We start from the raw sequence: 115,343 nt of genomic DNA on the forward strand, positions 1-115,343 counted from the left end.
TGCAGAATCATATCCTCTATATTCAAGTTTTTCTAAACCATTTATTAATAATGGTAAAGCTTTTTTATATCCAGTTACAGCAACTATTCCACACATACGAATTTTTTTTTCAATTATATTGAAATAAAATGCGTATTTATTAAAACATGGACTCTCTTAAAACTGCACTACAAATAATTAATATGCTAAGCCCATACTCCTAGAAGTCTCATCTCCTAAATAAACACGAATACTTAAGAAATCTGTTGGACATGCCGTTTCGCATCTTTTGCAACCCACACAATCTTCTGTTCTAGGAGATGAAGCTATTTGGCCAGCCTTACAGCCATCCCATGGAACCATCTCTAAAACATCAAGTGGGCAAGCCCTTACACATTGAGTACAACCAATGCAAGTGTCGTAAATTTTAACTGCGTGTGACATGTAAAAATTGTCTTTTGAACCTCGTTTTATAATACTATTGTCTTACAAAGAAATTAAAAAAATTAAGATATGCTTCACTCTTGTTAACTCTAGGGCATAAAATCATATAGATAATTAGTAATTTTCATAAACTATGTCACAAGAAATCCTCGAAAAAGTCTGTTCTATTGTTTCAGAACAATTAAGCGTTGAAGCAGGAGAAGTGAAATCAGATTCAAATTTCCAAAATGATTTAGGTGCAGATTCTCTAGATACCGTTGAACTCGTGATGGCTTTAGAAGAAGCATTTGATATTGAAATTCCCGATGAAGCAGCTGAAGGAATCGCAACTGTCGGCGATGCAGTAAAATTCATCGAAGAAAAAAAAGGTTAATTAAAGAATGCCAAATTTCCATCGAGTAGTTATTACTGGTATTGGAGCAGTAACTCCAATTGGTAATAACATTGATGAATATTTAGTCGGTCTTCAAACGGGTACTAATGGGGTCTCAGATATTACTCTCTTTGATCCTGAACAACATCCCTGCAAATTTGCTGCAGAAGTAAAAAATCTTCAATCCGAGGATTTTATTGAAGCTAAAGAATCCAAAAGATGGGATCGTTTTTCCCAGTTTGGAGTTATTGCTGCAAAGCAAGCCTTTAATGATTCTGGACTTGAAATTACTGAAGCTAATGCATCAAGAATTGGAGTGATTATTGGTTCTGGTGTTGGAGGCTTACTAACTATGGAAAGTCAAGCTCAAATATTGAGTCATAAAGGGCCTAAAAGAGTAAGTCCATTTACAGTCCCAATGATGATTCCAAACATGGCAACTGGATTAGCTGCCATCGCTTTGGGTGCGAAAGGACCAAGTTCCGCTGTTTCAACCGCTTGTGCTGCTGGTTCAAATGCAATTGGTGACTCTTTTAGATTACTTCAACTTGGAAAAGCAGATGCAATGATCTGTGGAGGAGCAGAAGCAAGTATTACGCCTCTTGGAGTAGCTGGTTTTGCCAGTGCCAAAGCTCTTTCGTTCAGAAATGATAGTCCTCAAACTGCTAGTAGACCTTTTGATGCAGAAAGAGATGGATTTGTTATTGGAGAAGGATCTGGAATTCTTGTTTTAGAGACTTTAGAAAATGCACAAAAAAGGAACGCAAAAATTTATGCAGAAATAATTGGTTATGGAACAACATGTGATGCACATCATATTACTGCTCCATCACCAGGCGGGGTTGGTGGCGCCGAAGCTATCAAATTAGCAATTGAAGACTCCTGTCTTAGCCTTGAAAAAGTTGATTACATAAATGCTCATGGGACTAGTACATCAGCTAATGATAAAAATGAAACTTCTGCAATTAAATCTATTTTTAGAGACAGATCTTACCTCATTCCTGTAAGCTCTACTAAGTCGATGACAGGTCATCTCCTAGGAGGCTCAGGAGGTATAGAAGCTGTAGCTTGTATACTTTCTTTGACACATAATTTTATCCCTCCTACAATTAACTACGTCAATCCAGATCCTGAATGTGATCTTGATTATGTACCAAATAACGCGAGAGAAGCTCAAGTAGGAGTTGCTCTTTCTAATTCTTTCGGCTTTGGTGGTCACAATGTTTGCCTTGCTTTCAGCAAAATGAATTGAAGACAACCAATTCTTTATTTCCAACTTAACTTATTTTAAAACAATGGTCGCTGCATCTGTTTCATTAGAATCACTTTGTGTAAATAGTATAAGAATGCTTGCTGTAGATGCAGTAAATAAATCTAATAGTGGTCATCCTGGATTACCCATGGGGTGTGCTCCTATGGGTTATGCATTATGGCAAAACATTCTTAATCACAACCCCAATAACCCAAAATGGTTCAATAGAGACCGTTTTGTATTATCAGCTGGTCATGGCTGTATGCTGCTATATTCTTTGCTTCATTTAACAGGATACAAATCAGTTTCCATAGAAGATATTAAAGAATTTAGACAATGGGGATCAAAGACTCCTGGACATCCAGAAACATTCGAAACTGAGGGTGTTGAGGTTACAGCGGGTCCTCTGGGAGCTGGAATTTCAAATGCAGTTGGTTTAGCAATAGCTGAAACTCACTTAGCAGCTAAATTTAATAAGACTGATTGCAATATTGTTGATCACTTTACTTACGTAATAATGGGTGACGGCTGTAATCAAGAAGGTATCGCATCAGAGGCCTGCTCTTTAGCTGGTCACCTTAAGCTTGGAAAATTAATTGCACTCTATGACGATAATCAAATTACAATCGATGGGCGAACAGATGTTTCTTTCACCGAAGATGTTTTAAAAAGATACGAAGCTTATGGATGGCATGTACAACATGTTGAAGATGGGAATCATGATGTTAAAGGAATAACTGAAGCTATCGAGAAAGCAAAATTAGTTACAGACAAACCGTCAATTATAAAAATTTCTACAACCATAGGTTATGGTTCGCCCAATAAATCAGATACTGCTGGAATTCATGGAGCAGCTGTTGGAGAAGAAGAAGCTGCATTAACTAGAGAGTTTCTGAATTGGGAATATCCTCCATTTGAAATACCGGATGAAGTATATGCGCAATTTAGAAAATCAATAAACAAAGGCGAAAACTTAGAGAAAGAATGGGATTCTAAATTTGAAGAATATCAAAAAAAATATCCCTCTGAAGGAGCCGAGTTGAAAAGAATGTTAAAGGGCGAATTACCTGAGAATTGGGACTCAGATCTCCCCACTTATACTCCTAATGATAAAGGTTTAGCTACCAGAAAGCATTCACAAATATGTTTAGGTGCTTTAGGACCTAACCTACCTGAATTAATTGGCGGATCAGCAGACTTAACTCACTCCAACTACACAGATATCAAGGGGGAAACCGGATCATTCCAACCTCATAGTCCTGAAAAAAGATATTTACACTTTGGTGTACGTGAGCATGCTATGGCAGCTGTACTTAATGGAATTGCCTATCACAATAGTGGTCTTATTCCTTATGGTGGAACCTTCCTTGTTTTCGCGGATTATATGAGAGGTTCAATGAGGCTTTCGGCACTCAGCGAACTAGGCGTGATCTATGTTTTAACCCATGATTCAATTGGTGTAGGAGAGGACGGCCCAACACATCAACCTATTGAAACTATCCCTTCTCTTCGTGCCATGCCTAACATGCTAGTTTTCAGGCCAGGAGATGGAAATGAGACAAGTGGAGCTTATAAGCTTGCTATTCAAAATAGAAAAAGACCTTCTGCACTTTGTTTAAGTAGACAAGGTATGCCAAATCAAGAAAATACTTCGATCGACAAAGTTGCTCTAGGAGGATATGTAGTTTCCGATTGCGAAGGAACACCAGATCTAATATTTATTGGTACTGGAAGCGAACTGAATCTTTGCATTGAAGCAAGTAAAGAAATTTCAAGCTTAGGTAAAAAAATTAGAGTTGTTTCTATGCCTTGTGTAGAACTTTTTGAAGAGCAAGAAGACTCTTACAAAGAAAGTGTTTTACCTAGTAGTGTGAAAAAGAGAGTTGTAGTAGAAGCTGCCCATTCATTTGGTTGGCATAAATATACAGGTTTTGATGGAATTTGTATTACTATGGATAGATTTGGTGCATCAGCTCCAGGTGGAGAATGTATGAAAAATTTTGGATTTACAGTCGAAAACGTAGTTAACAAGACAAAGGAAATTCTATAACGTCTAATTGATAATTACACTGAAGTATTACATTCTTCAAGTTTATCTTTTAACTCCTCAAGAGATTCATCAGAAATCTTTGAATTCATTGGACAATGCTTAGGACCACACATTGAACAAAACTCGGCCTTTTTAAAGATTTCTTCAGGCAATGTCTCATCATGGTACTGCTTTGCCCTTTCCGGATCTAGTGAAAGTTCGAATTGTTTATTCCAATCAAAATTATACCTTGCATGACTAAGCTCATCATCTCGATCACGAGCTCCAGCTCTATGTCTCGCTATATCAGCAGCATGAGCAGCAATTTTATAAGCAATTAAGCCTTCTCTTACATCTTCTGCATTTGGTAGACCTAGATGTTCTTTTGGGGTTACATAACATAACATAGCAGTGCCATACCACCCTGCCATGGCCGCCCCAATAGCACTTGATATATGGTCATAACCAGGAGATATATCTGTGACTAATGGTCCAAGCACATAAAATGGGGCTTCTGAACATTCTTCCATTTGCTTTCTTACATTAAACTCAATTTGATCCATAGGTACATGGCCAGGACCCTCAACCATCACTTGAACATTATGTTCCCATGCTCTTCGAGTAAGCTCACCTAAAGTCTTCAATTCAGCTAACTGAGCTTCATCAGAAGCATCATGCAAGCATCCAGGCCTTAATGAATCTCCTAGAGAAAAAGTACAATCATATTTCTTAAAAATCTCACAAATGTCATCAAACCTTGTGTATAAAGGATTTTGCTTAAAGTGATGTAACATCCATTGGGCTAAAATACCTCCCCCCCTACTGACAATGCCAGTAATTCTTCCTTTAACTTTCGGTAAATGCTCTATTAATAGCCCAGCATGAATAGTTTGATAATCTACTCCCTGCTGACAATGCTTTTCAATAATATGAAGAAAATCGTCTTCAGTTAGTCTATCTATTGAACCATGTACACTTTCTAAAGCTTGATAAACAGGAACTGTTCCTATTGGCACAGGAGACTCGTGAATGATTGCTTGACGTACTTCATCTAAATTTACTCCTCCTGTAGAAAGATCCATAACCGTATCAGCACCATATTTAACTGCTAGTTTTAGCTTCTCTACTTCTTCATTAATATCACTTGCATTAGGGGAAGCACCAATATTGGCATTAACTTTGCATCTAGAAGCAATACCTATAGACATTGGCTCAAGATTCAAATGATTAATATTAGCTGGAATAATTAATCTTCCCCTTGCCACTTCTTCCATTACTAAAGAAGAAGGAAGATTCTCTTTTTTAGCAACAAAATCCATTTCTTCAGTTATATATCCGTTTCTCGCAAAATTCATCTGAGTTACATTATCTTTCCCAAGGCGAGGCTTAATCCAAGAACTTCTCATAATTTACAAATTTTTTAAAAGTGTTATTACTAAAGTTTGATCAAAACTCCACTTCCCTGCATCAAGATTAATGATTCAGGTTCAAAGGGTATGATCTCAGCTAAGTTAAATTTACTAGCACCCCTAGTATTAATCTTATTAATAGCTCTTTTCTAAAAAATAGTCATCTCATATTGCATAAAAATAAATAAAATAATTTTATTTAACTTTTTGATAAGACTTTATCTTTTTTAAAATATTTTTCCTATCCAATTGTCTGCTTATAACTCTCTCAAAAATAATTACAATCCCCATACAGCCAATAGGTAAATAAAAAATCTTCCTGGAATTATCCCTAAATATCAATCCGATACCAGATATGAGAATCATAAAAGGAGCAACCAAAGATAAAATAGATCTTTTATTAATTTTCATTTACCAATTGTATTAATTTTTTCATTGTTTAATTTTACTATGGATTCTGTTATCACTTTAATTCCAACAGCAATAGCTCTTTCATCTGGATCAAATTTAGAACTATGAAGAGGAGCACATCCATTTGCATTAGAAACGCCTAACCTAAACATTGCTCCTGGAATCTCATTTAAGAATTCAGCGAAATCCTCTGCTCCTAATGATGGTTTTTGTAATTCGATAACATTTTCTTGACCCAAAACCTTAATTCCTGAATCTCTGAGGACTTTATTAATTTCAGAATTATTATTAACTGCGGGAGTGATCTCTCTAAATATTACTTTTGCTTCAGCTCCGCAACTATTAGCTAATGAAGTAATATTTTCATTGAGCCAATTACCAATATTTTTAAATACTTTACGATTAGTGCATCTAACCGTTCCAATTAAATTGACCTTTTCTGCAAGAACGTTGAATGCATTACCACCATTTATTTTCCCAAAAGTTAGCACTACAGGATCTAAAGGGTCTAATTTCCGTGTTATTGATTCTTGAATTCCCGAGACAACTTTAGATGCAACCCAAATAGCATCAACTCCTTCATGAGGTCGAGCACCATGGCCTGATTTTCCTTTAATCTCTACCTTAAGTTCTCCAGCAGCTGCAGTTAAACTTCCCTCTTTAATGCCAATCGTCCCTACTGATAAATCTGGGTATACATGAACTCCCAATATATGGGTTAAACCATTAGTTGCACCATCCTTAATCATCCATCCTGCTCCACTCGCAATTTCTTCAGCAGGCTGAAAAATTATTCGAGTCCCAAAATTTAGTTTTAAATCCTTAATAATTTTTGCCACACCCAATCCAATCGATATATGCAAATCGTGACCACAGGCATGCATAACACCATCTACTTTTGAAGAAAAACTTAATTTAGTTTCCTCAAATATTGGTAAAGCATCCATATCCACTCTTAAACCTATAACGCCTTTATCTAAGGGTCCGAAATCAGCAATTACTCCTGTCCTGCCAATAGACTCTTTAACATTCCAACCAATTTCTTTTAAAAAACCACTTATCAAGATCGCTGTTTGATTTTCAAGTCCACTTAATTCCGGATGTGCATGAATATGTCTTCTTAAGTTAATTAATTCATCATTAAACGAATCAATTTTTTTATTAAACTGATCTCTATTCATTACTTATTTTAAATCGATAAATTTCATTAAATCTTTAATTGGTTGTGGAGGCCATCTTCTTATTTTTTTTAACCATTCTTCATCACTATATCTAGGATCTAATTCAGTTACCGCTATCCAATTACTCTCTGCTTTCCCAAATTCACCCTTAGACCAATTTAAAGCTGTTAAAGCTGCCCTAGCATCTGCAAAAGTTGGATAACGTCTAATTAAATTTTTTAATTCTTTTTCAGATTCATCAATGTTCCCTAATTGGAAATCTGCTAAAGCCATACTTGATCTAGCCATTGCAAATCCAGGATTATATAAAGCAGCTTTTGAAAATAAATCTCTTGCTTTTTCCCAATGTAATGTAGATCCCTCTACATTAGCCAAGTTATACAATGCAGAGAAATTTTTACTATCTTGCGAAATAACGAACATATAATCTTTTTTCGCTTGCGACCATAAACCCAATGCTTCCTCAGCTATTCCCCTATTAATGTATGGATCTATTTCACTAGGATTCAACCTTATTGCCTTATTCTGGTCATCTATTGATCCCTCTATATCACCTATAACAAGTCTTACATTTCCTCTATTACTCAAACCTGCAGCATCATCAGGATAATAATCAAGATATTTATTCCATTCTTCTAAAGCGAGATTAAATTTTCCGCCTGAACTTAGATCTAATGCACTTTTAAACAAATCCTCTCTCAAAGGTAATGAATAGCATGGTGCTATATATAAAATATTCAAAAAAACAAAAAATAATAAAAAACAAACCTTAACTTTTTTAAAAGTTATCATTTTTTGAATCAATGTATTCTTTTCCTAAATCAGTAAGTAATCTTCCTCTAGGAGTTCTAGTGAGGAAACCAATTTTGATTAGATATGGTTCAACTATAAATTCTAACATCGAAGAATCATCACCCAAGCCAGCTGCAATTGAATCAAGGCCAGTTGGATTACTATTGTTTTGGTTAAGAAAAGATAAATAATTTCTATCTAAAGAATCCAATCCTTTTTCATCAATTTGGTAAGAACTTAGAGCTTTTTTTATTAAATTCACAGAAATCTTATTAGTTTTCTTAACAACTTGAGCATAATCTCTAACTCGTCTTAATAATCTTAAAGCAATTCTTGGAGTCCCTCGAGATATCTTCGCTAAATCATAAGATGCTTCATCATCTAAATATATATTATTTAATCGGGATACATTAATAATTATTTGTTTTAACTCATCATATGTGTAAAATTCAATTTTCTGAGAAATACCAAATCTATCCCTTAGAGGTGCACTTATTGAGGCTAATTTAGTTGTCGCCCCAATCAGAGTGAACCTAGGAAGATTAATTGTTCTGCACCGGGCTCCTCTATTAGCTCCCATAGTTAAGTCGAGTCTAAAATCTTCCATTGCAGAATACAGCAACTCTTCAGTTAACCTATTTAAGCGATGTATCTCATCGATAAATAAAACTTCACCTTCTTTTAATCCAAGCAGTAAGCCTACAATATCTCTAGGTCTTTCTATTGCTGGTGCAGTCGCTATCCTACATTTTGTATTCAATTCATGGGCTATCAAAAAAGCAAGTGTAGTCTTACCTAAACCAGGCTGTCCATATAAAAGAGTATGCTCCAGAGGTTCTTTTCTAAAAATTGAAGCATCTATAGCTATTTTTAAAGAAGATTTAAGCTGCTCTTGGCCAATAAATTCTTTAAAAGTCTGAGGCCGAGCTAAGTTCCGATTATTATTTCTCTTTTCTTCTGGAATGATTTTTGAATCAACTAGCCTAAGCTCTTTTTTACGAAGAGAAAAGTCATTATCGCCTATATTGGAAGAAATAATTGCCATAATGAAAGGTTAATTGCAATTGTTCTGAGTAGAAAGATTTTTTACAACTAAAATGGCAAAAAATTCAAACAAAGTTAAAAGAAATTTTAATAAAGAAAATAATTTTAAACTTCTAGCTGAGAATAGATATGCAAAATTTCAATATGCCATATCTGAAACAATCGAAGCTGGAATTGAGCTTTTAGGGACTGAAGTAAAGTCCATTAGAAACGGAAAAGCAAATTTAAGGGATGGGTACTGTTCATTCAGAGATGGAGAGATCTTATTATTAAATGTTCACATATCACCACATAAAAATGTGGGGTCTTTCTTTAATCATGATCCATTAAGAAATAGAAAGTTATTGCTTCACAAAAAAGAAATTATAAAAATGAAATCCAATTCTGAAAAAAAAGGAATGACCATTGTTCCATTATCTCTTTATTTAAAAGGCTCATGGATAAAACTAACTATTGGAATCGGCAAAGGTAAAAAATTACATGACAAACGTCAAGATGAAAAACAAAAAAGTATAAAAAAAGAAATAAACTCTGCACTAAAAAGATAAAGTACTATGCAAAATTATTGAAACTATGAATCTAAACTGACTGAACTTGGAGGTGGGGAAGGATCTGGATCTGCAATTAGCATATGTTGTAATACGGTCTCAGGCCTCTCACTGTCTCTCCAGCGAATTTTATATGCAGGCATTTTTGTGCCCCTACTTGTAGTTTGCTCTACTGGTTCAATAACCCATCCTCTTCTTGATCGGCCTTGAGGATTTCTTTTTACCACTGCATCCGCGTGTTTGAAACGGAAACCAACACGTTCACCACTCATTTCAAAAATTTCGTATTGGATTAATTTACCTATTTTACTTCATTCAAGGGTAACTTTTCACTTTTTCTGGAAGTTATTTCTGGTTTTAACAATGGGAAAGGGATTACATCTCTAATTGATGCGCTATTAGTAATTAACATAATTAGCCTATCAATGCCTATACCTAATCCTCCAGTAGGCGGCATACCAATCTCTAAAGCATTTAAGAAATCTTCATCTATACAGTGAGCCTCAAGATCTCCTTCATCTCTAAGAGATTGCTGTAATTGCATTCTTTCTCTTTGATCCACTGGGTCTATCAATTCACTAAAGGCATTTGCCAGCTCTCGACCAACAATGAATAATTCAAATCTCTGAACTATTTCTTTATTATCAAGATGAGGCCTAGCTAAAGGAGAAATTTCAACAGGATAATCAATAACAAAAGTGGGTTCAATAAGTTTTGATTCTACTTTTTGCTCAAAGACCTCATTTAAAAGTCTTCCAATAGTATTTACTTTATTAGTGAAATCAACATTTATATTTTTAACTGCTTTTTTTGCTGCTAGAAAATCTCCATTAAAAGAATCAAAATCAATCCCTGTATATTTTTTGACAATATCTTTCATTGAAATTCTTAACCAAGGTTTAGAAAAATCAATTTCTTTATTTTGATAATTTATAATTAAAGAACCACATGCATCAGCTACGATATCCTTGATTAATTCTTCTGTTAAATTCATCATATCTACATAATCAGAAAAAGCTTGATAAATTTCAACTGAGGTGAACTCTGGATTATGCCTTGTACTTATCCCCTCATTGCGGAAGATTCTTCCCAATTCATATACTTTCTCAAATCCTCCAACAACCATTCTTTTTAAATGTAATTCTGTAGCTATTCTTAGATAAAGTGGGATATCTAATGTATTGTGATGAGTTATAAATGGTCTAGCTTCAGCACCACCAGCTTCAGATTGCAGAATTGGAGTCTCTATCTCTAAATAATCTCTATTATCCAGCCATTTTCTTATAAAACTTATACATTTTGCTCTTGTTTTAAATACATTTTTAGAGTGAGGATTCACTATTAAATCTAGATAACGTTGCCTATATCTTTTTTCAATATCAGTTAATCCATGCCATTTATCTGGTAAAGGTTGTAATGATTTGGATAACATTTCCCATTTTTCTACTTTAATTGAAAGCTCACCTTTATTTGTTTTTTTAATTGTTCCGTAAACACCTATCCAATCACCAATATCTACTATTTCCTTGATATCTTCAAAAGAAAGTAATTTTTGTTTTTCTAAATTTAAATTAATAATCCTTTTATCTAGATAGAGCTGAATTTGACCTTCTTGATCACTTATTGTGAAAAAGGCAATTTTACCCATTACCCTTTTTGCCATCACTCTCCCAGCAAGAGAAACACTGAATTCTTCCTCCTGACCATTTTCTAAATAATCAAATTCTTGAATAAGAAAACTAGTAGAATGTGATACCTGAAAACTCTGTGCGTAAGAAGCAAATCCTTGACTAACGAGTGAATTAGCTTTTTGTAAGCGAGCTTCTCTTATTTCAGACAAAATTTATTTTAATATATTTGTTTTATTTAATAAAATTATCAGACTATGGCTCAACTTGCCAAAGATGTTGCTGTTTCGCCAACTCTCTGAGAAGCGTAACCAATCCCTCTAACAGTTAATATTAATTCTGGATTTCTTGGGTCTGGTTCCAATTTACCTCTCAATCTCGCAACATATACATCTACAACTCTTAAATCTGCAGCTCTACGAGGAGGATAACCCCACAACTGCTCTAAAATTTCTGCTCGCGGGACAACTTTACCAGGCTCGTCAAATAATAATTCTAGGAGACTAAATTCCGTATAAGTTAAACTAATTCTATCTCCAGCTCTAGAAACTTGTCTGCGATTAGTATCAACAACTAAACTTCCAAACTTCATAACTCCTTTGCCTGAAGGAACCTCTTTAGTTTCAGTAACTGATACAGTTGGGCCCATTCTTCTCAAAATAGTAGCTATTCTAGCCTCTAACTCTTTTGGGCTAAATGGTTTAGATAAGTAATCATCAGCCCCTAAATCCAAACCTGCTACTCTCTCAGAAATAGCCTCTAGAGCAGTTAAGAATATTATTGGCACTACTGATTCAGCTCTAATTCTTCTACACACAGCAAATCCATCCATTTTTGGAAGCATAACATCAAGAACTATTAAGTCAGGGGAATCCCTGTGAAAAGATTCAAGAGCTTCTTCGCCATTAGTGGCTGAATAAACTTGATATCCAGCTAATTGAAGCCTCGTAACTAATACCTTCAAAACTGCTGGTTCATCGTCAACAACCAAAATTCTTGCTTTTGACATAGGTAAAAAAAGATTTCTCGATATTTCAAAGCAAAGAAATATTGCATTGAATATTTATTCTAACAATTAAAAATATAACATTACGAAGCCTCATAGAGATATTCTGCAGGTTTAAAAAATTTTTAAATAATTTAAAGATATAAATTTTTTAAACAATTTTTACTTCTTGACGAAATTTATTAATGCAATTTTCTTCTTGAAAATTTCAACATTCTTAAAAGTTGGGAGCAAATAAAAGGAGCAAAAAAACCTGTCAAAAAAACTTCTGCTAATATATTTTTAACACCGGGAATAAACATTAAAGAATTACTATCTGAAAAATTTCTAAACAAAATTTGTGAAAGATAAAAAGTCCCGCATAAAAAACTTCCAAAAGAACAAATTAAACCATACCTAAAATGTCCCACCAAAATGTCACTATGCAGTTTAATTCTCCCAAACAAAAATCCACAAAAAATTAAACCTGGTATTTGAGAAAAATTATTATCTAAAGTTAAAGAATCTAAAATTAGACCTAAAAATAAACCAAATATTAATCCATTGATTGATCCATTAATCATTGACCAAGGCAATAACCAAAATAACGGCCAATATGGCTGAACGCCTAAAAATCCAAGCCAACTAGGGTGCCACAAAAAAATAATTGGGATAAAAATAAAGCTTATTATGGATAATTTTTTTGTAAAAAATTTATTCATTAAATATTTACTCTCAAAATTTGAACCCAATCAATTAAATGAGGTTTTCCCAAAAGTAAAATTTTTGCCATTTTTTTTGATTGCAATGTCTCATCTATAGATTGGACAATCCCAATAGGGATATTTGGAGGTAATAAAGAACTTGCAGGAGAAGATGATACAAAATCTCCTACTTTAATATCAGCATTTTTTGAATACAGTATTAGGCTAGGATGATCATCTCCTGTGCCAACAAGTAGTCCATTAATTTGACTTCTATCAACCCACACACCTAATTTACTTTCTGGAGAAGTTAATAATGTTACAGACGAGGTTAATAGAGAAGTATTGTTCACTCTTCCTAATAAGCCACCCGGGCCAGTAACAGCACTACCATTTTCCACTCCATCTTTTGAACCTTTGTTTAAAATTATTTGTCTCCACCAACCTCCAGTTTTTCTTGAAATAACTGCTGCTGAAATCTTGTCATTATTGGATGATTGTTGAAGAGATAAAATTTCCCGCAATCTTAAATTATCCTTTTTAAGGAGATTTTCTTTTATTAAAGATTCTTGATCTAAGCTATTAAGAATAACTTCTTTTTGAAATTGACCAGGCCAAAAAGGCTTTGAAATAAAGTAAAAAAAATCTTTATATAGAGATCCTTTTGAAATCCTAACAAAGACTAAACATAAAAAAATTCCAAAAAATATCCAACTTTTCTTTTTATGCCACCAACGACTAGAAAAAATTCGTCGGATAATTAACATATTATTAATCTCGTATCGCGTTTCTTATAAAGTCTGGAGTATCAACAACTCTTTTAAGTTTTTTAAAATCATCCAGAACCTCACCACAGCCATTAACTACACAAAGCAATGGATTTTCTGCTATGTGAGTAAAAATTCCCGTTTCATCGCTCAACAAATCATTAATTCCTCTAACTAAAGCACCACCTCCTGCAAGCATAATCCCTCTATCAACAATATCTGCAGCAAGTTCAGGAGGAGTTCGCTCTAAGGTTCTTTTTACAGCTTCAACTATTTTGCTCAGTGTTTCAGCCATAGCTTCTCTAATTTCTCCTGAGGTCAAAGTGACTGACCTAGGTAAACCAGATAAAAGATGTAAACCTCTCACCTCTAAAGTAGTTTTATCAAATTCATCATCTGGAAATGCAGAGCCGATCTTGATCTTAATATCTTCTGCAGTTCTTTCTCCAACAACTAAATTATGAACTTTTTTCAGGTACAAGGCAATTGATTCATTTATTTCGTCGCCTGCTATTCGAACAGATTCACTTAATACAGTTCCTCCCAAACTTAATACTGCAACTTCAGTAGTACCACCACCAATATCAACAATCATAGTTCCAATTGGCTCAGTTACTGGTAATGATGCACCTATTGCTGCAGCAACAGGTTCATCTATTAAGTGGACTTCTCTAGCTCCTGCTAATCCAGCTTCTCTTACTGCTCTTCGCTCGACACTAGTCACTCCACTTGGAATACCAATAACTATTCTTGGAGCTACTATACCCTTGCCTTCGTTACATTTTTGAATAAATGTTTTAATCATTTGCTCCGCAGCATCAAAATCTGCGATAACACCATCTCTAAGTGGTCTTACGGCTCTAATATTGCCGGGTGTTCTTCCAAGCATTAACTTTGCTTCTTTACCAACAGCCAATGGAGTCCCTTCCTCTAAATCCATTGCTACTACTGAAGGCTCTTGTAAAACAACGCCCTTCCCTGATACATGTATAAGGGTATTGGCCGTCCCCAAATCTATACCAATGTCCCTAGAAAATTTAAATCTGTTAAAAATCACAATAGAAATTCTTTTTTATAAATAATATATCTATTTTTTGTTAAGCTTTCACAATTCTCTCATTTAGTTATGAATAGCACGCAAAACTTTAAGCAGAAACTAAAAATATGAGTAGTATAAAAAAAAAAAATTATGGAAATTAACACTATTAACCTAGTTGGCAGAGCCGGTAGAGAACCTGATGTCAGATATTTTGAATCAGGAAGCATTGTAGCTAATTTTACTCTTGCAGTGAACAGAAGAAGTAGAGATGAGGAACCCGACTGGTTTAATTTAGAAATATGGGGCAAACAAGCTCAAATAGCAGCAGATTACGTTAGAAAGGGATCCTTAATTGGAATTACAGGAAGCTTTAAAATTGATAGTTGGAAAGATAAAAATACTGGGGAAGATAGATATAAACCAGTTGTGAGGGTAGACAGGTTAAATTTACTAAGTTCTCGCAAAGAATCTGAAAATAACCAATACCCTAACAATAGTAGTTCGAGCGAAATCCCTTTTTAAGCTCTATTCTTTTTTAAAAATCTAATAATTATTCTTATAAAAAAATAAAAGAAAATTAAAATTAAAATTGGCTTTACAAAAAACTTGATTTGATCTAAGTAAGTTTTAATTAGTGGATAATTTTCACCAAATAAAAAACCTGCATAAGTGAGAAGTGCTACCCATATAAAACTACCAAATGTAGTCCAAATCAAAAATTTTCTTAATGGCATAAGTTCTATGCCAGCCGGAACTGAAATTAACGTTCTTATACCTGGTATTAATCGGCCCCAGAATACTAAAGAAACTCCATATTTCTCGAACCAACTTTTACTTTTAATTAAATCTTTAGAAGAAATTCCTAAGTATTTCCCTTTTTTGTCAAGAAAATTGGAAAGCCTTTTTTCATTTACTAATCTGCCTAAGTAATACCAAGGTAATGATCCTAGTATTGTTCCAAATAAACCCCAGAAAACTAAAATATAGAAGTTTAATTTTTGTTGATAAACAAAAAAGCCTCCCAAGGGCATTATTATCTCTGATGGGATTGGGGGAATTATATTCTCCAAAAACATAGCCAAACATATTGTAAGGTATGCAATAGTTGAATTCCTCTCTACCGCCAAACTTATATAGTCAGGAATCGAAGTAAGAAAATTTACAAAAATTAAACTCAAACTTAATATCTATAAAGCTCTGGTTTATATGGTCCATCAACTGAAACATTAATATAATCAGCTTGTTCTTTAGTTAATTTTGTTAATTTTGCACCTATTTTATCCAAATGTAACCTAGCCACCATTTCATCAAGATGTTTTGGTAGAACATAAACTTCTTTACAATATTGCTCTGACTTATTGAAAAGTTCAATTTGAGCTAATACTTGATTAGTAAAAGAATTACTCATAACAAAACTTGGATGTCCAGTAGCGCAGCCTAAGTTGACTAATCTACCTTCTGCTAAAAGAATAATTTTGTTTCCACTCGGTAAAGTTATGTGATCAACCTGTGGCTTAATATTTTCCCATTGATAATTTTTTAATGAGGCAACATCAATTTCATTATCGAAATGACCAATATTGCAAACTATGGCCTCATCCTTCATTTTGACAAGATTTTCATGAGTTATTACCTGATAGTTACCAGTGGCTGTAACAAATATATCTATGTCTTCAACAACATCTTCTAACCTAACTACGCTGTAACCTTCCATAGCTGCTTGAAGCGCGCAAATTGGATCAACTTCTGCAACTTTTACAATTGCACCAAGTCCTCTTAATGACTGTGCCGATCCTTTACCTACATCTCCGAAACCCATTACCAATGCAACTTTGCCAGCAATCATTACATCAGTCGCACGTTTAATACTATCAACTAAAGATTCTCGGCATCCGTATAAATTATCAAATTTGCTTTTTGTTACTGAATCATTAACGTTAATTGCTGGAAAAGGTAAAGCATTTTGCTTTTGAAGTTGATAAAGTCTCGCAACACCAGTAGTAGTTTCTTCAGTGACACCAATAATATTACTCTTTATTCTGGAATAGAAACTGCCATCAGCTTGTAACTTTGACTTAATAGAATTGAATAAAGCGATTTCTTCTTCATTACCGGGATTATCTAAAACAGATAAATCTTTTTCTGCTTTACTACCGAGTATCAATAAACCAGTTGCATCTCCCCCGTCATCAAGAATCATATTTGGAGAATCTGAACCCCAATCAAGAATATAGTGAGTATATTGCCAATATTCATCGAGAGTCTCACCTTTTTTTGCATATACAGGAATTCCTTGATTTGCAATCGCTGCAGCAGCATGATCTTGAGTTGAAAAAATATTGCATGAAGCCCATTTCACTTCTGCACCAAGATCAACAAGAGTTTCAATTAAGACTGCCGTCTGTATAGTCATATGCAAACTTCCAGCTATTTTTGCACCTTTGAGTGGCTTTTCAGATTGATATTTATCTCTAAGTGCCATTAACCCAGGCATTTCCGTTTCAGCAATTTTAATTTCTTTTCGTCCAAAATCCGATAAGGAAATATCAGCAATAATATAATTTGGCGTAGAGGTTTTAACTGAATTTGCGATAACCATATCTAGTAAATACTTTTTCTATTAAACTATAAATGATTTTTGTGTAAATTTGTGTTTGTTGAGAATTTAAAAGAGACTTTAAATTTAGGTAAAAAACTCTCACAAAAATTAAATCCCCAATCAATTGTTTTATTACAGGGTCCAATTGGAGCTGGGAAAACTTCATTTGTGCAAGGGGTTGCTAAAGGCTTATCAATCTCTGACGACATTACTAGCCCTACATTTGCTTTATCGCATCACTATAACTCGGGAAAAATTCCACTAATTCACCTTGATTTATACAGGTTAAAAAATGTTGCTTCAGCAAAAGAAGTTTTTTTTTCAGAAGAAGAAGAGGCAATGCAATGCAATGCCATTTTAATTATTGAATGGCCAGAATTAATAGAGCCAGTTATTGATAATTTCTGGAAAATAAAAATTAGTTACGCAAAAAATTATGGAAGAAACTATGAAATAAGAGATCCCAAAAATTTATTAACTTTCTCATAATATGGCTGTTGCTCGATAGCGCCTTCACCAAGACAAGTTAATAATCCACAAACACTTGCGAACTTTATGCAATCTTCTATCTCTAGATCGTTTGAGGGATATCCAGAAGCAATTAATTTTGCAATTAAGCCAGCTAGAAAAGCATCTCCTGCGCCAGTTGTATCAATAATTTTTTGTGAAGTAGGAATTTCGGTAATTCCCTGCAATTCATTTATATACCATGCAACGGGATTTTTTCCATCAGTTATTATTACATCTGGCCTATTAGACAATTGTTGAGATATTAGCGAGGGATTTGCATCCTCAAAAAACAAAGTTGCTTCTTCTCTAGCAAGTTTCAAAAGATTTGCATGATTTAAAAATTTCTTGATTAAATTAACTCTCTCGGCTTTACTAATTTTTGATGAAAAACTTGAGTGATCCCAAAAGACCTCCCTCCAATTCAGATCAATAACTATTTTGACTTCAAATTTTTTAGCCTGTTCAAGAAGAAAAAAAATAGTCTCTGCTGATATTGGAGATGATAATAAGATCGTTCCCATAACCAAATATTTTGTTTCTAGAAAAGATTTCTCCAAATTTAATATATCTTTCTCAATTAATTTCTTACTAAGAACTTCGTCTGCAAAGCGTAAATGGGAACTTTCCTCAAAGCCTGAAAAAAAACGATCTCCAAATTGATCTCTATCTACATTAACCACGCGAGTAGATGAATCATTATCTAATTGCAAGAAATCTAAGTTAACGTCCAATGCATTAAATTGCGTAATAAATTTTTTTCCATAATCATCACTACCTAAACTTCCTATAAATGTTGAATCTATTTTCAATTTACTTAATGCACAAGCAACATTTGCCGGCGCACCACCCAAAAAATCTGTAAATCCTTGATTTGACTTATTTCTGATTCTGTCTATTAAAGCCTCTCCAAGACATATTACCTTTTTCTTTTTCATAAAATGAACGTTTTTTCTTAATTAAGAATAATTTATTGAAAACGAATAAATTTTTTTTGAATTAAAGTTTAATTAAAAGCATATTTATAGTGTCCTTAAATAAATCTGAAACTTGGAAGTGGAAAAATTGGGAAATTTCTTGGTCTTTATCAAAAAAATCTACTTCTGAAAAAAATATTAAAATTTTATTAATTCATGGTTTTGGGGCATCAAAAAACCACTGGAGACATAATCAAGATTTTCTTGGTAAATTTTCTAACTGCTATGCAATTGACTTATTAGGATTTGGAGAAAGCAGTCAACCTAGTGCTTTATTAAATTACGAACCTTATAAAGAAAACTCAATTAAATATTCATTTAACTTATGGGCTAATCAAATATCAACATTTTGTGCAGAGGTAATAAAATCTCCTGTTTACTTAGTAGGAAATTCAATTGGTGGTGTTATTGCATTAAAAGCTGCTGAAATCCTCAAAGATAATTGCAAAGGTGTCATTTTGATAGATTGTGCACAAAGAACTATGGATGATAAACGTTTAAAAAAAAGTGATATCTTAATGAATCTACTGAGACCCGTCCTTAAAACGATAGTTAGACAAAGAGTAATTAGCAACACACTTTTTACAAGAGCTGCTAATCCAAAAGTTATAAAAAAAATACTTGAACAAGCATACCCTTCAGGAAAAAATATTGACAAAGAATTGATTGAAATACTTTATCAACCATCTCAAAGGAAAAATTCTAAAGAAGCATTTCGTGGTTTTATTAACTTATTCGATGATTATCTTGCTACTGACCTTTTCGATAAGGTTGATGCCCCAATTCAAATGATTTGGGGAGAAAAAGATCCCTGGGAATCTTTAAATGAAGCAAAAGGGTGGAAGACAAAATTCAGGAACATTAAAAGATTAGATATTATTAATGGGGCTGGTCATTGTCCTCATGATGAAGAACCTGAAAAAACAAATAAGTTAATAAATGATTTTATTCAAGATACAAAGTAAGCTTCAACATTATCACTAAGTCTTCTCAAGCCTCTTAAGCCATCTCTTTCTAAGTTTCTTACTCGATCTCTACTGATCCCAAGTACCCTTCCTATACCAGTAAGAGACATTGGCTCATCACCATCCATTCCGTATCTCATTCTTAAAACTCTACATTGCAGATCAGGCAATTGATGTAAAAGAGAATGAAGATCACCTCTCATACAATCCATCTCTATTTGTTCGTCTGGCAAATCCTCGCCCCCTGCAAGTAAATCTAATAAAACAGTATCTTCTCCATCACCAACTTTAGTTTCGAGACTAACTGGCTGCCCAGCTTTGCACATCAAATCTTTAACATCATCTTCTGGAAGCTCAACATATTTCGCCAGTTCACTTACTGTTGGAGTTCTAGACATTTCTTGGCTTAACTCTCTTTGACCTTTTTTCAACTTGTTCAACATTTCAGTTATGTGAATTGGTAATCTTATTGCTCTACTTTTTTCAGCTATTGCTCTAGTTATACCTTGTCTAATCCACCAATATGCATATGTTGAAAACTTGTAACCACGAGCTGGATCAAATTTTTCTACTCCTCTTACTAGCCCTATAGTTCCCTCTTGGATCAAATCAAGTAATTCCATATTTCTTTTAGTATATTTTTTTGCAACGCTTACTACCAATCTTAAATTTGCTGCAACCATTCTTTCTTTAGCTCTCTGTCCAGCTCTCAATCTTTTTTTAATTACAGAAGTAGATAAATCTAATTTGATAGATAATTCCTCAATACTTGGTTTATCTCCTGTTAATTCAATAATTTCCAATTCTGCTCTTTCAACTTGCATATATTCCTGGACTTGCCTACCAAGGGTAATTTCTTGCTCGTGAGATAATAGTGGAACTCTACCTATATCCCTTAAATATGATCTAACAAGATCGACATCGTTAGTAGCTTTTAAACTTGATATAGTCGCTAATTTATTCTCACTTAATGTTTCAGAAGACATGAAAGTTTAATGATGTTCTGTAAACAATACCATTAAGAAATGTAAAGTTAAACAAAAAAATCCACATTTTTACAAAAATGAGAATAAATACCTAGTCGATTTAAGCTAATGAAGAACTTAATAGCCATTTTGCAGTACTGAGATAAATAAATACACCAGCTATATCAGTAACAGTTGTAATGAAAGGAGATGACATTAAGGCTGGATCTAATTTCATTCTGTCAAACAACAAAGGAAGAATCGCTCCTGTTGTAGCCGCTAAAGTTGTTATCGATATTAAACTTATTCCCACCGCAGAAGCGATTAAAGGCCCTTGTCCTTGCCACCAAGCGAAGGGGAATACTACAAGCATCATAAATACGCCCAAAAGAGCGCCTGTTATTGCTTCCTTGACTACTGCCTTAATTGCACCAAGAGACTTCAATTTTTGGGTACTTAAACCTCTAATGACAACCGTTGAACTTTGAGCACCTACATTTCCCCCGGTACCTATAAGTAGTGGAATAAATGCAGCTAATAAAACTATTTCCTTTAATATTTGATCATTCATAGCTATGACCTTTGTTGTTAAACCATTTGCTAAAACCAAAATTAATAACCATAAAATTCTTCTTCGAGCAATAGTAAATAAACTACTTTGGAAATAATCATCTTCATCTCCAGGTTGTACTGCCCCCGCCGCATAAATATCTCTTGTTGCTTCTTGTTCTATGACATCAATTAAATCATCGACAGTTACTATCCCAACAAGTCTTTTTTCTTTATCAACAACTGGTAGAGCTAAAAAATCATATCTTTGTATTGCTCTAGCAACCTCTTCTTGATTAGTATTAGTAGAGATATTAACTACATCTCTCGTCATAACGTCCCCAATTGGCCTAGAAGGGTCAGCAGTTACAAGGTCTCTTAAAGAGAGAATGCCAGTTAAGTGTCTTTCTTTATCAGTAACATACAAACTATAGATAGTTTCAGTAAATGGAGCTCTTTTTCGAACTAAAGAAAGAGCCTCAGCTGCTGTCTGCATTTCTTTAAGATCTATAAATTCAGTTGTCATTAACCTTCCAGCAGTTTCAGGCTCGTATCCAAGTAATTCAGCTGTTACTTTCCTTTCACCAGGACTAAGAGCAGACAAAAATTTTCTTACAACTTTTGCAGGCAATTCATCAAAGAGTTGAACCCTATCATCAGGAGACATTTTTTCAACGATTTCTAAAACTTCTCCTGAACGAAGTCTTTCTAATAAAGTTTGCTGAACTACTGGATCTAAATATTCATAAACCTCAATTGCTTCATTTTTCTTTAATAATCGAAATGCTAATGCCTGCAATATTAGTGGAAGGCTTCCAATGGCATCTGCAATATCAACAGGTTGAGAAGGTTCTAAAAGTAACTTTGCCTCATCATAATTTCCCGCGATGAGCAATTCCTCAAGTTGAATAGTAATATTTTCTCGTTTATTTAAATCTGAAGATATGGATGTGACTGTTTCAAGATTATTTTCTTTCATAAATATAATTCCTTGTCAAAGTAACAACACCATTATATGAAATCTAAGTAATTTTTCTACTTAGCCAGGACCCAAGAAACATTGTGAATAAATTTACAATAATGATCAAATTAAAAAAAATTATAAATTTTATCCAATCCCCTTTATTCAAAATTTTATACAAAAAATATATAAATCCGCTAAAGGATGTAAAGCAAGAAAAAAAACCACTCAATAAAATTTTTTCATTTGAATAACTTAATCTTTTACTTGTAAAGAAACCAACTAAAAATGATCCAATTAATGAAATAATTAAGTTATTATTTATAGCTAATCTTAGAAAAGTAGCTAGGTATGCAGCTAAAAGAATATTAAAACAATTATTTAATTTCACTTTAAAAAAAATGAATAAGAAAATAACCTAAAAAAAAGAAAAAGAAAGAAAAAATTATTACTGCAATATAGTGCAAAAATAATCTTAAGAATTCTCTTTTTTTAAATAGGATAAATAGTTGATATATAAAGGTAGAAAATGTACTAAAACATCCTAAAAAACCGCTATAAAATAATGCTAATATTTCGTTGTTTATAAAATTGAATGCGACTAAAATTCCTAAAAAAAAAGATGATAAAAAGTTTACTATTGAAGTATTTTGAATATCAAAACACATACTTTTTTTAAAATTATTTTGTATGAATATTCTCAGTATTAATCCAAAAGTACTGCCAATTAAAATTATACCTATTGCACTAAAATCCAAAATTTACATTTTTACCCAGCCTTTTAAAATCTTATTAGGATCATCTAAAAATTTATTGGATGCCAATTCAACCCTCACCCAAGTTTCACTTTTACTAACTTTCCAATCACGTAATATTGATAAAGTTGTGCCCACATCAAGAACTAATAATTCCTTTGCATTAATTTCGGGATAAGAATATAGAGAAGTGTTTGAACTCAATATTATTTCATTTGTATTATGAGGAAACTTATTTTGATTTAAATTTTTTTGGATCCCACCAGCAGGTAATGTAATTGGAGCAATTAATGCAAAAGTAATTAAGCAAAAATTCTTGAGAAGATTATTAATCATATATCTAGAGTTGCCATATCTAAGTTGCTACTATGAGTTTCAATAAATTCTCTTCTTGGTGCAACTTTATCTCCCATTAATATATTGAATATTCTGTCAGCTTCAAGTGCATCTTCGATTTCAACCCTTTTCATCATCCTCGTTTGAGGATTCATAGTTGTATCCCATAATTGTTTTGGCATCATCTCACCTAGTCCCTTAAATCTTTGAATATTATAATTTGCATTTTCTCCAAAACCTTCAATTGTATCCTTTAATTGATTCTCGTTATAACAGTAATTATGATTCTTACCTCTTTCAACTTTATACAAAGGGGGACAAGCAATATATATAAAACCCTTCTCAACAAGTTCTCTTTGGTATCTATAAAAAAATGTCAACAATAAAGTTCTTATATGAGCACCATCAACATCGGCATCCGTCATTATTACAACTCTATGGTATCTCAAAGAGTTAACGTCAAACTCCTCTCCTTTTATTCCTAATCCTAAAGCTGTAATTAATGACTGTATTTCTGTATTTTTATATATTTTGGTATCATCAGTTTTTTCAATATTAAGAATTTTTCCTCTTAGAGGCAAAATAGCTTGAAAGTTTCTATCTCGCCCTTGTTTTGCGGAGCCTCCAGCTGAATCTCCTTCAACTATATAAATTTCTGATTCTGAGGGATCTCTAGAACTACAATCTGCTAATTTACCCGGTAAGGTAGAACTTTCTAAAACACTTTTTCTTCTAACTAATTCTCTAGCCCTTCTCGCAGCTTCTGCTGCATTAAATGATTGAATTGCTTTTTCAAGAATCAAGTCCAAAATTCCAGGATTAAATTCCATATATTTTGTGAGAGCCTCCCCAATGAGAGAATCCACAATTCCTCTTACTTCAGTATTTCCTAATTTTGTTTTTGTTTGTCCTTCAAATTCGGGATCTGGCACTTTTACCGATAAAACAACAGTCAAGCCTTCTCTAATATTTTCGCCAGCTAAATTTTTTTCAATATCTTTTCTTTTACCTCTCTTTTTTGCAAGATTATTGAAAGTTCTTGTCAGAACTGTTTTTAACCCTTCTATATGAGTTCCTCCATCAATAGTTCTAATATTATTTGCAAATCCCAAAATATTATCTGAATATACATCAGAACACCATTGCAAAGCTGCTTCTACATATACATTTTCTTTCTGTGAGTCAACATAAATTATTTCTGGATGAATAGAATCTTTTTCAGCATTCATGTATTCAACGTATTCTTTAATGCCTCCTTGATATAAGTAAATTTCTTCTTTAAAAGAACCATCTGATAATTGATTTCTTTCATCTCTAAAAACAATTTTTACTCCACCATTAAGATAAGCTAGTTCTCTTAACCTAGATGAAAGAAGAGCAAATTCAAATTCAATTCCTCCAGAAAAAATAGTTTTGTCTGGTTTAAAGCAAATAGTTGTTCCTTTCTTAGACGGCCTGACACTCTGCTTTTTAGCTTGCAATTCGCCCTTTGATATACCTTTTTCAAATCTTTGATTAAATTCGCTACCATCCCTATAAACAGTCACATTAACCCATTCGCTTAGAGCATTAACTACAGATATTCCTACTCCGTGCAAACCTCCTGAAACTTTATAACCACCACTTCCAAATTTACCACCTGCATGAAGAACAGTTAGTACAGTTTCTAAGGCACTTTTACCTGTTCTTGGATGAATATCTGTTGGAATACCTCGTCCATTATCAGAAATTAAAGCAGAGCCATCTGCTCGAAGAACTATTTCTATATGATCACAATGTCCTGCAAGTGCTTCATCAACTGAGTTATCAACTACCTCATATACTAAATGATGTAATCCTCTAGGTCCTGTAGAACCAATATACATACCAGGGCGTTTACGAACTGGTTCTAAACCTTCTAAAACCTGAATTTGTTCCGCACCATAATCATTTGAGATTTTATTAGATCTTTTGTCCTCACTCATTTAATATAAAAAAAATACTAAACTTTTAAAAGTTTTTTTTAAAAGGTCTTTCATTAAACTTACCACTGCAATAAGATAAAGGCTCGAAGTCAATGAAAAATTTAATTACTTTAATTATATAGCTATTATTTTTTTCTTCAGAAATTCATATGTCTTCATATCCACCTCATGTAATAGTTTTAATTGGGCCTACTGCAAGTGGCAAAACAGAATTAGCTATTGAAATTGCAGAATATTTTAAAACTCGTATACACAATATCGATTCAAGGCAAATTTATAAGTCTATGGATATTGGAACAGCCAAGCCATCTAAAAACCAACAAAAAAAAATTAAGCATTTTCTAATAGATATGAAGGAGCCAATCAATCCAATGAATGTAAAACAATTTCAAGAAATTGCTCAAAAATCAATTAAAAGAGAAATTAAACAAGATAAGCTACCTTTTCTTGTAGGAGGTAGTGGGTTGTATATGAACTCAATAACAAAAGGATTTTTTGTACCAGATGTTCCTCCTCAAAATAATTTTAGAAGACAATTAGAAGAACTTGGTCAGAAAAAATGTTGGGAACTGTTAAATAATTGTGATCCATTATCAACAAAAAAAATCAGTTTTGCTGACCGCATTAGAACAATAAGAGCTTTAGAGGTTTTCTACGTAACAGGAAAACCTTTGTCAGCTCTAAAAGTTCAAAATCCGCCTGACTGGAAAGTACTAGAGCTTGGATTAGATAGAGATAATTTAAAAGAAAGAATTTTACAAAGAACAAAAAATATGTTTCTATCTGGAATTATTGAGGAGACAAGCCAACTTATCTCTAACTACGGATTTCATTTGCCAATATTAGAAACCATTGGTTATCGAGAAGCTCGGGACTTTTTAAATAACCATTCAACAATTGACAAAGCAATTGAGTTAACTACGACAAAAACGATCCAATTTGCTAAAAGACAAAGAACTTGGTTTCGTAATAAAAATAATCCTCTTTGGCTTAATAACAAAAACCTGCTAAAAGATGCAATAATTAAGATAGAGTCTTTTTTAAGCTAACTTTATAAAAACAGATTTTGTTCATCACCCAATCAATTCATTAAATTAACTGAATGCCCCCACGCCCACGCTTTGACCGCCGAGCTCCCGTTAGAGAGCTGCCAAATATAAACGAAAGAATAAAATACCCTCAATTAAGAGTCGTTGATTCAGATGGAAAACAACTAGGTGTCATAGATAGATTAAAGGCATTAGAAATAGCATCTCAAAGAGAACTTGATTTAGTTTTGGTGAGCGAAAAAGCAAATCCTCCTGTATGCAGGATAATGGATTATGGAAAATATAAGTTTGAACAAGAAAAGAAAGCTAAAGAGGCACGGAAAAAATCTCATCAAACAGAAGTCAAAGAAGTAAAAATGAGATACAAAATTGACAAACACGATTATGATGTTCGCATAGGTCAAGCTACTAAATTTTTAAAATCTGGAGACAAAGTAAAATGTACTGTAATTTTCAGAGGCAGAGAAATTCAACATTCAAATTTAGCTGAAACACTTCTTTTAAAAATGGCTAATGACTTAGAAGAGCAATCAGAAGTCCAACAAAAACCAACAAGAGAAGGAAGAAACATGATTATGTTTTTGAGCCCTAGAAAAACTCCTCTCATTAAAAAAGATGATGGGTGAAAAAAAGTTATAAAAAATAGGACAAATGTTAAAGTGTCACTATGGTCAAAATAAATTATTTAGGGGCTTTTAAGAAGTGAGATTCCATATTCAACAGGTAAGTGATATCTCTGCATCTACTCAACTATATAATCAAATTTGCTTTGCAATTGCAGCAAGACATTATCCTCCAGGACACAGACTTCCTAGCACAAGACAACTTGCAATGCAGACTGGACTCCATCGAAATACGATAAGCAAAGTATATAGACAACTGGAAATAGATGGGGTGGTTGAAGCAATAGCTGGATCAGGTATCTATGTAAGAGACAACCTAACTAAAAAAGAATTTAAAAAATCAGCCTACTCAAAAGATAAAATCAGTAAACCACCAGATCAAGAAGCAAAGAAGATGATTGACAATTTGATAAATCTTGGATGCACTTTACAAGAAACGAGAGAGATATTGACGACTGAAATAGACTGGCGTATTAAGTGCGGATCAAGAATCATAGTAAGTACTCCTAGAGAGGATATTGGCGCTTCTATGTTAATTGCAGAAGACCTTTCTACAACAGTTGATGTACCTGTAGAAGTAGTTCCTATGGAAGAATTAGAGAAAGTTTTGAGTAATTCAAATAATGGTACGATTGTCACAAGCAGATATTTTTTACAACCTCTTGAAAAAGTTGCTAAGCAACATGGAGTACGTGCTATTGCAGTCGACCTGAGCGACTTTCAAAAGGAATTGAAAATTCTCAAGGAATTAAATGCTGGGAGTTGTGTAGGTATTGTCAGCATAAGTCCTGGTTTATTGAGAGCAGCAGAAGTTATTATACACAGCATGCGAGGAAGTGAATTAATGCTTATGACGGCGATCTCAGACAATAGTAGTAGATTACTATCACTTTTAAAGGCTTCGAACCATATAGTTTGTGATGGACCTAGTTTATCAGTTGTAGAAAACACCTTGTTAAAAAATCGTTCTCAGTTAATGAGATTACCTCAAATAATATGTGCTGAAAATTATTTAAGTATAGAAACAATAAATAAATTAAAAAAAGAAATAGGAGTTATTAATTAGACTGAGATGCTAAGAACTTTTAAATCAGATATAGAAATTATCAGAGAGAGGGATCCTGCCGCTCGAGGAATAATAGAAATATTTCTTTGCTACCCTGGCTTTCAATCTATAGTTATTCATAGGTTTACTCATAAATTATGGCAATTAAAGATTCCTTTAATTCCCCGCTTGTTAAGTCATACCAATAGGCTATTAACAGGTATTGAAATACATCCTGGAGCTAAAATTGGTAAACGGGTTTTCATAGACCATGGGATGGGAGTTGTCATTGGAGAAACAGCTGAGATAGGAAATAATTGCCTGCTATATCAGGGGGTTACATTAGGAGGTACTGGCAAAAGTAATGGGAAAAGACACCCTACTTTGATGGAAAATGTTGTAGTTGGGGCAGGTGCAAAAGTTCTTGGATCCATAACAGTAGGATCTAATACGCGTATTGGTGCGGGTTCTGTAGTTGTTCGTAATGTGGAAGAGAATAGTACAGTGGTGGGGGTTCCTGGCAGAGTTATACATCAAAGTGGTGTTAAAGTAAATCCTTTAGCGCACTCTGCTCTACCAGATGCAGAAGCTAATGTTATAAAAAATTTAATGGATAGAATAGACTTACTTGAAAGTGAAATTCTTAAATTGCAAAAAACTCTTCAATGTTTAGTTAACTCAGAATCAATTGATATTTCTAAACTAGGTGAGGCTCAGAATCTTAAAGACAAAGAAATTATAGAATTTCTTGGAGATGATTAGGTATTCATCTAATTCCTTTCATGAACTTCAGTTTTAGGTTGAAACATAAACATTGAATAAATAACATTTCTCCTCATATTAGTCATCATTTCGAGAAACATGTCATATCCTTCATTTTTATATTCGATTAAAGGATCTTTTTGACCATAACCTCTCAATCCTACTGATTCACGCAAAGAATCCATAGATTGAAGATGTTCTCTCCACAAATTATCGATTTGCTGCAAAATGAAAAATCTTTCAGCTTCTCTCATTAATCCCTGACGTATCTTTTCTATTTGTGATTCCTTTAAATCATAAGCTATTCGCAACTGCTCTTGAAGATAGTTTTTTAATTCTTCTATTGACAGTAAATTAATATCATCAGATTTAAGATCATCTAATAAATATATAAATTCTTTTACTTTTGAAATTAATTGATCAATATTCCATTCTTCTGGAGGAAGATCAGGATTAATATAAGCATCTACAATTTCACTCATTGTTCTTTCTCCATATCCTATTACTTGTTTCTTTAAGTCAATTCCTTGCAATACTCTTAGTCTTTCTCCATAAACTGCTTTTCTTTGGTTGTTCATTACCTCGTCGTATTCAAAAACTTGTTTTCTGATATCGTAATAGTAGGTTTCAACTTTCTTTTGAGCACTTTCTAGAGACCTAGTAAGCATTCCTGACTCAATAGGCATATCTTCGTCAACCCTAAACGCATTCATTAGATTTGCTACCCTATCACCTCCAAAAATCCTTAATAAATTATCTTCTAAAGATAAAAAGAATCTTGTACTACCAAGATCACCTTGTCTTCCTGCTCTACCTCTAAGTTGATTATCCACTCTTCTGGATTCATGTCTTTCAGTACCAATGACATGTAAACCGCCAGCCTCTCTTACTTTTGCTTCTTCATGAATCAAAACTTTATCATATTCTTTTTTTACATCAGACAAAGATTCTCTCAAAAGCTTTATAAACTTATCATCAGTCGGCGCTTTTTCTGCAGCTGTAGCAATCCTGTCATCAATCTCCAAGACAGAAAGTTGTCTATCTCCCCAATTTTCAACAAGTTCATCAGATAAAAGGGAGAGTTTCTTTTCAATTTCTTCATCAAGCTTACAAGGGAAAAGATTAGTTGAAGAAATTGAAATGTTCTTTTTCGAATTCGAACCAGATTTTTTAGAAAAACCCCCCTTAGATTTTGAATTTCTTTGTTTAGGAATTGGTGGCTTATGCTCATTATCAGGCTTTACTAACAAAGGAATTAATATCTCTTTTAATTTCAGCCTTGCCATATAATCACTATTACCACCAAGAATTATATCTGTTCCCCTTCCAGCCATATTAGTCGCAATAGTAACAGCACCTGCTCTTCCTGCTTGAGCAACAATTTCTGCCTCACGTTCAACGTTTTCTGGCTTAGCATTTAAAAGATTATGGGGAATTTTTTCTTCAGATAAAAGTGAACTTAATAATTCACTTTTTTCAACACTTGTTGTACCAACTAAAACAGGTCTACCATCTTTATGAATTTGAGCAGTTTCTTTAGCAACAGCTCTCCATTTACCAATCTCTGTCTTAAATACTTGATCAGACCAATCTTGTCTTTTCCTTATTTGATTTGTAGGTATCACTGTTGATTCTAATTTATAAGTTTTTTCAAATTCAACCTCCTCAGTTTTTGCAGTTCCCGTCATTCCTGCTAAACCAGGATATAAAAGGAAAAAATTCTGATAAGTTATAGATGCTAATGTTTGCGTCTCAGGCTGAATTCTAAGATTCTCTTTTGCTTCTATTGCCTGATGTTGTCCATCACTCCAACGCCTTCCTGGCATCACCCTACCAGTAAATTCATCCACTATCACAGCCTCATCGTTCTTGATAATATAATTTACATCTTTAATAAACAATTCTTTGGCTTTTAAAGCGTTAGTTATGTAATGCGCCCAAGGATCTTGAGGATTATATAAATCATTCACTCCCAAATACTCTTCACATTTTGCAAAACCCTGATCAGTTAATATGCAACTTCTTTGCTTTTCATCAACTTCATAATCACCTTCTGGATCAATACCATCTTTACTTAATTCTTTTGCTTTGACTAATGCTAGAGATAATTCAGCAGCTTTTTGATATTTTTCTTGTGGTCTTTCAACTTGCCCAGAAATGATTAGAGGCGTTCTTGCTTCATCAATTAATATTGAATCAACCTCATCAATTACGCAGTAATTGAATTTTCTTTGAACTACCTCATTAATATCGGTAGACATATTATCTCTTAAATAATCAAATCCTAATTCGGAATTTGTTGCATAAGTTATATCACAATCATAATTTTTCTTTCTCTCAACTGGGTTCATATCTTGCTGAATTAAGCCAACAGATAAACCTAAAAAACGATGAACTTGTCCCATCCACTCTGCATCTCTTCTAGCTAAATAATCATTTACAGTAACCACATGAACACCTTTTCCAGTAAGAGCATTTAAATAACAAGGTAATGTTGCAACAAGAGTTTTTCCCTCTCCAGTCTTCATCTCAGCTATTTGACACTCATGTAAAACCATCCCGCCAATTAACTGAACATCAAAATGTCTCATTTCTAGAACACGTTTACTTGCTTCTCTTACGATTGCAAAAGCTTTAGGAAGAAACTCTTCTAGAAGTTCTTTTTGTTTTTTCGAATCTAATTCTGATGAAATCTTTGATTGAAGATTATGAGTTTCTTTTCTTAGCTCATCATCAGTCAATTGAGAAATTTCTTCTTCTAAAAAATTTATCTCTTCCACTATTGGTTGATAGCGCTTTAACTTTCGTGTATTCGGATCCCCTAACAAAAGTTTTAGCATAAGTCAAAGTCCTTAAAAAATTCATCTTATTACAAACATTATAAATTAGTGCGTTACAACAGAATGAAGAAAACTATTATCTCTTTATTTTATAGAAATGATCGATTAAGGTATTTAGATTGAAGTCACAAAAATAAACTAGCTGACATCACTTTTCAAAATCTTTTTAATAAATGAAAGAAATATCTTTAATCACTCATTCCAAAGGAGCTTTAGGGTTAAGGGTTTTTGGATTAGGTCCTAATCTTAAACCAACGAATGGATTAATCAAGCTACAAAAGTTACTAGATAAAAATGCTTTCTGGGCAAAAAATAGAACAATTAATGATCTAAAAAAATGTCTTGCTAACAGTGATGTTGTAATTAGTGTTTGGGTTGGTAAAGAAATAGTAGGTTTTGGTAGAGCTTTAACCGACGGGATTTACCGCGGAGTTCTTTGGGATATTGTCATAGATCAAAATCACCAAGGCAAGGGTTTTGGTACATTAATTGTAAAAAATCTTTTATCTTCGAAAAAAATTAAAAATACCAAAAAATTATATTTAATGACGACAAATAAAAAATTATTTTATTCTCAATTTGATTTTAAAGAAGTTACTTCTCAAAATTTATTAATTCGTGAAATATGAAGTTTTACTAGAAAGTAAATCAAGAAACAAATTTACTATAAAGCCATCTTATAAAAGGTCCTAAAATAGGAACTGGTCCAAAAGTTGGACCGCAAAAATCAAAGTAATCTCTATGCTCTTTTATTAATCCATTTTCACCAAATAATAAACGAGTAGTCCCAGGATAAACAAATTCTTTACCCATAATTTTTAAACCCATGGTCCATTCAACAAATCCACAATCACCAGTTATGGAAATTGCATGAGTTTCTAAAAAAACATCATCACATCTTTTAACTAATTTTTCTTGAGCTTTAAAATAAGAGTCTAAGCCCTCTGTTTCCTGCGTTGGGTCTTTAAAAATAACATTCTCATGATAAAATTCTGCCCATTTTTGTTTGGTTGGCGCATCTTTACCATAAGGTTTAGTAAATAATTCCTCTAAATCCTCAATAGAAATTACTCTTGTCATTACGAACTCATTCTTAAGGATATTGTAAAAGATACAAACATTAAAAGCGGATGAAGAGATTCGAACTCTCGACATTCTCTTTGGCAAGGAGGACATCATAAAATTTAGAAGGCAGTTATAGTAACAATTTTTAAGCCTATAATTGAGTTATTACTGCAATTTGGGAAATATGCCCTAGACCAGCTATAGGCTTATATAAATGGGTGGGAACAAGGTGGGAACACTTCGGAAAAAGAAAACCTAAGGATGCAATAACTACTCCATTACATAATTGGCTGGATCATCAGAATTGGGAGAATAGATCAAATCATCATTTGGCATCAATAACAAGTGAATTATTGGCAAGGATTGAGCATCCAACATGGGACTCTAAACATTTAATGAGTTTCAAAAATGGGACATTTAATATTAATAAGCAATCCTTTGATAAGAGCCATAACAGAAAAGATTATTTAACTCACAGTTTTAACTTTAATTATTCTCCTGATGCAAAATGTCCTACATGGATAAAGTTTCTTAATGAGTCTTTTAATAACGATCAAGAAAAAATTGAATTATTGAAAGCAGCTTTTAAATGGTCAATTTCTCCCAAAGATAATACAAGACCTTATTTGATGGAATTAATTTTTGATCTTTATGGCCTTAAAGGATCAGGGAAGGGGACAACATTAGAAGTCTTAAGAGCTATAGCTGGAGGGAGTGAGGCTTGTGGAGGACTTAAGGCATCTTCATTAAAACCAACAGAATTATTTTCATTAATTGGTAAAAAGATTGCATATGATCCAGACTCTTCAGGGCATATATCAGAAGTTGGAAAATTTAATTCAATTATTAGTAATGAACCAGTTTTAGTTAAACAATTATTCTTCAATGAAAGTTTTGAAAGATTAGGAGTTGTTTGTTGGAGAGCCTTTAATGATAATCCAACTGCATCAGGTGGAGGCGTTGAAGGACTTGGTAGAAGAATGGTAACTTTAAAATTTCATACAACAGCAGCTAATCCAGATCCACAATTAAAAAATAAATTACTTGCAGAAGTTGAAGGTATTTTTTGGTGGTGTTGGAGTATGGATGACAATAAAATGTTTGATGTTTTAAGGAATAGAGGAAATATTGCTGCAATAGCTGAAGATACTATTGAAAACCTTTTAGATAATCAGCCTGTTCTCCAATTTGTTTATGAACTAGCTGGAGATAGTGAGCAAAAATATAAAGCATCAGAAATTTACTCTAAATATCGTGATTGGTGTGATGAAACAGGCAGGCATAAAATGACTTCTACAAATTTTGGAAAAGAACTTGGAAAGATGAAGGGTTTTATAAAAAAATGGAAGGGTATGGATGGTAACTATTACTTTATTAGTGAATTAAAGAAAATTGATTTAGCTAAACATTTTGGAATCTCAACTAATGCAAGGTTCAACCCTCCATCATGCAAGGTTGCTAACCCAAACCCTCCATCTTCAAATCCTCCTCCTGAAAAGGAAAAAGAAGAATCTATGGAAGGTATGGAAGGTTCAAACACTAAAAATAGTTTTAAAAACAAAAAAGATTTTATCTATATAAAAGAAAAAAGAAAGAAAACCCTCCATACCCTCCAACCCTCCATAATTGATATAGAGCTAGCAGTAGGTTCAGCATGGGATACAGGGTCAGATGATGATCCACATTGGGATACTCTTCTAGAGTAGGAGCATTCTGTTTAGTATGGATCGATTGAGAAAATAAACTTTTTCCAGAACGGCGGTTAAATCGGTTAAAAATAAAAAAATAACAAAATGAGACTCATTTGAGATTAGGCAGGTGTTCCCACGTTCCCGATGTTCCCACCTTTGTACCAAACTTACCTCGCGTTATAGTTATCCCCCTATATTCCATATATATACTATTACTATATATATAATATACTAGGAACATATATATAGTAGTTATAGAGTGGATTTTGAGCGTTCCCGAAGGTAGGAACAGTAAGGAACAACATCATTTAGATCTTTAAAACCACACCAATTAAGTGATCTCATTACTCTTTTCTATTTTCTATTTTCTATTTTCTTATACTATCGCATTGCTAATTACAAGGTTATGAATAAATACATATTATTTATGTATATGAGAAAGTATATTATTGCACTTGCCTATTCCAAAATATATAGAAACAATTACATCAAAGATCTTTTAACTTAATAAATCTTATGAGAGAATTTCTTATTACTTTATTAGGTATTGTTATAGGAGGCTATTGGTTCCCTTTTTTATTAAAAATCAAACTAGATCAATATGAATTTTTGTGTGGTTTGACTAACAAAGCGTTTCTTTTAAAAAACGAGATAAAAGAATTAGAAAATATGAAAGATGAACATGTAAAAAGAAGATATAGAGAATTAAGAGCTGACTTTATAAAACAAGGTTTTCTCTGGTCCCCATATATAGATGATCCGAAATATAAAGATTTGGCAAAAAATATAATAGATGAATTTGATAATCATATTAAGAAGGCAACAACGAAGATAGATGATATGAAAGATTTTGATAGAGATTTTGAAAGCCTTGGTTATTCCGAAAAAATAGAAGAATTATATGAAAATTTGTCCCAAGAAATAAAAAACTATAAAAATGGCCTAATTAAAATATTGCTTCTTATACTCCGCTAAGGGGAAAAAGTGTCTAAATAAAACAAAAAGCAATAAAATTAACTACAAACTACAAGATAAGTGATTCTTCTTACTTATAAATATTGTGGGTCATCCGAAATTTAAAAAATTGTTTAGTGTAAAACTTAAATAGCATTGACATCTATCTTGTAAGGTTTAGTCAATAAGACTTCAATTAAATCATTGCAAAAGCTATTCACTTGAGAAATAGAATTAACCTATCGGAAGTTGATATTAAAGAAGCTATTGATTTTCAAAAAGAAAGAGTTTATGCGTTGGGAGGTAAACGAATTATTGATGTAGAAGTTTAGTAAAAAATAAATTATATTGATAAAATTTTAAAGTTTTAAGGACGATTAAATAAAGAAATAAGTCATATATGTGCTGTAATTTTGTAAGAATTACTCTTCAAAGAATGATATTTAAATGTTATGGTTAATTTACGTTCATCCAATTTATATTTCTGGACGCATAATATGGGAATAGGGAACGGGATTCTCATTAACTGCAAAAAACCATGAATAACCTCTTACAAATAAGAGAAAAAATCAAAAGAGCTAATAGGCTTTATGAAGCCCAACTTTTAGCAACAAAAAATGGAGAAGTTACTCCATACAAAAGATCAGTGTTTGGAGAAAGAGTCAGGCAAGCCAAAAAAGAATTGGAATTGCAAGATTTTTAAATCAAAATTCTTACTTTAAAGCTGATCATAAAAAGGGGGGAACCCCCTTTTTATCATATTAAATCTTAAAACATTTTTAGAATTACTTCTCAAGACATATTTTGCCGACAGAAATCCAACCCGCGACTTAATAATCTTAAGTAACTGTAAATAATTATTAGATAAAGATGTATTTGCTATAACTTTGCCCATTCTTGAGGTAGGATATTCGATATTAATTGAAATTTACCTTTCTCAAGGGGTTTTATTATATAAGCGATTCCTTGAGGATCAGGATAAATACCAGTCGCTGATTCAAAAATATCATCATGGCCAACAATAATTGTATTTTTACCTTCTTTTGGCCGTTTCGAAAGAATTGGAGTTACATTTTTAATCATTAGGTCTACATGATCAGAAGTATAGTCTTCATAAGGTAAGAAATTTAGGCGAGAATCTTTTTGATCAACCCTCCCAAACGCATAATTTGCTGTTTTCCATGAGCGGCAATATTGACTAGTAATAATTTTACCGATTGGAATTTTTTTATTTGTAAATACCTGTCCTATATCTCTTGCATCTTGAATTCCTTTAAAACTAAGTTTTCTTTGAGTTGAGCAATCTGTTAAGTCTAAATTTGGGTCTGCTTGATCAGCATAATCTTTAAAAGTTTGAGCATGTCTAAAATAAATAACATATCCTCCATTCCTCAAATTATTTAGAAGCTTTTTGGGTTTTATCAGGTCTTCAAAATCTCGATTTGCAATTTCACCTTCAGAAAGTGCTAGTTGAATTTCACTTTCATCGACAAAATTTCTCTCATTTTTTGTTAGAGACTTTGCATAAGTATTATATGCAAATCCAAAAATTAATACTGCATGAAATAAAACCAGTTTTTTTATTTTCATAATTAATTTAAAAACTAACATTTAATATAAACAAAGTTTTGAACTTTCAATGTAAAATTTATACTGAGATTGATGTTTTTTGAGCTTCTGAAAAAGCTTTTATTTACAATATATAAGAACAAATTTTCATTCCTACAAATTAATATAGTTACCTCTAAAATTTTTAAATATATATTTAAGCGTCTTACTAAATTATCAATAAAAGAATCATTTAGTTTTTTACTCTATCTCAGTTATACCTTGAAATTTAATTACCAATATCACCTTAATATTTTTCTTAAGGAGTTGAAAATTATAAAATAATCTCTTTTTTGGATGATTAAAATTAATAAATATATTTTCCACTTTACTGCGCTTAGCTAGAATATGGTTATAGATATAAAATTAAGTAAAAGCTGTATTTTTTAAATTTTATTTTTATACGATACTTTCTGTTTCTTTAGCTAGATAATTAATACCAAGCTATTGATATATTTTATTCATTGGAAAGTATAATTAATTCCTTTGACCTTAAAGAAAGATAATCTTGTTTTGCAAAATCTTTTTTAAAACGATACAGACTAAAATCATAAGTGACTTAATTATCTATGGCACTATTTAACGTTTTCAACGTAACTAAGATTTTTAGTTTATTGCTTTAGAAGTTGCCAAACTTTCTGGCTTATTAAGTACTAAATTTAATTACTTTTATAACCAAGTCCAAAAACATAACATTACTTATTTAGTATAGTTTCTTACCAGATTAATAATGAGTATTTGCTAATTTAAAATTAAGAAAATTTTTCAACTTATATGATAAAAGTTATTAATAGAAAAATGAGATTTTTCAGATGGCTAAATTCAAGCATGATCCTACTTCTATCAATTATGTCGTTAATTTCTAGTCTTTTTCTATATTTAATTCTCTTGATAACTTTAAAATGAATATAAGTTAAAAAAGAACTTATTTAGTCCTTTAAAGAAACTTTCAAAAAGAAGTTTTTAAAAGATACTTGATACAATTTGACCAGTAAAATAATAAGTTCCAATAAGAGCTAATATCGCAGAAATTTCGGCGTTCTTATAAAGATTCTCATTTTTTTCATTCGTAAATTTTTTCCAAATCTCACAATAAGTTATCTAGATTGCATATCTATAAATTAATTATTCAAGTTTTTAAATACTGTAACTCTTTCTAATAAATTGTATTCGTTTAAAGATTAAAATAAATTTCATTGATAATTGATCAACTTAATTTAATGCGCTGATTTAATTCTTTGATTTTACTATTACTGAATTATTGAAGTAATATTTTGCGATTTATGAGTCTTAATCAAACAAAAATAAAGTATTTATACATTGATGAAATTGTAAAATTCAAAAAGAGGCGAATCTTTTTTAAAGAATAAAGAATAGTAAAAAGTTAAAGAAATCATTGGACTTGGTATAGAATTTAACTAAAAAGAATTTCAAGCTAATAAAATAATTTCTAATTTAAAAATTAGCAACATTTATTTATTTAAAATTAAATTAAATAAAATAAAAACGATGTAGTCCTAAATTAATAAAAAAATATTTATATTTAGATATTTAATTTAGAAAATTATCATAAAAGCCGACAATTAAATTTTTAGATGAAATCTTGAGAAACTTTTTATGTACCTTATTACTAAATTCTTTTTCATTTAGATAGTCAAATAAATCAGCAGGGTCAATGTTCTCGATGAACCATGCATCATAATTTACATAACTGACTGACTCCCAAGAATACATAACTAATAATTAGCTAAAAAAAAATATAAAAAATGTACAAATACTACAAATTTATGTAATTAAATTTTATTTTTTTATAGCCTAATAATCATGTTGAGATACCAAACCAGCAAGTCCAGCCATTTTTAGCTAATTTTCACCCTAATAGTTTTAAGATTCTTAAGAATTAAATAAGAATTATCTGAATATTTTTATGAGTAAAAATTTTGTTTCACCAAGGTTAAATATTAAGAAGAACAAGTATAAATTATTTTATCCATAAGAACTTTGTAATTAAGATTGAGTGTAATTCTCTTCCTCACTAAATAGTTTATTTTTTTAAATAAATGATAAGACTTATTAATGAAAATTTTTTTGGTAATATTACTTTTATATATACCGAAGATACTTAACCACTTGAAGCTCACGTTGCTTGTCTGGAGATAAAGAGTATAGAAAAAGAAGGAAAATACTTTGACCCTCAGCTTTCTTCTGGTTGGTTTAAATATTATAGCTTTTTTTAATATGGCTTAACCTTAAACCTCAAAACTTTTTCTTTCTGGTAAATTTTCGAAGGTAAAGAAGAAATGCAAAAGTTTTTGCAATCTGTAAATATAGGAGATATAGAATATAAAAGTAAAAGTATTCCTCTTCATTCTCAGAATTTTAAAACTATTAAACTCATACAAAGCATGAGAATTATAAGCTAATTTTAAACCATGCATCCAAAAAAGGTCGCTTTTCTATTTTCTCATAATATCGCATTTCTAATTACAAGGTTATGAATAAATACTTATTACTTATGTATATGAGAAATTATATTATTGCACTTGCCTATTCCAAAATAAATAGAAATAATTACATCAAAGATCTTTTAACTTAATAAATCAACAAAACACCTTCTAGTTGATCAAAGTAACAAGCCTTGGCTAAGAATTAAAGATTTAATTTCTGGGAAAGTTGAAAAATATATAAATGATTCATATGACAATGAAAAAAAATTTTTGTCGAGAAGAAAGATTTAATCTTTACCAGAACTGAATCTCTTATTTTAGTATTTAGAGGTATGAAGGGAATTTTGTACAATAATGCATTCAAGAATAAGCCATTTGGTAACTTAAGTTCAGATTATTTTATTGGTGGCTACAAAATCCTACATTTCTAAAAAAAATTCATAATGTTGCTTCAAAAGCAGCTGGATTTTGGGAGATACGCTTGTTAGCCATAAACCATAAAAACAATCTATTACTATTAGATCCCACGACAAAGTAGTGGGATATCTTAATTGTTACTAGGGAAATACCCCTGTCTATTTTCATTTAACCCTTTAAGTTCTTTAATGCTGTTCTCTATCTCATCTAATTGCTCCTCAAGACTAGGGGGTATTGGTTCTGGGTATATATTTTCTATAGTCTTATAAGAAGCGTAAGCGAATATATATACGCATGTCATGTAAAAGAAATTTCTAATGGATTCAGGAGCATTTTCAAGAATTGCTATAATTTTTTTGATCATCAATATACAAAAAGCAACTGATAATTTATCATTCATAAGTTACATTACTAAACATTACTTGTCTACTCTTATTAAGTAATAGTGAATCAATTGGTTAGTCAGCTTGTCGAGAAATATAAAGATTTGGCAAATAAGATTATAGATGAATTTGATGATCATATTAAGAAGGGAACAGTGTATATTGATGATTACCCTGATTTTGATGAATTTTTTACAATCCTTGGAATTCTTCCAAATACTTTATTGAAATTATTGGATCAATTTGAGAAAGATTTAAGGAATGAGATTTAGTATTTAATCAATTTAAAATTTTTTATCTTAAATTATTTACTAAGGGAAAAAAGGCGTCTAAAAAAACAAATGAATAAAACTCTTTGGCCAGTATATCTAGATTTTATCTACATTCTTACATTGATTACTATATAATTATTTTCAAAGTCGAATATATGATTACAATTCTCAAATTGAAGCGAAAGACGAGTGCATTAAATGGGTTAACGAAGGTTTTAAGTATTCTTATGAAAAAGCATTCCAGACTAGTCTTTATGAAGGTGATAAAATTAATAGTAAAACCAAAATAAAGACCTTTACAAAAAACAATCCTTATTGTGACTATGAAAGCTCAACTAATCAATATTTAGGTTATGAAGAAATTGGCGTAGAAAAAGGAGGTTTTTACGAAGAAAATGTTTATAAGAACATAGAAATTCATAAAGAAATAAAAAAAGTATTTTAGATTTTAATACCAAATTTAAATTGACCTAGTATTGAAAATAATAAATCAATTCTGTGATAAAATTAATAATAAAAATTCAAAAATTATTATTTACATACGATAAAAATTTATGAATAGATTATTTTTTCTAATTTTACCTTTTCCAATTCTTTTATTAAGTTGTGGCGCTGGATCTTTTTATGAGGCAAATCTGAGCTGTGAGGAGTGGCTGGAACAAGGTGGGTTTTATGTTGCAATTCTTGAAGGAATTAAGAAAAATGATAAAAACATGAATCTTCCAGAATACGTATTTGATGATGTTAAAAATAATTTTTCTATAAGAAAATGTATTTATGATAAAGAGACGAATCAAATTTTGGGATTAGAAGTTTCAAATAGAGAAAAAAATAAAACTTATTATTTTCCTGAAAATCAAAGAGTAAAGGATTCCCCTTTAAGGCTTTTTGATTTGGATTTAAAATGGAAAATAGAAAAAAGATTTAAATATTAATTTGTCAGTTTTTTTAATCAAATGAATTACAAGAAGATAAAAAATAATAAATTAATTTTATTAATAATCATTTTTTCTTTCTTCATAAATAATGAAAAGGCATTATCAGATCATACTGCTTGTGCTTCTAATCATACTAATCAAACTCAGAATGGCAATAATTCAAATGTTCTTGGTGATGATGCACGAGCTATTGGCCAAAACTCAATTTCTATTGGGCAATGCGCATTCACTAAAAAAACTAACGCAACTGCTATAGGGCAGAACGCAAACGCTATTACAAATAATGCAACTGCTATTGGTCAGGGCGCAAACGTTACGGGTGCCAATTCAACTGCTATTGGAAAGGACGCACAAGCTGCGAGCGCTAGGGCAACTGCTATTGGTCAGGGCGCAAACGTTACGGGTGACGCTTCAACTGCTATTGGTCAGGGCGCACGTGCTAAGGGTGAAAATGCAACTGCTATTGGTAGGAGCGCATATGCTGAGCACAATAATTCTATTGCATTGGGACATGAAGCATACACAGATCAAGAAAATCAGATAGTTATTGGAACAAGTCAAGATACTGTAACTTTTAGAGGCATGGCAGAATTTGATAGTGACTTAACAGCAACAAATATAACAGCAACAGGAACATCTACTTTATCTAATGTTCATATTGATGACGACACACAATCAACAAGCACTACTAACGGCGCTTTAAAAGTTGATGGTGGTGTAGGTGTCGCAAAGAACTTAAATGTTGGTGGAGCATTAGGAGTAACAGGAACATCTACTTTATCTAATGTTCATATTGATGACGACACACAATCAATAAGCACTACTACCGGCGCTTTAAAAGTTGATGGTGGTGTGGGTGTCGCAAAGAACTTAAATGTTGGTGGAGCATTAGGAGTAACAGGAACATCTACTTTATCTAATGTTCATATTGATGACGACACACAATCAATAAGCACTACTACCGGCGCTTTAAAAGTTGATGGTGGTGTGGGTGTCGCAAAGAACTTAAATGTTGGTGGAGCATTAGGAGTAACAGGAGTAACCACATTAACGGGAGAGTTAAAAGCTAATGGAGGAATTACTACAACAAATATAACAGCAACAGGAACATCTACTTTATCTAATGTTGATATAAATGGAGGAAATATAGATGGCACAGCAATTGGTTCATCCACAGCATCTAGTGGTGCTTTTACAACTTTAAGTGCATCAAATGATTTAAGAGTTGGTGGTGATGCAAACATTGCAGGTGATTTAACATTAGAAAAAGGATCTAAATTATTTATAAATGGAAGAGATATAGAACAATCCATAAATAATGTGGGGGCCTTAAGTGCTGCATTAACAGGTTTGCCAACAGTTCCTACTAACACAAATCTTTCTTGTGGCTTTGGTTCTGGAGTCCATGGAGGTAATCTTGCCTTTGCGAGTGGATGTGCATCAAGAGTTAATGAAAAACTAGCTATAAATGCAGCAGCATCATTTGTCCCTAAACAGGAGTATCAAGGAAAAGATAATGGGTTTTCTGCTCGTGCTGGTTTTGTATTCGAACTTGGGAAACTCAAGAAAAAAAATGAAAAAATAAAGGAAATTAGAGACTCTAATGAAGAAATTAAAAAGGATATTTTAAGACTCACCGTTGAGAAGAAAAAAAATAAAAATGAAATAGCATCTCTGAATAAACTATTGATAAAACAAACCAAATTGTTAGCCTTGCTTGAAAAAAATAATCAAGACATCAAAAAGAATAATAAGTTATTAAGTGAGAGAAATGAAAAACTTATTTCAAGATTAGAAACACTAATTCTTAAACTTGAAAAAATAGATAGATTATCTCCATTAAATTTTGAAGTTTCAAGAAATCAATAAAATTATTAAATAATTTTGCTTCAAGGTTATAGAAAATCATCAATATAAATAGCCAAGTTGTTTTACTGAAACCTTAGACTCTATTTGGGCCTTGAGGATTAGTTCGAACCTGCGACCTAGTGCTCCCAAAGCACCCGCTTTAATTTTTTACTTTTGCTTCTAATCCAACTAATTTCATAAGAACTTTTGCATTAGTTGCAACTGCTGAATATTGTTTTTCTTGCATTGCTCTATACATTGCATTTTCTAAAGTACATACTAATTTTGCTGTCATTTCAGCGCGATTTAGATCCCCTTCCTCAATATCATCTTTTAGTAAAAGGTAGGCCTTGGATGTGATTTCTCTCGCTCTGCGTCTTGAAATATTATATTTTACGGCGACATGGGTGGTAATTGAAGAATAAGCCTGTCCTTCAGCAACTAATTCAGCAGCATGAGCAACCCTTAATTCAGTTTCTTGTTTAGTTGCTCTTTTAGGCATTACCATTTAATTTGCCTATTATTGCAACTTGCTCTTGCTTAAAAACAGACATATCGTAGGCTATAACTGCTTTATTTATAGCATTAAATATTAGTAATTGGTAAAATAAAGTCTTTTCTAGCATGAGTTTTTAGAGTAGCTTTCCCTCTTCTTAATTAATATTTTAGTTCGTCAGAATATAATTAAAGATTATGGTAGAACTTCTATTTTAACTAGCCTTTGTCTATTTATTTAAAAATTACTTTGCTGGTACTGTTTTGCCCTAGATTCTGCCCTAACATAGATATATTTTATTATTGGGTAAAACTTAGCATTAAAAAAGCCCTATCTTAACAGAGCATTTAGGAAAGCGGATGAAGAGATTCGAACTCTCGACATTCTCCTTGGCAAGGAGATGCTCTACCACTGAGCTACATCCGCATAACTTTTTTATTTTATCTTAAAGAAGGGATCAATGATAGAAATGATTAAATTTTTTCAACTAATTTAAATTTTTAATCAAAGATCCCATCTCGATAGCCTGTAAAGCATAATTCCAACCAAGATTATTTTTAATCCCTGCTCTTTCTAGAGCCTGCTGCATAGTATCAGTAGTTAAAACTCCAAATATAATTGGAACATTATTTTCATTTGAAACTTGTGAAATACCTTTGCTCGCCTCAGATATAACTACATCATAGTGGGAAGTTTCACCACGGATCACAGCCCCAAGAGCAATTACAACGTCATAACTCTTTTTTTTCATGAGGGTTTTAGCTGCGATTGGTAATTCGAATGAACCTGGAACCCAAACTATATCAACTTGATTGCTTTCTTCAGAAGTATCTAAACCATGTCTTTTTAAACAATCCAGACAACCAGATAGAATTTTATTTGTAATTAAATCATTAAATCTTGCTATTACAATCCCAACTTTTAAAGTAGAGGCATTAGTAAAAGAACCCTCAAAAATAGCCATTAAATTTTACTTAGATATATTAATAGACTCTCACGAAAAGGTATTAAGTTCAAACTAATGAAGAAACTATCCCTGTAACAAAAACCAAAACAACCCAAACAGCAGCAATAGAATAAATTTTTCTCCTACTTTCTCGCTGCCCTTCCTCAGTAGAAGGTTGAGTCACATATAAAACGGGTACTCCAACTACCGCAATTAAAGAAGCAAATAATAGAGCATTTACGAAGAAAAAGTTAACAGCCTGCATAATTCAGTCTTAAGTTTCAAATATTATAAATACTATAATCTCATGAAAATGATAATTTTTAGAGAAAATTTACATACTTTAGCCACTTTAAATGCAAAAAAAAAATTTCTACCTAATATCTATTTAGGAATTAAAAAAGTATGCAAGAAGATACGATAATTCAAAAGAATTTATTTGCGATTGGTAACGACAATAATGAACAAAAAGAAAGAACAAAAATTCCAGAAGATTTATCTTTGGAAGATTTAAAAAAAGAATCGCAAAAACGACCCAGACAAAGAAAAAATTCAACTAATTTAATAAATAAATTCAAAACTGATTTAATTTCAAATAACAAAAATGTTTACATCAATGAAGAATCTTATAGCTATAAAACAGTTTCAAAACTGAAATTAACTCCTGTAATGAAGCATTATGTAACTCTAAAAGAAGAAAATAAAGATAGGTTATTACTTTATAGATTAGGAGATTTTTTTGAATGTTTTTTTGAGGACGCTGTATTAATATCTAACCTTTTAGAAATAACGCTTACCAGTAAAGATGCTGGCAAAGAGATTGGTAAGATCCCTATGGCAGGGGTTCCCCATCATGCAATGGAGAGATACTGTGCTGATTTAATTAAAAAAAATTATTCTGTGGTTATATGCGATCAATTAGAAAAAAGTTCTGGAAATTATGGGACTCCAATTAAAAGAGGAATAACAAGAATAATTACTCCTGGAACTGTAATTGAAGAGGGGATGTTAATAGCTAAGAAAAATAATTGGATTACTGCTATTTACTTATCAGAAGAAAACTCAGATGAATCTTATGAATGGGGTATATCAAAAGCTGATGTAAGCACAGGAGAATTAATAACTTTAGAAGGCCAATCTCTGTCAAAACTATTTGATGAAATTATTAAATTAGATTCTTCAGAAATCATTGTAGGAAGCAATGCAGTAAGAAATTTATTAATTAAAGGAAATAGTCAAATTACATATACTGTTTCTCAAGAGACTAATTTTGGAATTAATGAAGCAAATTATCTAATAAAGAATTATTTCCAAATTGCAAACCTAGAAGGAATAGGACTTAAAAATTTAAATAATGCAACTAGATCACTTGGAGGTTTATTAAATTATTTAGAAAAAATTAATCCTTCAAATTTAGATAAAGATTCTTCTTTAAAGATCTCATTAGACTTTCCACAAATCCAATATGGTCACAACAAATTAATTATTGATTATCAAACTCAAAAAAACTTAGAAATCAAAAATACACAACGAGAAAACAATTATGTAGGTTCGCTACTATGGAGTATTGATAGAACTTATACTTGCATGGGTGCAAGGTGTTTAAGAAGGTGGATAGATTCACCACTTTTAAACGTTAATGAAATTTATAAAAGACAAAATATAATTACAAACTTTCTTGAATCTAAAAAATTACGTACAGATACCCAAAATTTACTTAGAGCAATGGGGGATTTAGAAAGACTTGCAGGTAGAACTTGTGCAGGTCATGCAAGTCCCAGAGACTTAATTGCAATAGCTGAAGGTTTAAAAAAATTGCCTAGACTAAAATCCATAATTGAATTATTTAAATATGATCTCCCAGATTGGACTGATCAATTAAAAAATATTGATGCAGGACTCTTAGAATTAGCTGATACTATAAGTTTTAAACTAGTAGAAAATCCTCCTCTAAATATTAGTGAAGGAGGAATGATCCACGATGGTGTTGACAATATATTAGATGGTTTACGCAATTTAATGGATGATTACTCTGAGTGGCTAAATAAAGAGGAATTAAAGGAAAGGAAAATTAGCAAAATTTCAAACCTAAAAATTCAATTTCATAAAAATTTTGGTTATTACATTTCTATAAATAAGTCAAAAGTTAATTTAGCTCCACAACATTGGATCAAAAGGCAAACACTTACTAATGAAGAAAGGTATATCACTTCAGAAATTAAAAATAAAGAAAATAAGATTTTCCAAATAAAAAGTAGAGCTTCATCAAAAGAATATGAGATTTTCTGCGAATTAAGAAATATAGTTGCTGAAAAAACAAAACAAATAAGATCAATCGCAAAATCCATAGCATCTCTTGATGCACTACTTGGTTTATCAATTACTTCAGTAGAAAACAATTTTATAAAACCTTCATTAATACCAATAAATGATTCAATGACAAAAAATAGTACAAAAATTATCGCAGGAAGAAATCCAATTGTAGAGCAATTGTTAAGTGATAAAAAGTTTGTAGCAAACGATATCTCTTTTGATGATAATCAAAAATTAATTATATTAACTGGTCCCAATGCAAGCGGAAAAAGTTGCTTTATAAGACAACTTGGTTTAATACAAATTCTCACACAAATTGGCAGCTTTGTTCCTGCTAATAATGCTGAAATCAAGATTGCAGACAGGATTTTCACAAGAATTGGGGCAGTTGATGATCAATCATCTGGACAATCAACATTTATGGTAGAAATGTCTGAAACTGCATCAATTCTAAATCAGGCAACTTCCAGCTCACTAGTTTTACTTGATGAGATAGGCAGAGGGACATCTACTTTTGATGGACTTTCAATAGCTTGGTCAGTAAGTGAATATCTCGCAAAAAAAATTCAATGTAATACTATTTTTGCTACGCACTATCATGAGCTTAACTATTTAAAAAATTCCAATAAGAATATACAAAATTTTCAAGTTTTAGTAGAACAAAATAACGATCAGCTAATTTTTAGCCACAGGATTGTTAAAGGGGGCTCAAACAAAAGCTATGGCATAGAAGCAGCTAAATTAGCAGGAGTTCCAAAAGAAGTTATAGAAAAAGCAAAATCAGTTTTAAATTCTTTAGAAGAAAATAATAAATTAAATTATGATATTCAATAGATTTTTGACATTTTTATAAAATAAATACTTTTTAAATAGTTTCCCTCAATAAGGCATTAACCGCAGCAGCTGCCATGGCAGCACCCCCTCTAGTTGAATTCAAAACAATTCTAGGAAGATCGGTAGAAATTAGTTTGCTTTTACTTTTCTCTACTCCAATAAATCCAACAGGCATTCCGATAATTAAACTAGGTAAATCTTTTGCATTCTCTAAAATATCAATTAAATAAGTTAACGCAGTAGGCGAACTGCCAATAACTACAATAGGTGATTTACTTCCAGAATTTTCAACAGACAACTCCTTCCAACCTTCACTTAAGCCATAAGCAGTTTTAGTTAATCTTGTATGATTATTTTTTTCAAACCACATTCTAGCGGTGAATACTTTATTCCTAGCGGTATTTTCTGCCATGGATTTTATAGCTGCTGCAGCCATATCGGTATCAGTTAAAATCGGAGCGCCATTTTTAAGTGCCTGAATTCCTTTTTCGCAAGCACCTTCACTAAAATTTACAAGATTTTGAACTGAAAAATCTCCTGAAGTATGAACTAATCTCTCTAAAACTTTTTTTTCCAAATAATTTAGATCATTGGCTCCTAAATGAGATCTTATGAATCTGATGCTTTCCAAAAATATTGGATGATCTATTACCATTAAATTTAATTTGTGTTAGAAGTAATCATAGTTAATATATGGATTTTATTGAGCGATTATGCCAATACAAATATTATGGGGTAATGATCTGAATGCTCAAAATACATTTATTCAAAAATTAATAGATAAAGAAGTATCCAATGAATGGAAAGAAATAAACGTAACTAATTTAAATGGAGATGATGATGAGCAAGTAAATAAAGCTTTTGATGAAGTTCTTACGCCTCCCTTTGGAGATGGATACAGAATCGTTACATTGAAAAATAATCCAATTTTTACTGCAAAAAATGAGGATTTAAGAACTAAATTTGAAAAAATTCATGACAATATACCTCAAAATACTTATTTGATTTTACAAAATACAAAAAAACCAGACTCAAGGCTAAAGAGTACTAAATTTTTACAAAAACTTATCAAAAATAATTTAGCCAAAGAAAACTCATTTTCTTTACCAGAAATCTGGGACTATGAGGGACAAAAAAGATTTTTAGAAGATGCAGCAAATGAAATGAATATCAAAATTGATAAAAATGCAGCTGAATTAATTATTGATTCTGTTGGAAATGATAGCTTTAAACTAGTAAATGAATTAGCCAAAGCAAAAACATACCTTTCTGCATTATCAAGTGATTCGAATTCACAACTATTTCTTAAAAGTATTGATGTAAACAAAATATTTAGTGATCATCAATCCAACATTTTCAAAATCATTGATCTTCTCTTAAAAAAAAATATTAATGAAAGCCTCATAGAAATAAATTATTCTTTAAAGAAAGGAGAACCTGCTTTAAGGCTAAATGCAGGTTTAATTAGTCAAATAAGAATTCACACCATTATAAAATTAGCAGTTAATTCAGGAAACGATAATGCAGAAAAAATTTGTAATCTTGCAGGCATTTCTAATCCAAAAAGAATTTTCTTTATTCGTAAAAAAGTCAAAAATGTATCGCAAGAATATTTAATTAATTTAATGAGCAACTTATTAGATATTGAATCATTACTAAAACAAGGTAATAATCCTATAAATGTTTTTACAGAGAATTTAATTAATTTAAGTTAACCAAATTATAAGTTTAAGAATTTACATTATGATTTAAATATGGCTTTACTAGTAAAAAAATTTGGCGGTACTTCTGTCGGTGATATTAAGAAAATTAAAAATATTGCAAGTAGCATTTGTCAAAGTAAAGAAGCAGGAAATGAAATTGTCGTAGTTGTTTCTGCAATGGCGAAAACTACAGATGATTTAAATTCTTTAGCGGAATCAATTAGTGCAAATCCTAATCGAAGAGAATTGGATATGCTTCTCTCAACTGGAGAGCAAGTAACCATATCTCTTCTCTCAATGGCATTAAACGAATATGGAATACCTGCAATTTCAATGACCGGTAGCCAGGTTGGAATTATTACTGAATCAATACATGGTAAAGCGAGAATTCTGGATATTAAAACAGAAAGAATCCAAAATTATATAAATCAGGGTTTTGTAGTTGTAGTAGCTGGATTTCAAGGAACAACATTAAGCCATACAGGTTCAATGGAAATAACAACTTTGGGGAGAGGTGGTTCAGATACTTCCGCAGTAGCTTTATCAACAGCTTTAGGAGCAGAGACTTGCGAAATTTATACAGACGTACCAGGTGTTCTTACTACTGATCCAAGAATTGTTCCTAATGCAAAACTCTTAGATAAAATCAGCTGTGAGGAAATGCTTGAACTTGCAAGCGTCGGTGCTTCAGTTCTTCATCCAAGAGCAGTAGAAATTGCTCGCAATTATGGAATTAAATTGTGTGTCAAATCAAGCCAAAGTGACTCAAGTGGGACTCTCCTAGAAAGTCAAATCCAACCTCTACCGCTAAAAAGAGGAAGCTTAGAATTAACAAAAACAGTCAATAGTCTTGAAGTATTAGAAAACCAAGCAGTATTCAGTCTCTCAAATATTCCTGATAGGCCAGGGATTGCTGCACAAATATTTGAAAAACTTTCAGAAGCAAGTATTAATGTGGATTTAATCATACAAGCTACAAATGATGGAAATAATAACGATATTACATTTACCGTTAGTGAATTAGAAGTCAAAAAAACTGCAGAACAATGTGAACTTATAACTAGTCAATTAGGAGGAGAATATAATCTAAAAACAAATATGACTAAATTAAGTATTCAAGGAGCAGGCATTATGGGTAGACCTAGTGTTTCAGCTGATTTATTTGATACTTTATCTCAAGCAAATATAAATGTCAGGTTAATAGCAACTAGTGAAATTAAAGTCAGCTGCGTAATTGAAATTAATAATATTCCAAAAGCTATTAGATTTGTTGCTGAGAAATTTAAGTTATCCGATACACAAATATTTGTTAATCCAATCAACAAAAAACAAGATCAACCTGAAGTGAGAGGAATTGCATTAGATAAAAACCAAGTTCAAGTAAGTTTTCGAAAACTGCCTGATCGGCCAGGCGTAGCAGCATCGATATGTTTAGCATTAGCTGAAAATAATTTAATTTTCGATACTATCGTGCAGTCTGAAAGAATTTCCTCTTTAAAAACTAAGGATATTAGTCTTACAATGAATAAGCAAGATAGAGAAAAAGCTAACTTAGTTTTTGAGGCCTTAACAAAAAATTTACCCGGATCATACATTGAAGATGGCCCTGCTATAGCCAAAGTAAGTACTGTGGGAGCAGGAATGGCATTTAAGGTTGGAACGGCTGGAAAAATATTTAGAGCATTGGCTGACCAAAATATCAATATTGAAATGATTGCCACTAGTGAAATTAGGACTTCATGTATTGTCTTAGAAAAAGATTGTGACAAAGCAGTAAATGCGATTCATAATCATTTCAAATTAGAAAAATAAGATCTTTTTAATTATTTCTTGCCAACTTTTGTCTTAATTTTTTGATTCTATCTCTCAAATTTGCTGCTTCTTCAAAATTTAACTCTTTTGCAGCATCTTTCATTTTAATTTCTAACTTTTCTATTAAGTCAGGCAATTCTTCAAGCAAGCATTGATTATCGCTGGAATTAAGAATTGAGTCAGTTTTGTTATTAACTATATTTATTAAATCTTTAGATAAACCACCAGCATCTAATTTTCTGGAAAGTTCTAGAAAAGATAATATTGAATTTTCTATTTTTTTACCTGCAGGTTTTGGAGTAATACCATTGACTTGATTATATTTTTTTTGAATAGTTCTTCTTCTTTCAGTTTCAGATATTGCTCTTTTCATTGAATCTGTAAAGTTATCTGCATAAAGCAAGGCAACGCCTTCAACATGTCTTGCGGCTCTTCCTATTGTTTGAATCAATGACCTTTCTGCCCTGAGAAAACCTTCTTTATCAGCATCTAAAATGGCGACTAACGATACTTCAGGAAGATCTAGTCCTTCTCTTAATAAATTAACTCCTACCAAAACATCATATTCACCAACTCTAAGGTCTTGAATAATTTCAATTCTTTCAATTGAATGAATTTCGGAATGCAAATATCTAACTCTTACTTTATTTTCAGATAAAAAATCAGTTAGATCTTCAGCCATTCTCTTAGTAAGTGTTGTCACTAGCACTCTTTGATTCTTTTCAGCTCTAATTCTTATTTCAGATAATAAATCTTCTATTTGACCCTCACTAGGTCTTACCTCAATTACAGGGTCTAATACACCAGTTGGTCTTATAATTTGCTCAATAAAGTCACCATCACATTGATCTAATTCCCATTGACCTGGAGTTGCACTTATAAATAATGTCTGTTTTGATTTTTCCCAAAACTCTTCGCATTTTAAAGGTCTATTGTCTGCAGCACTTGGCAATCTAAAACCATGATCAATTAAAACTTTTTTTCTAGATTGATCACCGTTGTACATCGCATGAAGTTGAGGACATGTTACATGACTCTCATCAACTACCAACAACCAATCTTTGGGAAAGTAATCTATTAAGCATTCTGGAGGTGAACCTTCCTCCCTACCTGATAAATGACGAGCATAATTCTCAACTCCATTACAATAACCCACCTCTTTAAGCATTTCTAAATCATATTTTGTGCGTTGTTCTAAACGTTGAGCCTCTAATAATTTTCCTTCGTATGTAAATTTATCAAGTTGAGTTTTTAATTCACTTCTAATTGCACTTATTGCACTCTCAAGTCTTTCTTTTGGAGTCACAAAATGCTTCGCTGGGTAAACGCTAACTTGTTCCAAACTTTCAAGTATTTCTCCGGTAGTAGGGTCAACATATCTAATAGCCTCGACTTCATCACCAAATAATTCGATTCTTATTAATCTATCTTCATAAGCTGGACCGATTTCTAAAACATCACCTTTTATTCTGAATCTACCTCTAGTAATTTCAATATCATTTCTAGTGTATTGATTTTCAACAAGAGACCTCAAAGAAGAACGTAGATTTATTGATTTTCCAACTTCAAATTTAACTGCAGCTTTTAAATACTCACTAGGTATACCAAGACCATAAATACAACTTATTGAGGCTACAACAATTACATCTTTTCTTTCAAATAATGAGCGTGTTGCAGAATGCCTCAGCATATCTATTTCTTCATTAATTGAAGCAGTTTTGGCTATATATGTATCACTTACAGGTACATAAGCTTCAGGTTGATAATAATCGTAGTAAGAAATAAAGTACTCAACAGCATTTTTTGGGAAAAATTCCCTTAATTCATTACATAGTTGTGCAGCTAACGTTTTATTATGGGCTAATACAAGGGCTGGTCTTCCTGTTTGATGAATTACATTAGCAATAGTAAATGTTTTACCAGTTCCTGTAGCTCCTAAAAGAGTCTGAAACTCTTTACCGGCATTGACACCTTTAACTAATTTTTTAATAGCTTCTGGTTGATCTCCATTTGGTTCGTAAGGAGCTTGGAGCTTATAGTTGTTCATCAAACTATTAGCAAAAGAATATTGCTATACTAAGAAATTTTTTCTCCAATTATTGAATTTTTCAAAGATTCTTTTAAGCCCCTAACAACCGCAATCATTGATATTAAATCATCTAATTTATTCACTACAGATCCAACGCCAACTGCTGAGGCTCCAGAAGATATTGCTAGTGGACAAGTTACCAGGCTTAATCCAGAGGCACTCATGATTGGTATATTCAGAGATTGTTTCTTAAATTCTTGATTAATAGCATAGGTAGCTGCAAGAGTTGGTACTGATTTTTCAAAAAAGCCTTGAATTCCTGGAGAGTAAGGAGTAGAACTGGTTCCGCCTTCTGTTTGAATAATATCAACACCTTCTTCCACTAGCTTTACAGCAAGATCAACTTGTTTATCAATAGGCATAGTATGAGGAACAGTTACTGATAATGGAACATTAGGCAATAAATCCCTAGTTTCTTTTGTAATGTTTAAAACTTTTTTATCTGAAAAATTAATGCCTTTTTCATAAAAAGTATCGTAATTTCCAATCTCAATTAATGATGCTCCTGCTTTTACAGAATCTTGAAAAGATCGAGGCACTACTGAACTAACGCAAACGGGTAGTGTTGAATTCTTAAGTGCTAAATCAACGAGTTCAGGTTTACAAGCAATATCGACAAGATCTGCACCTCCTAATGAAGCAGCCTCAACAATTATCTTCACAGATTGAACATCGAAATTATTCAATCCAGAAATTACTTTGAGTAAAGATTTGCTTCTTAACTCTTCTTGAATTTTTTGTGGCAAAAGATTAATCAGACTCATTTATTTAATGAATTTATTACCCGATTGTGACATTGTTTTAGTAAAACAGTGCATTTTTTAAAAAATATTATCTGAGCAACACAAAATGTCTGATAAAAAATTAACTCAGAAAAATTGGTCATCATGGCATCATCAGCTTCATAAGGAGATCCTTACCAAAAAAATATTAATTCCTAAAGGATCGGATATTTTAATAAGTGTTTCCGGGGGACAAGACTCAATGGCCTTATTAACCCTAATTAATGACCTAAAAAAACTACATAATTGGTCTATTAATGTTTGGCATGGTGATCATCAGTGGCATGAAAAATCCTCACTATATGCTCTTGAATTAAAAAGTTATTGCGAAGATAAAAATATTTCATTCTCTTTTGATCAAGCAAATAAAGAAAATATTTCTTCAGAAGAAAAAGCACGAGAATGGAGATATAAAAAATTATGTGAAAGAGCTAAAGCTTTATTAAATAAAAACCAGCAAAAAGATACTATTTACTTGTTAACTGGTCACACAAGCAGTGATAATGCAGAAACATTTATCCTAAATTTATCTAGAGGGAGTAATTTTGCCGGTCTTAGTAATATTGAGAGCAAAAGATTACTAGAAAATCAAATTTTTTTAATAAGGCCAATTTTAATTTTCACTAGAGAAGATACAAAACAATTTTGTAATGATATGAAAATCCCAGTCTGGGAAGATCCTACAAATTCAGATCTTAAATTAAAAAGAAATTTAGTAAGAAAAAAAATTATTCCTACCTTAGAGATTATCTATCCTGGTTGTTCTGAAAGGATAAATAATTTTTCCCAAAAAATGAGCAAATACAGTAATGAACGTGATGATCTGAGTGAACTAGCATACCTATATTGTAAAGATGAAAAAGGTATCAATAGGAATCTCTTAAATAGTATGTGTATTGAAGCTAGGTGCACAATCTTAAATAGATTTTTAAAAGAAATATCTGCAAAACAGTGTAGTTCTAAAAATCTGACAAAATTAGCAACTTCAATTTATGAAAAAAATAAAGGTCAAACTAACCTACTAAATTTTTTAAAAATTGTTTGGAATAAAAACTATGTAAATTTTGAGAAAAGCTAAGATGTGACAGCAGATCTTCTTCTTCTTGTTCTACCTTCAAATGAATCTTTTATAGCAGTCTCAGCTGATGGATTCTGTGAAACATTTGGACTTTTTTGGGTATTTTGTGGGTTATTTGAATTATTCGGATGATTATTGTTTGATTTCTTATGGAAATTATTATTATTTCTATTTCTATTGGGAAAATTTTGCTCTTCGGTAATCTTTGGAATATAAGCACGAGTTCCACTTGGAGCAGGTTGAACTAAACACAAAATAAGAGGCTCCACTTGTAATTCTCTCCTCATTCTTCTAGATAAACCATTTTCAATTTCTCTTTGTACACCAATCCAATCTACTTCAAAATTATTCGGCCCAGTTTGTCTGGATAATTGTTTCCATCTATTTTCTAAGACCCAGCTTATTTCTCGTTCTGTCCACATAGACATTTTTCTTGGTTCTGCAGTTGTAACAACTCCTCTTAAATTAACTCTGGGAGGTGCAACCATCTTCCCATCTGTACTAATAGGAGCTAAAACAGTTACTACACCATCCCCAGCCAATTGCTGTCTTTCTTTTAAAACTCGAGCATCTACTATCCCATTCCGTGAGTTATCAAGCAGTTCAACACCAGCTTTTACAGGATCACCTTTTTGAATAGAATTAGGTGTTAATTCAACTACATCTCCATTTTCAATAATTAAAATATTGTCCTTAGGAACCCCCATAGTTTGAGCACTCTTGCCATGACAAACAAGCATTCTATGTTCTCCATGAACAGGAACAAAAAACTTAGGTTTTGCGAGTGCCAACATCAACTTTTGATCTTCTTGAAAACCATGACCAGAAACATGAATATTCTCACCCTTTCCATAAACAACCTTTGCTCCGAGTTTCATTAGTCTATCTATTGTATTAACAACAGAAATAGTATTGCCAGGAATTGGGCTAGCTGAAAATATTACAGTATCAGTAGTCTTAAGACGAACATGCTGATGTTCACCACGAGATATTCTGCTTAACGCTGCTAAAGGTTCTCCTTGACTTCCAGTCATTAATAACAGGGTCTCTCTATCTGGTAAATCTCTAATTTGCTTTATAGGAACAAATAAATCATCTGGACATTTCATATAACCAATATCTCTCGCCTTAGCAATAACATTTATCATCGATCTACCTAACAAACCCACCTTTCTTCCATGTTTCATGGCCAACTCTAAGATCATTGTCACTCTATGAACAGAACTAGCAAAAGTGGTAAGGATAACTCGTTCTTTAGCCTCCGCAATATGTTTTTCTAAAGAAGGATAGATAGTCTTCTCAGAAGGACAAAAGCCTGGAACTTCAGCATTAGTAGAATCACTGAACATGCATAAAACACCCTTCTCTCCGTAATGAACCATTCTTTCAATATCAAATTGTTCTCCATCTACTGGCATATGATCAAACTTAAAATCTCCCGTGAAAATAATTGTGCCAACAGGAGTTGTAACTGCCAAAGAAAAACTATCGCAAATAGAATGAGTATTTCGAATAAATTCAACAGAAAAATGTTGTCCAACTTTTACAACGTCTCTTGGATTTACTGTCTGTATAGTAGTTCTATCAGATACTCCTGCTTCCTCCATTTTTCCTCTAAGCATTGACATTGCCAACCTTGGACCATAAATAATCGGAATATTAAAATGCTTTAGATGATGAGAAATACCTCCAATATGATCTTCATGACCATGAGTAACAATCATTCCTTTTATTCTTCTTTGATTTTCTCTTAAAAAAGTTGTATCTGGCATAACAACGTTTACTCCATGCATACCATCAGATGGAAAAGCTAGGCCAGCATCAACAAGCATCAATTCATCTCCATATTCAAAAACACAGGTGTTTTTTCCTATTTCATGTAGTCCTCCAAGAGGTATTACTCTTAGAGCTGGTGTATTGCTTTTAGATCTAGATGAATCATTTGTAGATCTTTTTACGGTTGAATTTGTACTTGATTGCATAATTTTGAAATTTATGAAGGCCTGCTTGTAATCAAATAAGGTTTATTTAAATTTAATTATCAAGTTAAATATAATCCCTATTGTAGGGATTTCAGGATAAAAGATAGATGTTTTTTCATATCAGTAGTTAATGGTGACAAAGGACTTCTAGGATTACCTACATTCCATCCTGATAGCTCCAAAGCAGCCTTAATTGGGATTGGATTAGTAGTCACAAAGAGTGCTTTGAAAAGAGGCTGAAGTTTTTCATGAATGGCAAGCGCATTAGAAATCTCTCCGCGTTGAAAGGAATCAATCATCTCTTTCAATTGCAATCCAACCAAATGACTTGCAACACTTACTACTCCTACAGCACCTAAAGATAACATTGGAAGCAACAATGAATCGTCGCCACTATATACAGAGAGTCGAGAACCACAAATAGCTCTTAGTTCTGTTACTTCTTCTATTCTACCGCTTGCAGCTTTAATACTGAGGATATTTGAGAAATCCATTAGTTTCTTTACAGTAGCAGGTAATAAATTGCATCCTGTCCTTCCAGGTATGTTGTAAAGCATTAAAGGCAAATCCTTAGCAGAATTAGCAATGGAACTAAAATGTTTATACAGTCCCTCTTGAGGTGGCTTATTGTAATAAGGAACAACAACCAAAGCACCATCAGCACCAGAGTCATAGGCTTTTTTTGTAGCTTCTACAGCCTCGCTTGTACAATTGCTACCAGTGCCAACTATTACTTTACAGCTTGCATCCAAAGATCCTTTTACCGCAACAAATAAATCATGCTGTTCCGCCCATGAAAGAGTCGGAGATTCTCCAGTAGTACCGCACAACACAATTCCATCGGAACCGTTCTCAAAAAGATAATTAGAAAGTTTTATAGCTAGTTCATAATCTACATCTCCATTCTCAGTGAATGGAGTAACCATTGCAGTCAATATTCTCCCAAATAGTGGATTATTACACTCAGTTTTGTCTGTAATCATTTTTTTGGAATTAATAACTCAGCTATTTGAACAGCATTCAAAGCTGCTCCTTTTCTTATTTGATCTCCACATAACCATAATTCTAATCCATGAGGCTGACTTATATCAGTTCTTAGCCTGCCAATAGCAACATTATCCCTTCCCATAACGTCATTTGGCATAGGAAATCTATTATTTTTGTAATCCTCAATAACTTCAATTCCAGGAGATTTTTTTAATTCTTCAAGAGCATCTTTAGGCTCAACTACATCGGCAAATTCAATATTGATCGATTCAGAATGTGCTCTCAGTACTGGGACTCGAACACATGTAGCAGAGAGCTTTAAATCAGCAATATTTAATATTTTCCTTGTCTCATTAACCATTTTCATCTCTTCTTCGCAATAATTATTTGAAAGCATAGGGGAATTGTGTAAAAACAAATTAAAAGCAAGGGAGTATGGCAAAACTTCACTTTTTTGAGGATTTCCTTGAAGATATTGTTCAGTTAAAAGTTTTAGTTCCTCCATTGCCAGTTGGCCTGCACCACTAACAGATTGATATGTTGAGACAATAACTCTTTGAATAGTTGAAAGTTTGTTTAATGGAGCTAAAACTAATGTCAACAAAATGGTAGTGCAGTTTGGATTCGCTATTACCCCATCATGATTAAGTACGTCACTAGCATTAACTTCAGGGACTATAAGAGGAACGTTCTTATCTAATCTGAAAGCACTTGAATTATCTATCAGTAAAGCATTTTGATCAATAATGGTAGACAACCATTTTTTTGAAATACTTCCGCCAGCTGAAGCCAAAACTAAATCAAGATTCTTAAATTCTTCCTTAGTTGTTTTTTTTGTAACTAATTCTTCATCTTTCCAAATAATTTTTTTTCCTTCTGACCGCTCTGATGAAAGCAAGACCAATTCTGATATTGGGAAATCACGTTGTTCAAGAATTTTTAGCAATTCAGATCCCACAGCACCTGAAGAACCTAAAACAGCAACTTTTAATGGCCTATTAGGCAAATACGGAGATTGTCTCACACTTTAAAATGATTTTTATAAATAGATTGACTATTTTTTTTACTTTATCAAAAAATTAACTTTCAAGGAAATCACATAATGTGAAATAATTAAGATTCGGCTCATAGTAATAACTTAGAAAAACATGGCTAAAGATGCACTAATAGTCAAAACAACTCCTCTGCCTCAAAGTAGAATTTCATTCGAATTAGAAATACCATCTGAGACATGCAAAACGTGTGTAAATGAAACAATCAGTTCTATCAGTCGTTCGGCTAAAATTCCGGGATTTAGACTTGGTAAGATTCCTAAACAAGTCTTAATCCAAAGAATTGGCATCACACAATTACATGCTTCTGCTCTGGAAAAAATTATTGATAAATCATGGCAAGAAGCTTTAAAAATAAAATCTATAGAGCCACTAAGTGAGCCAGAATTGGTAGATGGTTTTGAATCTTTACTTGCAAAGTTTAGTCCGGAAAAATCACTTAAGGTTACTCTTCAAACTGATGTTGCCCCAGAATTAAAACTTAAAAAATCCAAAGGATTAAGTGTTGAAATATCAAAGACAAAGTTTGATCCTAAATCAATAGATGAAGCGCTAGAAAAATCTAGAAATCAGTTCGCAAACATTATTCCAGTTACCAATAGAGCAGCAAAATTAGGAGATATTGCTGTAGTTAGTTTCAAAGGAAAATATAAAGATTCTGGTAAAGAGATTGATGGTGGAACAAGTGAATCAATGGATCTTGAGTTAGAAAAGAACAAGATGATTCCCGGTTTCGTTGAGGGAATCGTAAAGATGAAAATTGGTGATAATAAAACTCTTAACCTTAAATTTCCTGATGATTATTCTCATGAGGATTCAAGAGGCAAAGAAGCAATTTTTGAAGTAAATCTTAAGGATCTTAAGGAAAAAGAATTGCCTGAACTTAATGACGATTTTGCAAAACAGTCTGGCAACAAAGAATCATTAAAAGAGTTAAAGAAAGATATTGAAAAGCAACTTAAAGATAATTTTGAAAAAACTCAAAAAGATATCAAAATTGAAGCTTTATTAGATGCATTAACAAACGAATTGGTTGCTGAAATTCCAAAATCTATGATTGATATAGAAGTAAGGAATAATATTGAACAAACCGCTCAAAGATTTGCTCAACAAGGTCTTGATGTAAAATCTACTTTCACTCCGGAATTAGTTAAGTCATTAGCAGAGTCCACAAGGCCTCAAGCTGAAAAAAATGTTCAAAGAAATTTAGCTTTAAAAGCATTAGCTGAAACAGAAAACATAAATGTGGAGAAAGATGAAATTGATTTAAAAATGAAAGATTATGAAGATGCCATCTCTCAATCTTCAAAACAAATAGATATTAAAAGATTAACAGAAGTAGTAAGTAACGATCTACTCAAAGAAAAATTAATAATTTGGCTTGAAGAAAATTCTGAAGTAAAAGAAAAAACTACAAAAACTTCTAAAGCTACAAAAACCTCCAAAACATCCAAAGCCGCAAAAACTGCGTCTAAAACTACAAAAACTACAGGAACTACAAAAACTACAAAAACTCAAAATAAAAAAGAAAAAAAATAATTTATGAAATTTCCTACTAATTGAACAAAAACCCCTTAAATTACTTATAAGACCAAAACTAGTTTGTGAACTCAGAAAAAAAACATTTAATCCAAAGCTCAATAAGTTCTTACGAAAGTAATAATAAAACTATTGCTGCTGTTCCTACCGTTATAGAACAATCAGGTAGAGGAGAAAGAGCTTTTGATATATATTCAAGACTATTGAGGGAGAGAATAATTTTTTTAGGTACTGGAATTAATGATCAAGTATCTGACTCACTTGTTGCACAATTGTTATTTCTTGAAGCTGAAGATCCCGAAAAAGATATACAAATATATATCAATTCTCCTGGAGGCTCAGTAACTGCAGGAATGGCCATATACGATACTATGCAACAAATATCACCTGATGTAGTGACAATATGCTTTGGAGTAGCCGCAAGTATGGGGGCATTTCTACTTTCTGGAGGAGCAAAGGGGAAAAGATTGGCTTTACCTAATTCTAGGATTATGATTCATCAACCTCTTGGAGGTGCGCAAGGTCAAGCAGTAGAGATTGAAATACAAGCTAAAGAAATACTTTTTCTCAAGAAAACATTAAATTCGCTTTTAGCAGAACATACCGGTCAACCTTTAGAAAAAATTAATGAAGATACAGAAAGAGATTACTTTTTATCACCTTCAGAAGCAGTCGAATATGGATTAATTGATAAAGTTATCAAAAAGTGACAAGGGGTTCTGATTTTTTAAGAATATGATGACGAATCGATATTTATGAGCAATCCTAGTGAATAGGGAATATTTAACACCTTTCACTTTAAAACTTATAATCGATGGCTAAATTCGACGCCCATCTTAAATGTTCATTTTGCGGGAAGTCACAAGACCAAGTAAGAAAGCTTATAGCTGGTCCTGGGGTTTATATCTGTGATGAGTGCATAGACCTTTGTAATGAGATTCTCGATGAAGAACTACTTGATAATCAAGCGAACACAAACAACTCTCCACAAGTAAAAAAGAAATTACCAACTGATAATCCAAAAAAATCTGTTCCTTTAGAATTAACCTCAATTCCTAAGCCATTAGAAATAAAAAGTTTTCTAGATAATCAAGTTGTTGGACAAGAATCTGCAAAAAAAATATTATCAGTAGCCGTATACAATCACTACAAGCGATTAGCTTGGAAAGTTAAAGAAGACAGTAAAAATAGCAATTCAACTGATTCACAAGCAACTAAATTACAAAAATCAAATATTTTACTCATCGGCCCTACTGGAAGTGGAAAAACATTATTGGCGCAAACTTTAGCAGAGTTTTTAGATGTTCCTTTTGCAGTAGCTGATGCAACGACTTTGACAGAAGCTGGATATGTTGGGGAGGATGTTGAAAACATACTTTTAAGACTTCTACAGAAATCAGAAATGAATGTAGAACTAGCTCAAAAAGGAATTATTTATATTGATGAAATAGATAAAATTGCAAGAAAAAGCGAGAATCCTTCAATTACTAGAGATGTCTCCGGTGAAGGGGTACAGCAAGCATTATTAAAAATGCTTGAAGGAACAATTGCTAATGTGCCACCTCAAGGAGGAAGAAAACATCCTTATCATGACTGCATCCAAATTGATACGAGTCAAATACTATTTATTTGTGGGGGAGCTTTTATAGGTTTAGAGGATATCGTTCAAAAGCGTATGGGTAAACACTCTATAGGATTTACCACCAATTCAGATCAAAACAAAGTTGATACAAAAAAAATTGTAGACCCAAGAGATTCCCTGAAAAATTTAGAATTAGATGACTTAGTGAAATATGGCCTAATTCCAGAATTTATTGGAAGAATTCCGGTTTGTGCTGTATTAGATCGTCTTACTAAAGAAACTTTAGAATCTATTTTGACTCAACCAAGAGATGCATTAGTAAAGCAATTCAAAACTTTGCTAAGTATGGATAATGTTGAATTATCATTTGAGCCTGATTCTGTTGAAGCGATAGCAAATGAAGCATACAAAAGAAAAACAGGTGCAAGAGCATTAAGATCAATAATTGAAGAGCTAATGCTTGACATAATGTACACTTTGCCTTCTGAAGAAAATGTAAAAGAATTCACAATTACGAAAAAAATGGTAGATAATTTGTTCTCATCCAAAATTGTTAAACTACCTTCAGGATCAAAAAGAATCATTAAAGAGTCTGCATAAAATTAGAGTTTAATTTTTTTAATTGAATCCCTAATTTTTCTAATTAAGGAAAAATAAATGCCAAATATACATAAGCCTTTTCATCAAAAATATAGACCAAAAAACTTAGACGAACTGGTTGGGCAACAATTTATATCCATTACACTCAAACAAGCTCTATTAACAAAAAAAATTGCTCCTGCATATCTTTTTAATGGTCCAAGAGGTACTGGAAAAACATCAAGTGCAAGAATATTTGCAAAATCTCTAAATTGCCAGGCATTCGACCAACCTACGATAACTCCTTGTTGTGAATGTGACTTATGTAGACAAATTACAGATGGGAGCGCTCTAGATATTATCGAGATTGATGCAGCATCAAATACAGGAGTAGAAAATATAAGAGAAATTATAGAAAGAGCGAGATTTGCACCTACTCAAGCGAGATGGAAAGTCTATGTAATTGATGAATGTCATATGCTTTCAACAGCAGCTTCAAATGCTTTGCTAAAAACTATTGAAGAACCGCCCTCAAGAGTTGTATTTATACTTGCGACGACAAATCCTGAGAGAGTATTAAATACAATAAAAAGTAGATGCCAAAAGTTTGATTTTAGAAGAATAAGCCCTAGTGATATTTTTCAACATTTATCAGAAATCGCCCAAAAAGAATCCATTAAGTACGAAGTTAAGGCGTTAAAAATGATTGCGAAAAGGTCTAATGGAGGCATGAGAGATGCACAAAGCCTCCTTGAACAATTGAATCTTTTACCAGAAGGGATAACAATTAATAATATCCTAAACCTCCTAGGAGAAGTATCAGAAAGTGAATTAACAATTCTGATTAAATCATTGGTTGAGAATAATCCAGAGTCATTAATTTACACCTGCAACAAATTATATGATGCCGGAAACGAACCTCTTCAAATAATTATCGGATTATTGAATATAACAAGAGATCTACTATTACACACTACTAATAATAAATATTCAGATCTTTACTATACGTCTGATGAATTTCGAGATGAGTTAGATAAAATCTCAAAAACAATAAATAAATCAACAATAATTAATTGGCATAATAATCTGAGAAATATTGAATATCAAATCAAATCAAGTGATAATCCAAGGCTTTGGTTTGAAATACATTTAACTGGTCTTCTGGATAGTCAAAAGATAAATAGTTTTGAAAATAAACAAGAAAGTAAAAATAATACGACTGAAGAGAAGCATGAAAGTAGAAAAAACATTCCAATTAATAAAGAAAATATTTCAGATGAGATTCCAAAACCAAGTATTCAAGAAGAGATAACCCACAAAGAATTGATCGAAAAAAAAGACGAAAAATTAGAAAAATTTAAAGTTCTTGAAAAAGAAAGTATTGAAAATATTTCTGAAAATAACCAAAATAATTCTGGATCAAATTTAAAAGATAAATGGGAATTAATTCTTTCTAAAGTAGAGTTACCATCAACAAGAATGTTACTTTCACAACAAGCCGAACTTGAAAGTTTTGATTCGGAGAAAATCACAATTGCATTATCTCCTAACTGGGAAAGTATGATAAAAAGCAGAAAAGTAATTATTGAAAATACTGTAAAAAAGATATTTGGAGATGGAATAATACTTAATTTTTCAACCAAACAATTAAATAAAAGTAACCCAGCAAAAAGTCCAGAAATAACCCAAAATGAAGTAAATAATTTCCGACCAATAAAAAAAATAGAACCAAAAACTAATTCTTCAACAAAAATATCTAACGAGGAGACTTATGATGATAGTTCAAAAAACTTAGCAAATTTTTTTAATGGAGAAATTATAGACCTTGATGAATAGATTAAACTCCAGTATGAAGAGTCTTTCGCCAGAGTATCTTTTTGGGAAAAATAGACATCTTTATAGTTACCCAAGGGATTACTAAAAACCAATGTGATAGATAAAAAACCGATACAAATACCATCAAAAAATTGCTTTTTTGCAATACGGGGACTTCACTTTTACAAGAAGAACCGTACCAAAAAGCAATTCCAGATAACATAAAAGCCGTAAATGAAATAGGCCAGTAAATTGGTGAATCTAAAAAAGCAATACTGAAAACTAAATCAAAGATAGAAATGATTGGTAATGCATATTGCAAGATGAAAAAGTAAGTTAAATCAAATTTCTGCAAATAATCAATTTTATTAGTAAATAATTGATCTCCATAATCGAAGAATCTTTGCAAACCCCCCTCTGCCCATCTTTGCCTTTGCGCTAATAAAGCATTTAAATTCTCAACTGCCTCCTCCATAACAGGAGGATCCCATAAGATACCAATTCTAGATTTTGATAATAATAATCTTAAACTCAAATCAAGATCATCTGTAACTGTATCTTCATTAAAAGAACCACATGCTAATAATGTTTCTTTCTTAATTAATTGACCATTTCCCCTTAATTCGGAAACTCCAGCAACTGATAATCTTCCATATTGAAAGATTGCATCCATAGCCATCTCCATTGACTGACAGGAAGTTAAAAAATTCTTACTTACATTTGTTACTGATTTTCTTAGTTGAACTGCAGACCAATCACCCTCTTCTACAAAACTAAATAACCTTATCAAAGAATCTTGTTTTAATTCAGCATCAGCATCCAAAACTAATAACCATTCACCATGGGTAAATTTCAAGGCATAATTCAAAGCTCCTGACTTTCCTCCTCCTGCATTTGGAGAACGACTTATGACTTTTAGCTTGTCATATTGTCTAGATAATCGATCTAAAATTAAAGGCGTCTTATCAGAACTACCATCATCGATTATGTAAATATTTAATTTATTTGTTGGATAATCTAAACTAAATAATCTTTCAACTAATCTTGATATAACATTCTCTTCATCTCTAGCTGCGACTAAAATATCAAGCACAGGTAAATCTTTATTGCTAATTCTTCTGCTTACAGTATTTAAAACGTTGTTCCTTTTGAAATTTCTAGAAATAACTATTAAACCGTAAAAAACAATCACAAAAGAAAGAGTCAATATTATGTAAAAGAAATTTTCGATATTGTTAGCATGAGGAATAAAAGCTACTAAAAAACAAGCACTAAAAAATATAAACGACTTCAATCTTCGATTTTTATAAAAACCCTTACCCATAAAAGTAAATTTTTAATTACTTAACTTCCATTGAGACAATATCTCAAATTTTTTTAGTTTTGCATTTCGATAGTAATGATTCAATATTTGTTCATAAGAGAATCCTAATTTAGCCATTTCAATCGCTCCTGACTGAGATAAACCTACACCATGACCGAAGCCTCCTCCTCTCAAAAGCCATAAATCATCATTTAATTTATTAATAGTAAACAAATTACTAGGTATAAAATTTAATACCCGTCGAATATCATCTTTAACAAGAACAATAGATTTATTACCCTTGTCCATTTGTATTTCCAATTTTGTCACTCTGCCACTAGACCCACGTTCAATAGAATTTAAATCCAAAACATCTTCATTAATATTTATAAGTTTGTTTTTAATTAACTTTTCTTTAATTTCAAGACTAGAAATTTTCTTATTCCATCGAAAAAGAGAATGATTACTCCCATAAAACTGTTCTTTATCAAAATCTAAAAAATTATTTAAATAAGATGCATTTGTAATTGGAAGTTTAAAAATTTTATTTAATGATTTAGAACCATCAATGATTGAATTGAAATAAGAATAATCTTGAATTTGCCAAGACTCGCCTGCAGTAGAAGATACTCCACCATTAGAACCATGGTAAAAAGCATTTATTGGTTGATTTTCATGAGTTAGAATTAAATTTGAAGTTTCGTCTATGGCTTTTTTTACGTTTTTATATGAAATTTCAGATGGCTTATAAACTTGGCATTGAGTGCTAACGCATAAATGATATTTATCCATATTAAATCTATCAGAATTAAATATGCCCCAAGTTCTTGCAATAACTGCTTGAGCCTTGAGTGCTTCTAAAGGAGAATTCGGTCCAATTTCATATGGCAAAACACCTGCCAAATAGTCATCAAATTCGATTTTTTGAACTAAGGTCCAAGTTCCATATAAATCCTTTATTAAATAAAAATTTTTGCCAAAATTTACACCATTAATTTTTATTTGCTCTTCAGAATAAATATATATAGGACCTTCAAGTTTCATACCACTGTAGTCATTTCTAAGAACAGGAGTAATTTGAAAATTTTTTATTTTTCTGGAAATCTTATTTTTTAATTCAAACTCTGGCAGATCATATTGAAATGGAATCCATACTTCCCAATTTTTAGGATAGGCAACAGTCGTCTCAAATCCTTTATCTCTTAGTTTCTCTGATTGTTTTTTTGCTGATTCATAGCTAGCAAAAGGACCAAAAACAATTCTTTCAATTGTTTTTGGATTTTTGACGGGAATATCCGCCCAGGTAATATTTATCTGTTTTGATTTATGTTTAATACCGTTGGACGATATCAAGTTTAAAAAACCTTTATTAGTTGTAAAGTTTATATTCTTTTTCTCCGAAAAACTATCATTCTCCCCGCCTAAATATTGCTTTAAACCAATTAAAAATTTTCCTTTTTTAATTTCGTTATGGAGTTCAACCTTTAGCAATTCTTCTCCTTTTGCATTTGAAATAAATCTAGTGTTTGTTATTAAAATAGAAATACAGCCTAAAAATAAGTTTAAAAAGGCAAATTTAAGTTTCATAAATTAGAACTTTCCTTATCAATTAAAAACTTTAATTTGCACCAATGCGTATAAAGGTTTAGATTATCCTAATTAAACACATTTGACTTAAATGTCTAAACTAAAAACTCGTAAATCAGCTGCCAAAAGATTTAAAGCTACTGCGACGGGTAAATTCATGAGAAGAAGAGCTTTCCATAATCATTTACTTGATCATAAAAGCTCAAAATTAAAAAGACATCTTTCAACAAAAGCCGTAGTTGATGAAAGAGATGCTGATAATGTAAAATTAATGATTCCATACGCATAAATCTTTAACCAATTTTTATTAGATATTCATGGCACGGGTAAAAAGAGGCAACATAGCCAGAAAAAGAAGAAACAAAATCTTAAATCTTGCAAAAGGTTTTAGAGGCGGCAACAAAAATCTTTTCAGAACCGCAAACCAAAGAGTGATGAAAGCTCTTTGTAATGCTTATAGGGATAGAAGAAGAAGAAAAAGAGATTTTAGAAGACTTTGGATCTCTAGAATTAACGCATCTGCGAGGATAAATGGAACAAACTATAGCAAGTTAATAAATGGGATGAAAAATTCAGAGATTATCATTAACAGAAAAATGCTTGCTCAATTAGCCTTAAACGATCCTAAGTGTTTTGAAAAAATTGTTTCTTCCTTAAGTAAGTAGAAAAAAGAATATAATCTAGAAAAGTAATTATAAATAATGGAAATATCTTCCTTTCAATCTTATTTAATAATTCTTTTTGTTGTATTGATAATAATTTCTATTTTTGTATTCAGACAATTTTTAAAAACAAGAAGTGAAGAATTAAATTTAATAAAATTCGAGCAGAAAGGGTTAGATTCTCTAACTCAAGCTACAGAATTATATGAATTTGGGTCTATTCAGATAAAAAAAAGACTATATTCTGAAGCTACTAAAACTTTTTTAAAAGCAATTGAAAATTATGAAAATGAACCTGATGAAGCCAAAGCGATAATAAATAATGCTTTAGGATTTTCTTATGCTGCTCAAAATGAATTTAAGAAAGCAATTAAACACTACAAATCTGCAATAAAATCACTTCCAGAATATCCTATAGCCCTAAATAACCTCGCATCAGCACAACAGCGTTTACTTGAGTACGACTTGGCATATGAAACTTATCAAAAGGTTTTGGTGATAGATCCAAAAAACAAAACAGCAATTAAAAAAAGTAAGGAGTTAGAAAAAAGAAACAATTATGCACCTTATAAAGGTATTAAAGATAAGGGATTCTAAATATGGAAAATTATTCTTCTTTACTAATTGGTGGAAAACAATTTTCCAGTAGATTAATGGTTGGTACTGGCAAATACAAATCTACTCAAGATATGGTGGAAAGTTTGTCAAATTCTGAAACGGAGATTATAACCGTCGCTGTTAGAAGAATTAAAAATGATCAGACCGGAGAAAATTTACTCGAAAAGATCAACTGGGAAAAATACTGGATGCTTCCTAATACAGCTGGTTGTGTTAATTCCGATGAGGCAGTCAGAATAGCAATTTTAGGTAGAGAACTTGCAAAATTATCTGGTCAAGAAGAAAATAATTTTGTGAAGTTAGAAGTTATTCCTGACAAAAAGTATTTGCTACCAGATCCAATAGAAACTCTTAAAGCAGCCGAAATTTTAATAAAAAAGGGTTTCGCTGTACTACCTTATATCAATGCAGATCCTATTCTGGCAAAAAGACTAGAAGAAATAGGTTGTGCAACTGTAATGCCATTGGGCTCTCCCATAGGCTCCGGGCAAGGTTTGTTAAATTTATCAAATATAAGGATTATTATTGAGAATTCAAAAGTGCCAGTAATAATTGACGCAGGAATTGGGGTACCTAGTGAAGCTTCTCAAGCTATGGAAATTGGAGCTGATGGTGTCTTAATCAATAGTGCAATAGCACAAGCTGCAAATCCTCCTCTAATGGCTCAAGCGATAAATTATAGTGTGAAAGCTGGCAGGCAAGCTTTTCTGGCAGGAAGAATTAAAAAACAAGACTTTGCAGTAGCAAGTTCACCGGAAAAAAATATATCTATCTAATTCTCTAAATTGAGAAAAGTTTAAAAATAAAGTAAAAATTTATTATTTGCTTTTATTTATCGTATTAAGTAAGAAAGAAGATTTGAAACTATTTACAATGTTTTTTCGCAAAGTGGAAGCACGCTGTAGTAATTTAATAAATATATTATGAATCTTTTAATTCTGGAGTTCTGAGTGAAAGTTATTGTTCTAGGTGGAGATGGTTTTTGCGGTTGGCCTTGTGCGGTGAATTTAGCAGAGCAAAATCATGATGTAATTATTGTCGACAATTTAAGTCGTAGAAAAATTGATATTGATCTAGAGGTAGAATCTTTAACTCCAATTTCTTCCATAACAGAACGACTTTCTGCATGGGAAGAGACTGGAGGCAAGCCTATGAGATTTCTTAACATGGATATCTCTAAGCAATATCAAAAATTACTCAATTTGCTCATTGATGAAAAACCAGATTCCGTGATCCATTTTGCAGAACAAAGAGCAGCACCATACTCGATGAAATCGAGTTTTACCAAAAGATATACAGTAGATAATAATGTTAATGGCACCCACAACCTACTTGCTGCGATAGTAGAGAGTAATTTAGATATTCATGTTGTTCATTTAGGAACAATGGGAGTCTACGGATATGGATCACATAGAGGTGCAACAATTCCAGAAGGTTATCTAAAAGTTGAAGTTCCACAACCTGATGGAAGCCGCTTTGAAGAAGAAATATTACACCCTGCAAGCCCAGGTAGTGTCTACCACATGACTAAAACTTTAGATCAATTATTATTTCTTTACTACAACAAAAATGATCTTGTAAGAATCACTGATCTACACCAAGGCATCGTTTGGGGAACAAATACAGAAGCAACTTTAAAAGATCCTAGATTGACAAACCGATTTGACTATGACGGAGATTATGGAACTGTTTTAAACAGATTTCTAATGCAAGCTGCAATTGGATATCCATTAAGTGTTCATGGGACAGGAGGTCAAACAAGAGCATTCATACATATAAAAGACTCTGTAAAATGCGTACAACTTGCTCTTGAAAATCCTCCAAAATCTGGAGAAAGAGTCAAAATCTTTAATCAAATGACTGAGAGTCATCAAGTTGGAGAACTAGCTAAAAAAGTTGCTTCTCTAACTGGAGCTGATATCAATTATTTACCAAATCCAAGGAATGAAGCAGTAGAAAATGATCTAATTGTTGATAATAAATGCTTTATAGAATTGGGTTTAAACCCAACTACTCTTGATAATGGCTTATTAGAAGAAGTTGTTGAAGTTGCTAAAAAATACTCCAATAGATGTGATCTTAATCGCATACCTTGTGTTTCATCATGGACAAAAAAACAAGCTGAGGCTATAAAAACTAATTAAAATTTTTGAAATATTTACCTTAAGAAAGTGAAAATTGCATTGTTTACTGAAACTTTTTTACCTAAAGTTGACGGCATAGTCACAAGACTGACTAAAACAATTGAATTTTTAATAAAAAATGGTGATGAAGTTATAATTTTTTGTCCAGAGGGGTGTCCAGAATCATATATGGGAGCAACTGTAGTGGGAGTTGCTGCAATGCCATTACCCTTATATCCAGAGTTGAAGCTTGGTTTACCAGGTCCTGCAGTCTCTGATAAGTTAGAAAAATTTAACCCAGATTTAATACATGTGGTTAATCCAGCTGTACTTGGCTTAGGTGGCATATGGTTGGCGAAAACTAATAATATTCCTTTAATTGCTAGCTACCATACTCATCTTCCGAAATATCTGGAACATTACGGTATGGGTATGCTAGAGCCACTTTTGTGGGAATTACTTAAAGCAGCTCATAATCAAGCCTTGCTAAATTTATGTACTTCCACCGCTATGGTCAATGAATTAAAAGATAAAGGTATTCAAAGGACTGCTCTTTGGCAAAGAGGAGTAGATACTTACAGTTTCAGACCAGATTTAAGAAGTGAGAAAATGAGAGATAAATTATTTGGAAAATATAAAGATACTAATTATTTATTGATTTATGTAGGAAGATTATCAGCAGAAAAACAAATTGAGAGAATTAAACCAGTCTTAGAAAGTATCCCTAATGCTTGTCTAGCACTTGTAGGTGACGGACCGTATAGAAACCAGCTTGAAAAAATCTTCGAAAATACCAAGACTAATTTCATAGGATATTTATCTGGTGATGAACTTGCTAGCGCCTATGCCTCTGGAGATATATTTTTATTTCCCTCTAGTACAGAAACACTTGGTTTAGTTTTACTCGAAGCAATGGCCGCAGGATGTCCAGTTATCGGAGCCAACAAGGGGGGAATTCCAGATATAATTAGCGATGGGATTAATGGTTGTTTATATGATCCAGATGAAAAAGATAATGGGGTACAAAGTTTGATTGAAGCAACAAAAAGAATTCTAGAGAATGAAGATAAAAGAGAAATTATGAGAAAGGAGGCACGAAACGAAGCAGAAAAATGGGATTGGAATCAAGCAACGTTACAACTGCAAAATTATTATTCAGATACACTCAAAGAAATAGATTGAATTTGATCTAAATTATTATGCTACATGTGGGGGTGTAGGATTACTATATGAACTTAAAGGAAGTATAAGAGTAGCTATATTTTGATTCTTTTCAGGCCTTTTTTTCTTTGAGAATTTTTTACCAAAAGGTACTCTTATAACATTAGTCCCCTCAATGGAACAAATATTTGAGTTATCTCCAGAAAAATTATTTACAAAATTTGGTAAGTTGACGTTTTTAACTGGCAGTTGCTTAACGTTACCAGATTTAAAATCTTTGGTCATAGCTTCAAATACCCCAAAAAATTTGATGCTCGATTATTTTAATAAAAAAATTTAAAAAAATTCTATAAGAAAATATTAAATTTTTATTCACATTGATAATAACTAATTAAATACAGGGACGCTAGTCCTTTAAGCACATTTTTTTTCTTCTAAAGTCTCATTTTGATTTACATTGCAAGAACAAATTAAATTACGATCACCATATGCATTATTGATCCTAGAAACTGGAGACCAAAACTTAATAGTTGATGGAGTTTTATAAGGGAAAGAAGCCTTTTCTTTTGAATAAGGATATTGCCAATTATCAGCAATTAACTCTTTCAGCGTATGGGGAGCATTATTTATTACATTATTATTTTTTAATTCAAGATTATTTTCTATTTCACTGATTTCTTCTCCAATCAATAGCATAGCCTCACAAAATCTATCAACTTCTGCCAAACTTTCACTTTCAGTAGGCTCTATCATTATGGTTTCTGGAACAGGCCAACTAATAGTTGGGGCATGAAAACTATAATCAATTAATCGTTTAGCTAAATCATTGACACTCAATCCAGTTTTAGATTTTAAATCTCTAAAATCTAAAATACATTCATGTGCGACAAAATTATTTTTTCCTTTATAGAGAATCTTGAATTTATGTTTTAAGGAATGCGCAATATAATTTGCAGATAAAATTGCGTGGGAAGTTGCTTTCCTTAACCCACTAAGACCTGCCATTTTTATATACATCCAACTTATTGGAAGAATACTTGCGCTCCCATGCTTGGCAGAAGATACGAAATTAAAACTATTAGATAAATGATTATCCATTAAAGAATGTGTAGGAAGGTATGGGCTTAAAGTTTCTGATGCAGCAACTGGACCTACTCCTGGACCACCACCTCCATGTGGAATACAGAATGTTTTATGTAAATTCAAATGACAAACATCAACGCCATAGTTTCCAGGTTTGCATAATCCAACCTGAGCGTTCAAATTTGCTCCATCTAAATAGACAAATCCTCCCACAGAATGAATTAAATCACATATCTTTCTGATTTGTAATTCAAAAACTCCATGAGTAGAGGGATAAGTCAACATAAGAGCCCCTATTTGGTTATCAAATTTCTTGACCTTGATTGACAAATCTTGATAATCAATATTTCCTTCTTCATCACATTCAACAGTTAACACGTCAAAACCAGCCATAACTGCACTAGCAGGATTTGTTCCATGAGCACTTTTTGGAATTAAACATTTTTTTCTTAACAGTTCACCTTTTGATTCAAAATAAGAATTAATTGCCAATAAACCTGCAAACTCTCCTTGAGAGCCTGCATTTGGTTGAAAAGAAACTGATTTTAAACCAACAATCTCACTTATCCATTTTTCTAGGTCAGATATAATTTTTGAATAGCCTTTAGTTTGATCTGGTGGAGAAAAAGGATGCATGGAAGATAAATTAGCCCAAGAGACTGGATTTAACTCTGCTGCAGAATTTAACTTCATGGTACAGCTTCCCAATGGCATCATCCCATCTACCAAAGAAAAATCTTTTTCTGCAAGTCGGAATATATATCTCATTAATTCAGTTTCACTTTGGTAATTAGTGAATATATCTTGCTGCATCCATGCACTGGATCTCAAAGCTAAACTTTCAAGATGAAACTCTTTATCAAATTTTATATGTTCTAAATCTTCTTCTTTTTCTATAAGGTTTGCTATGAAAGTCAAAATATCTTTTATTTCTTTTTCATTACTAAGCTCATCTAAAGAGATCCCAAAGCCAGTTGAATTTTCAATAGTTGATCCCAACGGCAAAATTCTTAAGTTATAGCCATTTTTTAAAGCTTCATTATGAATCCTCTGGGAGTACTCAGAATAAACATCAACACTATCAAATCTAATCCCATCAGGAATATCAAAACCTAAAGCAGCTAAACTTGATTCTAAATTTATTCTCAACTCTACTAATCTCTTAGCAATTTGCGTTAATCCAGAGGGTCCATGATAAATAGCATAAAAAGAAGAAATTATTGCTAATAAAGATTGAGCAGTACAAATATTACTGGTGGCCTTTTCCCTTCTAATATGTTGTTCTCTTGTTTGCAATGCTAGTCTTAGAGACTTTTCTCCATTTTTTGAGAGAGTTTGCCCAACAATTCTTCCTGGTATCAGCCTTTTATATTTTTCGCTACAAGCAAAATATGCTGCATGGGGGCCACCAAAACCCATTGGTACACCAAATCTCTGCATACTACCCACTGCTACATCAACACCAAATTCAGAAATTGGTTTAATCAAAACTTGTGCTAGTGGATCAATACATGCAGTAACAATAATTTCTGATCGATGTGCTTGGGATATTAAGAATGTGGGATCATATAATTGTCCATTTTTACCAGGTAATTGCAACAACATTCCAAAAACATCATCATCATGATTAGGAAGGTTGCCTTGAGTAAAGCGTTTTAGGGATATTCCCAAAGGTTTTGCTCTGGTTTGTAGAACATTAAAAGTATGATCAAAAACATTTGACTCCACTAAGTACACTTTTGAAGATTTATTTTTTCTTGCGGAAAAACTCATGGCCATGGCTTCTGCTGCTGCAGTACCCTCATCCAACAAAGATGCATTGGCGACAGGGAATCCCGTTAGTTCACAAACAATAGTCTGAAAATTAAATAAAGCTTCTAATCTTCCTTGTGCAATTTCTGCTTGATATGGAGTATAAGACGTGTACCATCTTGGATTTTCAAGAACATGTCTTTGGATTACTTTAGGCATATGATTGTCATAATAACCAAGACCTATAAGTGATCTCATTTTAGTATTTTTATTAGCAATCTCTTCTAATTCGTTTAAAGCCTCAATTTCTGAACAACCTTGGGGCAATATTTCTGAAGATTTATCTTTAAGCTGAATATCTTCAGGAATAACTTGATTTATAAATTGATCAATATTATTAAAACCAAGCTTGTTCAGCATAATTCCTTCATCATTATCTCCTAACCCAAGATGTCTATCTATAAACAAATCAAACCCAAATTCAGATGTCATATTAAAATATTTTTCTTTAAAATAGCTCTTTTTAAAAAGTTTGCCTTATTTTGGTACAACCTTTGATTGATATTCCTCAGAGGTCATCAAATCAGCAATTGATGCTTTTGATTCTGGTTTCAAAATGACTAACCAACCATCTCCAATCGGATCATTCTGTAAAAGCTCAGGGTTCTCAATAACACTTTCATTTACAGATACTATTTCCCCTGAAAAAGGGAGATAGACTTCCTCAACGGCCTTAACTGATTCTATTGTTCCAAAAGTCTCACCTTTCTCTAAAGTCGCACCTTCGTCAGCTAATTCAACAAAAACAATATCTCCTAATTGATCTATAGCGAATTCACTAACTCCAATTTTTAATAATCCATTTTCTTCTAAGACATATTCATGAGTATCTGCATAGTTGAGGTTGTCTGGAAACTTGTAAGACATGATTAAGTAGATAAAGGAAGTAGAGAATCCTTTGAAATTAATTTTTCCTCTAATAATTCAGATAATAATCGAATTAATGCAATTTTGATATGAGCTATGTGAGAACCACCTTGAACAAAAATATTGTAAGGATCTCTTAGAGGGGCATCAGCAGAAAATTCACTTGTACTACCTTCAATAAAGGTGCCTCCTGCCATTAATAATTTTGAATCATATCCATCCATTGGAGATGGAACAACATTCAGAAAAGAATCTACTGGTGAAGAATTTTGAAAAGATTGACAAACTTTTTGTACCAAATCAGGATTATTCAATCTTACTGACTGAATAAGATCAGATCTATAAGTTGCTGGCTCTGGTAAAACCTTAAATCCCAAATTTTTAAAGACTGCTGCAACCATATCAGCACCTTTTAGTGATTCATGAACAATTTGTGGTGCTAAAAACAAACCCTGCAAAATTAATCTTCCTAGTCCAAAATTTATTCCTGCAGAAGAACCAATGCCTGGTGAGGTTAATCTAGAACATGCCATCTCAACCAACTCTGCATCTCCTGCAACGTACCCACCAGTAGGAACTATTGTTCCTCCCAAATTTTTAATCAATGATCCAGCAATTATATTTGCCCCTTTAGAAATTGGTTCACTATCTTCAACAAGCTCCCCATAACAGTTATCAACAAAACAGATACAGTTAGGATCAATAGAATGAATAAGACTACAAATTTTCTCTATCTGATGATTCGTAAGAGACTTTCTCCAACTATATCCACAACTTTTTTGTATGAATACTAATTTGCATGAATTTTCTTTAAAAAAATGAACAATTTTTTCTTCAAAAGAATCAAAATACTCGCAGATATTTAATTGCTTATATTCAATGTCAAAATCTTTAAGTGATCCTTTTCCACCTCCCCTTATTCCTATGACTTCTTCTAAAGTGTCATATGGTTGTCCTGTAAGAGATAACATTACATCTCCAGGTCGAAGAATTCCAAATAAGACAGAACTTATTGCATGAGTTCCACTTACAAATTGCATCCTCACTGCAGCCTTTTCAGCAAGAAACAATCTTGCAAAAACCGCATCAATTTTTTCTCTAGATATATCATCATGACCACTGCCAGAAGATTGATTGAAATGACTAGTAGAAACTTTTTCTTCCTTAAAAATTGTCAAAATATTTTCTAATTTCTGGAAAACCTGATTAGACCTTTCTTGGAAAACTTTACTTAAACTCTCTTCGACAGAAAAAACAGCGTTTTCAGCCAGTTTTAAGTTATTGTCAAGAGTCATTTATTATAAAAATTCATATTATTTTTCAGAAGCTAAATTTCTTAATTCCGCGAGGAAAGCATTAGGCCCCCTGCCCTGAAAATAAGAAAGTTTTTTTGAAGCCTCATATAAATCAAGAAGTTCTCCATCTAATTCTTCTGCCGTATAATCTCTAATTCCTGCAATTACCTCAGCAAATCGTTCTCTACGGGCAGATTTATTGACAGCGTAGGCTTCCATTACCTGCATTTTACATGATCTCCAAGCCTTATTCTGACAAAAATGCACTGAAAGAGCATCACTTAAAGCAGAAGCTTCTTCATCTTCTATGTACCAGTCAAAAGATGAAGGTAGAGGTTTTAATCCTGAAAATATCTCGAATAAATCCCCGGCTGACAATGGATTACCAGAATCATTTTTGAGGGGTAATGCAGACTCTTCCAAAGATTTCCATAACTCTGGGTAATCACTTTCAAAACGATCCCTGATTTTTTCAATGCCTTGATCAAGAATCGTATTAACTTGAGCTAAAGCAAGAAAAACTTCAGGACCTGGCGAAGATAACTTCCCATTCCTAAGATTAGAAATTTGCGAATTATGAACTTTACCTAAATCAAGAACTTCTGAAAGTAATGGCAATACTCTGTGAGACCAACCATTTCTTTCATGCCAGAGGTGTATCAAATGAGCCATAGCCCTTCGACCTTTAGATAATTTATCGCGATATCCGAGACTCACAGATAATTAAACTTATCAATAGTATAGTATGATAATATTACATATCGGTAATTTTGAAAATAGTATTTCAATATCATGAATTCAGTAATTTTCCAAGAAACAGCAAAGTTAAAAAAACCTGTTCCAGCTGAAAAAGTTATAGAACTCTCAGAAAAATTACTGGAACCTTCCAGCCATTCAAAAAGATATCCTCCAAGGCTACATAAAACTTGGGGAACAATAGTTTTCATGGTTGCAATCCATATCCTTTCACTTGTAGCTATACAACCAAAATTCTGGAGTCTCCCTGCAGTTACTTCATTATTATTTTTTTACTGGGTAACTGCTTGTTTAGGAGTCACTCTTGGATATCACAGATTGTTATCACACAGATCTTTCATAGTTCCAAGATGGTTAGAAAGATTTTTTGCTACCTGTGGAGCTATAAGTTGCCAACATGGACCAATAGATTGGGTAGGTTTACATAGGCATCATCACTCTTTTTCAGATACTGAAGTAGATCATCACAATAGTAAAAAGGGGTTTTGGTGGAGTCATATGGGTTGGATGTTTAAAGACGTTGAAGCACTAAAAGCTGTTCCAAAACTAAGTGCAGATTTAATTAAGGATCCATACTATAGATTTCTAAATAAATATTTTTTATTCTTACAAATTCCTATTGGACTTTCCTTGTACGCAATAGGTCAAAAATTAGGAGTTGGAGGATGGGCTTTAGTCCTTTGGGGAATTCCATTGAGGCTTGTGGTTGTTTATCACATAACGTGGCTAGTAAACTCCGCGACGCATTGTTGGGGTAAAGCACCATTCGAAAGTGGTGATTCATCTAAAAACAATGCCTGGGTTGCTGCATTAACATTTGGAGAAGGTTGGCATAACAATCATCATGCATTTCCAAATTCGGCAAAACAGGGATTATTTAGAGGTCAGATAGATTTAACATGGGAACATATTAAGATTCTTGCGAAATTTGGTCTTGCAAAAAAAGTAAAGTTACCCTCTAGGTCTTATTATTAACTATATTGTTCAACATTTTCATGGCTAAAAGAGTACAAGTCGCATTAACTGAATCAATCGCATCACTAGGTAAAGAGGGAGATCTAGTTGAAGTAGCACCTGGATACGCAAGAAATTTTCTATTACCTTATGGCAAAGCCATGAATGTAACACCAGCAGTCCTTAAACAAATTGAAAGGAAGAAAGAAAAAGAAAAAATCGCTGCTGATAAATTAAAGCAAGAAGCTTTAGATTTCCAAACTGCATTATCTACAATAGGTAGATTCACTATTAAAAAACAGGTTGGAGAAGATGGCGTCCTTTTTGGAACAGTTACCAATGGGGATGTTGCCGAAGCAATAGAAGCGGCAACTAAAAAAGAAATTGATAGAAGAAGCATTACAGTTCCTGATATTCATAATTTAGGTTCCTTTAATGCAAAAATAAAATTACATCCAGAAGTAAATGCAGAAGTAAATATTGAAGTAACAAGTTAATCAATTTGTTGCATTATTTTGAAAAGTAGTCAGAGTATATATCTAAGCAATTAAAGATATGGTTTCCGTACCTTTTCCAAATAATGGGCAAAATAAAAATTTTAAAAAGGATTTTAATAGTGAAAATTCTGGATTAGTACCTCCTCAAAACGTTCAAGCAGAGGAAGCTGTTCTTGGTGGCATACTTCTTGATCCAGACGCGATCGGAAGAATTGCAGACTTAATTAAACCTGAAGCTTTTTATATAAATGCCCATCGAGAGATTTATAGAACAGCATTAATGTTGCATACCCAGGGCAAACCAACTGATTTAACATCAATGAGTGCTTGGTTAGCAGATAATGGATCACTAGAAAAAATTGGAGGTAACGGCAAACTGGTAGAACTAGTGGAAAATGTTTCCTCTACAGCTTCCATAGAACAAGTTGCTAATTTAATTAACGACAAATTCATGAGAAGGCAACTTATTAGATCTGGAAATGAAGTGGTTCAACTAGGTTTTGATCAAACTCAAGATACTAATGAAGTTCTAGATAAAGCAGAGCAAAAAATATTTGAAATCAGTCAAGAAAAACCTTCAAAAGGTCTTACTCAAGCAGCTGAAATCCTTACAAGTACTTTCAATGAAATAGAGTCAAGATCATTAGGTACTTCAGTAGCTGGAATTCCTGTAAATTTCTACGATCTTGATGCGATCACTCAAGGTTTTCAAAGAAGTGATTTAATAATTGTTGCTGGAAGACCTTCAATGGGGAAAACTTCAATAGTTCTTAATCTGGCTAAAAATGTTGCACAATCTCAAGATTTACCCGTGTGTGTATTTAGCCTTGAAATGAGTAAAGAACAGTTGACATATAGATTACTCTCTATGGAAGTTGGAATCGAGAGTGGCAGGCTACGCACAGGAAGATTACAGCAAGATGAATGGCCATTACTCGGAGAAGGTATCAATTCATTAGGTCAATTACCAATATTTATAGATGACAAGCCAAACTCAAGTGTTTTAGAGATGAGATCTCTATGCAGAAGACTAATAGCTGAACAAAAAAAAGAACTTGGATTAATTGTGATTGATTACCTCCAGTTGATGGAAGGATCCACTCCTGACAATAGAGTGCAAGAACTTTCACGAATAACAAGAGGTCTTAAAAGCATGGCCAGAGAATTAAAAGTACCAGTAGTTGCTTTATCTCAGCTTAGTAGAGGAGTAGAGTCTAGAACAAATAAAAGACCAATGTTAAGCGATCTAAGAGAATCAGGATCTATTGAACAAGACGCAGATTTAGTATTAATGATTTACAGAGATGAATACTATAATCCAGAGACTGAAGATAAAGGAATTACAGAAATCATTGTCACTAAACATAGAAATGGACCCGTAGGAACTGTTAAATTATTATTTGAACCTCAATTTACGAGATTTAGGAATTTAGCTAATTAAATCGATCCTAGAATGCAAGATCATCACTCAACAAATGAATCTTTTGACATCATCGTTATTGGAGGAGGACATGCAGGATGCGAAGCAGCTATAACAACAGCAAAATTAGGGTTTTCTACAGCCTTATTTACAATCAACTTAGATAGGATTGCCTGGCAACCTTGCAACCCTGCAGTAGGAGGGCCAGCAAAAAGTCAGCTGGTACATGAAGTTGATGCATTAGGAGGAATTATTGGTAAATTAGCTGATGAGACAGCTATACAAAAAAGAATATTAAATGCAAGTAGAGGCCCAGCTGTATGGGCATTAAGAGCTCAAACAGATAAAAGAGAATATTCAAAAAAGATGATTGAAATACTACAAAATACAGATAATTTATCTTTAAAAGAAGCAATGATTACTGAACTAGATATTGCAAAAACTGAAGAAATTGGATTGAACTCAAAAAAAATCTTAAAAAAAAGAATAAAGGGTGTAAAGACTTTCTTTGGCAGTTATTATTCAGCAAGATCAGTTATCATCACAGCTGGTACGTTCTTAGAAGGAAGAATATGGATAGGTAATAAATCAATGTCAGCTGGTAGATCGGGAGAACAAGCAGCAAAAGGTCTTACTCAAAATTTGCACGAAATTGGTATCAAAACAGAACGTTTAAAAACAGGAACTCCAGCAAGAGTTGATAAAAGAAGTATCATTTTTGATGAATTAGATATTCAACCAAGCACTGCAGCAGATAAATATTTTTCGTTTGACCCAAATATAAAAAATAATATGCCCCAAGTTAGTTGTCACATCACAAGAACAACTAGCAAAACACATCAACTAATTCGAGACAATTTACATTTAACTCCCATTTACGGAGGTTTTATTGATAGTAAGGGGCCAAGATATTGTCCATCAATTGAAGATAAAATCGTTAAATTTGCTGATAAAGAATCACATCAAATTTTTTTAGAACCAGAAGGAATTAATACTCCTGAAATATATGTGCAAGGATTTTCTACAGGTTTACCCGAAAATATTCAATTAGAACTTTTAAGAACCTTACCTGGATTAAGTGAATGTAAAATGTTGCGACCAGCATATGCTGTGGAGTATGACTATATACCTGCAACACAGCTCCAAACATCACTCGAAACGAAAGCAGTTGAATATTTATTTAGCGCCGGACAAATTAATGGGACTACTGGTTATGAAGAGGCAGCAGCACAAGGATTAGTTGCAGGAGTCAATGCGACAAGAAAACTAAACAAAAAAGACCCAATAATCTTCACTAGAGAAAGCAGTTATATAGGAACAATGATCAATGATTTAATTACCAAAGATCTCAAAGAACCATACAGAGTTCTTACTAGTAGGAGTGAATATAGGTTAACTCTTAGAGGAGATAATGCGGATAGGAGATTAACACCATTAGGTTATCAAATAGGGCTTATTAATGAGAGAAGATGGTTGGCCTATCAAGAAAAAATGAAACTCCTCGAGGAAGAGAAATTTAGATTAAATAACACTCGTTTAAAAAATACCAATGAAATAGCAAAAAAAATAGAATTAGAAACGGGATCAAAGATCAAAGGCTCAACAACTTTGAAAGAACTCTTAAAAAGACCAAACTTTCATTATTCAGATCTAATTAAATATAATTTGACTGAAAAAAATCTAGGTTCTTCAATACAAGAAGGTGTTGAAATAGATATTAAATACGAGGGTTACCTTAAAAGACAAAAAAACAACATTGAACAAATAAATCGTCAAAGCTATAAATCTCTGCCTCAAGAAATAAATTATGAAAAGATAGATACATTATCCTTAGAAGCTAGAGAAAATTTGAATAAGATAAAGCCAAAGAATTTTGGTGATGCTTCAAAAATTCCTGGAGTAAGCAAAGCTGATTTAACCGCATTACTTGTTTGGCTAAAAATAAGAGAAATAAAAAAAGAAAAGGCAAATATTTTTGTCGAAAAAAAGTTATCATCTTAAAAGCATTCCGTCTGAGCACTGAATAATAAACTTTTTAACTCACCAAAAATTTTATGGGAAGAAAAAGCCTCTACTTTTTTAGTGAAAAATTCATTACCAAACATATCTGGTCCATGGAAATTAATGCTGCTTGGGGATGGAAGTCCAACTAGACATTTACAGCTTTTAACTAATCAAGAGACGAAAATTAAATTAATTTCAATGCAAGTAGATCCTCTATTCATTGAAGAAGGTCCTAAAGAGTTAAATCAATTAAATGGACCTTTAATTAGAAGACAAGTATGGATTAGAAACAATAATAAAAACCTAGCATGGGCTGAAAGTTGGTGGAATGCAGAACAAGTGAATGAAAATTTAAAAGCCAAAGAAGAACCAATTTGGAAGAATTTGACACAAGACAGATCAGAATTGTTTAGAGAAGTTGACCGAATTTCACTTGTTAATTCAAATTGGTTAGAAGATCAATTTTGTTTTAAAGGTCCCTTCTGGGCAAGAAATTATAGATTTTTTCGAGACAAAAAGCCCTTAACAATTATTCGAGAAGTATTCAATCCACATTTAGAAAATTTATTAGGCTATTCAGGAATTAAAGAGTTTACGAAGCTATACTCTTCTTCTTCTTGATCTGGGAAGATTTCTTGATTTTGATTGAACTTGTTGGTTTAATTGCTCTCTCGAAGTATTATTCTCCTTTTCTGAAGCTCTTTGCCATCTCTCAACTTTGAAATCCATTTCATCTGGCCAATCTTCATCTTTACTCTCTTTCGCATAGGGTAATTTTTTTTGTTCAGTTGTCTGTAAATTTTTTGGTTGCCTTAAAGATATTGCTTCTAAAGGTCTTTTTGAATACTGTTTAGCAGATTCATAAGAATTTGATTCTCTGGAAAATGTCTTAATATCACTGTTATCAGCGTAAAAATTCTCATCATTCCAATCATCATTATCTTCATCAAAAAATAAATCCACTTTTTCAGATACCCATCTTCCTACTTTTTTAACACTCTTACTTGTTATTCCTTGAAAATCTGAGTTCCTTCTTTTTCCTGGCCTAGCCCCGGATACTCCATCAACAAATTGTCTTCCGGTTTCGAAAATTTTATCAACCTGTTTATCAACAATATTTTTATCAAAACTATTTCTAAGATTTCTAATTCTCCTTGAATCCATAAATTATTATGCTTTTTAAAATATAAATTACATTAAAAAAATAGATAATTCCAAATATAGAAACAAAATCACATCTTATATTTTTAATCAAACAAAATTAAACACTTTTTATTCCATGATCCATTAAAGAATTTTACACAACATTTTTTACAGGCAATATTCTTTATCCTTTTCCTGTAGAAAAATTTCTCACCACAATTTTGGCAAGTTCCTATGTATTTTAATTCTCTCCTTTCAATAGGAAATGAGTGCCTCACAGAAATTTGAAAATTCTTCTCCTTCTCATTAATTTCATTCATCTTTTCTAAGAAATTTGGACCATGTATCTCATTTTTTTTTAATATCCTATCTACCCATGCATGAATCATTTCATGACATAAAGTACTGTTTATTTCACTAGTAGATAATTTACTCAAAATAGGTTTCGATAAAATAATTTCAGAATCTACAAGACCATTAATTCGTTTTCTTTTATAGAAACCAGCAGTAGTTTTTAATCTATTATCACTCCATCTAACTTTTACTAAAGGTTGATTATTAATCGCCAGAGAATTTTCAAAATATTGACTATTAAATTTATGAAATAAAGGTAAAAGAGGAATTACAGGCATTATGGATTAAAATTAGTATTATTTTGACAAAAAAAGCCATCAAAAACGATTTCTTTTCTTAAAGTAATAAAAAACTTAAATCAACATGGATGCAACACTAGTTAAAGATATAGGATTCAAAGCATTATTAGTTGGCGGAGCGGTACTAGTTTCTTTTTGGACTTTTAATGCGGTCAAATTGGTTATAAGCGCCAGAGGAATTAATCCATTAGTAAGAAAGTTTTTTGATCAAATAGCTGCAGGAAGAATTGATGCAGCGTATGGTTTGACTACAAAAACTTATAAAACTCATGTGAAGCGCCAAGACTTTCTTAAATTTTTAGCTAGTTTAAACCTCAATAAATACAGAAATTTAAAATCAGGAAGACCTAGAGTCCAAGAAGATCAAATCATAATAACTTTGAATTTAAAATCAGAAGATAAACAAGATGAGCTCCCATTAGACTTTACTTTTGCAAAAACTGACAATGATTGGAAAATAGACAGAATAGCAAAAGTGAATTCATAATTTTTTGTGAGGCAAAAAGAATTGTTTAAAGAAGAGATAATTCATCAATTAGAATTACACCCAAGTAGATTAGATAAAGAAAAAATCATCTCAGAAGCGATGGAACAAGGTCTAGATGATTTTTTTGAGGGAATCTGTATGGCACTTGATCCATTGGTAACTTTTGGCGTAAAAATTGTTCCTGAAAAAGAGAATGAAAAAAGTGAAAATTTTTTATGGAAAGATTTTAGGGAATTAGCAAATAAACTTATTCAAAGAGAACTTACTGGTCACGCAGCTCGCGATGCAATTATTACGGCTATGGAATCTGCCACAAAAAAAGAGTGGAATGGATTTTATAGAAGAGTTTTAATTAAAGATCTTAGATGTGGTGTATCTGAAAAAACAATCAACAAGATAGCCAAGAAATTTCCCAAATATGCGATTCCTATTTTTTCTTGTCCTTTAGCTCATGACAGTGCAAATCATGAAAAAAAAATGATAGGAAAAAAGCAAATTGAAATCAAATTAGATGGTGTGCGCGTCTTAACTATTATTAGACAAAATAAAGTAGAAATGTTTTCTCGTAATGGGAAACAATTCCATAATTTTGGTCATATTATCTCGGAAATAGAGAACGTCTTAAAAGAGGATCCTCTACCTCATGACTTAGTCTTAGATGGTGAAGTAATGAGCGCTAACTTTCAGGATTTAATGAAACAAGTTCATAGAAAAGATGGTAAGCAAACAAAAGACGCAGTTCTACACCTATTTGACTTATGTCCCCTTGAAAACTTCCAAAAAGGGAGATGGAACACTAGTCAAACAGCAAGAAGTTTATTAGTAAAAGAATGGGTGGCAAAACATTCTATGCTTCTAAGACATATAAAAACACTTGAATGGGAAAATGTAGATCTCGACACCATAGAGGGACAGAAAAGATTTGTAGAGCTTAATAAATCTGCAGTAGAAGGTGGATATGAAGGAGTAATGATTAAAGATCCTGATGCTATTTATGAATGTAAAAGAACACACAGTTGGTTAAAAGCAAAACCTTTCATTGAAGTCACTTTAAAAGTTGTATCGGTTGAGGAGGGTACAGGTCGCAACAAAGGGAGACTGGGAGCAATCTTGGTAGAAGGAGAAGATGATGGGTATGAATACAGTCTTAGTTGCGGAAGCGGATTTAGTGATATCCAACGTGAAGAATATTGGTCAAAACGTAATCATCTCGTTGGTCAACTTGTAGAAATCAGAGCTGATGCTAAAACTAAATCCAAGGATGCGGTGGCTTTTAGTCTTAGGTTTCCTAGATTCAAATGCTTTAGAGGATTTAAAGATGGAGAAAAAATTTAAATTTTAAAAAATAATATTCAACAAAGTAGTCAAAGAAAAATGTGGTTTTTAAATAAAAAAAATAAAAATCTTGGCTATACAATATAAGAATTATTATCAGGACTTTTTGAGAGACTTATGACGAAGAAAACAGTTTTCAACTTCATAAAAACACCTTGTGGACAGGCAAAATATATCGAATTAGAAGCTAACAAAACTTTACTAGGTAAATTAAGGCTTTTGTGGTTTATCTTAATTGCATCAATTAAAGATTGGAATATTAAAGAGTAAATTTTTAAGATTTTTCAAAATATTCTCTGGAGTATTTAGCTGAGAAATATAAAACTAAAAAAGTTGAAATAATTCCAACGACAGTGATATATAGATTATTTGGTGATTGCACATTTTTTAACTCCTGGATACTTTTTGCCAAACTACCTATTGAGCAATAAAGAAAAGTTCCTGGAATTATTCCAAGAAGACCAAGAGCGAAATCTCTAAATTTAACATTATTCAAACCATAAAAATAATTAAGAATACTGAAGGGAAATATCGGCGATAATCTTGCTAAAAAAATTAATTTAAGCCCGCCTTTTTCTACTACTTTTTCCATGACACTTAATTTTGGATAACGGCTAAAAAGATTTTTTAGCTTTTTTGCAAAAAAACTTTTTGATACAAAAAAAGCAACTGATGCTCCTATGGAAGCGGAAATGAAAACGATAATTGATCCTAAATATGAGCCATATAAAAAACCTGATAATAAAGATAACCAAGAGGCTGGCAGTATTAATAAAACAATTAAAATATAAATACAAACAAACGAAAAGATCCCAAAACCAGTATTAAAAAAAAAAGACAAATTATAAATATTTTCAAGAAATATATTCATTCTCAATTCAAAAGTTCGAGTTTTTTAGTAATTCTTTCCTTTTGTACTGAACCCTCATTTAATTTGAATCTGCATTCCTCAACAATATCTTTTGGAGCCTTATCAACGAAATTTTTATTAGATAATCTCTTATTTAAATTATCTAATTCAATAGTTACCTTTTTTAAATCCTTTATTAACCTTTCCTTTAATGCATCTATATTTACAAAATCCTGAAAAGGTAAGTAAACCTCTAAATCACTAATTATACCTGAAAAGGATTTAGCAAACTCTTTTTTATCAACAGCATTAGTTTTAAAAATAAATACTTCAGAAGATTTAGTTAAGGTTTGAATATCATCAACTAAAGCTTTTAAAAAATCAATCAATTCATCATTGTCTGAAATTAAATATACAGGAACTTTTTCTGATGGCTTAAGACCTAATTCAGCTCTCAAATTTCTAATCAGCCTAATAATTTCAAAGAGTTGCTGAAAGGAATTATCAAGCTTATTATCAACAAATTTATTTTCGTGAATTGGCCATTTTTGAAGTGATAATAATGCATTATCTGGTTTTAGTTGCAGCACATGCCAAAGTTCCTCAGTAATGTGCGGCATAAAAGGATGAATCATTACTAAAATATCATTGAGCACTTTTATTAAAACTTTTTCAGATATTTGTCTATTTTTAGTCTCTTTATTATTAAACCTTTGTTTAGCAAATTCTACATACCAGTCACAAAAATCATTCCACGTAAATTCATATAGAAGTTTCGCAGATTCTCCCAATTTATATTCTTTCAACAAAGCAGCGACTTTTATATTTACCTGATTCAATTTCGATAAAATCCACTTATCACATAACTCTAAAGAATTTTCGTCACTCTCATTAAGCGAATAATTATTATTAGAAGTTTTATTAATTAACACAAATTTAGTTGCATTCCATAATTTATTCGCAAAATTTCTTGAAGCTTCAACAGTTGAAGACGTTTCTTTTTTCCTATCAAAATCAAGCCGGATATCTTGTCCAGCGCCTGCAACTTCTCGAATTAAAGCAAATCGTAGAGCATCAGAACCATATTTATCAATTAATAGTATTGGATCAATACCATTACCTGAACTTTTACTCATTTTTTTATTATTTTCATCTCGAACTAGACCATGAATATAAACATCCTTAAAAGGAATATTATTTGTAAATGTATTCCCCATCATTGTCATTCTTGCCACCCAGAAGAAAATAATATCGAAACCAGTAACAAGAACACTATTTGGATACCATTTTTTAAAATCCGGATCATTTATATTTGGCCAACCAAGGGTTGAAAAAGGCCATAAACCACTTGAAAACCACGTATCCAAAACATCTTTATCACGAACCAATTTAATATTTAATCCAAATTTTTTATTAGCTTCGATTAAGGCATCCTCTTCATTTCTTGCAACAATATATGGAGTATTTTGTTCTATTGAGTCTTGAGATTCATCTAAAACGTACCAGGCTGGTATTTGGTGCCCCCACCACAGTTGCCGACTGATACACCAATCATTAATATTCTCTAACCAATCCTTATAAACCTTCTCCCAGCGTGGAGGAATAAAAGATGGTTTTTTAGAATCAATTTCATTAAGACATCCTTGTGATATATCATCCATTTTCAAAAACCATTGTGTTGACAATAAAGGTTCAATTGGCACCTTACCTCTATCAGAAAAAGGAACAGTATGTTTATAATCCTCTATCTTTGTCAAAAGACCTAAGTTATCCAATTCTTTGATAATTTTCTTTCTAGCCTCATATCTATCTAAATTTTGAAAAATGCCTGCATTAATATTTAAAGTTCCATCTTTGTTCATTACATTAATCTGTTTTAAATTATGCCTTTTTCCTATTGCAAAATCATTTGGATCATGAGCTGGAGTAACCTTCACACAACCCGTACCAAAATCTTTATCAACATGTGAATCAGCGATAATAGGTATTTCTCTATCAACGAAAGGAACTTTTACTTTGACACCAATAAATTCTTTATATCTATCATCATTAGGATTAACTGCCACAGCAGTATCACCCAAAAGAGTTTCTGGTCTTGTTGTTGCAACTTCTAAGTACTTATCTAAGTGTTCACCACTTTCAGAAATTAAAGGGTATTTAAAATGCCATAAATGACCATTTACTTCTTGCATTTCAACTTCAAGATCACTTACGGCAGATTGAGATTCAGGGCACCAATTGACCAAATATTCACCTCTATAGATTAAATTCTTTTTATAGAGAATATTAAAAGCCTCAATAACTGCTTCATTTAATTTTTGATCAAGAGTAAATCTCTCTCTATTCCAGTCAACTGAATATCCTATCCTTTTTAATTGAGAAACTATTCTTCCACCACTTTGTTCTTTCCAATTCCATGCTCTTTTAAGAAATTCATCTCTTCCAATATCCTCGCTTGTTTTGCCTTCACTTTTTAATTGTTTTTCGAGAATAGTTTGAACAGCTATTGAAGCATGATCAGTTCCAGGTAAACACAAAACATTCTTACCTAAAAGTCTTTGAAAACGTACTACAACATCTATCAAAGCCGTATTAAATGCATGCCCCATATGCAAAGATCCAGTTACATTTGGTGGAGGAATAACAACGCAAAAAGGATCCCCATCATCCTGAGGGTTAGGACTAAACGCCCTTAGACTTTCCCATTTTTCTTGCCACTTTTTCTCTACTTCAAAAGGTGAATAATTTTCTAAAGATAATTGATCATTCATCTCTGTCATATGCAAATTTCATTTCAATAATCTTTTTGTTTATTTTATCTTGAGAGCAGCCAATTAATGAAAATAATATTAGTTTGCAAAAAAAGACACATCCATTCTACAAAAGTTTGAAGCCAGCACCACAAGAGCAACGCTTTGCATTTTTTGGTGTTGAAATAAGAAATCCACCACCGCTCAAATCACCGTAATAATCTAATTTTAAATCTTTCAGTAAATTAAACTTTTTTACATCCGCGTATAAAGTTACTCCTTCAGTTCTTGAAATAGGGGATCCATTACATGTACCTGGCCTTAATTGAATATGCATCCATCCTTCGGAACAATTTTTATCTTCTACCAAATCAATCGACATTTCTCCTGGAGAACCTCCAAAAGAAGCTTGCCTAGATAGTTCTGAAGCAGCGTTTTGACTGATTGAAAGATTGACGATCTCAGTCATTAGAAAAATAATAAATGGGCGATCCAGGGTTCGAACCAGGGACATCCTGCTTGTAAGGCAGGCGCTCTACCGCTGAGCTAATCGCCCTTATAATAGACCATTCTAATAGATGAAGTTGAAATATTTATACTAAGTATTTAAATATTTCATGATTGAGGCAAAATTAAATTAATAAAATATATCCTATGTCCTTAAACGATAGATATAACTTACAAAAGAATTCCGATTTAAAGACTTTAAAAAGCTTTAAAATATTAATATCTAATATCAAATCATTAAAAGATAAAAATTGGGGATGCCCTTGGCAGAAAATACAGTCTCATAAATCGTTGATCCCATTTTTACTTGAAGAAAGTAATGAGTTTATAGAAGCGATATATGAAAAAAAGGCGGATAACATATGTGAAGAGTTAGGAGATCTTTTATTACAAGTAATGCTTCATGCTGAAATCGGTCACGAAAAAAAAGAATTTGAACTATATGATGTTATAAAAAATCTAAACAAGAAAATTATTAATAGACATCCATATATTTTTAAAAAAAAAGAAAAAGTATCTCTAGAAAAATCGCAACAGATTTGGGAAAACATTAAAAATTCAGAAAAAGAAACACCTCATACGGAAGCATCAATTAGTAAAAATTTAAATATGAAAATCAAAAATTTACCACCAATGGTTGGAACAGATAAAATCACAAATGTTGTTAAAGAATATGGTTTTAAATGGGAGAATACCGATCAGATTTTTGAAAAGTTAGAAGAAGAAATTAATGAATTAAAGGAAGCAATTAAAAGTAATAATGATTCAGAAATAAAAAATGAATTTGGGGATATTTACTTTACCCTTCTGAATCTCTCAAACTTTTTAAAAATCAATCCTGAATCAGCTCTTCAAAAAACTAATATAAAATTTTTGGAAAGATTTTCAATCGTCGAGGATCATGCAGGAGATAATATTAAAAAACAAACTCCTAAAGACTTTCAAAGGCTGTGGCAAAATGCCAAACAAAAACTGGCGGGGAAAATTCATAGAAGCAAATGACAAATATTACAACATGGATAGATGAATATCACAAAGGCTCTAGATTCGGCCTAAATGGGGAAATTCTAATTAAAAAAACATCAAAATATCAAGAAATTATTGTTATTGAAAATGAATATTATGGCAAAGCTTTAATGTTAGATGGTTGCTGGATGACATCATTAAAAGACGAAAAATATTATCATGAGTGTCTTGTGCATCCTGCATTAAGTAGCATTGAAGAAAAATCTAATGTACTAATTATTGGCGGTGGTGACGGTGGTACCGTAAGAGAATGCGTTAAATATTCTCAAATATCAAAAATTGATCTGGTAGAAATTGATGAGGAGGTAATCAAAATATCTAAAAAATTTCTAAAAGAAATTGGAGGCGAAGCATGGAATGACAAAAGATTAGAAATACATGTTGATGATGGTGTTAAATGGGTAAAAAAAACAAGAGATAATTTTTACGACGTTATATTTATAGATTGTTCAGATCCCTCAGAATTTTCAAATTTATTATTTTCAGATTCTTTTTATGAAGAATGTAAAAGAATACTTACACCAAAGGGGATATTAGCAACGCAAAGCGAATCTCCTGAATCCTTCAAGAATATTCACATAAATATTTTGAAAACCCTAAAAAATAAATTCAAAGTTTCTGAAACTATGTATTCCTTTGTGCCTATATATCCAAGCGGGATTTGGAGTTGGACATTCGCTTCTTCAGAAGATCTAAATTTATCAAATAAAAATTATAATGAAGCACTAAAAATAGAAAAAGGATGTGAAATTTGGAATTTAAATTTCCAAAATGCAGCATTCAAAATGATGCCAAATAAAATTGTAAAAGAACTAGATTCATAAGATGACAAAAAATTTATTTGATAACGAAAATGCAATTTATATGGGAGCAAAAAGAAGTCCTGAGAATTGCTCAATTGGTATATTCGGAGTTAATTATGACGGGACATGCTCGTTTAAACCAGGAGCAAGATTTGGTCCAGAAGCAATAAGACAAGTCAGTTCTTGTTTAGAAAAATATTGTCCAAAAATAAGAAAAGACTTAGAGGATATTATGTATGTTGATTTTGGATCAATACTAACTGATAAAAATGACTCAAAGTCCGTTATTGAATCGGTTAAATCAGCAACAAATTATTTAATTAGTAAACGCCTTAGTCCTATTATGCTTGGAGGCGAACACTCTATTACAAGAGGTGCTATTGAAGCATTAGTAAAAAAATATCCAGATTTGATATTAGTTCAACTTGATGCTCATGCAGATTTAAGAGAATCATATATAGGAAATGAACATAGTCATGCTTGTACTATGAAAAGATGCTTAGAAGTGCTACCTGAAAAGAAAATTTTGCAAGTAGGAATTAGAAGTGGGACTAAGAAAGAATTTGAAATTATGCATAACAACAACCAATTAGTTAACTTTTGTCCAGGAGGAAATACACATGAGTTACAACAAGCTCTTCGACCATACGTTAAGTCACCAATCTATTTAACAATAGATTTAGATTGGTTTGATCCCAGTTTATTAGCAGGAACGGGCACTCCAGAACCAGGAGGATTTTTTTGGAATGATTTTGAAGAAATACTGAAAACTTTAAAAGATTTTAGAATTGTGGCTTCAGATATTGTGGAATTATCTCCAGAAATTGATAAAAGCGGAGTAAGTAGCATAGTTGCAGCCAAAATACTTAGAAGCTTAATTTTGTCATTAGAAAATATGCAATAAAGAATTTCTAAACTACAGTGTAAAAATACTAAATACAAACTAAATATTTCATGGATTTGCTAAAAAGTCCTCTTTATTCAAAATATGTTGAATCCAATGCAAAATTAGTGGATTTTGCAGGTTGGGAAATGCCCATATCTTTTTCAGGATTAATTAAAGAGCATGAATCAGTTAGATCTTCAGTAGGATTATTTGATATTTCTCACATGGGTGTGATATCTGTTAAGGGAATCAATCCAAAGGATTATATTCAAAAACTTTTTCCTACTAATTTATACTCCTTTTCTGAAGGTCAGGGGCTTTATACAGTAATGCTCAATGATAAAGGAGGAATAATAGATGACTTAATAATTTATGACCTAGGTATACAAGAAAATGACATATCAGAATTATTGTTAATAGTTAATGCAAGTAGATATGAAGAAGATTTTCAGTGGATAAAAAATAATTTAAATAAATATGAAATTTCGATAACAAACTTTAAAAAAGACAAAGTACTTTTAGCTCTACAGGGGAAAAACTCATTCGATTTATTTGAAGAATGGATTGAATCTTCGATCTCACATATCCCTAACTTTGGATGCGAATATAAAATTTTTGAACATATTTCGCCTAAAGAAAAAATTTTCTTTTCCAAGACAGGATATACAGGGGAAAATGGTCTAGAAATACTTTTATCTAAAAAAGCAGCAATTAATTTGTGGGATTTCTCAATTTCCAAAAATGTTGAACCTTGCGGTTTAGGAGCAAGAGATACTCTTAGACTTGAAGCAGGTATGCATCTTTATGGTCAAGACATAAATGAAGAAACTTCGCCATATGAAGCAGGATTAGGTTGGCTAGTACATCTAGAAAATAGTCACGAATTCTTTGGAAGAAGATTTCTTGAAGAGCAGTCAAGATTAGGTATTCAAAAAAAGTTAGTTGGTATCTCTATAGAAGGTAAAGCAATAGGAAGAAAAGGTTGCACAGTTCTTAAAGATGAAGAAAATGTTGGGACTATCACAAGCGGCAGTTGGTCTCCAACTAAACAACAAGCTATAGCTTTTGCATACATCAATACTTCGCATGCCTTAATAAATAATGAAGTTCAAATATTAATAAGAGGCAAAAAATTTAAAGGGGTAATAACAAAAAGAGCGTTTTATAAAAAAAATTATTAACTAAATTTACCCTTAAAGAATTATTATAAGTTATTGATAAATAAATCATACTTAGATGAGAAACAGAATTTGCAAAGAACTCAATAATAAAGATATTGGTAAATTAGTTAATTTATGCGGATGGGTAGATAGAAGAAGAGATCATGGTGGTGTAATTTTTATTGATTTAAGGGACCATAGTGGATTCCTACAAATAACAATTAACCCCGATGATGGTGCTGATCTATTCAAACAGGCAGAAACTCTAAGAAATGAGACGGTAATAATGGTTAGCGGAATTATTAATGAAAGGCCCAAAGATTCCATAAATACAAATTTAAGTACTGGAGAGTTAGAACTTAAGGTTAAAGATTTGCAAATTATCAACCAAATTAAAAAAAACTTACCTTTTCCAGTATCTATACATGATTATGAAAATACAAAAGAGGAACTCAGATTAAAATATAGATACCTTGATTTAAGAAGGGGAAAATTACTAGAAAATTTAAAAACAAGACATAAGATAATTAAAGTTGCTAGAGAATTTCTTGATAATTTTGGATTTACAGAAGTAGAGACCCCATTACTTACAAAGTCAACTCCAGAAGGCGCTCGCGATTTTCTTGTTCCTGCACGTCTTTCAAATGGAGAATTTTTTGCTTTACCTCAATCCCCACAACTATTTAAACAACTTTTAATGGTTGGAGGCCTAGACAAGTATTATCAAATCGCAAAGTGTTTCCGCGATGAAGACTTAAGGGCAGATAGACAGCCAGAGTTTACTCAATTAGATATAGAGATGAGCTTTATTAGTGAAGAAGAAATAATTTCTTTTAATGAAAGTCTCATAAAAAAAATATGGAAAGAAGTGTTAAATATTAATTTTAATAATGCTTTTCCAAGAATGTCATGGCAAGCAGCAATGGATAATTACGGCACTGATAGACCAGATACTAGATATCAAATGTTATTAAAAGATTTAGGAGGAGTATTAGGTGATATTGGATTTAATATTTTCACCAAGGCAATTAAGTCTGGAGGTTATATAAAATCCATAACAGTAAAAGGAGGTAATTCAAGTATTAGCAACGTAAGAATTAAACCAGGAGGTGATATATTCCAAGTAGCACAAGATGCAGGAGCTGGTGGTTTGGCCTTTATAAGAGTCAAAGGAGATGAGCTTGAGACTATTGGGGCAATTAAAAATAATTTAAGTGAAGAACATATCGCTGATATTTTAAAAATCACAGAAGCAAAAGATGGAGACTTAATCCTCTTAGGAGCTGGAGATAAACAAATTGTCAATCAGTCATTAGATAGGGTTAGACAATATATTGCAAAAGACTTAAATCTCATTGATAAAAGTAAATGGAATTTCTTATGGGTAACTGACTTCCCGATGTTTGAGAGAAATGAAGAGGAAAATAGATATGAAGCTTTACATCATCCTTTTTGCTCTCCAAAAAATATAAAATCTAAAGATTCTGGAAACTTGAAAAAAGAAATTGAGAGCTCTACAGCAAATGCTTATGACTTGGTTCTTAATGGATTGGAGTTAGGAGGTGGCTCCTTACGTATTCATGAAGCGAATTTACAAAGAGAGGTCCTGAAAACGGTAGGACTTACTGATGAAGAGATTGATGAAAAATTTGGATTTTTAATAGAAGCCTTAGAAATGGGTGCTCCTCCTCATGGTGGAATAGCGTTTGGATTGGATCGTATTACCATGCTGATCATAGGTGCAGATTCAATCAGAGAAACCATTGCTTTTCCAAAAAATCAACAAGCAAAATGTCTTCTCACAAATGCACCTTCAAATGTCTCTGAATCACAATTAAAAGAATTAGATATTGAAATAACAATTGATGAATAAGAATATATATGGATGTTCTAAAAGTTTTTTGTTTAAATAAAATATAAGGAGGCTGTGCTTAATTAAAATATTTAATGTCAAAATTTGTATTTGTCACCGGAGGAGTAGTTTCTAGCATTGGTAAAGGAATTGTAGCTGCAAGCTTAGGAAGATTATTAAAGTCTAGAGGATATAGTGTTTCAATATTAAAACTAGATCCATATCTCAATGTTGATCCAGGAACAATGAGCCCTTTCCAACATGGAGAAGTATTTGTAACCGAAGATGGGGCTGAAACCGATCTAGATTTAGGTCACTATGAAAGATTTACTGATACTGCAATGACTAGGTTAAATAGTGTGACTACGGGATCTATCTATCAAGCAGTTATTAATAAAGAAAGAAGAGGAAGTTATGACGGTGGAACTGTCCAAGTAATACCTCACATAACGGGAGAGATAAGAGAAAGAATTCATAGAGTAGCCGCCAACAGTAATGCAGATATTATTATTACTGAAATTGGTGGAACAGTTGGTGATATTGAATCTCTACCTTTTTTAGAGGCAATCAGAGAATTCAAAAATGATGTCAATACGAACGATGTTGCATACATACACGTAACATTACTTCCTTACATCAAAACCTCTGGCGAAATAAAAACTAAACCGACACAACATTCAGTGAAAGAATTAAGATCAATTGGAATTCAGCCTGATTTACTTGTATGCCGAAGTGATAAATCTATCAATGAAGCTCTTAAAAAGAAGCTTAGTGGTTTTTGCGGTGTCAGTATCAACTCTGTAATTGAAGCTTTAGACGCAGACAGTATTTATTCTGTACCTCTTTCTTTAAAAAAAGAAGGTTTATGCAAAGAAACCCTGAAGTATTTAAACCTTGAAGATAAAAAATGTGATTTGAAAAATTGGGAGCAACTAATACACAACCTAAGAAATCCTGGAGCTCCAATTAAAGTTGCTTTAGTAGGTAAATACATTGAACTTGGAGATGCATATTTATCCGTTGTTGAAGCTTTAAGACATGCATGCATTGAACAAAAGGCTTTATTAGATTTACATTGGGTAAGTGCTGAAATGATAGAAAAAAATTCAGCAGAAACTTACTTAAATGAAGTTGATGCAATTGTCGTACCTGGGGGATTTGGCAATAGAGGAGTCAATGGAAAAATTTCGGCTATAAAATTCGCAAGAGAAAATAAAATTCCCTTTTTAGGTTTGTGCCTTGGTATGCAATGTGCAGTTATAGAATGGGCCAGGAATGTAGCTAATCTTCCAGATGCATCAAGTTCAGAACTAGACCCAGATACTCCCAATCCAGTGATACATTTATTACCAGAACAGGAAGATGTAGTTGATTTAGGTGGGACAATGAGACTTGGAGTTTATCCATGTAGACTGACAAAAAATACAACTGGAAAAAACTTATATAATGAGGATGTTATTTATGAGAGACATCGACATAGATACGAATTTAATAATTACTACAAACAAAGTTTTTTAGAGTCTGGATACAAAATTAGTGGTACTTCACCAGATGGCAGATTAGTTGAGTTAATTGAGTTAGAAAACCATCCATACTTCTTAGCATGTCAATATCATCCTGAGTTTTTATCGCGACCTGGCAAACCTCATCCTTTATTTAAAGGTTTAATAAAAGCCTCTCAAGATAAGTTAACTCAATCAAATTAATATTCTTTATTTTTTTGAATGAAAATGACAAATTTTTTACCCTTAGTCGAACAATTTCATTCATTACAAGGTGAAGGTTATCACGCTGGGAAAAGTGCTTTTTTTATAAGATTAGCCGGATGTAAAGTTGGATGTTCATGGTGCGATACCAAGAATTCATGGGACGAGAAAAAACATCCTTCTATATCAATTGAAAAAATAATAGATCGCATAAAAATTGCCAGAGAAAAAGGAGCATCTTTTTGCGTTATTACAGGTGGAGAACCTTTACAACATAACTTGGATAATTTTTGCAAAGCCATAAAAAAAATGACGATTGGAGAAGAACAAAAGCCAATGAAGATTCATATTGAGACAAGTGGAGTTAATTCGATATCAGGAAGCTATGACTGGATTACTTTATCTCCTAAAAGACACTCACCTCCAAAAAATTATTTTTTAAAAAACTGTAATGAAATCAAAATAATCATAAATGACATAGAAGATATTGAATTTGCTATTCAAATTAAAAAAGAAACTTTAAAACAATATCAACTCTCTAAAAGCGAATATGGCTTCAAAAAAGAAGATAAAATTTTTTATTTACAGCCAGCATGGAACAATACAAATGGGTTTTCTCTTGCTATTGATTTCGTAAAAAATAATCCCGATTGGAAATTGAGCCTTCAAACTCACAAATACTTAAAAATTAATTGAAATCATATGACTCTTAAAAATAAATCGATAGTAGTTTTGTTATCTGGAGGTTTAGATTCTTCTACAGTTACTGGTATCGCAAAAAAATCCGAAGCTAAAATTTTTGGCCTTTCATTTGACTACGGTCAAAGACATAAAAAAGAATTAAATTCAGCATCAATAATTGCAAAACACTTTGATATCGAAGAATTTAAAATCATTAAGCTTGAGTTATCTTTATGGGGAGGCTCGTCATTAACTGATACTCAAAAAAATATTCCAATAGAAGGAGTACAAACTAATAAAATTCCTAATACTTATGTTCCTGGGAGAAATACTATATTTATTTCCGTTGCACTAAGTTATGCCGAAGCAATAGATGCTGATTTTATAGGATTAGGAGTTAATGCACTGGATTATTCTGGTTATCCAGATTGCAGGCCTGACTATATTAAAAAATTTCAAGAACTAGCGGATTTAGCCAATAAAAGAGGAAGAGAAAATAATCCAATAAAACTTTGGACACCACTATTAGACTTAAATAAAGAGGAAATTATTAAATTAGCTTTTGCTAATCATGTCCCTTTAGATAAAACATGGAGTTGTTATTCGGGTAATTCAAAACCATGCGGTAAGTGTGATAGCTGCAGAATTAGAAATGCCGCTTATGAAAAATGGCTTAATAACAATAATAAAAAATGAAAATAAAAAAAATAATTCTAGAAAAATGGATAGATCCAGCACTGATTACGCATCATCTAACAAAAAAATTCGGAGATAAAGGATTAGCTTGGCTAGACAGTGATGGCAAAGAAAATGGGGAATGGTCAATAATAGGAATTAAACCTAAAGAAATAATCCAATCAAGAGATATCAATAACTTAGACAAAACTAATAATCCATTTAACAATTTAAAAAATATTGAAAAGGGATTTTGGATCGGGTGGTTAAGTTATGAAGCTGGAATTTACATAGAACCCAAAAACCCATGGCGAAAATCTAATATGGCAACTTTATGGATTGCATCATATGATCCAATCATTAAATGTAATCTTATAAAAAAAGAAATAATTATCGAAGGCACAAACTCATCTGAACTGATGAATTATAAAAGCATAATCATGAATATAAAAAATATTCAAGAAGAAAATATTATTAAAACAAATTTGAATTTTGATTTTTCAAAAATAAATTTGGACGAAATGGCTAAAAAATTTCAGAAAAATATTCTAAATTTGAAAAAATTAATTTCCCTAGGGGATATATTTCAAGCAAACCTAACAACTAAATGCGAAATTGAATCGTCCAAAAAATATAATCCTCTAGATATTTATTTGAAAATAAGAAGGAAATTAAGAGCTCCCTTTGGAGGAATAATAATTAATAATAATTATAAAGAGGCTGTATTATCTACCTCGCCAGAAAGATTTATAAAAATAGATAATAAAAATTTTGTAGAATCAAGACCTATCAAAGGAACTAGATCCAGAGATAAGGATTTAAATCAAGACGCACTTAATGCTATCGATTTAATAACGAACGAAAAAGATAGAGCCGAAAATATAATGATTGTTGACCTAATAAGAAATGATTTGAGTAAAGTTTGCGAAACAGGAAGTATTATGGTGCCAGAAATATTAAAACTTGAAAGTTTCTTAAAAGTTCATCATCTAACTTCAGTAATCAGAGGCAAATTAAAAAAAGACAAGAACTGGATTGATTTACTAAAAGCTTGTTGGCCTGGGGGCTCTATAACTGGAGCACCTAAATTAAGATCATGCCAGAGACTTTTTGAATTAGAAGAATGTGAACGCGGACCATACTGTGGCTCATTTTTGAAGCTTGACTGGAATGGAGAATTTGACAGCAATATACTAATAAGATCATTTTTAATTAAAGACAAAAAAATCAATATTTATGCTGGTTGTGGAATAGTTATTGACTCAAACCCTGAAGAGGAAACTAATGAACTAAAGTGGAAACTTTTACCGTTAATTGATTCACTAAAATGATTGAAACATTAGGCTGGCACAAGGATCAATGGTTGGATATTGATAGAATATTTATTGCTGCTAATAATAGAGGATTAAAATTTGCTGATGGTATATTTGAAACCATTTTGATAAAAAAAAACAAACCTATTCTTTTTGATGAACATCTGAAAAGGTTAGAAAAAAGTAGCAAGATTTTAAATATTAATCTCAAAATAAATAAATTAAATTTGAGGCAACTTATTCATGATGGAATTAGAAAGTTATCGCTTAAAAATGATCAATTTGCTTCAGTAAGAATAAACTATAGTCGAGGAACTAATGAAGGTCGAAGACTAACAATTGATAGCACTTTAGAAACAAAAGATTTGGATAATTTATGGCTTGAGTTTTATAGAATTAATCCAAATTTTAATCCGATAAGCGTTTGCATTAGTCGAACAGAAAAAATAAATGAATACAGTCTTATAAGTAAATGCAAAACATTTTCATACAATCAAGCAATACAAGTTTTGACAGAAGCTAATGAAAAATCATTTGATGATTCTATCCTTTTGAATACTTCAGGTGAACTTTGTTGTGGAAGTACATTTAATCTTCTAATTAAAAGAAATAATCAATGGATAACTCCTAGAAAAGAGAGCGGCTGTTTAGAGGGGATTATGGTTTCTAAAGCTTTAAAATTAAAAATTGTAAAAGAAGAATTAATTCCTCCAGAATTTCAAAATGATGACATAATAGTTGCAATTAATAGCTTATCTTGCAGACAAATTAATCAAGTTAATGATTTAAAGCTTAAACCTAAATTCGATCCAATTTACTTTTGGGATTTATTATATAGTTGAACTTTATTAATATCTGGTAAATAGACATCAGATACTTGAGTTATATTGTTATTAACCTTAAATTCAACAATTTTTCCAATAATGATAATTGATGGAGCTAAAAATTCTTTATCTTTGATTTTATCTGGAAGATTATATAATTTCTCTATCAAACATTTTTGATTTTTTAAAGTAGCTTCTTGAATAACAGCGCATTTAGTATTCTTATCTAGACCACCTAGAATTAATTCTTCAACTATAAATTCAATATTTTTTATACCCATAAAAATTACTAAGCTATCTGATGATTTAGCTAAATCTCTCCAATTCACTGTCTTTTTTTCCTTATCTACACGCTCATGTCCAGTGACGAAAGTTACGGAACTAGCAGCATCTCTATGGGTTAGTGGAATCCCACAATATGTGGGGGCAGCTATCCCAGATGTAATCCCAGGAACGATTTCAACTAAAATTCCATTTTTTTCTAAAATCGATACCTCTTCACCACCTCTAGAAAAAACGAATGGATCTCCCCCTTTAAGCCTTACAACATTTTTGCCTTCTTTTGCTAATTTCAAAATAAGAGCATTAGTTTCAGCCTGAGGAACAGAACACTTTCCAGCTCTTTTGCCTACATGATAAATTTCTGTATTTTTTCCTGCCTCTTTTATTATTTCATCTGGAATTAAAGCATCATGAACTAAGGCATCACAATTTTTTATTAAACGTAAAGCTTTAAGAGTTAAAAGCTCAGGATCTCCAGGCCCTGCCCCAACTAAATAAACAATACCAGACACATAAATCTCCATTAACAAGTATGGTAGTAAAAGTTAATCGCAATGAAGGTAAATATTGTGAAAGAAAGTTTATTGAAACCAAACAAAAAATTTACTCTCCTGAGTGCTTTTGTCACTCTTCTAAATGATCGATTAAGTGAAAGTATACTTTTGCCCATTTTACCCTCTTTTGTTCTACTTTTTGACTCTAAAGCTAGTACATATGGCTTATTATCATGCACTTACCAACTTGCACAATTTACAGCTTCCCCTTTTATTGGACTTATGAGTGATAGATACGGCAGAAGGCCTATCACTCTTTTTTGTATTACAGGCTCAATAATTGGAATATCCATATTATCTTTTACTGTTCTTTTTAATTGGTCAAATTCAATAGCAACTATCCCATTATTTTTATTATTCTTAGCGAGACTAATTGACGGCTTAAGTGGAGGAACTGCAGCCACTGCAACAACTATTCTTGCAGATATTTCAACCCCTGAAAAAAGAGCAAAAACATTTGGTCTTATTGGCGTAGCTTTTGGTTTAAGTTTTTTCTTAGGTAATATTTTCGTTGTAATATTTGCAAAAAATACAAATAATAACTTTATCATTCCAGTTTTAATAGCTTCAATAATTCCAATAATAAATTTCCTCCTTGTATTTTTTTACTTACCAGAAACCAAGCCTAATAGTAACTCAAAAAAATCAAAAACTTTTTTAAAAAACCCTTTAAAAGAGCTATTTACAGTTTTCAAAGAAGAAAAGATTAAAAAATTATCATTAGCATTTTTTATTTACTTTATTGCTTTTACTGGATTAACCAATATCCTCATATTTTTCCTTCAAGAATCCTTAAACTGGACTACCAAAGCATCAAGTGGAACTCTTGTTGTAGTAGGAATCATTGCAATTATCGTTCAGGGAGGACTAATTGGGCCTCTGGTAAAGCAATTTGGCGAAATGCGATTAACACTTATGGGATCAGGCTTCATACTTGTTGCGTGTGCTCTTTTAATAACTTCTCCAAAAGAAAATGCGACAATTAATATTTATTCAGCTGTTTCATTTTTAGCCATTGGGGCAGGGTTAATTACACCCACCTTAAGAGCACTAATATCAAAAAAATTAGAAGTTGATAAACAAGGATCCATTTTAAGTAACCTTCAAGGTCTACAGAGTCTTGGGGGAGTTTTAGGAATTGCAATGGCAGGAAGGGTTTATGATAGTTTTGGTCCTAAATCACCTTTTATAGCTGGTTCCGTTATCTTACTTTTCATGATATACCTTATTGCAGAGGGTAAAAATAATAATTCTTTTAAAAATCAAAAATCAAAAGTTTTTCAATGAAAAGCCAGGCAGATGTTTTTATTAATAGAGAATTAAGTTGGATTGAATTCAATAAAAGAGTACTCCTAACTGGTATGGAAAAAGAGTACAAAATCCTAGATAAAGTGAAATTTTGTTCAATTTTTAGTAATAATCTTGATGAGTTTTTTATGGTTAGGGTAGCTTCATTAAAGGCTCAAGTTGAAGCAGAAATTACCAAAAAAAGTATTGACGGACTTACACCTAAAGAGCAATTAAGGAAAATCAACAATGAAATAAAAAAATTAACTACTCTTCAAGAAAACTATGTAAATAATGAATTAAATAATGAATTAAAAGAAAAAGGTATAATTTTAAAAAAATATAAGGACCTAAGTGAAAGTCAAAGAAATTGGTGTAATAATTTCTTCACTACATCTATTTTCCCTCTATTAACTCCATTAGTTGTTGATCCAGCACATCCATTTCCTTTTATAAGTAATTTAAGTCTAAATTTGGCAGCTCTAATAAGAGATGGGGAAAATTCTAAAAATCAGTTTGTCAGAGTAAAAATACCAACAAAAAAAATAAATCGATTTATACAAATTCCCAATGAAATTATTCAATATGATGATAAAAGTTCTCACGTTTTTATAAGTGTTGAAGATTTAATTGGGAATAATATAAATAATTTATTTAACGGAATGGAATGTATAAATTACTCTTTTTTTAGAGTCACAAGAGATGCAGATTTAGAATTAAAAGAACTTGAAGCTGATGATCTTCTTCTAGCAGTTGAACAAAGTTTGCAAAAGAGAAGATTAGGTGGAGACCTAGTTAGATTAGAAGTTGAATCGAATATGCCAGAAAATATTCTTAAACCACTAGTTGAAAGTATCTCAATACAAGAAGAATATATATACTTTTGTAAAAGTTTTTTAGGCCTTGACGATTTAAATCAGCTGACAAAAATAAATAGAGATGATTTAAAAGAAAATCTGCTAATTGGGAAAACTCACCCACAATTAAAAAATTTAGATTTATCTTCAGACAAAAACCTCAATTATATTTTTGATGTACTTAGGAAAAAAAATATTCTGCTTCATCATCCGTATGACTTATTTAAAACTTCAGTAGAAGAATTTATAAATAAAGCAGCTGATGATCCACTTGTAATGGCTATAAAAATTACTTTATATCGAGTTTCAAAAGATTCTCCTATTATCGCAGCTTTAATGAGAGCTGCAGAGAATGGGAAAGAGGTAATGACTCTTGTTGAACTAAAAGCAAGGTTTGACGAAGACAATAATATTCAATGGGCAAAGCAACTTGAACAAGCTGGCGTTCATGTTGTCTATGGAATCATAGGATTTAAAACACATACAAAAATAGCTTTAATAGTTAGAAAAGAAAAAGGACGCTTAAGAAATTTTTTTCATATTGGAACTGGTAATTATAACTCTAATACTTCAAGGTTTTATACAGATTTAGGATTACTTTCAACAGATCCTGATATTGCATCAGATTTACTTGAGTTGTTTAATTACTTATCAGGTTTTTCTAAGCAAAAAAGTTATCAAAAATTATTAGTTTCTCCCTCATCGATGAGAGAAAAATTTATTTTTCTAATAAAGAGAGAAATAAAAAATGCAGTAGAAGGTAAAAAAGCTGAAATAATTGCAAAAATGAATTCTTTAGTAGACCCTGAAATAATTAAACTTCTTTATTTAGCTTCTAATTCAGGTGTAAAAATTATTCTTATCGTAAGAGGTATTTGTTGTTTATATCCCCAAAGAAAAAATTTAAGTGAAAATATTAAAGTCATCAGCATTATTGGCCATTTTCTTGAACACTCAAGAATTTTTTGGTTTTGTAATAACGGTGATAATGAGGTTTTTATTGGGAGTGCAGATTGGATGAGAAGAAATCTTGATAGAAGAATAGAAGCTGTTACTCCGATAGAGGATTATGAATTGAAATCTAAAATATACTCGCTTTTGCAAACCTACATTAAAGATGATTACTTTTCTTGGATAATGAAGGAAGATGGTTCTTATTCGAAATTGAAATTAGATTCATCAGAGAATCGTTCGCAAATTAACCTCATAAAAAAATAAAATAAATATTGATTTTTACAACATTTAAAAAATTCTTAATATTTTAAATTTTTTTTAATTTTTATAAAATCCGTTCATATCAATGGATTTCATAGAATTAGCTTCCAAAAAGAAATTTTTGTCTTTAAAATTTCAACGTAAAAGTAGTTTTTATTTCAATTTCAGTGCTAGCTTTTTAAAAAATCCATTATTTAGGAGGCCAGGGTGATGGGGATCCCTCTGGAATCTACGAAAAGCTCTTCAGATAAAAATTTTGATGAGCCAAGATTACCAAACACTGCGGGCAAGTCTCGCAAATCGAAATCCAGTCTTACGGCAAAACAAAGCCAAAAAAAATCTGGCAGACTCGCTTCAGATTCTATTGGCTATTACTTAAGTAGCATTGGAAGAGTACCTCTATTGACTCCAGCAGAGGAAATAGAGTTGGCTCACCATGTTCAGAGCATGAAAAAGTTGCTACAAATTCCCGAAACTGATAGAACGCAACGAAATCTTTATCAAATTAAAATTGGCAAAAGAGCCAGAGATAGAATGATGGCAGCTAATCTAAGGCTTGTTGTCTCCGTTGCAAAAAAATACCAAAACCAAGGTCTTGAATTATTAGATCTTGTCCAAGAGGGAGCTATTGGCCTTGAGAGAGCTGTAGATAAATTTGATCCTGCTATGGGATATAAATTCTCAACTTATGCTTACTGGTGGATTAGGCAAGGAATGACAAGGGCTATTGATAATAGTGCAAGAACAATTCGTTTGCCTATTCACATAAGTGAAAAACTATCCAAAATGAGAAGAGTCTCTCGAGAATTATCACATAAATTTGGTAGACAACCTACCAGATTAGAAATGGCAACTGAAATGGGAATTGATCAAAAAGATTTAGAAGATTTAATTTCGCAAAGTGCTCCTTGCGCTTCCCTAGATGCTCACGCTAGAGGCGAAGAGGATAGAAGTACTCTTGGTGAACTCATACCTGATCCAAACTGTGAAGAGCCTATGGAAGGTATGGATAGAACAATTCAAAAAGAGCATTTAGGAACTTGGCTTTCGCAATTAAATGAAAGAGAACAAAAAATAATGAAGCTTAGATTTGGCTTAGATGGTGAAGAGCCATTAACACTCGCAGAAATAGGAAGACAAATTAATGTTTCACGAGAAAGAGTAAGGCAACTAGAAGCTAAAGCAATATTAAAACTTAGAGTAATGACAACTCATCAAAAAGCAGCTTAAGCAAATTGATAAAATTTACCGTAATTTTATTATATTTATTTTCAATTTTTTTAATATCAATAGTTTTTAAAAAATATAATGAAGATAGCAGAGAAATCGTCAGAAAAATAATTCATATTGGAATAGGACCTTTAATACCAATTGCTCAATTTTTAAAAATCAATCAAAACTCTGCTCTAATTTTTACAGGAATTGTTTCAATAATGGTTTTCATAAATTACACCTATAAATTATTTCCAACAATTGAAGATATTGAGAGAAAGAGTTATGGAACATTATTTTATTGTCTAAGTTTATTTATTTTGATTTATCTTTTCTGGGATAAAGATCCATATGCATTAATTAGTGGATTTTTCATAATGACTTTTGGTGATGGATTAGCTGGGTTAATAGGAAAAAGCTTGAATTCAAAGAGTTGGATTTTTTTTAAACAAAAAAAATCTTTATATGGAACTATGACAATGTTTTTAACAAGTTTGATAGTAGTTTGCTCAGTAGGATACGCCCAAGAAAATAGTTTAAATTTAAATTATTTTACAATAGCTTTTTTAGCGACTTTGCTCGAACAATTTAGTGTTTTAGGAATAGATAATCTCATTGTTCCAATTTCTTCAGCATTATTTTTTAATTTTTTTATAACTAACTAAGTGAATTATATAAAATAGCGAGTAATTCTCTTGTTGTTTCTATATCTATACATGCATCTGTAATGCTTTTGCCAAATTGGAGATCTTCTTTTTTTAAAAGTTTTTGATTTCCTTCCTTCAAGTGACTTTCAAGCATAACTCCTAAAATATTTTTTTCACCATTACTTATTTGAGAAGCTATATTTTTTAGCACTTCCGACTGTTTTCGGAAGTCTTTATTGGAATTTCCATGACTACAATCAATCATCACTTTATGGGGAAGATTACATTGCTTCAATTCAGCTGAAATTCTCTTAACATGATCATTTTCGAAATTTGGGCCTTTTGAACCGCCCCTTAAAACTATATGTCCATCTGGATTTCCTGTGGTATTAACTATAGAAGCCATTCCATTTTCATTTACACCTAAGAAATGATGGGATTTTGAAGCTGACTCCATTGCATTAATTGCAGTAGTAAAAGAACCATCCGTTCCATTTTTAAAGCCTATAGGCATTGATAATCCTGATGCCATTTCCCTATGAGTTTGACTTTCTGTAGTCCGCGCACCTATGGCTGTCCAACTTATTAAATCAGCAATGTATTGAGGAACAATTGGATCAAGTAATTCTGTAGCAGAAGGTATACCACGTGTTGCTAAATATGAAAGCAAACTTCGTGCCCTTCTTAAACCAGTATTAATATCATAAGAATCATCTAGATGAGGATCATTTATCAATCCCTTCCAACCAATGGTAGTTCTTGGTTTTTCAAAGTATACTCTCATGATTATTTCTAATTTATCATTATAAATTTCTCGGAAATGTTGAATATATTTTGAATATTCCTTTGCCGCCTCAAGATCATGAATTGAACATGGACCCACGATTACCAGAAGCTTCTGATCATTATGATGCAAAATATTTTGTATCGATCTTCTTGTTTTAGATACTGTATTGGCAGAGGCGTGATCTAAAGGTATATCATGATGTAATCTGCTTGGAGGTATTAATGGACGTGTTTCAACAACATGTAAATCTGATGTCTTTTCTAAAGCTGAATTATTTGATGATGTCGTCATTGATTAATTAAGAAGTTTGAATATTTAAAAAAGCATTTATGAATACTCTCCTTTTCAATATTAAAAATAACAATAGATTAGGCATTAAACCTTACTAATGAAGAATTTGGAAACATTGCTAAAAGATTACGCAGATCACGTGGCTGAAAGAGCAGCCAAAGGTATACCTCCTTTACCTCTAAATGCTGAGCAAACAAATTGTATTACAAAATTATTAGAACAAGATAGTTCTTACGATTCTTCTTATTTACTTGATTTACTAATAAATAGAGTACCACCAGGAGTTGATGAAGCTGCTTATGTAAAAGCAAGCTGGCTTACAGCTATTGTCAATTCCGAAAAATATTGCAAATCAATTAATCCCGAAAAAGCAATTGAAATACTAGGAACAATGATAGGCGGATATAATGTAAATTCTCTGGTTGAAATACTAAAAGGAAAAAATAGTTTACTTGCTAAAAAAGCGGCAGAAGTTTTAAAAAATATTATTCTTGTTTATGACTCAGCTAATGAAATCTATGAATTATCTCAAAATAATTTTTATGCAAAAGAGGTTGTAAATAGTTGGGCAAATGCAGAATGGTTCAAAAATAAAAAAGTTCTGGAGAAAGAGATTACTTGTTTAGTATTTAAAGTTGACGGCGAAACAAACACAGACGACTTATCTCCAGCTGTACATGCAACAACACGCCCGGATATTCCGATGCACGCATTGGCTATGTTGGAATTCAAAAAACCTGATGGACTAAAGATTCTTGATAATTTAAAAAAACAAAATTTACCAATAGCTTATGTTGGAGATGTTGTTGGAACAGGGAGTTCTAGAAAATCTGCTATTAATTCACTCATTTGGCATATAGGAGAAGATATTGCTTTTGTTCCAAACAAAAAAACAGGTGGAATAATAATTGGCAGCAAAATAGCCCCAATTTTCTTTAATACTGCACAAGATTCAGGAGCTTTACCAATAGAAGCTGACGTATCTCAAATGAAAACAGGAGATGTTATTAAAATATATCCTCATGCAGGCATTATTAAAAAAATTGAAAAAGATTCAAATACTGAAGAATTAATAAGCAAATTCGACTTGTATCCATCAACTCTTACTGATGAGATTCAAGCTGGCGGAAGAATTAATCTTATGATTGGAAGATCTCTTACGGACAAAATTAGAAATAAATTAGATTATCAACCTAGTGAAATATTTACCAGACCACAAAATCCAACCGAAAGTAATGCCGGCTTTACTCAAGCTCAAAAAATAGTAGGCAAAGCATGCGGTTTAGATGGAGTAAGACCAGGAATGACCTGTGAGCCAATTATGACCACAGTTGGTAGTCAAGATACTACTGGGCCAATGACTAGAGATGAACTAAAAGAACTAGCTTGTTTAGGATTTACTGCAGATTTAGTAATGCAAAGTTTTTGTCATACAGCTGCGTATCCTAAACCAGTAGATCTAGTGACCCATAAAGAATTACCTGATTTTATATCTCAAAGAGGTGGAGTAGCTCTTAAGCCTGGAGACGGCATAATTCATAGCTGGCTTAATAGAATGCTTCTTCCAGATACTGTTGGTACAGGCGGAGATAGTCATACTAGATTTCCTCTTGGCATTTCGTTTCCTGGAGGCTCGGGCATTGTTGCCTTTGCCGCTGCAATAGGATCAATGCCATTAAATATGCCAGAATCTGTGCTGGTTAAATTTAAGGGAGAATTATTACCAGGAATTACTCTAAGAGATTTAGTAAATGCAATCCCTCTCTTCGCAATTAAAAAAGGACTCTTAACTGTTGAGAAAGCAAATAAAAAAAATATATTCAACGGGAAAATTATGGAAATTGAAGGATTACCAAACTTAAAACTTGAACAAGCTTTTGAACTTACTGATGCTACTGCAGAACGCTCATGCGCTGGTAGTACCATACTTTTATCCCAAGAAACTGTACAAGAATACTTAAGAAGCAATATTTGCCTGCTAGAGAAAATGATTGAGAGCAATTATGAAGATTCAAAATCAATTTCAAGAAGAATAAATGATATGAAAAATTGGTTAAAAAAACCATCATTAATTCAACCAGATTCAAACGCTCAGTATGAAGAAATCATTGAAATTGATTTAGCAAAAGTAACACAACCTATAGTTGCTTGCCCAAACGATCCAGATAATGTAAAAGAAATCACTGATGTTGCAAATACAAATATTGACGAGGTTTTTATAGGTTCTTGCATGACGAATATTGGCCATTACAGGGCAGCTGCGAAAGTTCTTGAAGGTGTACAAAATTTAAAAGCTAAATTATGGATTTGTCCACCAACAAAAATGGATGAAGAAACTCTAAAAGCTGAAGGTTACTATAAAATTTTCGAAGATTGTGGTGCAAGGTTAGAGTTACCAGGCTGTTCTTTATGTATGGGAAATCAAGCCAGAGTAGATGAAGGTTCCGTAGTATTTTCTACAAGCACAAGAAATTTTGACAATAGACTTGGCAAGAATGCACAAGTCTTTTTAGGCAGCGCTGAATTAGCAGCAGTTTGCGCACTGCTTGGCAAAATACCTGAAGTTGAAAAATATCAGGATATTACTAAAAATAAAATTAATCCATATTCAGATCAACTTTATCGCTATCTTCAATTTGATGAGATAAACGATTTCAGCTTGACAAAGTAATCATGGACTATGCCAAACTTTATAAAAGATAATATTCAAAAAACAAGTAATAATTCTTCTCGTAGCATCAAAAAATTATTAAAACAAAGATCTCTAGTCGTTGCATTTTCGCTCTTATTAACAGGTTTAGGAGCCTCAATTACAAGCATATCTTTTAAAACTGGAATCTATTTTATTAATAATTGGAGATTAGCATTATTAGACCAATTCCCATCTATTACGGTCTTACCTATTTTTGGCGCTTTAGGAGGAGCTATTGCAGGATATTTGATCAAAAATATAGCACCAGCTGCAAAAGGTTCAGGAGTGAGTCAAATCATGGGTTTTTTAAGACATAAAAAAGTTCCAATGAATTTAAAAGTAGGATTAGTAAAGCTAATCTCAGGAATTATTGCTATAGGTAGTGGATTCCCTTTGGGTCCAGAAGGTCCATCCGTTCAAATGGGAGGATCAGTAGCTTGGCAAATGGCCAAGTGGCTCAAAGCTCCTACAGCTTTTAGAAGAGTCATAGTAGCAGCAGGGGGTGGTGCTGGAATAGCTGCAGTATTTAGCGCTCCATTAGGGGGGTTTGTCTATGCAATAGAAGAGCTATTAAACTCTGCAAGACCAGTAATTTTGCTATTAGTAGTAATTACAACTTTTATTGCAGATTCATCTGCTGATATTATTCAAGCCTTAGGTTTAGATCCTAAAGCAGGAGGCTTTGATTTTAACCTCGGATTTTTGATTCAAAAAGAATACGACCCATCAGTTTTTTTCTTACCTATAGATTTTATTTACTTAGTTTTACTAGGAATAATTATTGGAATATTTGCAGAATTGTACAGCAGATATGTTTTGTTGATGCAAAATCTTGGGAAAAAGTGGTATAAAAATAAATTTGTTTTAAAAATGAGTATCTGTGGACTTATTTTAGGAAGCATCTACTCTTGTTTACCCAGTACATTTCATAATTTAGATGAATTACAAAAAATAATTGCTGAACAAAATACAAGTATTGGAATTGCTTTATTAGCAGTTTTAGTATTATTTATAACGACAGGTTTAGCTGCAGCATCTGGAGCTCCTGGAGGATTGTTCTATCCAATGCTTACTTTAGGAGGGTCAATCGGACTAATAATGGGGAGCTGGGTGGAAATTGCGACAGGACATGCACCAAGTACATACATTTTTGCGGGAATGGGAGCTTTCGTAGCAGGATGTTCGCGAACACCAATTACAGCAATGTTTTTAGCTTTCTCTTTAACAAAAAATTTATTAATAATGAAACCTGTATTAATCAGCTGCATTGCTAGTTTCTTGATAGCAAGAGCTTTTAATGAAGAATCAATTTATGAAAGACAAATACAAATAGAATTAGAAGACTAAAAAACTATCTTCAATCAAAAACAGCAGTTTTGCTGTTATAAACAAATACTTGATGATTTAGGTGTAATCTAACCGCTCTTGCTAGAGCTATTCTTTCAATATCTCTTCCTTTTCTAATCAAATCGTCAACTTCGTCCCTATGACTTACATTAACTGTACATTGCTCTATTATCGGGCCTTCATCAAGATCTTCAGTAACATAATGAGCAGTAGCACCGATTAATTTAACTCCTCTCTTCCAAGCTCGATGATATGGTTGACCGCCCTTAAATGCAGGTAAGAAAGAATGATGAATATTTATTATTGAAGAAAACTTTTTTAAAAAAGAGTCACTCAAAATTTGCATATATTTGGCTAATACAACAAGATCAATTTCATATTCTTTTAGTAAATGCAAAAATTGATCTTCAACGATAGATTTATCAGTTTTAAAGGTATCAATATGCACAAATTTTGCATTAAAGTCATTTGCAATATTTTCAAGATCAGAATGATTTGAAATTATTAACGGGACTTTCATTTTGAGTTCTCCATTTCTTACTCGCCAAAGTAAATCAATCAAACAATGATTTTGTTTACTCACGAAAATAGCAACATTTGGAATTTCATCAGAATAATTGACGTTAAATTTTCCATTTACTTCATCTGCAATTTTTTCAAATTCTTTATAAATTTCATCTCTATTAAAAGAGGCATTGTTACTATTCCATTCAATTCGACTAAGAAACAAACCGGCATCTTGATCTGTATGATGATCAGAATGTTTTATGTTTCCACCGTAATTTGAAATCCAGCTTGTAAGTAAACTTACAAGGCCAGGACGATCGGGACAAACAATTTTGAATATAATTGAAGGATGTTCCAAAAATTCTTTAACTATTAAGTCAAATAAGCAAGTATATCTAATATATCAATGAAAAGCTTAAAAGAAAATTTTCAAAAAGCACACATAGTTATTATTGGATCAGGGATTATTGGAAAATTTAACGCCTTAGAATTATCAGAATTAGGTTTCCAGGTAACGATAATAGATCCAACTGAACTCAAAAATAGTAGCTATGCAGCCTTAGGCTTCCTAATGGGTAATATGTATCAAAAAAGGAGAGGTAGAAGCTGGGTTCTCAGGAAACAAAGCATTGAATTATGGCCACAATGGATTACATTCCTTCAAAAATATAATAGTGAAATAAATATCGAAAAACCATTAATACAACTAACTACTAATGAAGAAAAGTTTAAAAAATTAGAGAAATTTATTTATGAAAATAATGATCAAAACTTACGAATTTTAGAAAAAGACTCAATATTTATCAAGAATATAAATAAAGCCTTCCAAACAAAAAATATAAAAGGAATGATTTCCTTCAAAGATGGAAGGATAAATCCTTTTTCTTTACTTCAAACATTAGATAAATATCTAAAACATAAAAAAATCAATTTTTCAGAAGGAGAAATAATAAAAATCAGAAAATCAAACAATCAATGGATTTCTACAACAAGAAACAATGAAAATATCAAATCTGATATGGTTATTTTGTGCAATTCACTAAAAGCAATTGATTTAATAGATAGCATATCCCACAACATCACATTAAAACCTGTCTTGGGTCAAGCTATGGAAATTGATGTAAATGATGCAGAAGTTGATTTATTATCGCTGCCAAAACAATTCAATATTAATGGTAAAAATATAATTCCAAAATCAAAAAATAAGCTAATTATTGGATCAACCGACGAATATAGTACTAAGCCAGAAGAAAATACTTTCGAAAAACTTACAAATTTTCTCGATAAAAAACCAAATTGGCTGATGAAAGGGAAGATTTCTAAAAAATGGTATGGAATAAGGTCAAGGCCGGAGGGTGAGCCTTCACCGATAATGAAAAATCTTGAAGATGGACTAATTATATGTACAGGTTTTTATAAAAATGGGATTTTACTTGCTCCAGCTTGTTCTAAATGGGTTGCTAATGAAATTAAAAACTACTTTTCCTAATCCTTCGATTCAGTAAAATCTGCATCAATTACATCATCTCCACCTTTATCCTTTGAATCAGTCTGATCAGGACCACCAGCCGAATCAGGCGTTGGAGGTTGATTACCTGGTTGCTGGTAAACAGATGAACCGACTGCATAGAGTTCTTGTTGAAGCTCTTCAAGAAGTTTTTTCATTGATTCATAGTCCTCTTTTGAGGTTGCCTCTTTTAATGCATTGCTTTTTTCTTCAACCTTGGATTTTGCGGCCGCATCAATTTTATCTCCCAACTCACTAAGTTGCTTTTCTGTCTGATAGACGAGTGTTTCAGCTTGGTTCTTTAAATCAATTTTTTCTCTTTTTTCTTTATCAGCTGATGCATTTGATTCTGCATCTTTAACCATTTTTTCAACCTCATTATCAGATAAAGTAGAAGCACCAGTGATAGAAATACTTTGCTCCTTTCCACTCCCCTTATCTTTAGCTGTAACACTAAGAATACCGTTTGCATCGATATCAAATGTCACTTCAATTTGGGGGACACCTCTTGGTGCTGATGGAATACCATCCAATCTAAAAGTTCCTAAACTTTTGTTATCAGATGCCATTTCCCTTTCTCCCTGTAGTACATGTATTTCTACATTGGTTTGTCCGTCTACAGCAGTTGAATATGTCTCAGATTTCTTAGTAGGAACTGTAGTATTTCTATT

109 protein-coding genes, 2 tRNA genes and 1 riboswitch (2 of these 112 only partly in view) are annotated in these 115,343 nt (G+C 32.0%); of the genes, 57 read left to right on the forward strand and 54 right to left on the reverse strand.

Annotation, left to right across the window (positions count from 1 at the left end; translation table 11 throughout):
- Window positions 1–96, reverse strand: partial view of a glutamine--fructose-6-phosphate transaminase (isomerizing) gene (gene glmS, locus EW14_RS09115; RefSeq protein ID WP_042851139.1) — the beginning only. 1,800 nt of this gene lie to the left of the window's left edge; only the first 96 of its 1,896 coding nucleotides appear in the window; the start codon lies at window positions 94–96; the stop codon falls past the left edge of the window.
- Window positions 97–177: 81 nt separating this feature from the next.
- Window positions 178–423, reverse strand: a complete 246-nt coding sequence (psaC, locus tag EW14_RS09120; RefSeq protein WP_007099573.1) for a photosystem I iron-sulfur center protein PsaC — start codon at window positions 421–423, stop codon at window positions 178–180.
- A gap of 133 nt (window positions 424–556) precedes the next feature.
- Here psaC and acpP point away from each other — a divergent pair, with 133 nt between their 5' ends.
- The 3 genes from acpP to tkt are packed head-to-tail and all read left to right on the forward strand — an operon-like array spanning window position 557 to window position 4,098.
- A complete protein-coding gene (acpP, locus tag EW14_RS09125) occupies window positions 557–796 on the forward strand; it encodes an acyl carrier protein (protein ID WP_002808065.1) in 240 nt (79 codons plus the stop codon).
- Between the two features lie 7 nt (window positions 797–803).
- Window positions 804–2,048, forward strand: coding sequence for a beta-ketoacyl-ACP synthase II (gene fabF, locus EW14_RS09130; RefSeq protein ID WP_042851141.1), 1,245 nt, complete (start codon window positions 804–806; stop codon window positions 2,046–2,048).
- Window positions 2,049–2,091: 43 nt separating this feature from the next.
- Entirely contained in the window at window positions 2,092–4,098 is a 2,007-nt protein-coding gene (tkt, locus tag EW14_RS09135; RefSeq protein ID WP_042851142.1) for a transketolase, read from the forward strand.
- Between the two features lie 14 nt (window positions 4,099–4,112).
- Here the strand turns inward: tkt and thiC are convergent, their stop codons facing one another.
- The 5 genes from thiC to ruvB all read right to left on the reverse strand — a co-directional run bounded on the left by thiC (window position 4,113) and on the right by ruvB (window position 8,915).
- On the reverse strand, window positions 4,113–5,483 hold the full coding sequence (gene thiC / locus EW14_RS09140) for a phosphomethylpyrimidine synthase ThiC (RefSeq protein WP_042851143.1): 1,371 nt from the start codon (window positions 5,481–5,483) through the stop codon (window positions 4,113–4,115).
- Between the two features lie 36 nt (window positions 5,484–5,519).
- Window positions 5,520–5,618, reverse strand: a riboswitch (TPP riboswitch).
- 63 nt (window positions 5,619–5,681) lie between these two features.
- On the reverse strand, window positions 5,682–5,897 hold the full coding sequence (locus tag EW14_RS09145; RefSeq protein ID WP_042851144.1) for a DUF3188 domain-containing protein: 216 nt from the start codon (window positions 5,895–5,897) through the stop codon (window positions 5,682–5,684).
- Window positions 5,894–7,078, reverse strand: coding sequence for an amidohydrolase (locus EW14_RS09150; RefSeq protein ID WP_042851145.1), 1,185 nt, complete (start codon window positions 7,076–7,078; stop codon window positions 5,894–5,896). The genes EW14_RS09145 and EW14_RS09150 overlap by 4 nt, the downstream gene beginning before the upstream one ends.
- 3 nt (window positions 7,079–7,081) lie before the next feature.
- Window positions 7,082–7,870: a tetratricopeptide repeat protein gene (locus EW14_RS09155; RefSeq protein ID WP_042851146.1), complete on the reverse strand. Its 789-nt coding sequence runs from the start codon at window positions 7,868–7,870 to the stop codon at window positions 7,082–7,084.
- Entirely contained in the window at window positions 7,857–8,915 is a 1,059-nt protein-coding gene (gene ruvB / locus EW14_RS09160) for a Holliday junction branch migration DNA helicase RuvB (RefSeq protein ID WP_042851148.1), read from the reverse strand. Before ruvB ends, EW14_RS09155 begins: the two co-directional genes overlap by 14 nt.
- Before the next feature lie 52 nt (window positions 8,916–8,967).
- Between ruvB and smpB the strand changes: the two genes are divergently transcribed.
- A complete protein-coding gene (gene smpB, locus EW14_RS09165; RefSeq protein ID WP_042851149.1) occupies window positions 8,968–9,462 on the forward strand; it encodes an SsrA-binding protein SmpB in 495 nt (164 codons plus the stop codon).
- Window positions 9,463–9,485: 23 nt separating this feature from the next.
- Here the strand turns inward: smpB and EW14_RS09170 are convergent, their stop codons facing one another.
- The 6 genes from EW14_RS09170 to EW14_RS09195 form a co-directional block, all read right to left on the reverse strand.
- Window positions 9,486–9,734, reverse strand: coding sequence for a hypothetical protein (locus EW14_RS09170; protein ID WP_011377252.1), 249 nt, complete (start codon window positions 9,732–9,734; stop codon window positions 9,486–9,488).
- A 29-nt stretch (window positions 9,735–9,763) separates the two neighbouring features.
- Window positions 9,764–11,302 carry a lysine--tRNA ligase gene (gene lysS, locus EW14_RS09175; RefSeq protein ID WP_042851151.1) on the reverse strand — a complete coding sequence of 513 codons (1,539 nt, stop codon included), beginning with the start codon at window positions 11,300–11,302 and terminating at the stop codon, window positions 9,764–9,766.
- 50 nt (window positions 11,303–11,352) lie between these two features.
- Window positions 11,353–12,099: a response regulator transcription factor RpaB gene (gene rpaB, locus EW14_RS09180; protein WP_011819231.1), complete on the reverse strand. Its 747-nt coding sequence runs from the start codon at window positions 12,097–12,099 to the stop codon at window positions 11,353–11,355.
- A 179-nt stretch (window positions 12,100–12,278) separates the two neighbouring features.
- Window positions 12,279–12,797 carry a hypothetical protein gene (locus tag EW14_RS09185; protein WP_042851389.1) on the reverse strand — a complete coding sequence of 173 codons (519 nt, stop codon included), beginning with the start codon at window positions 12,795–12,797 and terminating at the stop codon, window positions 12,279–12,281.
- The gene (gene mreC, locus EW14_RS09190; RefSeq protein ID WP_042851152.1) at window positions 12,797–13,546 is read right to left on the reverse strand and encodes a rod shape-determining protein MreC; all 750 of its coding nucleotides are present in this window, start codon (window positions 13,544–13,546) and stop codon (window positions 12,797–12,799) included. The genes EW14_RS09185 and mreC overlap by 1 nt, the downstream gene beginning before the upstream one ends.
- Before the next feature lie 4 nt (window positions 13,547–13,550).
- A complete protein-coding gene (locus EW14_RS09195) occupies window positions 13,551–14,603 on the reverse strand; it encodes a rod shape-determining protein (protein WP_042851153.1) in 1,053 nt (350 codons plus the stop codon).
- A 132-nt stretch (window positions 14,604–14,735) separates the two neighbouring features.
- Between EW14_RS09195 and EW14_RS09200 the strand changes: the two genes are divergently transcribed.
- Window positions 14,736–15,107 (forward strand): single-stranded DNA-binding protein, encoded by a 372-nt coding sequence (locus tag EW14_RS09200; protein ID WP_042851154.1) that lies wholly within the window; start codon window positions 14,736–14,738, stop codon window positions 15,105–15,107.
- On the opposite strand, the gene EW14_RS09205 is transcribed toward EW14_RS09200, so the two are convergent.
- Window positions 15,104–15,763, reverse strand: a complete 660-nt coding sequence (locus EW14_RS09205) for a DedA family protein (RefSeq protein WP_042851155.1) — start codon at window positions 15,761–15,763, stop codon at window positions 15,104–15,106. The genes EW14_RS09200 and EW14_RS09205 overlap by 4 nt on opposite strands.
- 2 nt (window positions 15,764–15,765) lie before the next feature.
- Window positions 15,766–17,184 carry an adenosylhomocysteinase gene (ahcY, locus tag EW14_RS09210; protein ID WP_042851156.1) on the reverse strand — a complete coding sequence of 473 codons (1,419 nt, stop codon included), beginning with the start codon at window positions 17,182–17,184 and terminating at the stop codon, window positions 15,766–15,768.
- 51 nt (window positions 17,185–17,235) lie between these two features.
- Between ahcY and tsaE the strand changes: the two genes are divergently transcribed.
- Window positions 17,236–17,673: a tRNA (adenosine(37)-N6)-threonylcarbamoyltransferase complex ATPase subunit type 1 TsaE gene (tsaE, locus tag EW14_RS09215; RefSeq protein ID WP_042851157.1), complete on the forward strand. Its 438-nt coding sequence runs from the start codon at window positions 17,236–17,238 to the stop codon at window positions 17,671–17,673.
- Here tsaE and EW14_RS09220 read toward each other — a convergent pair.
- On the reverse strand, window positions 17,631–18,629 hold the full coding sequence (locus EW14_RS09220; protein ID WP_042851158.1) for a carbohydrate kinase: 999 nt from the start codon (window positions 18,627–18,629) through the stop codon (window positions 17,631–17,633). The two genes, tsaE and EW14_RS09220, sit on opposite strands and share 43 nt — an antisense overlap.
- Before the next feature lie 89 nt (window positions 18,630–18,718).
- Here EW14_RS09220 and EW14_RS09225 point away from each other — a divergent pair, with 89 nt between their 5' ends.
- Window positions 18,719–19,633 carry an alpha/beta fold hydrolase gene (locus tag EW14_RS09225; RefSeq protein ID WP_042851161.1) on the forward strand — a complete coding sequence of 305 codons (915 nt, stop codon included), beginning with the start codon at window positions 18,719–18,721 and terminating at the stop codon, window positions 19,631–19,633.
- On the opposite strand, the gene EW14_RS09230 is transcribed toward EW14_RS09225, so the two are convergent.
- The 6 genes from EW14_RS09230 to gyrB all read right to left on the reverse strand — a co-directional run bounded on the left by EW14_RS09230 (window position 19,618) and on the right by gyrB (window position 25,163).
- A complete protein-coding gene (locus EW14_RS09230) occupies window positions 19,618–20,619 on the reverse strand; it encodes an RpoD/SigA family RNA polymerase sigma factor (RefSeq protein ID WP_042851162.1) in 1,002 nt (333 codons plus the stop codon). The genes EW14_RS09225 and EW14_RS09230 overlap by 16 nt on opposite strands.
- 100 nt (window positions 20,620–20,719) lie before the next feature.
- On the reverse strand, window positions 20,720–22,126 hold the full coding sequence (gene mgtE / locus EW14_RS09235; protein ID WP_042851163.1) for a magnesium transporter: 1,407 nt from the start codon (window positions 22,124–22,126) through the stop codon (window positions 20,720–20,722).
- A gap of 43 nt (window positions 22,127–22,169) precedes the next feature.
- Window positions 22,170–22,499 (reverse strand): CrcB family protein, encoded by a 330-nt coding sequence (locus EW14_RS09240; RefSeq protein WP_042851164.1) that lies wholly within the window; start codon window positions 22,497–22,499, stop codon window positions 22,170–22,172.
- Window position 22,500: 1 nt separating this feature from the next.
- Complete coding sequence (locus EW14_RS09245; RefSeq protein ID WP_042851166.1) at window positions 22,501–22,866, reverse strand: CrcB family protein; 366 nt, start codon at window positions 22,864–22,866, stop codon at window positions 22,501–22,503.
- A gap of 3 nt (window positions 22,867–22,869) precedes the next feature.
- Window positions 22,870–23,199, reverse strand: a complete 330-nt coding sequence (locus EW14_RS09250) for a hypothetical protein (protein WP_042851167.1) — start codon at window positions 23,197–23,199, stop codon at window positions 22,870–22,872.
- Complete coding sequence (gene gyrB / locus EW14_RS09255; RefSeq protein ID WP_042851168.1) at window positions 23,196–25,163, reverse strand: DNA topoisomerase (ATP-hydrolyzing) subunit B; 1,968 nt, start codon at window positions 25,161–25,163, stop codon at window positions 23,196–23,198. Before gyrB ends, EW14_RS09250 begins: the two co-directional genes overlap by 4 nt.
- 149 nt (window positions 25,164–25,312) lie before the next feature.
- Here gyrB and miaA point away from each other — a divergent pair, with 149 nt between their 5' ends.
- From miaA to cysE, 4 genes are all read left to right on the forward strand, one after another.
- On the forward strand, window positions 25,313–26,212 hold the full coding sequence (miaA, locus tag EW14_RS09260; protein WP_042851169.1) for a tRNA (adenosine(37)-N6)-dimethylallyltransferase MiaA: 900 nt from the start codon (window positions 25,313–25,315) through the stop codon (window positions 26,210–26,212).
- A 53-nt stretch (window positions 26,213–26,265) separates the two neighbouring features.
- Entirely contained in the window at window positions 26,266–26,838 is a 573-nt protein-coding gene (gene infC / locus EW14_RS09265) for a translation initiation factor IF-3 (protein ID WP_042851170.1), read from the forward strand.
- Window positions 26,839–26,914: 76 nt separating this feature from the next.
- Window positions 26,915–27,901: a GntR family transcriptional regulator gene (locus tag EW14_RS09270; RefSeq protein ID WP_042851171.1), complete on the forward strand. Its 987-nt coding sequence runs from the start codon at window positions 26,915–26,917 to the stop codon at window positions 27,899–27,901.
- A 6-nt stretch (window positions 27,902–27,907) separates the two neighbouring features.
- Entirely contained in the window at window positions 27,908–28,642 is a 735-nt protein-coding gene (cysE, locus tag EW14_RS09275) for a serine O-acetyltransferase (protein ID WP_042851173.1), read from the forward strand.
- Between the two features lie 8 nt (window positions 28,643–28,650).
- Here the strand turns inward: cysE and secA are convergent, their stop codons facing one another.
- Window positions 28,651–31,482, reverse strand: a complete 2,832-nt coding sequence (gene secA, locus EW14_RS09280; RefSeq protein WP_042851174.1) for a preprotein translocase subunit SecA — start codon at window positions 31,480–31,482, stop codon at window positions 28,651–28,653.
- Window positions 31,483–31,655: 173 nt separating this feature from the next.
- On the opposite strand from secA, the gene EW14_RS09285 reads away from it, so the two are divergent.
- Window positions 31,656–32,111 carry a GNAT family N-acetyltransferase gene (locus EW14_RS09285; RefSeq protein ID WP_042851175.1) on the forward strand — a complete coding sequence of 152 codons (456 nt, stop codon included), beginning with the start codon at window positions 31,656–31,658 and terminating at the stop codon, window positions 32,109–32,111.
- 19 nt (window positions 32,112–32,130) lie between these two features.
- Here EW14_RS09285 and EW14_RS09290 read toward each other — a convergent pair whose 3' ends face one another.
- On the reverse strand, window positions 32,131–32,562 hold the full coding sequence (locus EW14_RS09290) for a nuclear transport factor 2 family protein (RefSeq protein WP_042851176.1): 432 nt from the start codon (window positions 32,560–32,562) through the stop codon (window positions 32,131–32,133).
- A 185-nt stretch (window positions 32,563–32,747) separates the two neighbouring features.
- On the opposite strand from EW14_RS09290, the gene EW14_RS09295 reads away from it, so the two are divergent.
- The 3 genes from EW14_RS09295 (at window position 32,748) to EW14_RS10530 (ending at window position 35,895) form a co-directional block, all read left to right on the forward strand.
- Window positions 32,748–34,253, forward strand: a complete 1,506-nt coding sequence (locus tag EW14_RS09295) for a primase-like DNA-binding domain-containing protein (protein ID WP_225866656.1) — start codon at window positions 32,748–32,750, stop codon at window positions 34,251–34,253.
- A gap of 501 nt (window positions 34,254–34,754) precedes the next feature.
- Window positions 34,755–35,213: a hypothetical protein gene (locus EW14_RS09300; RefSeq protein ID WP_042851178.1), complete on the forward strand. Its 459-nt coding sequence runs from the start codon at window positions 34,755–34,757 to the stop codon at window positions 35,211–35,213.
- Window positions 35,214–35,730: 517 nt separating this feature from the next.
- The gene (locus EW14_RS10530; RefSeq protein WP_197049591.1) at window positions 35,731–35,895 is read left to right on the forward strand and encodes a hypothetical protein; all 165 of its coding nucleotides are present in this window, start codon (window positions 35,731–35,733) and stop codon (window positions 35,893–35,895) included.
- A gap of 176 nt (window positions 35,896–36,071) precedes the next feature.
- Here the strand turns inward: EW14_RS10530 and EW14_RS09305 are convergent, their stop codons facing one another.
- The 3 genes from EW14_RS09305 to EW14_RS09315 form a co-directional block, all read right to left on the reverse strand.
- Complete coding sequence (locus tag EW14_RS09305) at window positions 36,072–36,782, reverse strand: histidine phosphatase family protein (RefSeq protein WP_081925772.1); 711 nt, start codon at window positions 36,780–36,782, stop codon at window positions 36,072–36,074.
- A gap of 1,569 nt (window positions 36,783–38,351) precedes the next feature.
- Window positions 38,352–38,534, reverse strand: coding sequence for a hypothetical protein (locus tag EW14_RS09310; RefSeq protein ID WP_042851180.1), 183 nt, complete (start codon window positions 38,532–38,534; stop codon window positions 38,352–38,354).
- Window positions 38,535–39,794: 1,260 nt separating this feature from the next.
- Window positions 39,795–40,064 carry a hypothetical protein gene (locus EW14_RS09315; protein WP_042851182.1) on the reverse strand — a complete coding sequence of 90 codons (270 nt, stop codon included), beginning with the start codon at window positions 40,062–40,064 and terminating at the stop codon, window positions 39,795–39,797.
- A 45-nt stretch (window positions 40,065–40,109) separates the two neighbouring features.
- Between EW14_RS09315 and EW14_RS09320 the strand changes: the two genes are divergently transcribed.
- The 3 genes from EW14_RS09320 to EW14_RS09330 all read left to right on the forward strand — a co-directional run bounded on the left by EW14_RS09320 (window position 40,110) and on the right by EW14_RS09330 (window position 43,126).
- Entirely contained in the window at window positions 40,110–40,319 is a 210-nt protein-coding gene (locus EW14_RS09320; protein WP_042851183.1) for a hypothetical protein, read from the forward strand.
- A gap of 554 nt (window positions 40,320–40,873) precedes the next feature.
- Window positions 40,874–41,254: a hypothetical protein gene (locus EW14_RS09325; protein WP_042851184.1), complete on the forward strand. Its 381-nt coding sequence runs from the start codon at window positions 40,874–40,876 to the stop codon at window positions 41,252–41,254.
- A gap of 21 nt (window positions 41,255–41,275) precedes the next feature.
- Window positions 41,276–43,126 (forward strand): YadA-like family protein, encoded by a 1,851-nt coding sequence (locus EW14_RS09330; RefSeq protein WP_042851185.1) that lies wholly within the window; start codon window positions 41,276–41,278, stop codon window positions 43,124–43,126.
- Window positions 43,127–43,265: 139 nt separating this feature from the next.
- Here the strand turns inward: EW14_RS09330 and EW14_RS09335 are convergent, their stop codons facing one another.
- The 4 genes from EW14_RS09335 to psbZ form a co-directional block, all read right to left on the reverse strand.
- Window positions 43,266–43,607, reverse strand: a complete 342-nt coding sequence (locus EW14_RS09335; RefSeq protein WP_042851186.1) for a hypothetical protein — start codon at window positions 43,605–43,607, stop codon at window positions 43,266–43,268.
- A gap of 348 nt (window positions 43,608–43,955) precedes the next feature.
- Window positions 43,956–44,027 (reverse strand) — tRNA-Gly (locus EW14_RS09340).
- A 61-nt stretch (window positions 44,028–44,088) separates the two neighbouring features.
- A complete protein-coding gene (gene ribH, locus EW14_RS09345) occupies window positions 44,089–44,565 on the reverse strand; it encodes a 6,7-dimethyl-8-ribityllumazine synthase (RefSeq protein ID WP_042851188.1) in 477 nt (158 codons plus the stop codon).
- A gap of 49 nt (window positions 44,566–44,614) precedes the next feature.
- Window positions 44,615–44,812: a photosystem II reaction center protein PsbZ gene (psbZ, locus tag EW14_RS09350; RefSeq protein WP_002807211.1), complete on the reverse strand. Its 198-nt coding sequence runs from the start codon at window positions 44,810–44,812 to the stop codon at window positions 44,615–44,617.
- 140 nt (window positions 44,813–44,952) lie between these two features.
- Between psbZ and mutS the strand changes: the two genes are divergently transcribed.
- Complete coding sequence (gene mutS, locus EW14_RS09355; protein WP_042851189.1) at window positions 44,953–47,694, forward strand: DNA mismatch repair protein MutS; 2,742 nt, start codon at window positions 44,953–44,955, stop codon at window positions 47,692–47,694.
- A gap of 31 nt (window positions 47,695–47,725) precedes the next feature.
- On the opposite strand, the gene EW14_RS09360 is transcribed toward mutS, so the two are convergent.
- Window positions 47,726–48,349 (reverse strand): precorrin-8X methylmutase, encoded by a 624-nt coding sequence (locus EW14_RS09360; protein ID WP_042851190.1) that lies wholly within the window; start codon window positions 48,347–48,349, stop codon window positions 47,726–47,728.
- 58 nt (window positions 48,350–48,407) lie between these two features.
- Here EW14_RS09360 and holA point away from each other — a divergent pair, with 58 nt between their 5' ends.
- A complete protein-coding gene (gene holA / locus EW14_RS09365) occupies window positions 48,408–49,409 on the forward strand; it encodes a DNA polymerase III subunit delta (protein ID WP_042851191.1) in 1,002 nt (333 codons plus the stop codon).
- Between the two features lie 39 nt (window positions 49,410–49,448).
- Window positions 49,449–51,209: an aspartate kinase gene (locus tag EW14_RS09370; protein WP_042851192.1), complete on the forward strand. Its 1,761-nt coding sequence runs from the start codon at window positions 49,449–49,451 to the stop codon at window positions 51,207–51,209.
- Window positions 51,210–51,216: 7 nt separating this feature from the next.
- Here the strand turns inward: EW14_RS09370 and uvrB are convergent, their stop codons facing one another.
- Both uvrB and EW14_RS09380 read right to left on the reverse strand, forming a co-directional pair.
- On the reverse strand, window positions 51,217–53,256 hold the full coding sequence (gene uvrB, locus EW14_RS09375) for an excinuclease ABC subunit UvrB (protein ID WP_042851193.1): 2,040 nt from the start codon (window positions 53,254–53,256) through the stop codon (window positions 51,217–51,219).
- A gap of 29 nt (window positions 53,257–53,285) precedes the next feature.
- Window positions 53,286–54,062: a DUF561 domain-containing protein gene (locus tag EW14_RS09380; RefSeq protein ID WP_042851194.1), complete on the reverse strand. Its 777-nt coding sequence runs from the start codon at window positions 54,060–54,062 to the stop codon at window positions 53,286–53,288.
- Window positions 54,063–54,147: 85 nt separating this feature from the next.
- On the opposite strand from EW14_RS09380, the gene tilS reads away from it, so the two are divergent.
- The gene (gene tilS, locus EW14_RS09385) at window positions 54,148–55,158 is read left to right on the forward strand and encodes a tRNA lysidine(34) synthetase TilS (RefSeq protein WP_042851195.1); all 1,011 of its coding nucleotides are present in this window, start codon (window positions 54,148–54,150) and stop codon (window positions 55,156–55,158) included.
- On the opposite strand, the gene EW14_RS09390 is transcribed toward tilS, so the two are convergent.
- The 3 genes from EW14_RS09390 to EW14_RS09400 all read right to left on the reverse strand — a co-directional run bounded on the left by EW14_RS09390 (window position 55,155) and on the right by EW14_RS09400 (window position 59,151).
- The gene (locus tag EW14_RS09390) at window positions 55,155–57,140 is read right to left on the reverse strand and encodes a ribonuclease J (protein WP_042851197.1); all 1,986 of its coding nucleotides are present in this window, start codon (window positions 57,138–57,140) and stop codon (window positions 55,155–55,157) included. The genes tilS and EW14_RS09390 overlap by 4 nt on opposite strands.
- A 77-nt stretch (window positions 57,141–57,217) precedes the next feature.
- Window positions 57,218–58,123 carry a 4-hydroxy-tetrahydrodipicolinate synthase gene (gene dapA / locus EW14_RS09395; protein ID WP_042851198.1) on the reverse strand — a complete coding sequence of 302 codons (906 nt, stop codon included), beginning with the start codon at window positions 58,121–58,123 and terminating at the stop codon, window positions 57,218–57,220.
- Window positions 58,120–59,151 (reverse strand): aspartate-semialdehyde dehydrogenase, encoded by a 1,032-nt coding sequence (locus EW14_RS09400; protein WP_042851199.1) that lies wholly within the window; start codon window positions 59,149–59,151, stop codon window positions 58,120–58,122. The genes dapA and EW14_RS09400 overlap by 4 nt, the downstream gene beginning before the upstream one ends.
- 124 nt (window positions 59,152–59,275) lie before the next feature.
- On the opposite strand from EW14_RS09400, the gene tig reads away from it, so the two are divergent.
- From tig to EW14_RS09420, 4 genes are all read left to right on the forward strand, one after another.
- On the forward strand, window positions 59,276–60,718 hold the full coding sequence (tig, locus tag EW14_RS09405) for a trigger factor (RefSeq protein ID WP_042851200.1): 1,443 nt from the start codon (window positions 59,276–59,278) through the stop codon (window positions 60,716–60,718).
- 65 nt (window positions 60,719–60,783) lie between these two features.
- A complete protein-coding gene (clpP, locus tag EW14_RS09410) occupies window positions 60,784–61,428 on the forward strand; it encodes an ATP-dependent Clp endopeptidase proteolytic subunit ClpP (protein ID WP_011819266.1) in 645 nt (214 codons plus the stop codon).
- A gap of 104 nt (window positions 61,429–61,532) precedes the next feature.
- Complete coding sequence (gene clpX / locus EW14_RS09415; RefSeq protein WP_042851202.1) at window positions 61,533–62,900, forward strand: ATP-dependent protease ATP-binding subunit ClpX; 1,368 nt, start codon at window positions 61,533–61,535, stop codon at window positions 62,898–62,900.
- 57 nt (window positions 62,901–62,957) lie between these two features.
- Window positions 62,958–64,715: a DNA polymerase III subunit gamma/tau gene (locus EW14_RS09420; RefSeq protein WP_042851203.1), complete on the forward strand. Its 1,758-nt coding sequence runs from the start codon at window positions 62,958–62,960 to the stop codon at window positions 64,713–64,715.
- A 1-nt stretch (window position 64,716) separates the two neighbouring features.
- Here EW14_RS09420 and EW14_RS09425 read toward each other — a convergent pair whose 3' ends face one another.
- Together EW14_RS09425 and EW14_RS09430 are read right to left on the reverse strand one after the other, a co-directional pair.
- Window positions 64,717–66,018: a glycosyltransferase family 2 protein gene (locus EW14_RS09425; protein ID WP_042851204.1), complete on the reverse strand. Its 1,302-nt coding sequence runs from the start codon at window positions 66,016–66,018 to the stop codon at window positions 64,717–64,719.
- A 12-nt stretch (window positions 66,019–66,030) separates the two neighbouring features.
- Window positions 66,031–67,584 carry a SpoIID/LytB domain-containing protein gene (locus tag EW14_RS09430; protein ID WP_042851205.1) on the reverse strand — a complete coding sequence of 518 codons (1,554 nt, stop codon included), beginning with the start codon at window positions 67,582–67,584 and terminating at the stop codon, window positions 66,031–66,033.
- Window positions 67,585–67,675: 91 nt separating this feature from the next.
- On the opposite strand from EW14_RS09430, the gene rpmI reads away from it, so the two are divergent.
- The 6 genes from rpmI to EW14_RS09460 all read left to right on the forward strand — a co-directional run bounded on the left by rpmI (window position 67,676) and on the right by EW14_RS09460 (window position 72,169).
- Window positions 67,676–67,873: a 50S ribosomal protein L35 gene (gene rpmI, locus EW14_RS09435; protein WP_002806185.1), complete on the forward strand. Its 198-nt coding sequence runs from the start codon at window positions 67,676–67,678 to the stop codon at window positions 67,871–67,873.
- 28 nt (window positions 67,874–67,901) lie between these two features.
- Window positions 67,902–68,249, forward strand: a complete 348-nt coding sequence (gene rplT, locus EW14_RS09440; protein WP_042851206.1) for a 50S ribosomal protein L20 — start codon at window positions 67,902–67,904, stop codon at window positions 68,247–68,249.
- 36 nt (window positions 68,250–68,285) lie between these two features.
- Window positions 68,286–68,843 carry a tetratricopeptide repeat protein gene (locus EW14_RS09445; RefSeq protein WP_042851208.1) on the forward strand — a complete coding sequence of 186 codons (558 nt, stop codon included), beginning with the start codon at window positions 68,286–68,288 and terminating at the stop codon, window positions 68,841–68,843.
- A 2-nt stretch (window positions 68,844–68,845) separates the two neighbouring features.
- The gene (locus EW14_RS09450) at window positions 68,846–69,640 is read left to right on the forward strand and encodes a thiazole synthase (protein WP_042851209.1); all 795 of its coding nucleotides are present in this window, start codon (window positions 68,846–68,848) and stop codon (window positions 69,638–69,640) included.
- 174 nt (window positions 69,641–69,814) lie between these two features.
- Window positions 69,815–71,008 (forward strand): NAD-dependent epimerase/dehydratase family protein, encoded by a 1,194-nt coding sequence (locus EW14_RS09455; RefSeq protein ID WP_011863760.1) that lies wholly within the window; start codon window positions 69,815–69,817, stop codon window positions 71,006–71,008.
- A gap of 27 nt (window positions 71,009–71,035) precedes the next feature.
- Window positions 71,036–72,169 (forward strand): glycosyltransferase family 1 protein, encoded by a 1,134-nt coding sequence (locus tag EW14_RS09460; protein WP_042851210.1) that lies wholly within the window; start codon window positions 71,036–71,038, stop codon window positions 72,167–72,169.
- A 15-nt stretch (window positions 72,170–72,184) separates the two neighbouring features.
- Here EW14_RS09460 and EW14_RS09465 read toward each other — a convergent pair whose 3' ends face one another.
- The 5 genes from EW14_RS09465 to EW14_RS09485 all read right to left on the reverse strand — a co-directional run bounded on the left by EW14_RS09465 (window position 72,185) and on the right by EW14_RS09485 (window position 77,922).
- Window positions 72,185–72,433 (reverse strand): hypothetical protein, encoded by a 249-nt coding sequence (locus EW14_RS09465; RefSeq protein ID WP_025895199.1) that lies wholly within the window; start codon window positions 72,431–72,433, stop codon window positions 72,185–72,187.
- A 129-nt stretch (window positions 72,434–72,562) separates the two neighbouring features.
- Window positions 72,563–75,475 (reverse strand): aminomethyl-transferring glycine dehydrogenase, encoded by a 2,913-nt coding sequence (gcvP, locus tag EW14_RS09470; RefSeq protein ID WP_042851211.1) that lies wholly within the window; start codon window positions 75,473–75,475, stop codon window positions 72,563–72,565.
- A 45-nt stretch (window positions 75,476–75,520) separates the two neighbouring features.
- Window positions 75,521–75,910 (reverse strand): glycine cleavage system protein GcvH, encoded by a 390-nt coding sequence (gene gcvH / locus EW14_RS09475; RefSeq protein WP_042851212.1) that lies wholly within the window; start codon window positions 75,908–75,910, stop codon window positions 75,521–75,523.
- 2 nt (window positions 75,911–75,912) lie between these two features.
- Complete coding sequence (locus EW14_RS09480) at window positions 75,913–77,205, reverse strand: aminotransferase class I/II-fold pyridoxal phosphate-dependent enzyme (protein ID WP_042851213.1); 1,293 nt, start codon at window positions 77,203–77,205, stop codon at window positions 75,913–75,915.
- An 18-nt stretch (window positions 77,206–77,223) separates the two neighbouring features.
- A complete protein-coding gene (locus EW14_RS09485; protein ID WP_042851214.1) occupies window positions 77,224–77,922 on the reverse strand; it encodes a hypothetical protein in 699 nt (232 codons plus the stop codon).
- Between the two features lie 75 nt (window positions 77,923–77,997).
- On the opposite strand from EW14_RS09485, the gene EW14_RS09490 reads away from it, so the two are divergent.
- The 5 genes from EW14_RS09490 to EW14_RS09510 are packed head-to-tail and all read left to right on the forward strand — an operon-like array spanning window position 77,998 to window position 83,457.
- Window positions 77,998–78,936 (forward strand): fatty acid desaturase, encoded by a 939-nt coding sequence (locus EW14_RS09490; protein ID WP_042851215.1) that lies wholly within the window; start codon window positions 77,998–78,000, stop codon window positions 78,934–78,936.
- A 20-nt stretch (window positions 78,937–78,956) separates the two neighbouring features.
- Window positions 78,957–79,412, forward strand: a complete 456-nt coding sequence (gene rplI / locus EW14_RS09495) for a 50S ribosomal protein L9 (protein WP_042851216.1) — start codon at window positions 78,957–78,959, stop codon at window positions 79,410–79,412.
- A 58-nt stretch (window positions 79,413–79,470) separates the two neighbouring features.
- Window positions 79,471–80,853, forward strand: coding sequence for a replicative DNA helicase (gene dnaB / locus EW14_RS09500; RefSeq protein WP_042851218.1), 1,383 nt, complete (start codon window positions 79,471–79,473; stop codon window positions 80,851–80,853).
- 12 nt (window positions 80,854–80,865) lie between these two features.
- The gene (gene mnmG, locus EW14_RS09505; protein WP_042851219.1) at window positions 80,866–82,833 is read left to right on the forward strand and encodes a tRNA uridine-5-carboxymethylaminomethyl(34) synthesis enzyme MnmG; all 1,968 of its coding nucleotides are present in this window, start codon (window positions 80,866–80,868) and stop codon (window positions 82,831–82,833) included.
- Between the two features lie 48 nt (window positions 82,834–82,881).
- Complete coding sequence (locus EW14_RS09510; protein ID WP_197049623.1) at window positions 82,882–83,457, forward strand: chorismate lyase; 576 nt, start codon at window positions 82,882–82,884, stop codon at window positions 83,455–83,457.
- Here the strand turns inward: EW14_RS09510 and EW14_RS09515 are convergent.
- Together EW14_RS09515 and EW14_RS09520 are read right to left on the reverse strand one after the other, a co-directional pair.
- Entirely contained in the window at window positions 83,437–84,000 is a 564-nt protein-coding gene (locus EW14_RS09515) for a hypothetical protein (RefSeq protein WP_042851220.1), read from the reverse strand. The genes EW14_RS09510 and EW14_RS09515 overlap by 21 nt on opposite strands.
- 83 nt (window positions 84,001–84,083) lie before the next feature.
- The gene (locus EW14_RS09520) at window positions 84,084–84,611 is read right to left on the reverse strand and encodes a SprT family zinc-dependent metalloprotease (RefSeq protein ID WP_042851221.1); all 528 of its coding nucleotides are present in this window, start codon (window positions 84,609–84,611) and stop codon (window positions 84,084–84,086) included.
- Between the two features lie 85 nt (window positions 84,612–84,696).
- On the opposite strand from EW14_RS09520, the gene EW14_RS09525 reads away from it, so the two are divergent.
- From EW14_RS09525 to EW14_RS10535, 3 genes are all read left to right on the forward strand, one after another.
- Window positions 84,697–85,119 carry a hypothetical protein gene (locus EW14_RS09525; RefSeq protein WP_042851222.1) on the forward strand — a complete coding sequence of 141 codons (423 nt, stop codon included), beginning with the start codon at window positions 84,697–84,699 and terminating at the stop codon, window positions 85,117–85,119.
- A 21-nt stretch (window positions 85,120–85,140) separates the two neighbouring features.
- Window positions 85,141–86,454, forward strand: coding sequence for a hypothetical protein (locus EW14_RS09530; RefSeq protein ID WP_042851392.1), 1,314 nt, complete (start codon window positions 85,141–85,143; stop codon window positions 86,452–86,454).
- 117 nt (window positions 86,455–86,571) lie between these two features.
- Window positions 86,572–86,724 (forward strand): hypothetical protein, encoded by a 153-nt coding sequence (locus EW14_RS10535; protein ID WP_197049592.1) that lies wholly within the window; start codon window positions 86,572–86,574, stop codon window positions 86,722–86,724.
- Between the two features lie 4 nt (window positions 86,725–86,728).
- On the opposite strand, the gene EW14_RS09535 is transcribed toward EW14_RS10535, so the two are convergent.
- The 4 genes from EW14_RS09535 to EW14_RS09550 all read right to left on the reverse strand — a co-directional run bounded on the left by EW14_RS09535 (window position 86,729) and on the right by EW14_RS09550 (window position 90,610).
- Entirely contained in the window at window positions 86,729–87,325 is a 597-nt protein-coding gene (locus tag EW14_RS09535; RefSeq protein ID WP_042851223.1) for a TVP38/TMEM64 family protein, read from the reverse strand.
- 2 nt (window positions 87,326–87,327) lie between these two features.
- Complete coding sequence (locus EW14_RS09540; RefSeq protein ID WP_042851225.1) at window positions 87,328–90,084, reverse strand: valine--tRNA ligase; 2,757 nt, start codon at window positions 90,082–90,084, stop codon at window positions 87,328–87,330.
- Window positions 90,085–90,181: 97 nt separating this feature from the next.
- A complete protein-coding gene (locus tag EW14_RS09935) occupies window positions 90,182–90,568 on the reverse strand; it encodes an AIR synthase (RefSeq protein ID WP_071840815.1) in 387 nt (128 codons plus the stop codon).
- Window positions 90,539–90,610 (reverse strand) — tRNA-Val (locus EW14_RS09550). The genes EW14_RS09935 and EW14_RS09550 overlap by 30 nt, the downstream gene beginning before the upstream one ends.
- Before the next feature lie 98 nt (window positions 90,611–90,708).
- On the opposite strand from EW14_RS09550, the gene mazG reads away from it, so the two are divergent.
- The 10 genes from mazG to EW14_RS09600 all read left to right on the forward strand — a co-directional run bounded on the left by mazG (window position 90,709) and on the right by EW14_RS09600 (window position 101,505).
- Window positions 90,709–91,563 (forward strand): nucleoside triphosphate pyrophosphohydrolase, encoded by an 855-nt coding sequence (gene mazG, locus EW14_RS09555; protein WP_042851227.1) that lies wholly within the window; start codon window positions 90,709–90,711, stop codon window positions 91,561–91,563.
- Window positions 91,560–92,411 (forward strand): polyamine aminopropyltransferase, encoded by an 852-nt coding sequence (gene speE / locus EW14_RS09560; RefSeq protein ID WP_042851228.1) that lies wholly within the window; start codon window positions 91,560–91,562, stop codon window positions 92,409–92,411. Before mazG ends, speE begins: the two co-directional genes overlap by 4 nt.
- 1 nt (window position 92,412) lies before the next feature.
- The gene (gene speB / locus EW14_RS09565; protein ID WP_042851229.1) at window positions 92,413–93,294 is read left to right on the forward strand and encodes an agmatinase; all 882 of its coding nucleotides are present in this window, start codon (window positions 92,413–92,415) and stop codon (window positions 93,292–93,294) included.
- A gap of 50 nt (window positions 93,295–93,344) precedes the next feature.
- Complete coding sequence (gene gcvT, locus EW14_RS09570) at window positions 93,345–94,457, forward strand: glycine cleavage system aminomethyltransferase GcvT (protein WP_042851230.1); 1,113 nt, start codon at window positions 93,345–93,347, stop codon at window positions 94,455–94,457.
- A gap of 55 nt (window positions 94,458–94,512) precedes the next feature.
- Window positions 94,513–96,309 carry an aspartate--tRNA ligase gene (aspS, locus tag EW14_RS09575; RefSeq protein WP_042851231.1) on the forward strand — a complete coding sequence of 599 codons (1,797 nt, stop codon included), beginning with the start codon at window positions 94,513–94,515 and terminating at the stop codon, window positions 96,307–96,309.
- Between the two features lie 74 nt (window positions 96,310–96,383).
- The gene (locus tag EW14_RS09580; protein WP_042851232.1) at window positions 96,384–97,994 is read left to right on the forward strand and encodes a CTP synthase; all 1,611 of its coding nucleotides are present in this window, start codon (window positions 96,384–96,386) and stop codon (window positions 97,992–97,994) included.
- A 24-nt stretch (window positions 97,995–98,018) separates the two neighbouring features.
- A complete protein-coding gene (locus EW14_RS09585; protein ID WP_042851394.1) occupies window positions 98,019–98,690 on the forward strand; it encodes a 7-carboxy-7-deazaguanine synthase QueE in 672 nt (223 codons plus the stop codon).
- A 6-nt stretch (window positions 98,691–98,696) separates the two neighbouring features.
- Entirely contained in the window at window positions 98,697–99,371 is a 675-nt protein-coding gene (queC, locus tag EW14_RS09590) for a 7-cyano-7-deazaguanine synthase QueC (RefSeq protein ID WP_042851233.1), read from the forward strand.
- Entirely contained in the window at window positions 99,368–100,681 is a 1,314-nt protein-coding gene (locus EW14_RS09595; protein WP_042851234.1) for an anthranilate synthase component I family protein, read from the forward strand. Before queC ends, EW14_RS09595 begins: the two co-directional genes overlap by 4 nt.
- Window positions 100,678–101,505, forward strand: a complete 828-nt coding sequence (locus EW14_RS09600) for an aminotransferase class IV (protein ID WP_042851235.1) — start codon at window positions 100,678–100,680, stop codon at window positions 101,503–101,505. Before EW14_RS09595 ends, EW14_RS09600 begins: the two co-directional genes overlap by 4 nt.
- On the opposite strand, the gene cobA is transcribed toward EW14_RS09600, so the two are convergent.
- Window positions 101,478–102,281 (reverse strand): uroporphyrinogen-III C-methyltransferase, encoded by an 804-nt coding sequence (cobA, locus tag EW14_RS09605; protein ID WP_042851237.1) that lies wholly within the window; start codon window positions 102,279–102,281, stop codon window positions 101,478–101,480. The genes EW14_RS09600 and cobA overlap by 28 nt on opposite strands.
- Before the next feature lie 57 nt (window positions 102,282–102,338).
- Between cobA and EW14_RS09610 the strand changes: the two genes are divergently transcribed.
- The 4 genes from EW14_RS09610 to EW14_RS09625 all read left to right on the forward strand — a co-directional run bounded on the left by EW14_RS09610 (window position 102,339) and on the right by EW14_RS09625 (window position 107,559).
- Window positions 102,339–103,610 carry an MFS transporter gene (locus EW14_RS09610; protein ID WP_042851238.1) on the forward strand — a complete coding sequence of 424 codons (1,272 nt, stop codon included), beginning with the start codon at window positions 102,339–102,341 and terminating at the stop codon, window positions 103,608–103,610.
- On the forward strand, window positions 103,607–105,685 hold the full coding sequence (gene ppk1, locus EW14_RS09615; protein WP_042851239.1) for a polyphosphate kinase 1: 2,079 nt from the start codon (window positions 103,607–103,609) through the stop codon (window positions 105,683–105,685). Before EW14_RS09610 ends, ppk1 begins: the two co-directional genes overlap by 4 nt.
- 207 nt (window positions 105,686–105,892) lie before the next feature.
- On the forward strand, window positions 105,893–106,912 hold the full coding sequence (locus tag EW14_RS09620; protein WP_042851241.1) for an RpoD/SigA family RNA polymerase sigma factor: 1,020 nt from the start codon (window positions 105,893–105,895) through the stop codon (window positions 106,910–106,912).
- Window positions 106,913–106,917: 5 nt separating this feature from the next.
- The gene (locus EW14_RS09625; protein WP_042851242.1) at window positions 106,918–107,559 is read left to right on the forward strand and encodes a diacylglycerol/polyprenol kinase family protein; all 642 of its coding nucleotides are present in this window, start codon (window positions 106,918–106,920) and stop codon (window positions 107,557–107,559) included.
- Here the strand turns inward: EW14_RS09625 and EW14_RS09630 are convergent.
- A complete protein-coding gene (locus EW14_RS09630; protein ID WP_042851243.1) occupies window positions 107,552–108,619 on the reverse strand; it encodes a 3-deoxy-7-phosphoheptulonate synthase in 1,068 nt (355 codons plus the stop codon). The genes EW14_RS09625 and EW14_RS09630 overlap by 8 nt on opposite strands.
- Before the next feature lie 97 nt (window positions 108,620–108,716).
- On the opposite strand from EW14_RS09630, the gene acnB reads away from it, so the two are divergent.
- Window positions 108,717–111,290 carry a bifunctional aconitate hydratase 2/2-methylisocitrate dehydratase gene (gene acnB / locus EW14_RS09635; RefSeq protein WP_081925765.1) on the forward strand — a complete coding sequence of 858 codons (2,574 nt, stop codon included), beginning with the start codon at window positions 108,717–108,719 and terminating at the stop codon, window positions 111,288–111,290.
- A 9-nt stretch (window positions 111,291–111,299) separates the two neighbouring features.
- The gene (locus tag EW14_RS09640; protein WP_042851244.1) at window positions 111,300–112,658 is read left to right on the forward strand and encodes a ClC family H(+)/Cl(-) exchange transporter; all 1,359 of its coding nucleotides are present in this window, start codon (window positions 111,300–111,302) and stop codon (window positions 112,656–112,658) included.
- Between the two features lie 10 nt (window positions 112,659–112,668).
- On the opposite strand, the gene purU is transcribed toward EW14_RS09640, so the two are convergent.
- The gene (purU, locus tag EW14_RS09645) at window positions 112,669–113,523 is read right to left on the reverse strand and encodes a formyltetrahydrofolate deformylase (protein WP_042851246.1); all 855 of its coding nucleotides are present in this window, start codon (window positions 113,521–113,523) and stop codon (window positions 112,669–112,671) included.
- 48 nt (window positions 113,524–113,571) lie between these two features.
- Between purU and EW14_RS09650 the strand changes: the two genes are divergently transcribed.
- Window positions 113,572–114,654, forward strand: a complete 1,083-nt coding sequence (locus EW14_RS09650) for an FAD-dependent oxidoreductase (RefSeq protein WP_042851247.1) — start codon at window positions 113,572–113,574, stop codon at window positions 114,652–114,654.
- Here the strand turns inward: EW14_RS09650 and dnaK are convergent.
- Window positions 114,651–115,343: the final stretch of a molecular chaperone DnaK gene (gene dnaK / locus EW14_RS09655; RefSeq protein WP_042851397.1), read on the reverse strand. 1,215 nt of this gene lie beyond the right edge of the window; 693 of the gene's 1,908 nt are visible here — the last part of the coding sequence; its start codon lies off the right edge, out of view — the gene reads right to left on this strand; it ends in the stop codon at window positions 114,651–114,653. The two genes, EW14_RS09650 and dnaK, sit on opposite strands and share 4 nt — an antisense overlap.

This window comes from Prochlorococcus sp. MIT 0604, assembly GCF_000757845.1.
In the GTDB taxonomy this organism is placed as follows: domain Bacteria; phylum Cyanobacteriota; class Cyanobacteriia; order PCC-6307; family Cyanobiaceae; genus Prochlorococcus_A.

What these genes read in the sequence shown, in the direction of transcription:
- psaC (WP_007099573.1), bottom strand. Translation starts at nt 423, where the DNA reads ATGTCACACGCAGTTAAAATTTACGACACTTGCATTGGTTGTACTCAA.
- acpP (WP_002808065.1), top strand. Translation starts at nt 557, where the DNA reads ATGTCACAAGAAATCCTCGAAAAAGTCTGTTCTATTGTTTCAGAACAA.
- fabF (WP_042851141.1), top strand. Translation starts at nt 804, where the DNA reads ATGCCAAATTTCCATCGAGTAGTTATTACTGGTATTGGAGCAGTAACT.
- tkt (WP_042851142.1), top strand. Translation starts at nt 2,092, where the DNA reads ATGGTCGCTGCATCTGTTTCATTAGAATCACTTTGTGTAAATAGTATA.
- thiC (WP_042851143.1), bottom strand. Translation starts at nt 5,483, where the DNA reads ATGAGAAGTTCTTGGATTAAGCCTCGCCTTGGGAAAGATAATGTAACT.
- EW14_RS09145 (WP_042851144.1), bottom strand. Translation starts at nt 5,897, where the DNA reads ATGAAAATTAATAAAAGATCTATTTTATCTTTGGTTGCTCCTTTTATG.
- EW14_RS09150 (WP_042851145.1), bottom strand. Translation starts at nt 7,078, where the DNA reads ATGAATAGAGATCAGTTTAATAAAAAAATTGATTCGTTTAATGATGAA.
- EW14_RS09155 (WP_042851146.1), bottom strand. Translation starts at nt 7,870, where the DNA reads ATGATAACTTTTAAAAAAGTTAAGGTTTGTTTTTTATTATTTTTTGTT.
- ruvB (WP_042851148.1), bottom strand. Translation starts at nt 8,915, where the DNA reads ATGGCAATTATTTCTTCCAATATAGGCGATAATGACTTTTCTCTTCGT.
- smpB (WP_042851149.1), top strand. Translation starts at nt 8,968, where the DNA reads ATGGCAAAAAATTCAAACAAAGTTAAAAGAAATTTTAATAAAGAAAAT.
- EW14_RS09170 (WP_011377252.1), bottom strand. Translation starts at nt 9,734, where the DNA reads ATGAGTGGTGAACGTGTTGGTTTCCGTTTCAAACACGCGGATGCAGTG.
- rpaB (WP_011819231.1), bottom strand. Translation starts at nt 12,099, where the DNA reads ATGTCAAAAGCAAGAATTTTGGTTGTTGACGATGAACCAGCAGTTTTG.
- EW14_RS09185 (WP_042851389.1), bottom strand. Translation starts at nt 12,797, where the DNA reads ATGAATAAATTTTTTACAAAAAAATTATCCATAATAAGCTTTATTTTT.
- mreC (WP_042851152.1), bottom strand. Translation starts at nt 13,546, where the DNA reads ATGTTAATTATCCGACGAATTTTTTCTAGTCGTTGGTGGCATAAAAAG.
- EW14_RS09200 (WP_042851154.1), top strand. Translation starts at nt 14,736, where the DNA reads ATGGAAATTAACACTATTAACCTAGTTGGCAGAGCCGGTAGAGAACCT.
- ahcY (WP_042851156.1), bottom strand. Translation starts at nt 17,184, where the DNA reads ATGGTTATCGCAAATTCAGTTAAAACCTCTACGCCAAATTATATTATT.
- EW14_RS09220 (WP_042851158.1), bottom strand. Translation starts at nt 18,629, where the DNA reads ATGAAAAAGAAAAAGGTAATATGTCTTGGAGAGGCTTTAATAGACAGA.
- EW14_RS09230 (WP_042851162.1), bottom strand. Translation starts at nt 20,619, where the DNA reads ATGTCTTCTGAAACATTAAGTGAGAATAAATTAGCGACTATATCAAGT.
- mgtE (WP_042851163.1), bottom strand. Translation starts at nt 22,126, where the DNA reads ATGAAAGAAAATAATCTTGAAACAGTCACATCCATATCTTCAGATTTA.
- EW14_RS09250 (WP_042851167.1), bottom strand. Translation starts at nt 23,199, where the DNA reads ATGATTAATAATCTTCTCAAGAATTTTTGCTTAATTACTTTTGCATTA.
- gyrB (WP_042851168.1), bottom strand. Translation starts at nt 25,163, where the DNA reads ATGAGTGAGGACAAAAGATCTAATAAAATCTCAAATGATTATGGTGCG.
- miaA (WP_042851169.1), top strand. Translation starts at nt 25,313, where the DNA reads ATGTCTTCATATCCACCTCATGTAATAGTTTTAATTGGGCCTACTGCA.
- infC (WP_042851170.1), top strand. Translation starts at nt 26,266, where the DNA reads ATGCCCCCACGCCCACGCTTTGACCGCCGAGCTCCCGTTAGAGAGCTG.
- cysE (WP_042851173.1), top strand. Translation starts at nt 27,908, where the DNA reads ATGCTAAGAACTTTTAAATCAGATATAGAAATTATCAGAGAGAGGGAT.
- secA (WP_042851174.1), bottom strand. Translation starts at nt 31,482, where the DNA reads ATGCTAAAACTTTTGTTAGGGGATCCGAATACACGAAAGTTAAAGCGC.
- EW14_RS09285 (WP_042851175.1), top strand. Translation starts at nt 31,656, where the DNA reads ATGAAAGAAATATCTTTAATCACTCATTCCAAAGGAGCTTTAGGGTTA.
- EW14_RS09290 (WP_042851176.1), bottom strand. Translation starts at nt 32,562, where the DNA reads ATGACAAGAGTAATTTCTATTGAGGATTTAGAGGAATTATTTACTAAA.
- EW14_RS09300 (WP_042851178.1), top strand. Translation starts at nt 34,755, where the DNA reads ATGAGAGAATTTCTTATTACTTTATTAGGTATTGTTATAGGAGGCTAT.
- EW14_RS10530 (WP_197049591.1), top strand. Translation starts at nt 35,731, where the DNA reads ATGAATAACCTCTTACAAATAAGAGAAAAAATCAAAAGAGCTAATAGG.
- EW14_RS09305 (WP_081925772.1), bottom strand. Translation starts at nt 36,782, where the DNA reads ATGAAAATAAAAAAACTGGTTTTATTTCATGCAGTATTAATTTTTGGA.
- EW14_RS09310 (WP_042851180.1), bottom strand. Translation starts at nt 38,534, where the DNA reads ATGTATTCTTGGGAGTCAGTCAGTTATGTAAATTATGATGCATGGTTC.
- EW14_RS09315 (WP_042851182.1), bottom strand. Translation starts at nt 40,064, where the DNA reads ATGAATGATAAATTATCAGTTGCTTTTTGTATATTGATGATCAAAAAA.
- EW14_RS09325 (WP_042851184.1), top strand. Translation starts at nt 40,874, where the DNA reads ATGAATAGATTATTTTTTCTAATTTTACCTTTTCCAATTCTTTTATTA.
- EW14_RS09330 (WP_042851185.1), top strand. Translation starts at nt 41,276, where the DNA reads ATGAATTACAAGAAGATAAAAAATAATAAATTAATTTTATTAATAATC.
- EW14_RS09335 (WP_042851186.1), bottom strand. Translation starts at nt 43,607, where the DNA reads ATGCCTAAAAGAGCAACTAAACAAGAAACTGAATTAAGGGTTGCTCAT.
- ribH (WP_042851188.1), bottom strand. Translation starts at nt 44,565, where the DNA reads ATGGCTATTTTTGAGGGTTCTTTTACTAATGCCTCTACTTTAAAAGTT.
- psbZ (WP_002807211.1), bottom strand. Translation starts at nt 44,812, where the DNA reads ATGCAGGCTGTTAACTTTTTCTTCGTAAATGCTCTATTATTTGCTTCT.
- mutS (WP_042851189.1), top strand. Translation starts at nt 44,953, where the DNA reads ATGCAAGAAGATACGATAATTCAAAAGAATTTATTTGCGATTGGTAAC.
- EW14_RS09360 (WP_042851190.1), bottom strand. Translation starts at nt 48,349, where the DNA reads ATGGTAATAGATCATCCAATATTTTTGGAAAGCATCAGATTCATAAGA.
- holA (WP_042851191.1), top strand. Translation starts at nt 48,408, where the DNA reads ATGCCAATACAAATATTATGGGGTAATGATCTGAATGCTCAAAATACA.
- EW14_RS09370 (WP_042851192.1), top strand. Translation starts at nt 49,449, where the DNA reads ATGGCTTTACTAGTAAAAAAATTTGGCGGTACTTCTGTCGGTGATATT.
- uvrB (WP_042851193.1), bottom strand. Translation starts at nt 53,256, where the DNA reads ATGAACAACTATAAGCTCCAAGCTCCTTACGAACCAAATGGAGATCAA.
- EW14_RS09380 (WP_042851194.1), bottom strand. Translation starts at nt 54,062, where the DNA reads ATGAGTCTGATTAATCTTTTGCCACAAAAAATTCAAGAAGAGTTAAGA.
- tilS (WP_042851195.1), top strand. Translation starts at nt 54,148, where the DNA reads ATGTCTGATAAAAAATTAACTCAGAAAAATTGGTCATCATGGCATCAT.
- EW14_RS09390 (WP_042851197.1), bottom strand. Translation starts at nt 57,140, where the DNA reads ATGCAATCAAGTACAAATTCAACCGTAAAAAGATCTACAAATGATTCA.
- dapA (WP_042851198.1), bottom strand. Translation starts at nt 58,123, where the DNA reads ATGATTACAGACAAAACTGAGTGTAATAATCCACTATTTGGGAGAATA.
- tig (WP_042851200.1), top strand. Translation starts at nt 59,276, where the DNA reads ATGGCTAAAGATGCACTAATAGTCAAAACAACTCCTCTGCCTCAAAGT.
- clpX (WP_042851202.1), top strand. Translation starts at nt 61,533, where the DNA reads ATGGCTAAATTCGACGCCCATCTTAAATGTTCATTTTGCGGGAAGTCA.
- EW14_RS09420 (WP_042851203.1), top strand. Translation starts at nt 62,958, where the DNA reads ATGCCAAATATACATAAGCCTTTTCATCAAAAATATAGACCAAAAAAC.
- EW14_RS09425 (WP_042851204.1), bottom strand. Translation starts at nt 66,018, where the DNA reads ATGGGTAAGGGTTTTTATAAAAATCGAAGATTGAAGTCGTTTATATTT.
- EW14_RS09430 (WP_042851205.1), bottom strand. Translation starts at nt 67,584, where the DNA reads ATGAAACTTAAATTTGCCTTTTTAAACTTATTTTTAGGCTGTATTTCT.
- rpmI (WP_002806185.1), top strand. Translation starts at nt 67,676, where the DNA reads ATGTCTAAACTAAAAACTCGTAAATCAGCTGCCAAAAGATTTAAAGCT.
- rplT (WP_042851206.1), top strand. Translation starts at nt 67,902, where the DNA reads ATGGCACGGGTAAAAAGAGGCAACATAGCCAGAAAAAGAAGAAACAAA.
- EW14_RS09445 (WP_042851208.1), top strand. Translation starts at nt 68,286, where the DNA reads ATGGAAATATCTTCCTTTCAATCTTATTTAATAATTCTTTTTGTTGTA.
- EW14_RS09450 (WP_042851209.1), top strand. Translation starts at nt 68,846, where the DNA reads ATGGAAAATTATTCTTCTTTACTAATTGGTGGAAAACAATTTTCCAGT.
- EW14_RS09465 (WP_025895199.1), bottom strand. Translation starts at nt 72,433, where the DNA reads ATGACCAAAGATTTTAAATCTGGTAACGTTAAGCAACTGCCAGTTAAA.
- gcvP (WP_042851211.1), bottom strand. Translation starts at nt 75,475, where the DNA reads ATGACATCTGAATTTGGGTTTGATTTGTTTATAGATAGACATCTTGGG.
- gcvH (WP_042851212.1), bottom strand. Translation starts at nt 75,910, where the DNA reads ATGTCTTACAAGTTTCCAGACAACCTCAACTATGCAGATACTCATGAA.
- EW14_RS09480 (WP_042851213.1), bottom strand. Translation starts at nt 77,205, where the DNA reads ATGACTCTTGACAATAACTTAAAACTGGCTGAAAACGCTGTTTTTTCT.
- EW14_RS09490 (WP_042851215.1), top strand. Translation starts at nt 77,998, where the DNA reads ATGAATTCAGTAATTTTCCAAGAAACAGCAAAGTTAAAAAAACCTGTT.
- rplI (WP_042851216.1), top strand. Translation starts at nt 78,957, where the DNA reads ATGGCTAAAAGAGTACAAGTCGCATTAACTGAATCAATCGCATCACTA.
- dnaB (WP_042851218.1), top strand. Translation starts at nt 79,471, where the DNA reads ATGGTTTCCGTACCTTTTCCAAATAATGGGCAAAATAAAAATTTTAAA.
- mnmG (WP_042851219.1), top strand. Translation starts at nt 80,866, where the DNA reads ATGCAAGATCATCACTCAACAAATGAATCTTTTGACATCATCGTTATT.
- EW14_RS09515 (WP_042851220.1), bottom strand. Translation starts at nt 84,000, where the DNA reads ATGGATTCAAGGAGAATTAGAAATCTTAGAAATAGTTTTGATAAAAAT.
- EW14_RS09520 (WP_042851221.1), bottom strand. Translation starts at nt 84,611, where the DNA reads ATGCCTGTAATTCCTCTTTTACCTTTATTTCATAAATTTAATAGTCAA.
- EW14_RS09525 (WP_042851222.1), top strand. Translation starts at nt 84,697, where the DNA reads ATGGATGCAACACTAGTTAAAGATATAGGATTCAAAGCATTATTAGTT.
- EW14_RS10535 (WP_197049592.1), top strand. Translation starts at nt 86,572, where the DNA reads ATGACGAAGAAAACAGTTTTCAACTTCATAAAAACACCTTGTGGACAG.
- EW14_RS09535 (WP_042851223.1), bottom strand. Translation starts at nt 87,325, where the DNA reads ATGAATATATTTCTTGAAAATATTTATAATTTGTCTTTTTTTTTTAAT.
- EW14_RS09540 (WP_042851225.1), bottom strand. Translation starts at nt 90,084, where the DNA reads ATGACAGAGATGAATGATCAATTATCTTTAGAAAATTATTCACCTTTT.
- EW14_RS09935 (WP_071840815.1), bottom strand. Translation starts at nt 90,568, where the DNA reads ATGTCCCTGGTTCGAACCCTGGATCGCCCATTTATTATTTTTCTAATG.
- mazG (WP_042851227.1), top strand. Translation starts at nt 90,709, where the DNA reads ATGTCCTTAAACGATAGATATAACTTACAAAAGAATTCCGATTTAAAG.
- speE (WP_042851228.1), top strand. Translation starts at nt 91,560, where the DNA reads ATGACAAATATTACAACATGGATAGATGAATATCACAAAGGCTCTAGA.
- speB (WP_042851229.1), top strand. Translation starts at nt 92,413, where the DNA reads ATGACAAAAAATTTATTTGATAACGAAAATGCAATTTATATGGGAGCA.
- gcvT (WP_042851230.1), top strand. Translation starts at nt 93,345, where the DNA reads ATGGATTTGCTAAAAAGTCCTCTTTATTCAAAATATGTTGAATCCAAT.
- aspS (WP_042851231.1), top strand. Translation starts at nt 94,513, where the DNA reads ATGAGAAACAGAATTTGCAAAGAACTCAATAATAAAGATATTGGTAAA.
- EW14_RS09580 (WP_042851232.1), top strand. Translation starts at nt 96,384, where the DNA reads ATGTCAAAATTTGTATTTGTCACCGGAGGAGTAGTTTCTAGCATTGGT.
- EW14_RS09585 (WP_042851394.1), top strand. Translation starts at nt 98,019, where the DNA reads ATGACAAATTTTTTACCCTTAGTCGAACAATTTCATTCATTACAAGGT.
- queC (WP_042851233.1), top strand. Translation starts at nt 98,697, where the DNA reads ATGACTCTTAAAAATAAATCGATAGTAGTTTTGTTATCTGGAGGTTTA.
- EW14_RS09595 (WP_042851234.1), top strand. Translation starts at nt 99,368, where the DNA reads ATGAAAATAAAAAAAATAATTCTAGAAAAATGGATAGATCCAGCACTG.
- EW14_RS09600 (WP_042851235.1), top strand. Translation starts at nt 100,678, where the DNA reads ATGATTGAAACATTAGGCTGGCACAAGGATCAATGGTTGGATATTGAT.
- ppk1 (WP_042851239.1), top strand. Translation starts at nt 103,607, where the DNA reads ATGAAAAGCCAGGCAGATGTTTTTATTAATAGAGAATTAAGTTGGATT.
- EW14_RS09620 (WP_042851241.1), top strand. Translation starts at nt 105,893, where the DNA reads ATGGGGATCCCTCTGGAATCTACGAAAAGCTCTTCAGATAAAAATTTT.
- EW14_RS09630 (WP_042851243.1), bottom strand. Translation starts at nt 108,619, where the DNA reads ATGACGACATCATCAAATAATTCAGCTTTAGAAAAGACATCAGATTTA.
- acnB (WP_081925765.1), top strand. Translation starts at nt 108,717, where the DNA reads ATGAAGAATTTGGAAACATTGCTAAAAGATTACGCAGATCACGTGGCT.
- EW14_RS09640 (WP_042851244.1), top strand. Translation starts at nt 111,300, where the DNA reads ATGCCAAACTTTATAAAAGATAATATTCAAAAAACAAGTAATAATTCT.
- EW14_RS09650 (WP_042851247.1), top strand. Translation starts at nt 113,572, where the DNA reads ATGAAAAGCTTAAAAGAAAATTTTCAAAAAGCACACATAGTTATTATT.